The organism is Sphingobium cupriresistens (assembly GCF_004152865.1).
Classification (GTDB): domain Bacteria; phylum Pseudomonadota; class Alphaproteobacteria; order Sphingomonadales; family Sphingomonadaceae; genus Sphingobium; species Sphingobium cupriresistens.
The window spans coordinates 54,866-157,536 of the sequence record NZ_SEOO01000006.1 but is presented as its reverse complement, the minus strand read 5'-3'; the positions used below and the strand labels follow the sequence as shown (position 1 = coordinate 157,536).

Below are 102,671 nucleotides of genomic sequence, written 5' to 3'. Positions count from 1 at the left end.
GGACATGCTTAGCCAAGCACGTCTCACGACCAAGGCCTGGCACCAATTCCTCGATGACTTTATCAACGATCCCGAGCTCGCCGCGCGCTTCAAGGCCCATAAGCCGCGGTAACAATCGGACGGTTACAGCAGTTCCACGCCATCCTTGAGGAAGGCGCGATGCCGCTGTCGATGCTGGAGAAACGGGTCGCTGCGCGGGCGAAGGGCTAGGCGCCCATGCCCCCGTTCGTTTCAGACGACACGAACGGGGGCTGATCGGCCAGGTTATTCGTAGTTCAAATCCTGATAGCTATCGTCCGCAATGTCGGAGAATCGCGTGATCTTCGCGTCGAACTTCATGCGGATGCGGCCGGTGGAGCCGTGACGCTGCTTGGCGATGATCACCTCGGCCAGGCCGTAGATCCGCTCCATATTTTCCTTCCACGTGGCGTAAGCCGCCTCATCGTCGGGCTTGGGTTCCTTGGCCGCTTCGTAATAATCCTCACGGAACACGAACCAGACCATGTCCGCATCCTGCTCGATCGAGCCGGATTCGCGCAGGTCGGAGAGTTGCGGCCGCTTGTCTTCGCGCTGCTCGACCGCACGGCTGAGCTGCGACAGCGCCAGCACCGGAACATGCAATTCCTTCGCCAGCGTCTTTAACCCGCGAGAAATTTCAGAAATCTCGTTAACGCGATTTTCGTTGCCGCGGCCAGTGCCCTGCAATAGCTGAAGATAATCCACGACGATGAAGCCGATATCGTGGCGGCGCTTCAACCGGCGCGCGCGGGTGCGCAGCGCGGCGATGGTCAGGCCCGGCGTATCGTCGATGAACAGCGGCAATTCCTGCAACTCTCGCGCCGCGCGCGACAGATTCTGGAAGTCCGCCCGGCTGATCTTGCCCATGCGCAGCGCTTCGCCGCTGATGCCCGACTGTTCGGCCAGAACGCGGGTCGCCAACTGGTCGGCCGACATTTCGAGACTGAAGAAGGCGGTCTTGGCGCCCATATTCTTTTCCGCCGGGATGCCATCGGCATTGTCGCGCAGCCAGCGCGACGCCGCATTATAGGCGATGTTCGTCGCCAGCGACGTCTTTCCCATGCCCGGCCGACCGGCCAGGATCATCAAGTCCGAATTGTGCAGGCCGCCGATCTTGGCGTTCAGGCTGTTGATCCCGGTCGTGATCCCCGACACATGACCGCCGCTGTTGAGCGCACGCTCCGCCACCTGCACCGCCGCGGTGGAGGCCATGAGGAAGCTCTTGACCGAACCGCCCTCGCCCTCGCCCTCCGACACTTTGTAGAGCGCGACTTCGGCCGCCTCTATCTGCTCGCGCGGATTGACGGCCTCGCTGGTGTCCAACGCATTTTCAACCAGTTCGCGGCCGACATTGACCAGTTCGCGCAGCAGCGCCAGGTCATAGATCTGGGTGGCGAAGTCGCGCGCGCCGATCAGCGCCGCGCCATTGCCGGTCAGTTGCGCCAGATAGGCCGCCCCGCCCAGCTCCTTCAAGGCTGGATCCATATCCAGCATGGGCTTGAGCGTGACCGGATTGGCGATCATGTCCTTGTCCAGCAAGCGCATGATCGCGTCGTAGATACGGCCGTGCAGCGGCTCGAAAAAATGTTCGGCCTTAATCTTGAGCTGGACATCCTCGGCAATGCGGTTGTCGATCATGATCGCGCCCAGCAGCGCGGCTTCGGCCTCCACATTGCGCGGCAATTCGGTGCCGGGATTTTCGGCGGGGTTGATTTTCAGCAGTTCGACCATGGCCTCTCTTTCCTCTGCGCGCGCGCACGGCGCAAGGGCCAAGGCGGAAACCATCTGTGGATAAGTCGCGCTTGCTTTTCGCCGCGCGCCGCCGCACTGACTATCCGCTTCACCATGGCCGATCCGCGCATCATAGACATCCAGCTGGACCAGCGCACGATCCTGTGGCGCAACGCCGACGTGGAGCAGGAACGGCGCATCGCGATCTTCGACCTGCTGGAGGATAATCACTTCGCGCCGCAGCGGGTCCATGCCGACGGCTATGCCGGTCCTTACAAGGTCGTGCTGCGGGTCGAGGATGGTCGGCTGGTGATCGAGATCAACCGGGAGGATGATGCCCCGCTGGAGGCGATCATTCTGGGCCTGGGCCGCTTCCGTCGCCCGATCCGCGAATATTTCGCCATTTGCGACAGCTATTATCAGGCGATCAGCAACGCTTCCCCGCAACAGATCGAGACGGTGGACATGGCCCGCCGCGGCATCCACAATGATGCGGCGGAGGTGCTGAAAGAACGGCTGGAGGGCAAGATCGAGGTCGATTTCGATACCGCGCGCCGGCTGTTCACGCTCATCTGCGTGCTGCATATCAAGGGGTAGGACGATCAGGGTTGTAACTTTGGGGGGCCTGCTGGTCCGCATTGGCGCGGGACTGGCGGTGGTCGCGGCGCTGGCGCTGGGGCTGTTTTTCTATGCGCGCGGCTGGGCGCCCAGCCGCGACCAATATCCCGTCCAAGGCGTCAGCATCAGCGCCGACAATGGTCCGGTCGACTGGGGCACGCTGGCGGCGCAGGGCGCGGACTTCGCCTATATCCGCGCCGCCGACGCCGCCGACCGGCGCGACCCGGCCTTCGCCGCCAACTGGCGCGCGGCGCGGGCTGCGGGCCTGCGCTATGGCGCGCTGCTGGAGTTCACCCCCTGCCGCCTCGCGATGGATCAGGCGACCCGCTATATGACCACCGTGCCACGCGACAATGCCGCGCTGCCGCCTGTCATCCGCCTCGCCTTCTCCCCCGCCTGCACGGCGCGGCCGAACCGCGACCTGCTGCTGTCCGAACTTAATACGCTGGTCAACCTGGTCGAGGGTCATGCCGGCAAGACGGTGCTGCTCAATGTGACCGAAGATTTCGACAAGGCCTATGACGTCGGGTCAGGCATCAACCGGACCTTGTGGCTGGACGGCAATTTCTTCCCGCCCGATTATGCGACCAAACCCTGGGTGATGTGGACAGCCAGCGACATGCGGCATATCGACGGCGTTGACGGTCCGGTTCGATGGAATGTGGTGGCGCCCTGATGCACGATGAACAGCGAGTTGGACAGTTGATCGAGGCCGCGCGGAATGCGATGGCCAACGCCCATGCGCCCTATAGCCGCTTTGCCGTGGGCGCGGCGGTGCGGCTGACCGACGGCAGCATCGTCACCGGCTGCAATTTCGAAAATGCCAGCTACGGCCTGTCGCTGTGCGCCGAAACGGTCGCGCTGGCCACCGTCAATGCCCAAGGTCGTTTCGCTGACGTAACGGAAATCGCCGTGGTCGGCGGCGCGATGGATGGTGCGCAAGAGGTGCTCGTCACCCCCTGTGGCCGGTGCCGCCAGATCATGAACGAGGCCGAACAGTTGGCTGGCCGCACGCTCGCTATCTATTGCGCCACGCCCAGCGGCGACCGCGTCATCGACCTCACGGTCGCCCAACTCCTTCCCCATGCCTTTGGTCCGGCGGACCTGGGCATCGGCCCTCAGAAAAAGAGCTGACACGACATGGCCATTCTTTCCGACAAATGGATTCGCGAACAGGCGCTGAAAACCAACATGATCGAGCCGTTCGTGGAGAGCCAGCGGCGCGAAGGCTGCATCAGCTACGGCCTGTCCTCCTACGGCTATGACGCGCGGGTGGCGGACGAATTCAAGATCTTCACCAATGTCGACAGCACGATCGTCGATCCCAAGGATTTCGATCCGAAGAATTTCGTCGATCGCCAGACCGACTGCTGCATCATCCCGCCCAACAGCTTTGCGCTGGCCCGCACGGTCGAATATTTCCGCGTGCCGCGCGACGTGCTGGTCATTTGCCTCGGCAAATCCACTTATGCGCGGTGCGGCATCATCGTGAACGTGACCCCGCTGGAGCCGGGCTGGGAAGGGCATGTGACGCTGGAATTTTCCAACACCACGCCGCTGCCCGCGAAAATCTACGCCAATGAGGGCGCCTGTCAGTTCCTCTTCCTCCAAGGCAACGAACCGTGCGAGGTCAGTTATGCCGACCGCGCGGGCAAATATATGGGGCAGCAGGGCGTGACATTGCCCCGCCTGTAATGCGACACTCTTCGCCATGAACTTCTGGCGCAGGGTAAAGCGCGGCGCGCCGCCGCCCGACATTGGCGACCGGCGCGTCTATGCGATCGGCGACGTGCATGGCTGCGCCGACCTGCTCGACGCGCTGCTGGCGATGATCGCGCAGGACGACAAGGACCGTGCGCGCAAGCCGATCAGCCTGATCCTGCTGGGCGACCTGGTCGATCGCGGACCGCAATCCTGCGCGGTGGTGGAAACGGTGATGGCGCTGGCGGCGTCGGGCGGCGACGTGCGCTGCCTCAAGGGCAATCATGAGGAAGCCTTCGTGCTCGCCGCACGTGGCGACCTGCGCGCCCTGCCCCTGTTCCGCCGCATGGAGGGCGAGGCGACGCTGGCCAGCTATGGCCTGGACCCCGCCCTGTTCCGCGTCATGACCGATGCCGAACTTGTGGACTGGATGGAAAGCCATGTCCCGCGCGCCCATGTCGATTTTTTGGACGCCCTGCCCGACAGCATCGCGATGGGCGATTATCTGTTCGTCCATGCCGGCATCCGTCCCGGCGTGCCGATCGGGAACCAAAGTCCAGCCGATCTGCGTTGGATCAGGCAGGAATTTCTGGCGCATCGCGGCCGCCATCCCAGCATGATCGTTCATGGCCACAGCATCAGCGAGGATGTGGACGAACAGGCCAGCCGGATCGGGATCGACACTGGCGCATTCCTGTCCGGCCGCTTGACCGCGTTGGGGCTGGAGGGAACGAGCCGATGGACGCTCCAGACCAAGCCGTGATTTGCGCCCTGTCAGCGGCAATTCTGGACAAGCGTCACATTTCTTGAAAATTCGATAGCGGGACAGCCGACATTCTTCGTTGGAAGGGGGTGGAACGGCAGGGGATGCCGCTACATTCAGGGGAACAGACAATGCATATTCGCCATGCCGTGGCGGGGGTCGCCCTCGCCATCTGCCTCGTCTCGCCTACGCAACTTCTGGCCGCAGCCACGCCGAACGCCACGCTGACCCAGCGCCATAAATTCGACATCCATGTCCAGCCGCTCAGCAGCGCGCTGCGCGAATTGTCGGTGCAGTCGGGGGTGCGCATCCTCTTCCCCTATGACGAGGTCGCCGCGATCCGCAGCCGCCGCATCCAGGGCTGGCTGTCCACCCAGGATGCGCTCGCCCGCTTGCTCGCTGGCACGGATCTCACCTCCAGCCCCGCCGGCGAAGGCGTGATCGCGCTCGCCGCCCCCGCAAATCGCAGCGCCGCGCGCCGCAGCCCGCTGGCGCTGCAATATGCCCAGGCCAGCCTGCCGGGCGCGGGCACACAGGCGATGGCCATGGCCCCCGCCCCCGAACCGGCCGAGGACGCGACGCCGATCATCGTCACCGGCACCCGCACGACCAACCGCACCGTCGCCGAAAGCCTGGCCCCGATCGACGTGCTGGGCGAAAAGGATCTGGAATCGAGCGGCAAGCAGTCTGTGCGCGACTTGCTCGGCACGCTCGTCCCATCCATCAACGTGTCGAACAATGGCGCGGGCGCCAGTTGGGCGGTGCGCACCCTGTCGCTGCGCGGCTTGGGCGGCGACCAGTTGCTGGTGCTGGTCAACGGCAAGCGACGGCATAATTCCGCCACGCTGTTCATCAACGGATCGGTCCAGAACGGCCAGTCTCCGCCCGATCTCGACCTTATTCCCGGCAACGCGATCCAGCGGATCGAGGTGCTGCGCGACGGCGCATCTGCGCAATATGGGTCCGACGCGATCGCCGGCGTCGTCAACGTCATCCTGAAGAACGACACGGCCGGCGGCGCGGCGCTGACCCTGGGCAGCACAGCCGACAATGGCGGCGAACAGGGCCGGTGGCAGATCGACAACGGCTTTTCGATCGGACCGGACGGCGGCTATATCCATCTTGCGGCGGACGGCGTCTTGCAGGCGGGAACGCTGGTCAAAGGCTCGGCGATCGGCGGCACCTATTATCCCATCGGCGATCCGCGCAACGCCAATCCCGATCTTGATCGTTATCGCGGCAAGGCCGGCCAGCCGGAGGTGATCGGCGGCAATGTCAGCTATGACGCCATGCTGCCGGTGGGGGACAGCCTGGAGGGCTATAGCTTCGGCACATATTCCAAGCGCCACGCCGCGGGCTGGCTGACCTACCGCACGCCCGCCGCGCTCAACAACATCATCGAAATCTATCCCGAAGGCTATATTCCGCGCATCCATGTCTATGACGAGGATTTCCAATATGCCCTCGGCCTGCGCGGGGAAATAGGCGGCGGCGTGCATTTCGACATCAGTTCCACCTATTCGCAGGACGAGGTCAAATATAAGCAGACCACATCGCTCAACCCTTCGATGGGTACGGCCAGCCCGACGACCTTCTATCTTGGCAAGATTCGGTTCGACGAATGGACCAATAATCTGGACCTCTCTAAAGAATTTGATGTCGGCCTGGCCGGCCCGCTATCGCTGGCGGTGGGCGCAGAATATAAGAAAAACAAATTCATGATCGGGGCCGGCGACCCTGAATCCTATATCAACGGCAATTATGTGTCGCCGCCCGGCTCCTGGCTCGCGGGACAGCAGCGCACCGGCGTCGGCGCGCAAGGCGTGACCGGTTTCGTTCCCGAAGGCGCGGGAAGTTGGAGCCGCAGCAATTGGAGCGCCTATGCCAATGTGGAAGGCAAGATCGTCGAGGGCCTTGAGTTCGGCCTCGCCGGCCGCCACGAAGATTATACGGATTTCGGCACCACCAATACAGGCAAGGCTTCGCTCCGCATCGAACCGATGCGCGGCTTCGCCATTCGCGGCACCGCCAGCACAGGTTTCCGCGCACCGACGCTGCAACAGCAACATTATGCATCGTCATCGACCATCGGCGTGATTCAGAATGGCGTCAGCGTCCTGTTGCCGGTTCAGGCGCTGCCGGTCGAGGGCGCGGCGGCCAGGGCGCTGGGCGCCGTGCCGCTCAAGGCCGAAAAGTCCGTCAACTTCTCGGCCGGCATCGTGCTCACGCCTGCGCCGAACCTCAACCTCACCGTCGATGCCTATCAGATCAAGATCAAGGACCGCATCCTGCTGAGCGAGACGCTCAGCGGCCCGACCGTCATCAGCGCGCTGGAGGCAGCAGGCATTTACGGGATCGCTGGCGGACTGATCTTCTCCAACGCCGCCGACACCCGGACCCGCGGTCTCGACATCGTCGGCACCTATCGCGCGGGTCTGGGCGACATGGGTCTGGCCACGATCAGCCTTTCGGCCAATTTCAACAAAACCATCTTCACCCATATCGACCCGGTGCCGGGGCCGATCGCAGCATCGGGCCTGGCGCTGATCGGCCGCACGAAGCAGGGTGACCTTACCGAAGGCACGCCGCGCGACAAGTTCATCGCCAACGTCCTTTGGGAAAAGGATGATTTCAACATGAACCTGCGCGCCACGCGCTTCGGCAAGATCGTCCAGCGCGCAAACGCCACAGCCTTTCACACCGCCGACTTCACGGCCTGCGCGGTCAATGTCGTGAGCGACGTGTGCTTCCGCGATTATGTCGATGAAGAGCTGAAGCCCAAAGTCATCGTCGATCTCGAAATCGGCTATAAATTGACCAAGGGGGTCAAGCTCTCGGTCGGCGCGAACAACCTGCTCAACACCTACCCGAACAAGTTGAAGCCGGTAAACCAGTTCGTCGGCTTCCTTTACAATGCCTACGCACCCTACGGCATCAGCGGCGGCTTCTATTATGGCCGGTTGAACCTGGAGTTCTGACATGACGAAGACAGCAGGATTGAACCGGCGCGAGGCGATGGCGGCGGGCGGGATCGGTTTGCTCGCGGCGGGCGGCGCGGGGTCGTTAGCGCAATCGGGGGCGGCGCAAAGCCCCGGCGCCCCCGCCGCCGGCAAGGAGACCTTGGTGACGGTGCAGGACTGCACCAACGTCGCACTGGCGCTGTCGCCCGACGGCAAGCGCATCGCCTTCGACCTGCTGGGGATATTGTGGTCCCTGCCGGTCGGCGGGGGACCGTTGAAGCGGCTCTCCGGCGATTTCGACGATCTGGCCCAGCCGGACTGGTCGCCCGACGGCAGCCGCATCGCCTTCCAATCCTATCGCACCGGCCATTTCCACATCTGGTCGGTCGCGGCGGACGGCGGCGACATGCGCCAGCATACGGACGGGCTGCTGGATGATCGCGAGCCGCGCTGGTCGCCCGACGGCAAGACCATCGCCTTTTCCAGCGACCGGGCGGACGGTCGCTACGCCATCTACCTGCTCGACGTGGCGAGCGGCCAGGTCACGCCATTGTCGAAGGGCACGACCAACGACAGCGAACCCGCCTGGTCGCCCGACGGTAAGCGCGTCGCCTATGTCGCGGGCGGCACGAAGCTGGTCGCGGTCGATATCGCCAGCGGGGCGGTGACGGACGTGGCGTCGGTGACGCCATCTGCGGACCGATTCAACCCGTCGGCTATCATGGCCCCGGCTTTCGCGCCTGACGGTCGCATCGCCTATACCCGCGTCCAGCCCGGATCAATGACGCTGGTCATGGACGGCAAGGATATCGTCGCGGGCGAGGATCTTTATCCGTTCCGCCCCGCCTTCACCAGGGACGGCGCGATCCTTTACGGGTCCGATGGCAAGCTGCGCAGCCTGAAGCGCGGCAAGGCGAGCGTCATCCCCTTTGAGACGCAAGTCCCGGTCACCACCCCTAACTATCGCAAGAAAACGCGCGACTTCACCTCCACCGCGCCAAAGCCCGTGGTCGGCATCGCCGCGCCCATGCTCTCGGCCGACGGCCGGACCATCGTCTTCGCCGCGCTCAACGACCTCTATCTGATGCCCGTTGGCGGCGCACCCAAGAGGATCGTCGGCGACGGCTTCCATAAATGCGATCCCGCCTGGTCGCCCGATGGCAAGACCATCGCCTATTCCTCCGACCGCGGCGGCACGCTCGACCTGTGGTTGCATGACGTCGCCACTGGCAAGGAACGCCAACTCACCAACATTCCCGACAAGGCGGTCGCCTGGGGCAGTTGGTCGCAGGATGGCAAGATGATCGCCTTTCTCGACCAGGATGGCGCGCTCCATACCGTCGATGTGGCGAGCGGCGCGGTGACCAAGCGGTTCGACGCGCTCTGGGAACCGGGCCGCCCCAGCTTTGGGCCTGATGGCAAGACCATCGCCTATGCCGCCTTCAAGCCCGTCACCGGCCGCTATCGCGAGGGCGCCAGCCAGATACTGACCGTCGATCTCGCCACCGGCAAGGGCACCTATCGCCCTGTATTCGAAGGCAAGTCGCTCGGCACGCGCGGGCATGACGGCCCGATCTGGTCGCCCGATGGCAAGAGCATGGCCTTCGTGTTCGCCAGCACCTTGTGGGTCGTGCCGGTCGCGCCGGACGGCAGCTTCACCGCCGCGCCCAGGCAGATCAGCACCGAAGTCACCGACGCGCCAAGCTGGAGCGGCGACGGCAGCAAGCTCCTTTATCTGAGCAACGGCAAGCTGCGCATAGTGGCCGCCACCGGCGGCGCGGCGCAGACCGTGCCTTGCCGCCTTAGCTGGGCCAATGCCAAGCCTTCGGGTCGCACCGTCATACGGGCTGGCAAGGTGTGGGATACCCTCTCGACCGAGTACAAGACGCAGGTCGACGTCGTACTGGACGGCAATGTCATCAGCGCCGTCACGCCGCGCGGGGCCAGCGCGTCCGACGCCAACGCGAAGATTATCGACGCGCCCGACCTTACTCTGATGCCGGGCCTGATCGACATGCACACCCATCGGCAGATGGCGGGCTATGGCTATGGCGACCGTATGGGGCGGCTGTGGCTGGCGATGGGCGTGACGGCGACCCGGTCGCCCGGCTGCCCCGCCTATCATATGGTCGAGGATCGCGAGTCGATTCAGAGCGGCAAGCGAATCGCCGCGCGTCACTATGCCACTGGCGAAGCCATCGACGGCGGCCGCATCTTCTACAATTTCATGCGGCCGGTCACCGAAAAGGGGCAGATGGCGCTCGAGCTGGAGCGCGCCCAGGCGCTCGATTATGACATGGTGAAAACCTATGTTCGCCTGCGCCACGACACGCAGAAGGAAGTGGTCGACGCCTCACACAAGATGGGGATGCACCTGTCGTCCCACTATCATTACCCCGCCCTGCACAGCGGCATGGATTGCATGGAGCATACCGGCGCGACCAACCGCTACGGCTATTCGCGCACCATCACCTCGCTGGGCGGCGGCTATCATGACGTCAACGACCTGTTCGCGGCGGCCAAGGCGGGGCGCACGCCGACCCTGTTCGCGGCTACGTCCCTGCTGGGGCTGGACGACGGCTTTACCCGTGATCCGCGGATCACGACGCTTTATCCGCAATGGGAATATGACAAGCTGCTGGCGCGGGTGAAGGCGATGTCGGGCGACGGCGGCAAGCCGATGCTCGCGTCGCTGGAACGGCAGGTTGCGCAGATCAAGATGACGCTGGCGGCGGGATGGCATCCCTTCTCCGGCACGGACGCGCCGATCGACCTGACCGCGATCAGCCTGCACCTCAACCTGCGCGGCATGGTGAAGTTCGGCATCTCCCCCTATGAGGCGCTGTTGATGACGACCCGCTGGAGCGGCGAATTTCTGGGCGAGCCGGTCGGCCGGATCGAGCGCGGGATGCTGGCCGACCTGATCCTGGTGGACGGCGATCCGCTGAAAGACGTCGCGGCCGTCGCCAATGTGAAACAGGTGATCGCCAACGGCGTCGTCCATACGCCCGAAGCGCTGATGGCGCCCTTCGTCGACGCCAAGCCACAGGCGGCGGCGAGCAAGATGCTGCCGATGCTGGCGGACGCCCATCAACATTATTGGTGGCATGACGCCGAATATGTCGAAAGCAGCCGTGCGGCGTGTTGCGCGGGCCATGCGGTGGCGCACGCCTAGATTGGAGAGCTAAGGGCTCTCGCGCAGGTGGCGCGGGAGCCCTGATAATTCTACCGCCACCCCTTCGCCTGCGCCGCCTTCTCTCCAGCGGCATCCGCCGGTGCGCCGTCGATCAGCGCGTCCACCGTCGCCATGACCCGCGCGTCGGCGGAGGAGGCTTGTCGATAGGCAGTCTGAGAACCCGCGCCGGGCAAAGCCTGCTGCACCTGCCAGCCTTCCTCCTCGCGGCAGGCTACGCCCGCAATGGGGCCATCGAAGCTGCGGCACCAGCCGCCGCCCTGACGCTGGAAGGTCAGGCCGATGCGGATCGCGCCATCCACCCCCTGCGCGGATGCGAGTTGCGTATCGAGCGCGGTCGCCAGCGCGCCCCGCGCCACCATCACGCCATCCCGCATTCCGATCGATCCCGGTCCCGTGCCCGACATACGGCCGAGACCCAATCCCAGCACCAGACTGGCGGCGATCGCCCCACCCATCGCCCAGTCCCGCCAGCGGGGCGCTGGTCGCACCAGCGGCGCCACCGTCGCGCTTTCCTCCAGCACCGCGCGCAAACGGTCGGGCACCGGCTCCTGCGCCACTGGCGCATAATGACCCGCCAGCCGCGCGCGCAGCGAGCGATGCTGCGCCAGCCGCGCCGCCAGGGCCGGATCGGCGGCCACCGCCCGCTCCACGCGACGCCGGTTCACTTCGTCCAGTTCGCCATCGACCAGCGCGATCAGCATGGCTTCACCTATGTCCGTCATGCCGCCTCTCCCATCAGTTCCAACAATGCGCCGCGCCCGCGCACCAGCCGCGACGTCAATGTGCCCATCGGCACGCCCAGCACCGCCGCGGCCTCCTTGTAGGACAGGCCCTCGACCAGCACGAGCGCGATCGCCTCGCGCTGTTCCTGCGGCAAGGCCTGCATCGCGCGGTCGACGTCGGACAGCATCATATGCGCCTCCACATCGCGGTCGCCGGCATGGCCGACATACGCGCCCGCCTCTTCGGGGGCGAAGGTCTTGGCGGCGCGCTGGCGCGCGCGCGCCTCGTCGATCCAAAGGTTGCGCATGATCCGATACATCCAGCTGTCCAGACGGGTGCCGGGCTGCCACTGGTCGCGCGCCTTCAAGCCACGCTCCAGCGCAGCCTGGCACAGGTCGTCGCCGTCGGCGCGGTCCCGCGACAGGCTGGCGGCAAAACGCCGCAGCCGGGGCAGGATCGCAAGCAGGTCGCGTTCGAACGACATCAGCACTCCGTCACTTGTTCTAAGGATGAAACGCGCCAGCCCATCCGTTTCATCCCGCAGACAGAAGACGGATGGACATTTTTTCGCAATGGTTGATTTTGCAGACGAGAGGATCGGTGAGACGGACATGAAACTGACGCACCCCTGGATGATCGCGGGGATGATGCTGATCGCGCCATCCGCCACCCAGGCGCAGTTGCTGCCCGGCGGCGGCGGCGGGCTGGGCGCGGTGGGTCAAGCGGTGCCTGACATCATGGACCAGCTTGGCGGCGCGGTCGATGCGGCCGACCTCGACCGCTTGTCGCCCGCCCGCCTCGCCGACCGGCTGGCGGCGGCGCGCGCCACGCGCGTCACCGATTTGCTGCGTCGCCATGGCGACCGGATCGAGCTGGACGACCGGCGCGAACCGGCGCGGCGAGGGGTCATCCTCCTCACTGGCGCGGACGAAGGCGCCCTCGATGCCTTACGCGCGGCGGGCTACGGCGTGGACGGCGAGAGCGTGGAGGGCATCGACCTGGCCGTCGCCCGCCTGACCCCGCCCAGAGGCCGCAGCCTGGCCAGGGCGCTGCGCGACGCGCGCCGGATCGCCCCGCGGGCGCAGGCCAGTGCGGATAATCTCTATTTTCCGAGCGGCAACGCATGGTTCCTCGCCAGCGCCGCGCTGGCGGGCGGCGGCCGGGTCGATGGGCGGCTCGCTGGGCTGATCGACGGCGGCGTAGCGCAGCATCCCGCGCTTAGCGGGCCGATCGAACAACGCGGCTTCGCGCAGGGCGCGCCGCGCGCCAGCGCCCATGGCACCGCTGTCGCCTCGCTTATCAGTGGCGAGGGGGTGGTGCGGGGCGGAGCGCCCGGCGCATCGCTGCTGGTCGCGGACGTCTATGGCGACGATCCGGCCGGGGGCGGCGCCTTCGCCATCGTCCGCGCACTGGGATGGATGGCGGCGCGTGGGGTGCGCGTCGTCACCGTCAGCCTGGTCGGCCCGGCCAATCCGCTGCTCGATGGCGCGATCCGCCTGGCGCGGGACAAGGGCGTGATCCTGGTCGCGGCGGTCGGCAATGACGGCCCGGCCGCCCCGCCCGCCTATCCCGCATCCTATCCCGGCGTCGTCGCTGTGACCGGGATCGACGGGCGTGGGCGGCCCTTGCCCGAAGCCGGCCGCGCGCTCCATGTCGATTTCGCCGCGCCCGGCGCGGACATGCAGGCGGCGACGACACAGGGCGGCAAGGGGGCGGTGCGCGGCACCAGCTTCGCCGCGCCGCTGGTCGCGGGTCGGTTGCTGATGCGTGGCGACATCGCCGCGCTGCGCGCCGAAGCGACCCCGCCCACTAAAGGCAAGACGCCGGTCATCTGCGGTACTTGTAGAAATAATTAATAATTTTCAGTGACTTGAAATTTTTCCTGGGCCGTCGGGATTAAAGCGGGCGTCCCTTCCGTTCTCCTTTCATCGCATCGATATGCACATGAAGGAGACGAGTGATGAAAGCCAAGTTCCTGATCGCGACCGCCTGCCTCGCCGCCCTGACCGCGACGCCCGCCTCGGCCCAGCTTCTGGGCGGCGGCGGTGGCCTGGGCGGATCGCTGGGCGGCGCTTTGGGCGGCGCAGGCGGCGGCCTTGGCGGATCGCTGGGCAGCACGCTTGACGGCGCAGGCAGCCTCGACCGTAGCGTCGATCTCGATAATGGCCGCGTCGAGGCCAGCGGATCAAGCCGCAGCCGCGCCGATGGTTCGGCCACCGGATCGGCGACTCGCAAGGGCAAGACCCGCAGCGGCAGCGCATCGGGTTCTGCCGGTGGATCGGCCAGCGGCGGCCTGGCGATCGACACGCTCGGCGCCAGCGACGCACGCAACGCCGTCGGCGCCGTGCGGAACCGGGCCGGGGAGACGGCCGGCAGCGTGCGGGATAGGGCGACCGATACCGCCACCGCCGCACGGGACCGCGCCGCTACGACCGTCGCCAACGGCCGCGATCGAGCCGGCGCGGCGCTCAACGCCACCCGCGACCGCGCATCGGGCGTGGCGAGCGGCGCAGGATCGGCGGCCGGCAACGCCGCGGGCCAGGGGACGGGCGCGCTCGACAATGCCGCGTCGATTGATGCCAGTGGCCAGCTTTCGGGTGAGGTCAGCGGCCAGGGCTCGACAAGTCGCAACACCCCTACCCCCAATCAGGCGGACGATTGACCCCGCACAGGGCGTGATACGGACGGCGGTCAAGTTCCACGCCGCCGCCCGACGCCCCACCGCCTGACGAACGGGCCGGCAGCCTTTGAGGCCGCTGGCCCGTTCAACTTCGCCGATCAGCGCACGTTCAAGCCCAATTCGCCCAGCAATTGCCCCGCCTGCTCGCGAGAAATCGTCGCGCCGCGGAACAGCCCGGCATTGACCAGCCGCAATCCGCCGATATCCGCCTCGCGCAAGTCCGCGCCATCGAACCGGCACCCGTCCAGCGCCGCGTCGCGCAGGCTGCATCCGTCGAACAAGGTGCCGCGAAAATCGCATTTGGCGAGGTCCGCCTGGCTGAAATCGACTGCGGTCAGCACCTGCTTGCGAAAGGAAAAGCCCGGCAGCCGCGCGTTGACCAATAGCGTTTCGGCAAATTGCACGTCCAGCGCGCTCGCGTCGGACAAGTCCGCGCCGGTCAGTTTGCACCGTTCGAATTTGGCGCCAAACAGCTTGGCGCGGCGCAGCACGCCGTTATTGAGGTCGCAAGCAAAAAACTCCGCCTCGCGCAGGTCCGCGCCAGCGAGCTGCACGAATCCGCCGCGGCACGACTGCCACCGCGTTCCATCCAGCTTCGCGTCGGTGAAATCGGTGCGGCGGACCTGACAGCGTTCGAATATCCAGCGCGACAGGTCCAGCCCCGACAGGTCGGCCTCGTCCAGGTCGCAATCGATCAGATGCGCCGGCAAGCCTTTTTTGGCCAGCGGCGCGATGTCGCCCCTGCCCAGCGTCTGTTCACTCAGGGATCGATCGGCAAACAGGTCATCCATGCTCCCGCCTTAACGCCAACCTTGCCGATGATCCACGGTCGAAAGGGAAAAGGCGATCAAAAAGAGAACATCGTCCGTCAAGCCGACCCGAAACGGAAAAGGCCGGCACCCTGTCGGACCCCGGCCTTTCCACCCCCGTTAACCAGTCTGGGATCAGGCGACCTTGGCCTGCTCCTCCACGATCTCGTCAGGATCGCGCAACACATAGCCGCGACCCCAGACCGTTTCGATATAATTGTCGCCGCTACAGGCCAGAGCAAGCTTCTTGCGCAACTTGCAAATGAAGACGTCTATGATCTTGAGTTCAGGTTCGTCCATGCCGCCATAAAGGTGGTTCAGGAACATTTCCTTTGTCAGCGTCGTGCCCTTGCGGAGCGAGAGCAGCTCCAGCATGGCATATTCCTTACCGGTCAGGTGGACGCGGTTGCCGTCCACTTCCACCGTCTTGGCGTCCAGATTCACCGCCAGCTTGCCGGTGCGGATGACCGACTGGCTATGCCCCTTGGACCGGCGCACGACGGCGTGGATGCGGGCGATCAGCTCTTCGCGATGGAAGGGCTTGGTCACATAATCGTCGGCGCCAAAGCCGAAGGAGCGGACCTTGCTGTCCATCTCCGATATGCCCGACAGGATCAGCACCGGGGTCTGCACCTTGGCCGCCCGCAGCTTTTTCAGCACGTCATAGCCGTGCATGTCAGGCAGGTTCAGGTCCAGGCAGATGATGTCGTAATCATAGAGCTTGCCCAGATCGAGGCCTTCTTCGCCCAGATCGGTCGTGTAGACGTTGAAGCCTTCGGTCGTGAGCATAAGCTCGATCGCCTTGGCGGTGGTCGGTTCGTCCTCAATCAGCAGCACGCGCATGTGAAGCCCCTTGTTGTCACCTCGGCCAATCCCGCCGATGGATCGCAGTCCCGTTCACCCCACCAGAACGGCTTCTGCTCCAAATCATTAACCAAAAAACTTCTGAAGGACAAAGGTTAATTTTTCGCTAACCGGCAGGAATCCGCGAGTCGCATCAAAACGAATCTATTTACAAAGAGTTGAGGGCGAAACGGTCCGCCCGGAGTCAATATGGATTCACCTGCGAAACGACGCTCTCATGCGCCCAAACGTCCATCATCCTGAACCGAGGACGGAAATTTTTCGCTAACCTTAATATTGCGGGTTAACAGCCGTGATGCGTCGTCAGATAGTCCAGCAACGCTTCGACCCGCGCGGGGCGCAGGCGCGACGGCGGCGTGACGAGATGCAGGCCGAAGGGTGCGGGCCGCCAATCGACCAATATTTCCTCTACCTCTCCCTTCGCCAGCGCGTCGCCGATGATGAAGTCGGGTAGCCGGGCGATGCCCACCCCCATGCGCAGCGCGGGCAGCATCGCCTCCCCACTGTTCACGGTGATGCGGCTGCGCACTTGCACCACCACATTTTGCTGCCCCGGCCCGGCAAAGCGCCACACATCAGGCGCCGCGACGTTGGAGTAGCAGAGGCAGTCATGGGTCCCCAGGTCGGCTGGATGTTGCGGCCGCCCCCGTTCGTCCAGATAGGCGGGCGACGCGATGGTATAGAGCGTCACGTCCGCCAGCCGCCGCGCGCGCAGCGAACTGTCGGGCATGTCGGCGATGCGGATGGTCGCGTCCAGCCCCATGTCGACGATGTCGATCTGCGCATCGGACAGATGCAGGTCGACATCGACCATGGGATGCTCCTTGGTGAATTGCGCCACCAGCGGCGCGACGCGCAGCAGGCCGAAGGTCATCGGCGCGCCCAGTCGCACCACGCCGGACAGTTCCGCGGTTTCATCGCGCGCCGCTTCCTCCGCCGCCTGCCCCTCCGCCAGGATGCGATGGGCGTGGTCGGCCAGCCGCTTGCCGCTTTCGGTCAGCGCCAGACGGCGGCTGGTGCGGTTGAACAGGCTGGTGTCCAGATGCTCTTCCAGCCGCGTCACCGCCTTGGACACGGTCGCCTTCGACACGCTCAGCGCCTTGGCCGCATCGGTGAAGCTGCGATGTTCAACCACCGCGGCGAACATGGCCCAGGCCTCGAAGTCAGGTAGTCGCATCAGGAAACAATCCGTTTCAAAGCTGCCGATTTAAGAAACGATCCTGATAGCTAGATTGTCGGAAAGCAAGCGGAAGCCTCCGCCTCCGCAACGAAAGGCACTTTATATGACCACGACAACAACGAGCCGCATCGAGCGTCGCCCGTTCGCGTCGCTCGGCCATGCCGACCATGGCTGGCTGAACGCGCGCCATCATTTTTCCTTCGCCGACTATCATGCCGACGACCGTATGCACTGGGGCGCCATCCGGGTGTGGAACGATGACGAAATCGGCCCCCGTTCCGGCTTTCCGCCGCATCCGCACGCCGACATGGAAATCATCACCTATGTCCGCACTGGCGCGATCACGCACAAGGACAGCCTGGGCAACCAGGGTCGCACGGAGGCTGGCGACGTGCAGGTCATGTCGGCGGGCACCGGCATTCGCCATGCCGAATATAATCTGGAGGATGAAACCACCACCCTGTTCCAGATCTGGGTCATTCCCCGCGCCCGTGGCGGGCAGCCCAGTTGGGGCGCCAAGCCTTTTCCGAAGGGCGATCGCTCCGGCAAGCTGGCGGTCCTGGCCAGCGGCTATGACGACGACAAGGAAGCGTTGCGCATCCGCGCCGACGCCCGCCTGTTGGGCGGCACGGTCCGGGCGGGCGAGAGCGTGACTTATGACAGTGCGGACGGCCGCCACCTCTATCTGGTCCCGGCGACGGGCCGGATCGAGATTGACGGCCAGCCCTTCGAGGCCCGCGACGGCGCGGCGATCCTGGGCGGCGCGCCGATCACCATCACGGCGATCGAAGACGCTGAAATCGTTTTGGTGGACAGCATCTGACCCCTTCGGCCCGTCCATTATCCTCCCCCCTCGGATGGGCCGGGCCGCCTGCATCCCCTCATGCAGGCGGCCACCCTTTTCCTCACCCTTTCAAGGAGATACATCATGGCTAAGATATTAGTTCTCTACTATTCCTCCTACGGTCATATCGAGACGATGGCGAAAGCCATAGCGGAAGGCGCAACCGCCGCCGGCGCGCAGGTCGACATCAAGCGCGTACCCGAAACCGCCCCGCTCGAAGTCGCCCAGAACGCGCATTTCAAGCTGGATCAGGCCGCACCGATCGCGACCGTCGCGGAATTGGCCGATTATGACGCGATCATCGTGGGCACCGGCACCCGCTTTGGCCGCATGTCCAGCCAGATGGCGGCCTTCCTTGACCAGGCCGGCGGCCTGTGGGCGCGCGGCGCATTGAATGGCAAGGTCGGCGGCGCCTTTACCTCGACCGCCAGCCAGCATGGCGGGCAGGAAACCACCCTCTTTTCGATTATCACCAACCTGCTGCATTTCGGCATGACCATCGTCGGCCTGGACTATGGCTTCCAGGGCCAGATGGGCGTGGACAAGGTGCGCGGCGGATCGCCCTATGGCGCGACCACGCTGGCCGACAGCGACGGCAGCCGCCAGCCGTCGGAAGAGGAACTGGACGGCGCACGCTATCAGGGCCGTCGGATCGCCGAAACTGCGATCAAGCTGCACGGCTGATCGTCTTTCGCGCCGTCTAACGAAAGTCGAGTGGAAAGAATCTTGGGTGATATCAGGGCTTGAAACGGCCGTAAGGGGCTGGCGCATCGGCACTATGCGCCAGCCCTTGTTCGTTGATGCTGGCGAGGGGCGACGCCATTTCGAGAATAGGCGAGTTTCGCGCCAATCCTCTTCATCCAGCCTCGCCAGTCGTCCGACAAGCGCGTAACGACACCGGCCTGGACGCTTAACGCGGCGCCAACCCTTTTCATTGACGGCATGGCAGGCCCGATGACGGATAAGAACGGGGGGACCGGAGAATTATTAAATGGCCAGCACAATCAATGCGACGGGCGCGAGCACAGCGTGGGGACAAATCAAGAAGACGCTGGATACGGTCGTCAGTCCCGTGACACCGACGCCAGCGACAATAACTGCCCCCAGCGATCCAGTTACATCGACGCCGCAACCCGTTGTTGCGACCCCTACGGCATCCGAACCGCTGACCTATAGCGCGCCGTCCTCCGGCCCACGCCAGGTGACCGCCGCGACAGCCGCTCCCACCCCAGACGCGACCCTGACCGATCGACTGAGCGACGCGGGCTATTACGCATCCCCCCAAGCCGCCGCTGTCGCCGATCCGGTCGCCACCGCGCAGGCATCAAAGGAGGACAAGGCGTCGCTGACTCAGGCGCAACTCATCGCCCAAGCCGCCTATGCCATTGTTGCCCGCGCAGGGGCTGACGATCGCATGTCTTTGATTCAGGACGGCTAATTCAACCAGCGGCTGGCCGCTGGCGACAGGCGGATCAGCCGGGCGATCGCGAACGGGATCAGCAGCGCCGCCAGCAATAGCCACGGCTTGCCCATATAGGGGGAGAGATAATGGATGATGGCGACATGGGCGTACATGATGACCAGCGACGCCCGCCCCACCGCCGCGACTGGTCCGGCAAAGAGCGCTACCAGCGCAGACAGGCGGAACAGCAATAGGGATGTGGCGATGGCCGATGCGATCGACAGCAAGGGCCAGCCATAATCTGCGGCCTTCATGTTGAGCGTCGGCATGACCCCCGCCAGCCCGACCAAGGCCAGCGCACCCAGCGGGGCGACCATCCAGCCCCGCCACCGCACCCGCGGCCAGAGCGCCCCCACCCACAGCAGCACGAAGGCCATCGGCACGCTCAGCAGACCCAGCGGCGATGCCTGCGTCCACCAGCCCAGCGCATAGGCCAGGACCAGCATCGGCGGCAGAAGCATCGCCCAGCGCCGGTCCAGCACATCGGGCCAGCGGCGGAGCGCGACATTGAACAGGATGCGCGCCATCATTAGGCAGGGCACGAACCAAAAGATGGTGTAAGGCCCGCGCAACCAGAAGCCGCCCAGCAGGATCGGTGCGAGATCATCCGGCCATTGATGGAAGATGGGCCGACCGCCCTTCAGCGGTTCGATGATCTGATCCATCAGGATCAACAGCGCCAGGAAGAGAAGATAGGGCCGCATCTGACCGACCAGTTGCCGCCGCGTGAACGCGCCGACATCCTGGGGCCGCGACAGCATCCCGGACAGCAGGAAGAAGAGCGGCATATGGAAACTATATAGGGCGTCGCGAAGCGGCCCGCGGGTCCAGACATGGCCGACCACCACAGCCCATATGCCCAATCCGCGCGCGACATCGACCCAGTCCAGCCGAAATTGCGCCTGACGCCGATCATGCCCCCTGTATTCCATCGCCTCCACCGCCTATAGGAAGCCGCGCGCGCGTCAATTCCCCACCCCTTATTGTCCCGATCGGAAACTCCTCCTTGGCCCTGCTTACCGACCATGTGCTGTTCATCGATGGCGAAGCCCTCATCCTCGACAAGCCCGCGGGCCTGCCGGTCGATGCGCCGCGCGACGGCTCCATGGCGCTCGAAAATCACCTCGCCTCGCTGACCTTCGGTTTCCAGCGCTGGCCGCTGCCGGTACACCGGCTGGATCGCGACACCAGCGGTTGCCTGCTGCTGGCCCGCAACCCCAAGGCGCATAAGCGCTTCGCCGCCGCGTTCGAGGCCGGGACGGTGGTCAAACGCTATGTCGCGGTGATCGAAGGCGTGCCGACAGAGGATGAAGGCACGATCGAACTGGCGCTCAGCAAGATCAGTTCCGCGGCGGAAGGATGGCGCATGATCCCGGCCAAGGCGGGGAAGAACGCCATCACCCACTGGCGCAAGGTCGCGGAAAAGGACGGCCGGTCGCTGATCGCCTTCTCCCCCCAGACCGGGCGCACCCACCAGATCCGCGTCCATGCGCTGCATGGCCTGGGCTTCGGCATCGTGGGCGATCCGGTCTATGGTGACGGGGAAGGAGCCATGCTGTTGCACAGTCGTTTCCTGAGTATGCCGCGCGGCGACAAGCCCGCGGCGGAGGCGAGCGCCGCCCTGCCTGCGACCTTCGCGGCGGCAGGCTTTGGCCAGGATTTGCTGGACGATGCCGGACTTTGACATTCCCGATGATGCGCTGGAGGAGCGCTTCATCACCGGCGGCGGGCCGGGCGGGCAGAATGTCAACAAGGTGGCTACGACCGTCCAGTTGCGCGTGGACCTGTTCAAGCTGGCCCTGCCGCCCTACGCCTATCGCAAGCTCAAGGAACTGGCCGGATCGCGCCTGACATCCGGCAATGAGATCGTGATCCAGGCGTCCCGCTTTCGCACGCAGGAGGCGAACCGGCAGGACGCGCGCGATCGCCTGAGTGCCATGATCGCCAAGGCCCATGTCCGCGACGCCCGCCGCATCGCCACCAAACCGGGCAAGGCGGCCAAGGCCCGGCGCACCGACGCCAAAAAAGCGCGCGGCACGATCAAGCAGGGGCGTGGAAAGGTTCAACTGGACTGAGAAATAACGTCCGATCGTAGGACGGGATCGAGCCAGTTCCCGATACCGCTTTGGTGCTCAGGCTGGTTCGGGTTGCAGGATGGCCGGCACGACAACGGATTGCTCTTCAACCGCACCTCTAGTCAATCGCTTGGCAAGCGCCAGGGAGGCCCATGCAATCAGGACGCCGACCGGCAGATCGATCAGATAATGCCAGCGCGTCGCGACCGCAGTCACCATGATGAAGAATGTCAGGAAAGCATAAAGCGGTAGCAATATGCGGCCATGCTGCCACGCGAAGCCAAGGAAGAGGCAGGCTGCGGCCGTATGCAAGGACGGCATTGCCGCAAGTCCGACGGTGAAGGCGACCCCGCCATTTCGTTGCAGCCAGGCCGGCCCCTCTGCCACTGAACGCTGGTAGAAATCGAACATGCTGGTTTGCCCGGACGTGACCATCGGGTTCAATCCCTGTTCGTAGATAAAGGGACCAACCGCCGGCGCGACCAAATAGGCCAAGGTGCCAATCACTTGCAACAAAAGGGCGGCAATAACCAATTGGGAAAAGACCGTCGGCGTCCGCACTGCATGATAGCAAAAACTGCAATAGAACATTGCAATATAGCCGATCATGTAGAAATTAGCTTCATAAGGTATGATCGACACCATCATTCGGCGGATCATCATGCACAAATCGACGACCGGACGTAAATACTGATCGATAGACCAATATAATTCATCATAAACATATGGATTTATGTGTGGGATCCATAATTTTATATTGAAATGTGCGAACAGCACAACGACATAGCAGGGTAACGCGATCAGGAATGTCCGGGAAAGCGCCTTTTTCTGGCCAAAATAGGCAAATGCTCCCCAAATTCCCACGCCGATCAGTGGATAAAGGTAATGGACCCCGACATAGGCCGCGCGTTCGCCGGCTGGAAATATGATGGGTAGTTGATGCCATACCGAAAATAGCAGCATCGTTGCCAACATGGCCAAGGAAATGCCGATCTCCGGCAGTATTTTCTTTCTGTTGGTCATGGATGTCGTCTCCGCGAATGCGGGAACTGCTAACTAAACAAGGTTACCAACGGATAAAGACGCGCATCCTTTTGGGTTGGTTTTGATATTTGAGGGCGATCCACCTTCAAGCGGCGCCGAATGTCAGAATCGGGCCACTAGGCGACCGCCCAAACTGATATTAAGGGGGCAGTATGTACGACTTCGCCCCCTCCACCGCCGACAAGCCCACCCTCTACGCCGACCTGCTTTCGGCTGCCGATGCGCTGACAGCATCGGAGCCGGACCCGGTCGCCAACATGGCGAACCTGTCCGCCCTGCTCTGGCAGTTCCTGCCCGATCTCAACTGGGCGGGCTTTTATCGCATGGTGGAGGAAGAACTGGTCCTTGGCCCGTTCCAAGGCAAGCCCGCCTGTATCCGCATCCCGGTCGGCCGCGGCGTATGCGGGGCGGCGGCGGCGGCCCGCGAAACGCAATTGGTGGAGGATGTCCACGCCTTTCCCGGTCATATCGCCTGCGACGCCGCCAGCGCATCCGAAATCGTGGTTCCGGTGCTGCACGACGGACGACTGATCGGCGTGATCGATCTCGACAGTCCGCTGCTCGCCCGGTTCGACTCGGATGATGCCAGGGGGCTGGAGGCGCTGGCGGCGCGGATCGCGGCGCGTATTTCCTGATCGGTTAACCCTGTTTCTTTACGGCGTGTCTTGGCATCGCCCCTTTCCGCCCCGTTTCGGGACAGGATTTGACGGCCTGGATCATGGATAGCCGCGGATCGCCATGCTAAACGAAGTGTTAGCATTTTTGGGCTGCGCATCCGGTTGGCGCGCCATGAAAACAGGGAGTGTTAACCATGCGGACTCCAACCCTATTGCTTCTGGGGGCGAGCATTGCGCTGGCTGGCGTCGCCACACCGGCGATCGCGGGCGGCGCGAACGGACCACGCCCCGGCGGGTCGATGCCGCACCCCGGCCCCCGGCCCGGCGGTATGCACATGCCGCGTCCCGGCGGCTGGAACGGAAACTGGAACAAGGGCGCGCATCGCTGGGGGCAGCGCCATAACGGCCGCTGGTTCGCCGGCTGGCGCGCGCCGGGCGGGTGGGGCGGTTATCGGCGCCCGGTCTATGGCTATGTCCTGCCGCAATATTGGACCAGCCCCAATTATTATATCGCCAATTATGGCGCCTATGGCCTGCCCGCGCCAGCCTATGGCTATGGTTGGTCGCGCTATTATGACGATGCAGTGATGACCGACCGTTATGGTCGGGTCTACGACCATCGCAGCGACATCGACTGGGATCGGTACGAAGGCGGCTATGGTCCCGATGGCGATGACGCCTATTATGACGAACCGCGCCGCGACAATGGCGTGGGCGGCGCCGCGATCGGCGCGGTCGTGGGAGGCGTAGCGGGCAACCGCATCGCCGGACGCGGCAATCGCACCGCAGGCACGCTGATCGGCGCCGGCGTCGGGGCCGCAGCGGGCCTGGCGATCGACAAGGCGGAAGACGGACCGCGCCGCAACGCGCCGCCCCCGCCGCGTCGTCCGGGCGTGGGCTATGACGATGGCTATGGCTACGCCGACGACAGCGTCACCACCCAGAACGATTATGAAGGCCGCTGGACCGGCACCTGGACCACGGATGACGGGCGGCAGGTGAGCGGCACCTATGACGGCCGGTTCGAGGGCGAAGTGCGCGGCGCTGGCGTCGACTATGACGCGCCGCCTTATGCCGGGGCGTCGCATTGGTCGGCGGGTCCGGGCCCGGTGGTGCAGCAGGGCGGCGGCTATATCGCGGGTGGCTATTATTATCCTGCACCGGTGGTGACGACCGTCACGATACAGCCCGCCCAGACGACAACGACTACGACGACCACCTACGTCACCGAAACGGTTCGCCAGCCGGTACGCCGCAGGGCCGTTCGAAGCTGCCGCTGCAAATAAGCGCTGGTCAGGCGAGTCACGACGCCGGACCAGCGCTGGATCGGGGTCGGGCCGCACAGGCCCGACCCCTTTTTTGCCGATCGAATTTCGGAGAACTGAAGGTGTCGCCCGGTAGTGGTCGGCCCAGATGAAAGTCCTGCCCGACGCATCGCGCCAGACACGCCAGGGTCCGCTGCATGTCATCAGGATCTAAACCTCGACCAGCCCGCGCGTTGGCGTTTGGCGCGGCACCGTTCTGTTTTACCTAGCGCAGCAATGGCGGCAAAATCGGTTCGAAGACCGACAAGACAAAAGCGCATCAGGTTGCAGCAACCGAAACGGATGGCACAACCACCATTGAACGATCGACCTTCGCCGATCTGGCTGTCTATTTGCGGTACATGCCCACCAGTTCGACGGGAAGCGGCGGTTCGTCACGCTGTTGCGCGCCGCGAATGGCCTGCGCCTGCTCGTGCGGGTCGAACCGGACCCAGCCGCTGCGGCTGAGCTTTTCCAGCGGGCGATAGCGGATCTTATATTGCATCCGCTGCGACCCATCGACCCAATAGCCCAGATAGACATAGGGCAGCCCGGCGCTCGCCGCGCGGGTGATGTGATCCAGGATGATATAATTGCCCAGGCCCGGCCGATGCTCCAGCGTTGTGTCGAAGAAGCTGTAAATCATCGACAGGCCATCGCCCTGCCGATCGGTCAGGCAGGCGCCGATCAGCTTGCCGGGGCGGCCATCGACGCCCGGTTCGCGATATTCGATGATATAGCTGTCGACCGGGGTCTGTTCGACCATGTCGGAGAAGTCCATCTCGTCCATCTCGGTCATACCGCCGCCGGGATGACGATCGACCAGATAGCGCTGGAGCAGGGCGAACTGTTCCTCGGTGGACCAGGGCTTACAGGCCGTGACGATCAGGTCGCTGTTGCGACGGATCAGCTTGCGCTGGGTCGCATTGGGCTGAAATTCGTTGGCGCAGACGCGCACCGACACGCAGGCGGAACAATCCGCGCAGCTTGGCCGATAGGCGACATTCTGGCTGCGACGAAAGCCGATTCGGCCCAGCGCGTCGTTCAGCTCCGTCGCATTCTCGCCATTCAGTTCGGTAAACACCTTCCGCTCGCTCTTGCCCGGCAGATACGGGCAAGGGCTGGGATTGGTGACAAAGAAACGAGGGAAACGGAAGGCGGCGGTCACGCTCCAGGTTTCCTTTCATGGCGGCGGACATCAGTCATGTTTTCGACTATGCCGCCCCGATGTTCCTCTGAAAAGGGCGTTTACCACGAAAAATCGTGGTCCGCTCCCGCCGTTACGCAACCTCGATCGGCGCGACCTCATAACCGGCCTCGCCCAGCGCCGCGATCAACCGTTGCAGATGGCCGCGGTCGCGCGTTTCGCACTCGACGTCCAGGGTCAATCCTTTGGCCGGAAGGTTGGTGAAGATACGCTGATGCGCCAGTTCCAGGATATTCACCGCTTCCTGATCGAAGATGCGGGCGACATGGAACAGCGCGCCGGGGCGATCCTGCAGGATGATCCGCAGGCGCGCCAGACGGCCCGACCGGGCGAGGTCGCGCAGCAGCACATTGGCGAGAAGGCGGGTGTCGATATTGCCGCCGGTCAGCACCAGCCCGACATTGCGCCCGGCGAATTTCTCCCGATAGGTCAACAGCGCGGCGAGTCCCGCAGCCCCCGCGCCCTCCACCACGGTCTTTTCGATCTGCAGCAACAGGCTCAACGCCTCTTCCAGCCGTCGTTCGCTGACCAGCAGCACGTCGTCGGCCAGCCGCTCCACGAAGCGGCGAGTCAGCTCGCCGGGCTGCTTGACGGCGATGCCCTCAGCCAGCGTATCGCCATCGCAGGCCAGGTCCGCGCCCTTGATGAAGTCGTACATCGACGGATACAGTTCCGCCTGCACGCCATAAAGCTGGATATCCGGCTTCATCGCCCGCGCCGCGGTGCCCATGCCCGAAAACAGGCCGCCGCCGCCGATCGGGATGATCAGCGTGTCGATCTCCGGCGCATCTTCCAGCATTTCCAGCGCGACCGTGCCCTGCCCGGCCATGATGTCGGGTTCGTCGAAGGGATGAACGAAGGTCAGGCCCTGTTCCTCCTCCATCAGCCGCGCATGGGCGTAAGCGTCGTCGAATTTCTCGCCATATTGCACCACGGTCGCGCCATGGCCCTGCGTCTGCGTGATCTTCACCGTGGGCGTGGTGGTGGGCATGACGATGGTGACGGGCACGCCCAGCCGCTTGCCATGATAGGCCAGACCCTGTGCATGATTGCCCGCGGATGCCGCGATCACGCCCTTGGCTTTGGCTGCGTCATCCAGCTGGATCAGGCGATTGAGCGCGCCGCGTTCCTTATAGGCGGCGGTGAACTGGAGATTTTCGAACTTCAGATAGACGTTGCAGCCCAGCATGTTCGACAGCGTCTGGCTGATCAAAGTCGGCGTCTTGACAATCGAACCCGCAATCCGGGTGCGGGCGGCAAGGATGTCATCGACGGTGATGGGCAGCGGCAGGGCGCTTTCGATCTTGGCGAGCGTGTTCATGTGCGGGCACCTAAACGAAAATTGCGGGCGAAGAAACTGGCACTGTCGGAAAACTGGCCCTATGGCGGGAACCACGCACTAAATGTACGAGGCATATGGCTAATATCGCGTTTATCGGCCTGGGCGTCATGGGCAGCCCGGTTGCAGGGCACCTGGCCAAGGCGGGGCACAGCCTGACCGTTTACAATCGCTCCATCGGCAAGGCGAAGAGCTGGGCGGAAGCCTATGGCGGCGCCGTCGCGATCAGCCCGGCCAAGGCGGCGGAGGATGCGGACATCGTCATCAGTTGCGTCGGCAATGACGATGACCTGTCGCAGATCACGCTGGGACGCGAAGGCGCTTTCCGATCGATGAAGGAAGGCAGCCTGTTCATCGACCATACCACCGTGTCGGCACGGATCGCGCGGCAGTTGTTCGTTGAGGGCGAGAGCCGCGGCATCCATAGCGTCGACGCGCCGGTGTCGGGCGGTCAGGCGGGAGCCGAGAATGGCAAGCTGTCAATCATGTGCGGCGGCAGCGAACCGGCGGTGGCGGCGGCGAAGCTGGTGATGCAGGCCTATGCCGCGCGGATCGTGCATGTCGGCGGCGCAGGCGCGGGCCAGACGACCAAGATGGTGAACCAGATTTGCATCGGCGGCGTGTTGCAGGGCCTGTCCGAGGCGCTGCGCTTCGCCCAGGCGGCCGAACTTGACCTGGACAGGGTGTTCGAGGCGATTTCCGGCGGCGCGGCGCAAAGCTGGCAGATGGACAATCGGTGGAAGACGATGGCGCAGGACAGTTTCGACTTCGGCTTCGCGGTGGATTGGATGCGCAAGGATCTGGGCCTGGCGCTGGAGGAAGCGCGAGCCAACGGCGCCACATTGCCAGTGACCGCGATGGTCGATCAATTCTACGCCGACGTGCAGGCTATGGGCGGCAACCGTCAGGACACCAGCGCGCTGGTGCGCCGGATCACCCGCGCATGAAACCCCTCTATATCGCGACCATTGCTGCGCTCGCCCTGCCCCTCCCCGCTTACGCCTCTGGCGTGATCGACAATGTCAACGGCATCGCGCTGGACCCCAGCGGCAAGGTCGTGCGCTTTGGCGCGCTGCTGATCGACGATGACGGCAAGGTCGAAAAGCTGCTGCCGGGCCGTTATCAGGAGCCCAAATACGAGCGGCCCAAAAAGCCGAAAAAGGGGCAGCCCTGGCCTGAACCGCCCAAAGGGCTGGCGTTCAAGCTGGATGCGGGCGGCAAGACGCTGATCCCCGGCCTGATCGACGCGCATGGCCATGTCATGGGCTATGGCCTGTCGCTTATCACGCTCGACCTGTCGGACACGCGATCGTTGGCAGAAGCGCAGGCGAAGATTCGCGCCTATGCGCAGGCCAATGCCGGGCGCAAGTGGATCATCGGCACCGGCTGGAATCAGGAACAATGGGGTCTGGGGCGCTTCCCCACCGCCGCAGAACTGGACGCGGCGGTCGGCGACATTCCGGTGTGGCTGGAGCGGATCGACGGCCATGCCGGCTGGGCCAACAGCGCGGCGATTCGCGCGGCGGGCATCACCCCCGCGACCAAGGCGCCGATGGGCGGGCGGATCGAAATGGCCAACGGCAAGCCTTCCGGCGTCTTCGTCGACAAGGCGATGGACCTGATCCAGAAGGTAACACCGCCGCCCGCGCCCAAGGACCGCGACATCGCGTTGGAAAAGGCGCAGCGCGCGCTGCTGGCGGTTGGCATCACCGGCATTGCCGACATGGGCACCAGCATAGAGGATTGGCAGGCTTTTCGCCGTTCGGCCGATCGCGGCGCGCTGCGCGTGCGGATCATGTCCTATGCCTATGGCATCGACAATATGGTGCTGATCGCCGGGCCGGAGCCGACGCCCTGGCTCTATGACGACCATCTGCGCATGGGCGGCGTGAAGTTGCTGCTCGACGGCGCCTTGGGGTCGCGCGGCGCCTGGCTGCGCGCCGATTATGCCGATGCGCCGGGCCAGCGCGGTTTGCCGATGATCCCAGACACGCAGTTGCGCAATTTCATGAGCCGCGCGGCGATGGACAATTTCCAGGTCGCCGTCCACGCCATCGGCGATGCGGCCAATCATGAATTGCTGAACGCGATCGAGGAACTGAACGACACCTATAAGGGCGACCGGCGCTGGCGGATCGAACATGCGCAGATCGTCACGCCCAGCGACCTGCCGCGCTTCGGGCCGCTGGGCGCGATTGCATCGATGCAGCCCGTCCATGAAGCGTCCGACTGGCGCATGGCGACGGCGCGGCTGGGCGAAGCCCGGCTGAATGGCGCCTATGCATGGAAAGCGATGCTGGACAACAAGGTGCCGCTGGCCTTCGGTTCCGACGTGCCGGTGGAAAGCCCCAATCCCTTTGCCGGCATCGCCGTGGCCATGAGCCGCGAGGACGGCAAGGGCGAACCGGCCGGTGGCTGGATGCCCGAACAGCGGGTCGGCTTCGACGCCGCGCTGGACGGTTTCACGCGCCAGGCCGCCTATGCCGGTTTCGCCGACAAAAAGTTCGGCAGCCTGGTCCCCGGCCAGCGCGCCGATTTCCTGCTGATCGACCGCGACATTTCGGCGGCACGTCCGGCCGACATCCGCCAGACCCAGGTGCTGGAAACCTGGATCGGCGGCAAGCGGGTCTATGTGAAGGGGCAGTAGCGCAGCGCGGCCGATTTAGCGCGACTGGGCGGGGTTCCAGACGGTGACGGTGCGCCCCGTCATCGCCTTGGCGACGCCCTGAAGGGTCGCGGCATAGGCGATCAGCACATCGACCAGCGCGGCGACAGGACCGCTCTTCGCCCGCACGCCGATCCACAGCAGCAGCGCCACGCCCAGCGCACCCGCCAGATAGAGCGCCGGCGACACCCGCATCGCCAGCGCGCCCGCAGCGAGTCCGCCGACCAGAATGAACAGCCCGCCGAACCAGCGGACGATCTTGCGCGACGCATATTTGAACCGATCCAGGGCGCCCAAACGCCGCAACTGCGGCCGCAAATGAACATGGGTATGCCAGGCGCGCGCCGCGATCCGGACCTTACGCCGATATTCGTCTTTGCGAGCTGTCACCAGCCGTTCGCGCGCGATCACATCCTTCGCCTTGATGAGGCGCTTGCCCGCGAACAGGACCGCCATGGACACGGTCAAATCGTCCAGCACGCTGTCGGGGAAATCGGGATAGAGGCTGCGCCGGATCGAGAAGATGGAGCCATCGGCGCCCAACACATTGCCGGTGCGCGATTCTTCATCCTTCAACCGTTCCTCGATCCGCCAGTAGAGCGACCCGACCGAGGCGGTCGCGCTATCCTCCGCGCCAATATAGTGGAGCGACCCCAGCACGCCGCCGACCTGACTGTCGGCATAGCGGGCGAGCAGGCGCTCCACCGCTTCCCCGTCCAACAGCACATTGGCGTCGGTGAAGATCAGTATCTCCCCTCGCGCGCGGACGGCCAGTTGCTTCATGCCATGCGCCTTGCCGCTGCGCCCCGGCCCACGGATGAGCGTCACCAGATCGCCTTGCGCGGCGATCAGGTCGCCGGTGCCGTCGGACGAACCATCATCGAAGGCGAGGATTTCAAGGGTGGGATGAAGCTGCTTGAGCATCGCCAGATTGGCAAGCTTCTCCGGCATCGCCGCCGCCTCATTATAAGCGCAGAACAGCAGGGAGGCGCTGGGGGATGGGCTATCGACCGGCGTTTCCGCTACGGTCGGTAGCGCGCGCAGGATCAGCGGGTAGACAAGAAACGGCCACGCCACCGCGAGCAGGCAGAGCAGAAGGACAACGCCAAGGATCAGGTCGGTCGCCATCGCTCAATAGGCCTTGTGATGGACCAGCACGCCCAGCGTCGCGAAGATGATCCGCAGATCGCGCCAGACCGACCAGTCGCTGACATATTCGAGGTCCGACTGAAGCCGGTCGATCAGATCCTGATGATGATCGGTGGAACCGCGATGGCCGCGCACCTGCGCCAGCCCGGTCATGCCCGGCTTGATGCAATGCCGTTCCCAATAGCGGGCATCGACCTCCCAATAGAGGCTGTCGCCGGCCTTGGCGGCGGCGGCGTGGGGACGCGGGCCGACGATGCTCATGTCGCCCTTCAACACGTTGAACAATTGCGGCAGTTCATCGATGCTGGTCTTGCGCAGGAAGGCGCCGACCTTCGTCACCCGATCGTCGTCGCGCCGGGTCAGGGTCGCCGCCTTGTGGTCGCTCGCCTCCGCCCGCATCGAGCGGAACTTGTAGATGGCGAAGGGCCGGGCGTCCTTGCCGATGCGCGGCTGGCGGAACAGCGCGGGGCCGGGGCTGGTCAGGCGCACCGCCAGCGTCGCCGCGATCAGGATCGGCGACAGCAGGATGGTCGCGACCGCGGCGACGATCAGGTCGAACAGCCGTTTGATCAGCCGATCGCGGAAATGGAGCGGACCGCCGGCGACGATAATGGTGGGCTGACCATCCAGTTCATCGATCCGCGCCGGGGCGAAGCGCAGCAGTTCTGGGACGACGATCTCTCCCCGCGCCGACAGCGACTTGAGCGCCGCCGACCAGTCCGCCATCCGATCGAGCGGACAGGCGACGATCACCCGCTCCGCCATGCCGACCGCCGCCGCCAGCCGCGCCGCCATGTCGGCGTCATGCCGTTCGGGATGGAGGTTGGCGGCATCGGCGTCGATCAGGTCCATATGCGGCCCGGTTTCGATCGCCACGCCGTCCAGAATGACCGCGGTCAGATGCGGCACATCGCCCAATACCCGCACCGCGAGTCGCACGACCGCCAGCCGCACCAGCGTCACCGCGATGGCGCTGAGCGTAAGGCCGGTAATGAAGGTCAGGCGCGACAATTGCTCGGCGATCTTGCCCAGATAGACGATCAGCAGCATCAGCAGCGCCGCCTGCGCCAGCGCCCACAGCGCCCGCACGATCCCCCGCCGCACCCGGTCCAGCGTATTGATGCCATAGGCGCCACCCTGCACCGCCAGCAGCGCATAGAGCGGCGCGACCATGGCGAACATGACGAGGCCATGGGGTTTCCCCGGCTCGCCCCAGAGCGCGCCCAGCACGAACCAGTTGGCGGCCAGGAAGGCGCAGAACAGCCCCGCCATGTCGCCAGCCAGACACAGCGCATAAAGCCGCAGCCGCACGATTTCCTTCGAGACTGTCACCGATGCGCCCTGATTATCGCCATGCGTTCCGTTGGCACCGGGAGAGGCGGGTTGCAAGGGGTTCGCGTCCCCCCACCCGTTCGCTTCGAGCGCGGTCGAGAAGCGCCCAACGCTGTGCCCGCGTTTCTCGACCGTGCTCGCAACGAACGGATCTGGGTGGTTAGACCGCGAACAACCGCGTCAGCGCCTTGTCCAGCATCAGCAACTGCCACAACAGCCGGCCATGATCCGACACGCCCGATCGATGGTCCGCCGCGACCTTCGCCAGCATCCTGGTGTCGAACCAGCCGGTCCTGGCCAGCGCGGAGCCGCCCGCGATCGCGGTTGCCTCGCCCGCCAGAGCGCCCCGGAACCAGGCGCTGATCGGCGTCACGAAGCCCATTTTCTGGCGATAGAGAATGTCCTGCGGCAGGAACGGCTCCATCGCCTTCTTCATCAGATATTTGCCGCTATTGCCGCGGATGCGCTGCGCCACCGGCAGGCGGGCGGCGAATTCGACCAGACGATGATCCAGCAGAGGCTCGCGCGCCTCCAGGCTGACGGCCATGCTCATCCGGTCGGTCTTGGTCAGGATGTCACCGGGCAGCCAGATGCGGATGTCGGCATATTGCGCCCGGTCGAGAGGATCGCGCGCGGGCGCATCCTCCATCGCCTTGATATAACGGTCCTCGGCGCGATAGGCGCCCAGCCGACCCTTCATCTCCTGGCTGAACAATCGCTGGCGCAGCGCGTGCGGCGTGACGCCTACCGACGCGGCATAGGCTTCCCCGCCCTCCCCCGCCAGTTCCAGGAAGGTCGATTTCGCGCGCAGCGCGCGCGGCGCCCAATCAGCCTTGGGATAATATTTACCGAGCGTCCCAAACAGCGGCTGGCGCACCGACGCCGGGATCAGGCTGCGGAAACGCTCGCCCTGCATCTGGAAGCGATGGCGGCGATAGCCCGCAAAGGCCTCGTCCGCGCCGTCGCCCGACAGCGCCACCGTCACCTGCTCGCGCGCCAGTTCGCACACGCGGAAGGTCGGCAGCGCGGAAGCGTCGGCGAACGGCTCGTCGAAATGGAAGGCCAGCCGGTCGATCAGCCCACAATCGTCAGGCGATACGATTCGGCTGCGATGGTCGGTAGCGAAGCGGCGCGCAATGCGATCCGCATAGGCTGTCTCGTCCAGCGCGGCGACGTCGAAACCGATGGTGCAGGTCTTGACCGCCTGGGACGAGGCTTCGGCCATCAGCGCGACGACGCTGCTGCTGTCCACCCCGCCCGACAGGAACGCGCCCAGCGGCACGTCGGCGACCATGCGCGATCGCACCGCCTGTCGCATCAACGCGACCAATTCCTCCTCCAGCGCTTCAGGCTTTGCCTTGGTCCGGTCGGCGAAGCTGACATCCCAATAGCGTTGCGGCTGCGGCAGGGGCCGTCCGCGCACCAGCCGCAGCGTCTCGCCCGCGCCCAGCTTGCGCACGCCCGCGACCAGGCAGGCGTCGTCGGGCACATAGCCATAGGCCAAATAATCCTCGACCGCCGACAAATCCGGCGCGCGGCGCAGCAGGGGGTGCGCCAGCAGGCTCTTCAATTCCGACCCGAAGATCAGGCTGCCATCGGACAGCAGCGCATAATGAAGCGGCTTGACCCCCAGCCTGTCGCGCACCAGCCACAGCGCCTGCGCCCGCGCATCGAACAGGGCGAAGGCGAACATGCCGTTGAAGCGCTGCACGCACTCCTCGCCCCATTGGCGATAACCATGCAGGATGACTTCGGTGTCGCTATGCGTGCGGAACACATGGCCCTTCGCCTGCAATTCTGCGCGTACCTCGGCGAAATTATAGATTTCGCCGTTGAAGACGACCGCCAGGCTCTCATCCTCGGTCAGCATCGGCTGAGCGCCGGCTTCCAGGTCGATGATCGACAGGCGTAGATGGCCGAGCCCCACGCCCGGCGCAGTCCAGATGCCGCTGCCGTCCGGCCCGCGATGCGGCATGACGTCCAGCATCGCGCGCACCCGCGCAGGGTCCACGGGCTTGGCCGTTTCGAGATGGAAAATGCCTGCTATGCCGCACATGCGAACTTCCCTAGCGGATGCCGACGCTGCGGTCAGCCAAAACCCGCACATCGCCCAAATCGGTCAGGAACGCCGCGATCGCCGAGTCGGACGGACGCCCTTCGGCGTCTTCCGCCGACACCAACAGGGCGACGGCACGCTGATCCTGCCCCAGCAGCCGGGCCTTCATCGTCGCCAGCTTGACCGCAGGCTTGCTGCCCGACAATGCGCCGCCGCCTATGCCGTAAAAGCTCACGACGTGGCGCACCACCGGGCCAGGCGCGGTGATCTGCTCGCCCCGGCCATAAGCGGGCGCGCGGGCCGGCGACGACCAGACCCATTCGCTGTCGGGATCGGCCGCCCCCTGGCCGAAGCCCACCAGTTCGCGCCCCTCTTCCTGTCGCGCAAAGGCGGCGATGGCGAGGTCCACGACTTGCCCTCGTCCGTTGCGGTAGCGGCCGATGACGAAATGATCCGCGCCATCGAAACGCGGCGTCCACGGATAGGCATGGCGCGCGTCGGTCCGGGTCCAGCCCTCCACCATGGGCAGGGTCAGTGCAAGCGGCAGCGGATCGGCGGTCGCGGCGGTCGTGGCGAGCCACAGGGGCGCCGCGACGATCACCGCCAGCGCACCTCCGGCAATTGTGCCGGTGCGCGGCGACGCACGCACCGCGCCTTGCAGGGCGCGCGGATCGAACCAGGGATCGCCCGGCTTGCGATCGAAGAAGGGCCAGGCGGTGGCCATGACGATCGCCATCACGATCGCAAAAAAGACCCAGCCATAGACGACATGGTCGAACCCGACGGCGGCATCGACGGTGGTGAGATGCGCGACCAATATGGTGGCGAAGGCGCGCACGCCATTGGCCAGCACCGACAGGCTGAGCGCTCCGACGATGAACACCGCGCGCCGCGACCAGCTTTTGAAACAGACATTGCAGACCAATACGCCATAGGCGGTCATGGCGATCAGGAATTTCGCGCCCGAACAGGCCTCGGCCACTTCGAAATAGCCGGTCGGCGTCGTAATGAAGATGCCCTCCATATGCGCCGGCACGCCAGACAGGTCGAGCAGCAGCATGGCGAGACGCGCCGTTACCAGTTGCAGCGGCGGCACGATCTCCTCACCAAAGGGCACCATGAAAAAGGCGTAGAAAAGCGGGAAGAGCAGCGCCCGCGCCACCGCCGGGCCGAGCAGCGCGATGGTCGCACCCTGCAACATCATAATCAGTGCGCCGTGGCGCACCATCGCCACGCCCGCCGCTGCGCCCAGCAGCCAGGCCAGCGCGCCCGCCCCCAGCCAGACCAGCCCCGGCGTCCAGGCGACCGGCTCCAGTTGCCGCAATCCGGGCAGGCGCTGCTGCACCAGCCAGGCGATGAGGAAGGGGATGAAGAGGCAGTGGCCGAAGGTGGAGGCGTTCCACCAGATCGACACCATGCCCCGGACATCGGCGAAGAACAGCGCGATGATCGCAAAAGCGACGACGCCCAGCGCGATCAGATGACCGCGCCAGCCGGTCAGGTCTGTGAGCGGCATCCGGTCCATGGAGATCGCCCGTTCGTTCACGCCGCGCACGCGCTCTGGGCGGGCGATCCCAGCAGCAGGTCGGGCAGCGCCGCCAACGTAGCGGACCAGCGATAGCGTTCCTCCGTCCGCTTGCGCCCGGCGAGGCCCAGTCGCTGCGCACGCGCAGAGTCCGCCAGCAGCGCGACGATCTTCGCCGCTTCTTCCGCCGGATTGGCGGCGACCAGAAAATGGACGTCGTCGCTGGCGTCGATTCCTTCGGCCGCCTGCGGCGAGGCGACGACTGGCCTCGCCATCGCCATCGCCTCCAGCACCTTGTTCTGGATGCCGCGCGCGATCCGCAGCGGCGCGACGACGACATCCGCCGCCGCCAGCCAGCCACGCACATCGGGCACTCCGCCGGTCACGATCACGCCGGGCAAGTCGGCCAACGCCTCCACCGCCTTGGCCGGATTGCGCCCGACAATGGCGAAGCGGGCATCGGGATGAACGATGCGAATGGCGGGCAAACTCTGGCGCGCGAAACTCTCGACCGCCTCGACATTGGGGCGATAATCCATCTGCCCGGTGAAGACGAGCAGCGGCCCCTCCCCGCGATCGACGGCAGGAAAATCCGCCGCCGGATCGAAATAGTCCAGCGCCACGCCATTCTCGATTGCGACCACGCGGTTGGCGTCCAGGCCGCAAGCGTCGCGGAACAGGGCGGCCTCCGCTTCACTGACGAAGCTGCTGATGTCGGCGCGCGCCGCCGTCCGCCGTTCGAAGTCGAGCAACACTCGGCCCTCGCGCCGGTTGATCCAGCCCATCGGTCCCGCCCCTTCTGCGCCATAGGTCGCATATTTGGCGGAATCGAAATCGACGAAATCCATCAGGAAACGCACGTCAGCGGGCAGCACGGGCACGAAATGCGCCATCTGCGCCGAATAGGCGACGACGGCGCGGATCGGTCGCTGCGCCAGCGTCTGCGCCACCCAGCGATGCAGGCCGGGATGATCGAACAGCGACACGAGGAGCGACTGGCGTTTGGCCAGACCCGTCAGCCCGGCGACCAGTTTCGACCGGTCGCGCATCAGCACGCACTGGCTGACCGCGACCTGCGCCATGTCGCTTGCAAAACCCATGTCGCGATCATCGTCGGCAAAGCAGCCGACATGGACGGGCGCGATTTGCGCCAACCGCTGGAGCAGGTGATAGGAGCGGATCTTGTCGCCCCGGTCCGGTGGAAAGGGGATGCGGTGGCAGAGGAAAAGTATCTCGCCGGTCATCCCAGCCCTCGCGCAATATGCGGCCCGATCAGGTTGGCGATCGATTCGGGCAGTTTCTTCCAATATTCGACCTTACGCCGATATTGCGGAGACAGCGGATTGACGTCGCGCGTCTCCTTACCCGGCGCGGTGCGCAGATGATAGCCGAGCGGTTCGCCCTCGAACCCCCAGGTCTTCTTCCAGGCGGCGGGGCCGGTGCCGACCTTCGACCGGCCGAAATCGAAGACGGCGCAGCCCCGCTCGCGTGCGGCCCGCATCAAACTGAAATAGAGAAATTCGTTGGATCGCATCGCGCGTGCGCCTTCGCCCGCGCCATGCCAATAGGGCATACAGGCGCCGCGATGATAGAAGCTGATGACCGCCGACAGCGGCACGTCATCCTTTGAAACCAGAGCGATGTCGGCGTCGTCGCCGAACCGGTCCATGATCTGGTCGAACAAGGCGCGCGGGAAGACCGGCGTGCCCAGATTATGAACGCTATGGGCGTAGAGCCGGTAATGGATGTCGCGCATCCGCTTGTCGCGCCCCGTCTCGAATTGCAGGTCGTTCGCCATCCCCTTGCGGATTTCCGCCCGGTGGCGCTTGGGGACGGCCTTCAGTTCCGCCTCGTCATCGGCCGCGAGCGCACGCGAGAAGCCCAGATAGGCGTCCGCCTTCTCCTGCCAAATCGGACCGCCGGGCGCTTCCCCGCCGCGCAATTCCAGCGTGTCGCAGCCCAGTTGTTCCGCCAGGGTCCAGGCGGCGTCGGCCAGCGCCGGCCCGGCCTTGCGATGGCTGGCCAATATGCCGCCATCGACGGCAAAGCCACTCCCCACCAGCGCACGTCCAAACAAGATCGAACGGATATAGGTCAGCGGCAACAGGCCGACGATCGCCCCGTCGATCTGGCGCGCGACCAGCATCTTGGCCTTTTGCCCGGTGCCTGCTTCGACCCCCATGATCCAGCCAGGCCGATGGAAGGGGGTCGAAGCCGGCTGGGCGCAGACCCAGGCGTCGATCTCGGCGACGGTCACGGCATCGGACAGGCGCGCTTCATCGACGATGACCCCCAGACCGGTGATTGCATTCATGGACGTCATTCCCTCGTCACCCCCGCCCGAACCTAGCGGTCAGGATTGAATATTTTGTATGCGTATCAACCAAGGCCGCGCGATATCATCGGCCCCAGCAGATTGGCGACGGGCAGCGGCAGACGCTTCCACAGGTTGATCCTCCGTTGATATTTGGCGCTGGTCGGATTGACGTCGCGCCTGGCGCCATCCGCCGACCAGCCATGATAGACGCGCGGGACAGGATCGAAGCCGAAGCTCTTCTTCCACGCCGCCTGCCCGCTGCCAACCTTGGAGCGGCCGAAATCGAACTGGCTCATGCCACGCGCCCGGCCATGCCCCATCAGCCGATAATACATGAGTTCGTTGGAGCGCAGCCGCCGCGCATCGGCGACGCCGCCGCCCCAATAGGGCATCACCCGCCCCTGATGATAAAGCGTCAGCACCGCGGACACAGGCCGATCACCTTCGCGCACCACCAAAATGTCGGCATCCTCGCCAAACTGTTGCAACACCGAGTGAAACAGCTGTTTGGGGAAGACAGGCGTGCCCAGATTGCGAACGCTGGCCGCATAAACGCGATAATGGTCGCGCCGCAGACGATCGCTGCGCCCGGTTTCGACATTGAGCGACGAATTGGCGAGCGCCTTGCGCAGTTCGGCGCGATGCTTGCGCGGGATGGCGCGCAGGTCCGCTTCGTCATCTGCGGCCAGCGGCCGGACAAAGCCGACATATTCGCCTTCGCGCCGCTGCCAGTCGCCGCCCGGCGCAGGCCCGCCGCGCAATTCCAGCGGCGGACCGCCTCTGTCGCCCGCCAGCCCCTGGGCCGCAACGGCGAGCGCTGCTGTCGCCCGGTCATCCGCAACCAGCAATCCGCCATCGACCGCAAAAGCCGACGACACCAGCGCATCACCGAACAACCGGCTCTTTACATGGTGCAGAGGCAACAAGCCCCGAATTTGGCCAGAGGGCGCGAAGGCGGCGAGCAGCAGCGCGCGGTGCCCCATCGCCTGCGTGATCGCGCGCAGCCAGGCGGTGCGATGAAAGGGCGTGCCGTCGGAATGGGCCATGACGAAAGCGTCGGCAGCCTGCGCCTGAGTGGGATCGTCAACGTCCAGCATCGTGACGCCCAAGCCGGCGAGATTGCCGACCATCATGACGCGCGCGCCGCTTCCGCGTCCGCCAGCGCATCGACGCGAGTCCAGGCGAAATCGCGGGTCAGGCGACGCAGTTTGGCCGCCATCACCGACAGGTTGCTGTAATGACGCAGGCGCGACCGCAGCGGCGCGCCCGAAACGCGCGGTTGGTCCGGGTCGATTTCCCAGGGATGGAAATAGATGATCGCGGGGCGGCCAGCCTGGTCATTGACCTGCCGGATCGCCCAGCGCGAAAAGGCGTATGGCAGCAGGCGGAAAAAGCCCCCACCCCCCGCCGCCAATGTGCGCTTGCCCCATTTGGCGGTGGTGACGGGCAATTCGACCAGATCCGATCCCGCCACCGGCTTCCAGGCGAAGCGCGGCGAATCGGGCCAGCCATAATGGTCGTGCCGGATCGGCGCGACGCTGGAGGAATAGCGATAGCCTTCCTCCGCCAGGATCATATGCGCCCAGGGCGTGCGCGGATCGATGGAGAAGCTGGGCGCGCGATAGCCGGTGACCGCCTGCCCGCTCGCATCCTCCAATATGGCGCGCGACTTGCGCAGGTCGGCGCGAAATTCTTCCGGGGTGAAGGTGAAAACGCGGGCATGGTCGTACCCATGGCTGGCGACTTCATGGCCGGCATCCGCAATGCGCCGCATGAGCGCAGGATAGCGCTCCGCCACCCAGCCCAGGGTGAAGAAGGTCGCTTTGACGTCGGCCTGCGCGAACAGGTCCAGCACGGCGTCGCTATTGGCTTCGACCCGATGGGTCAGGCCGTCCCAGTCGGCACGCTTGAGCGTGCGCTCGAACGCGCCGACCTGGAACCAATCCTCGACATCGACAGACAGGGCGTTCTGCATGATTGTCTAACCTTATCCGTCATATAGGCGTCAGGCGGCGACGCCTGCCTGTACATCCGCCATCCGCTCCTCACGCTCCACCCAGTCCACCAGCAGGGTCAGCACGCGGCGCAGGGCCGTATCCTGCTCCTCGGCGCGGAACTCCAGCGCCGACAGCCGTTCCTCGATCAGGGTGAAACAGCCCTTGAGCGCTTCCGGATCGATTTCCGCCTGTACCGGCTGGCCAAAGGGAATGTGCGACTGCACCGCCCGCAGCGATGCGATCTCGGCGCGCAGCGCCTCGATCTCACCCAGCATGTCGGCGCGCAGAACCTCGATATCGACGGCATCCACCGTGTCCAACGCTTCTGCCGCCGGTTCGACAAAGGATTCGGGTACGGCTTCAACCGACTCGGCTTCGACCAACGGTTCGACGTCATCGAAAGCCTCGACCGCGACCGACGGTTCGGCCTCCACGACGCTGTCGGCTTCGTCCTGCTCCAGCGCGAACGGCGCCGCAACATCGGCAACCTCCGGCTCGGCTTCATCTTCGACGGGGTCAAGCTCGGCTTCCGGTTCGACCACAGACTCCACCGCTTGCGGCGGCGCAAAGGCGGCGAAGGCCGGGCGGGCGAACGGCGCTGCGACGCTGGGCGTCACAGGCTCTTCGACCGCATAATCGTCTTCCGGTTCGACCGGATCGAAGGCGGCCGCGGCGACCGGTTCGATCTCGGCCGTCGTCCTGTCCGGCCGCGCCCAGGCGGCATCCAGTTCGATAGTGTCTTCTTCGGCCAGCTCATCGGCAACCTGATCCTCGGCCGGATGGTAGCTAAAGGGTGGCGGGGCGGGCTGATCCTCGATCTGTTCCTCCTCGACGCTCTCCTCCGCGACCGCCAGTTCGACGGACTCCTGTTCGACCGCTTCCGGTTCCTCGGCGACATCGAGCAGCGACGGCGCAATTTGCGCCGGCGCGATATCGACGTCCAGGCCCATATCCGCCACGACGGCGTCCACGACCTCCTCGTCGATGACGTGCAATTGTTCGATCGCGCCCAGCAGCAGCACCCGGCTGGCCAGCGCGTTCAGGCGACGGGGCACGCCATTCGTCGCCGCATAGAGACCGGAAAAGGCACCCGGCGTGAAGGCCGGATCGCCGCTCCAGCCCGCGATCGCCAGGCGATGAAGGATATAGGGTTCGACTTCATTGGCCATCATCGGTTCCAGATGATGGGTCGCGATCACCCGCTGGCGCAACTGCTCCAGTTCGGGCGACTGGAGAAGGTCGCGAAACTCCGGTTGACCCAGCAGGAATATCTGGAGCAAGGACTGCCCCCCCAACTGGAAGTTGGACAGCATCCGCAATTCCTCGATCGCGGAAACGGGCAGGTTCTGCGCCTCGTCCACGATCAGCAGGCTGCGTCGCCCGGCGCGCGCCTGGGCATGAAGCATGGCTTCGACCTGTTGCAGGATCGCCGCCTTGGACAGGCCGTCGGTGGACAGGCCGAAACTCTGCGCGGCGAGGCGCAGCATGTCGTCGCCCTCCACCTGGGTCGACACGATCTTGACCGCGGTCAGCCGCGCCGGATCGATCGTCTGCATCAGATGGCCGACCAGCGTCGTCTTGCCCGCGCCGATATCGCCGGTGATGACGATGAAACCTTCACCCTGCGCCAGGCCATAACCCAGATAGGACAGCGCCTTGCGATGAGTCGCGCTTTCGAAATAATAATGCGGGTCCGGCGTCAGCTGGAACGGACGGCCCTGCAATCCGTAGAATTGATCGTACATCTCTTCGTCTCCAAGGCGACCGGTTAGAAGCTGTAGCGCAGGCCGACCTGCCCCATCGCGCTGATGATGGTGTCCAGATCATCCGCCTGCACCCCGTCCAGGCCAAGCGAGGCGGAGGCGGACAGGCGGCGAGACAACCCCTTGTAATAGCTGGCGAATGACCCATAGTTCAACACATCTGGCCGTCCACCGCTGGCGTCGAAATAATTAACGTAGCCAACCAGATCGATGCTGTCGCGATCGTTGAACATATAGCTGACCGACCCGTTGCCATACCAGTTTTCGTCCCGCGATCCGCGGATCAACACGGTCTGGCCGTTGGGCGTGATGAACTTGCGCTGCGAATAGCCCGCGCCAATGCCCCAGCCCCACGGCCCGCGCCGCAGCGAATATTGCGTCGATACGCCGCGATAGCGGAAATTGGCGTCGGTGATGCCCGACAAGGCATCGTTGAAGCACTGGCCACCGCCCGTGGTGGAGAAGGCGCAGCCGGTGATGTCTCCGGTGAACGGATTGCGCGCGACGTCGAAATTGCTGCCCGACAGGGCCGCCACGTCGGCGGTGATCATGCGCCCGAAACTGTCTATCCCGTCGAAGACGATGATAGCCACATGGCTGTCGCGGCCCTGCCACAGGAAGCTGCCCTGATAGGTCATGCCGCCATAGCGTTCGCCGACCCGCGCCTGGAGCGTCGTGCGACGGCTGGGCCGCCACAAGACGCCCGCGTCCCAGATGATGTCGTCGAAATTATAGACCAGTGCGCGCGGCGAGCTTTTGTCGGTGACATAGCGGCCGTTGCGGATCAGCGGCACGCCGGCCGCATCCAGTTCGGGCGAGCGCTGGCTGATCTCGATCTTTTCATAGCCGATGCCGCCGACGGCCGCGAGCGTGGGCGTGAGTGGCACGGTCGCATCGACCCGGCCCCACAGGTCCTCAAACCGCTGGTCAAGCTGGCTGGCGTCCTCGCGGTCATAGCCGCCGCTGGCGGTCAGGCCGACGCCCGGCAGCACCGTGTCCGGCGAAAAACCTATCGATCCGTTGAGGCTGTGGGTCCAGCTATCCGCGAAGGAGCCGCCGGCCTGTCCCTGAACGCTGTTCTGGCCGACGCTGTCATCGACCCGCGCATAGCCCAGGCGATAGCCGGCGTTAATATTGAAGTCGCCAAGCTGCGTCGTATAGGACGGCCCGACATAGCCGGACCAGACCTGGCTGGTATAAGTGTCCCGTTGCGTCGACGCGCCCGACAGGCCGTCGGTGCGGACCCGCGTGGCGAGGCCGCCTGCCTGGATGCCCAAACCGCGCGCGACATTGATGGTCGCATGACCAAAACCGCTCAGCACATCCTGATCGACTGCCTGGCTGCTCCAGCCGAAGCTGTGATTATATTGCAGATCGACCGCCGCCTCGACGCGCCTGTTCTGCACCTCGGCGGTCAGGCCCGCGGTGACATTGGTGTAGGTCAGCACGTCGCCGCCGCCCTTGAGCGGTCCCATCACGACCTGATCGACCCCGATATAGGGAACGACATCGACGCGCTTGTCATCGGGCGACGATTGGGCATGGGCGGGCATTGCAGCGGCCAGCGCGACGCAGGAAGCGCCTGCGATCCAGAGCCGAACGATCATGACTGGGATTCCCCCTTGGCGTAATAGCTGCCGAAACGGCGGCCGCCACTGTTGAAGCGGACGGCATTGAGCAAGAGCTGCACCTGCGCGCCGCCCTTCAACAGGCCCGCAGCGTCGCGCACCGCGCTTTCGGGCGTCTTGTCGGCGCGCACGACCAGCAGCGCGATGGCGGCATGGCTGGCGAGCACGGCGGCGGGCGATGCCGCCAGCAGCGGCGGCGAATCGAAGATCACGATGCGGTCGGGCCGGCCATCGGTCAGCCGCTTGAGCAGTTGTTCGGTCCGGGCCGAGGCGAGATATTCGGTGTCGTTGTTGCTGCGCTGCCCGGCGGGCAGCACGGCAAGCGAGGGAATGTCGGTGCGGATCACGCAATCTTCGATCGCAACCATCGGGTCAGCGAGCGCGTCCATCAGGCCGGGGCCGGCCTCCAGCCCCAGTTGCGCCGGGATGCCGGGCTTGCCGAAATCGGCGTCGACCAGCAGGATTTCACGATCCTTCTCCGCCGCCAGGCTGAGCGCCAGGTTGATCGCGCAGAAGGTCTTGCCCTCCCCGCTATGAGCGGAGCAGACGAGGATGCGGTTGCCGCGCGGGTTATTGCGCGGTTGCGACAGCAGGTCGCGCTTGAGCAGGCGGAACTCCTCGCTCATCGTCGTGACCGCACTGTCGGGGCGCAGGAAACCGTCCTCCGCCAGCTTGATCCGGTCAATCGCCTGCACCGGCCCAGTCCAGGCCGGGGCACGGAAGGTCGGCGCGCCGGGAGCATCGGTCACGAAGGCCGCAGGCGTCGGACCGGCGACAGGCGCCAGCGGCAGGTCAGCGGGCACATCGACCGCAGGCGCGGCGCGGCCACGCAGCGCAGCATTAAAGTCGTAAATCTCGGTGGCCCGCTCGATCAGAGATCCCCGGCCCTTGATGGAGCTGTGCTGATTCATGTTCCCTGGCTCCTTCACGCCATACCGCGCTGGACGAATTCGACGACGACCAGCAGCAAGCAGACGGCCACCAGCCCCCCGCTCGCACCGGCGAACCATTTCATGCGTTGCCGATCGACCGCGACCTGCGCCGCGCCGACCGTCTGGCTGATCGATCCGGCGACCGGCAGGCCAAGCGCCTTTTCCAGCCGCGCGGCGGTCGGGAATGCGCCCTTGAGCTGGCCGAGCGCGAAGGCGACCCCGATGCCCGCGCCGATGCCCAGGATCAGCACGCCCAGCAACAGCAGCGGCCGGTTGGGCGCCGACGGCGCGGTCGGGGTGCTGGGCGGCTGGATGACGCGGAACTGGACGGCGCCGGTTTCGGTCTTCACTTCGCCGCGCAGCCTTATTTCCTCACGGTCGCTCATCAACTTGTCATATTGGGTCTTGAGCGCGGTATAGTCACTGTCGAGCTTTTCCTGCTCGGACGCGACTCCGGGTTCATCGACCTGTTTCGACATCATGGTGTTGAGGTCGTTCTGCAACTGCGCCTTGCGCGTGCTGAGCGCCTGCACCGTGGCGGCGCGTTCGGCCTGCATCGACTTGATCGACACATAGGCCGGATTGGGGGTGCCGCCCCCGCCGCTCGCACTACCGCCGCCCGACTTGCGCAGGGCGTCAACCTCCCGTTGGGCCGCGACCACGTCAGGATGGCTGGCGGTCCAGCCGCGCGCGCGCATCGCCGCCAGGTTGGACTGCGCCTGCGCCAGCGGCGTCGCGCCGCCCGACGCGCCAACGCCCGGCAGGGTGGCCGGCGTGCCTGCCAACTGGCCGTTCATCGCACTGAGCGCGCTCTGCGCCTGCACCAGCTGCGAATCGATATTGTTGATCTCCATCCGCGCCGCGTCCATCCGCTGGCTGATCGATCCCGCGCCGGGCAGCAGCCCGACATAGCGCTGGGCGAATGCGACGCGACGCTGGTCGGCCGCTTCCAACTGCTTGCCGCGCGTCGCGATCTGCTGGTCCAGGAAGGCCAGGCTCTGCTTGGTCTGGTTGCGGTCGCCCGACAAGTTCTGTTCCTGGAAAATGTCGATCAACTTCTGCACGATCTGCTGCGCGATGCGCGCATTTGCGCCATCGGACAGGCTCGAATCAGCCGAAATGGCACTGATGTCGATCATGCTGGGGTCAGCCTGCGCCATCACCGTGATATTTTCGCGCAGGGTGGTGATCTTGGCGGCGATGTCGCGCGGGCCGGACACCGATTGGGACAGGTCGGTGTCGCGCACCACCTTTTCCAGATTTTCGGCGCTGGCCAGCGTGCTGCGCACCCGGTCCAGATCCTGCTGCGACTGGACCTGCGTGATACCCACCGTGTCCTGGAGCAACGATTGGGTGTTCACATAGACCCGCGCCTTGGACTGGTAGCTGTTGGGAATGAGCGCGACGCCCAGCCATCCCAGCATACACAGGCCCCAGGCGACGCCAAGCGCCACCCAGCGGCGGCTCCATATGCCATGGAGCAGGACGAGCAATTCATCGTAGAGGCCGGCCATGGTCAGAACATGCTTTCAGGAATGATGATGACATCGCCGGGCGCCAGCATGACATTGGCCTTGGTGTCGCCCTTCTTCAAAAGATCGCCCAGGCGGACCTGATATTCCTTCTGCTTGCCCGTATTCTTGTCGAACCGAACCAGTCGCGCGCGGTTGCCCGCCGCATATTCGGACAGGCCTCCGACAGAAATCATCGCGTCGAGCAGGGTCATGTTCGCGCGATAGGGGATGGACGCGGGTTTTTCCGTCGCGCCCACGATCCGCACCTGCTGGCTGAATGTGCCACTGAAATTGTTGACGATCACCGACACCAGCGGATTTTCGATATATTGGGTCAGCGCCAGCTTGATATCATCGGACAGCATCTTGGGCGTCTTGCCCACCGCGGGCATGTCCGTGATCAGCGGCGTGGTGATGCGACCGTCTGGACGCACCTGCACCTTTGCGCCCAGTTCGGGATTGCGCCACACGAAGATGGTGAGGTCATCAAGCGGGCCGATGATATATTCTTCACCCGGCCCTTCCTGCGTCGACACGAAAGATGCGGGCGGCAATTGCGGCCCGGACGGCGCGGAGGCGCAGCCCGACAAGGCGATAACGGGTAGTGATACGCCGATCAAAAGCCTGGAAACCGACACAAAACGCATAATCTCACCTCTTTGTGCGGCCATGCGCCGGCGGCCGCCAAAGAGGGCAAGGCAACCGGTCAGCACATGGCTTCGGGCCTCTTCTTGCCGGGAAAGGGTAAAGATACCGTTAGGAGTTAAGTCCCAAGCTAATCAGCCAAGTAAAAGTTCGCGAGGACTTGGGTGGCCAAGAAATGCGGCAGGACTTGCCGACGCGCCATAAGCCCCGGCCAGGAAGATGGCTATCAGGTCGCCTTCCCTGACCGGCGGCAGCGCCACCTTGTCGCCCAGCCGGTCGATCGGGGTGCACAGGCAGCCCACCACCGTCACCGGCTCCGTCGCCGGGGCCGCGCCAAAGCGATTGGCGACCGCGATCGGATAGTTGCGCCGCACGACCGTCCCGAAATTGCCGCTGGCGGCGAGTTGGTGATGCAGGCCGCCATCGACCACGACGAAGGTTTCGCCCTGGCTGACCTTCACGTCTATCACACGGGTGAGGTATATCCCCGCCTCCCCCACCAGCCAGCGACCCAGTTCTATCGCGAAGGCGCTGCCCTGCAAAATGTCCGGCAAATTCTCCAACGCGCTGTCCAAAGCTACGCCAATCGGGCGAATATCGAGCCGCTCATCACCGGGGAAATAGGCAAGGCCAAAGCCCCCGCCCAGATTGACCAGCGGCGGCGATGCGCCGACATCGTCCGACAGCCGCGCCGCCAGCGCGATGGTCGCCGCCTGGGTTTCGATGATCGCCAGCGGATCGAGATTCTGGCTGCCGGCGAAAATATGCCAGCCCCGCCAATCCGCGCCCGCGTCGATCATCGCCCGCGCCAGCGCCGCGGCCCGGTCGGCATCGACGCCGAACGGCTTGGCCCCGCCGCCCATCCGCATCCCCGATCCTTTGAGGTCGAAGTCCGGGTTCACCCGCACCGCCAGGCGCGGCGCCTTGCCCAGTTTGTTCGCCACGGCCAGCGCGCGGCGGCCCTCCCCCTCCGACTCCAAATTGATGGTCACGCCCGCGAAGATCGCGGCTTCCAGTTCGTCGTTGCGCTTGCCCGGTCCTGCAAAACTGATCCGATCTGGCGCCATTCCGGCGGCCAGCGCCATCTCCAGTTCGCCGCCCGACGCGATGTCGAATCCGTCCACCTGGGTTCCCATCCGCGCCAGTAGCGGCGCATAGGGGTTGGCCTTGATCGCATAATGCAAGTGCAGCACTTCGGGCATGGCGGCGCGAAAGCGACGGACCTGCGCTTCGACGATATCCATGTCATAGACGAAGAGCGGTGTGTCGCCCGCCTCGTCCACCAGGCTCGCCGCGCCGCAACCGCCGACGATCAACATGCCTTCTTCCTGCGCGAACCAGGCGGGTATCGGTCCCATCGGCTTCATGCGCCATGCGCCTTGGCCAGCGCGACCCGATCGATCTTGCCGTTGGGGTTACGGGGGAAATCTGGGCGCACGACGATATCCTTGGGCTGCATGAAATTGGGCAGTTCGCTCTTGAGATGCGCGGCGACGGCGTGCGCAACCGCAGCGTCACCCGCGCGGATCAGCAGCCGCACCGCCTGCCCCAGCCGCTCATCCTTTATCCCCAGCGCCACCGCTTCGGCGACGCCGGACACGCCGACGGCGGCCTCCTCTATCTCGGTCGGGCTGATCCGGTTGCCCGCCGATTTGATCATCGCATCGTCGCGGCCGACAAAATAGAGCAGGCCATCGGCATCCCGACGCACCGTGTCGCCCGACCAGACCGCCATCCCGCCATAGACCGATGTCGCGGGCGCGGGTTTGAACCGCTCGGCGGTCCGCGCCGGATCGCCCCAATAGCCCTGCGCCACCAGCGGGCCGCAATGGACCAGTTCGCCCGGTTCTTCATCGTTGGTGATGCCGCCGTCCGTGCGGACCACCAATATCTCGGCGAAGGGGATGGCCCGGCCCATCGAATCGGGATGACTGTCCACCAAGGCGGGCGGCAGATAGGTGGAGCGAAACGCTTCGGTCAGACCGTACATCGGGTAGAGGTCGGCCTGGGGGAACAGCGCGCGCAGCTTCGCCACCAGCGGGCGGGTCAGGGCGCCGCCGCTGTTGGTCAGACGACGAAGCTTGGCCGCCACCGCCTCCGGCCAGTCCAGTTCGGTCAGTTGCACCCAAAGCGGCGGCACGCCGGCCAGCGTCGTGATGTCGCGTCGGTCGACCAGCTTCATCACGTCGCGCGGCGTCAGATAGTCGAGTGGATAGACGCAGCCGCCGGCATACCAGGTGGAAAGCAACTGATTTTGGCCATAGTCGAAGCTGAACGGCAGGACGCAGGCAGTACGATCCGCCTGCGTCAGTTGGAGATAATCGGCCACCGCCAACGCGCCCAGCCACAGATTGGCGTGGCTGAGCATCACCCCCTTGGGCCGTCCGGTCGAACCGCTGGTGTAGAGGATCGTCGCCAGACCATCGGGCGCTGCCGCAGACGGGCCGATCGCCTGGCCACCGCTCATCGCGCAGGCGGCGTCATCCTCGCGGTGCAGTTGGCAACCGGCCGGGACTTCATCGGGCGACAGACTGTCGAGTCGCGCCGCGGTCCCGATCAGCAGCAGCGCGCCGCTGTCGGCCAATATGTGTGCGACCTGGGCATGTTTGAGCAGCGGGTTGACCGGCACATGGACCAGGCCCGCGCGCGGCGCTGCCAGCGGCATCAGAGCGGCGACCGGCCCCTTGGCGATCCAACTGGCGACTCGCGCGCCCTTTTCCAGCCCAAATCCCGCCAGCCAACCCGCCAGTCGTCCCAGCGTCTCTTCCAGTTCGGCATAGTTGTAGCTGCCTGAACGGCCGTCCAGCGCGGCTCGCGCCGGATCGCCGCGCAGCAGCAGATGGTCGATCGGCCGCACCTGAGCGCCATCGATCATCGGGCTATCCGTGGGCAAAGGCGGGCTTAACTCCATTTCCAGACTTTTCTCCTATGCCGCACGTTGGTTTTGGATCGCGGTTGGGGCGGAGATAGTCGGTTGCTGGCGCCAAGGGAATATCAGATGCTCGATGAAGCGCGGCAGGCTTTGGCCGGCCGGCTCGACCGCGCGCCTGGATTGGCCCTGTTCGACCGGATCGACTGGTTCGCGGCTCTGCACGATCGCTGCTTCCCTGACCAGCCCGTCCGTATCGTGCAAGCGCAGGAGGGCGATGCGCAGGCCTGGCTGTTCCTGCTCGCCCCCGCCCCCCGCCGCGCCAGCGCGCTCGCAAACTGGTACAGCTTTGCCTGGGCGCCCGTCTTCATCGGCGAACCCGATGCTGCGACCCGGCAGCGGCTGCTCGAAAGCCTGGCCCGGCATTTGCTGGCGACCAGCGCGCAGATCGATCTTTATCCGCTGGAGGATGCCGCGCCGCTGCTGGCCGCGTTGCGGCGCGCCGGCTGGTTCGCGGTGCGGCGGACGATGGGGGGCCGCCACCTGTTGCAAGTCGAAGGGCGCAGCTTCGCCGATTATTGGGCGTCGCGGCCGGGACGGCTGCGCAATCTGGTCAAGCGCAAGGGGCGCGGCGATCCTTTCGCATTGTCGATCGCCACGCGGCTGACCGACGGTCTGTGGCGGGACTATGTCGATGTGCATGACCGCAGCTGGAAGGTGGCGGAACCCGGCCTCGACTTCCTGCGCGACCTGGCCGAGCGGGAAAGCGCGGCAGGGACGTTGCGGCTGGGTTTCGCGCGCCTGGACGGGCGCGCGGTGGCGGCGCAGCTTTGGACGGTCGAGGATGGTATCGCCCTGATCCACAAGTTGAGCCATGACAGCGCCCATGACCATGGTTCCCCCGGCACATTGTTGAGCCATATGATGTTCAGACAGGCGATCGACCATGATCGCGTGCGCATGATCGACTATGGCACCGGCGACAATGGCTACAAGACCGACTGGATGGACAGGCGCGTTCCGCTCCACCGGATCGACGCCTTCAACGCGCGTTTCGCCTCTGCCTGGCTGCCTGCGGCAAGGACCGCCATTTCCGCGCTTGTCGGTTAGGCTTTAAGCCCCTATTTAGCGCGCATCATGCGGGCGCAAAATTCTCAGCCGGTCGACCGGACTCTCGATGTGGACAGCCTGATGCGGGCGCTGCTGCGCGACGTGCTCAGCCTGCCGCAAACCCAGGTCGATAGCTTCGACGCGGACACCCCCCTGTTCGGCGCGCTGCCGGAACTGGATTCGATGGCGGTCGCGGGCCTGCTGACCGAGATCGAGGACCGCTTCGACATCCTGATCGAGGATGACGATATCGACGGCGACACGTTCGAGACATTCGGGTCGCTCGTCGCCTTTGCGCAGGGCAAGCTGGCCTAGCCCACACCGTCCCGCCCGCGGCGGAGGCTTACGCCTCCACCAGTTCCTCGAAATCCTGTTCCGCCAGGAATCTCTCGACGTCGAGCGCGGCCATGCAGCCCATGCCCGCCGCGGTCACGGCCTGGCGATAGATTTTGTCGGTGACGTCGCCCGCCGCGAACACGCCCGGAATCGCCGTGCGAGTCGTGCCCTTTTCCACCAGCAAATAGCCCTCGTCGGTCGGCAGCTTGCCGGTGAACAATTCGGTAGCGGGATGATGGCCGATCGCGACGAAACCGCCATCGGTCGGCTCATGCGACTTTTCGCCGGTCACCGTGTCAATCAGATCGACGCCGACCAGACCTTCTGGCGTCCCGCCGCCGACGAAGCGATCGACAGCCTTGTTCCACAGCACCTTGATGTTCGGATGGGCGTGCAGCCGCTGTTGCAGGATCTTTTCCGCGCGCAGCGAATCGCGACGGTGGATCAAGGTGACGTCATGGCTGTGATTGGTGAGGTAGAGCGCTTCTTCGACCGCGGTGTTGCCGCCGCCGATCACAACCACCTTCTTGCCGCGATAGAAGAAGCCGTCACAGGTGGCGCAGGCCGACACGCCCTTGCCCTGCAAATGCTCCTCGCCCTCCACGCCGAGCCATTTGGCCTGCGCGCCGGTGCAGATGACCAGCGTGTCGGCGACATAGAGGGTGCCGCCATCGCCGCGCAGGCGGAAGGGGCGTTCGGACAGATCGACGTCGACAATCTGGTCGTACATCATCTGCGCGCCGACATGCTCGGCCTGCGCCTGCATCTGCTCCATCAGCCACGGTCCCTGGATCACATCCTTGAAGCCGGGGTAATTTTCGACGTCGGTGGTGATGGTCAATTGCCCGCCGGGCTGCATCCCCTGCACCACGATCGGCGCCAGGCCCGCGCGCGCGCCGTAAATGGCGGCGGACAGGCCCGCGGGGCCGGAACCGAGGATCAACATGCGGGTGCTATGGGTGGCGGTCATATCAGGCTTTCAACTGCGATTCGGGTGGGCGACAGAGATAGGCGGCGAGCGGCGGGGTGCAAGCGAAGGATTTGCTTGGGGGCGTGGAAGCGGCGCTGTGGCGGGGCGTTCGGCAAGCGACGGGCCGAAGTTCACACCATTGTCGGGCTTTGCGGGCCGATAATGTATGCGAAGCCACCGGGACGCTCCTGCGAAGTAACGTCGCGGTCACGCCAGGGTCGCAGCGGTGTGACACTGAGGTCATGGCGAACCGGCACCCAGGCGACGATGACGCGACACCCACGCGGCGGGAACGCACCACCAGCGCAGCGGCGACGCGACGGTTCGTTCGACGGGGTGGGGTGGCAAGGAGAGGGAATGGCTGAACGAGTGGCTCCATCCGACAGGATAGATCAGAAGAAATCCTACATTGGAAGGGGCCGGTGCGGAAAGCCGCCTGTATTGAAACCACCAGAAGCGAACTGCTCTCCCTCCCGCAAGCGGCAGGAGAATGGCAAGCCCCCCTTGTCGGTCATAACTGACAGCATTATTTCAATCGACGGCGAGATACGCTGCGGCGCTGCCCGTGCAGCGCCCAGTAAAAATGCGAAAGCTGAGACTTTCCCAACCATTCCATTCCTCATCCATCTTGCCATCTCACCGCGCAGCTGCGAAGCAATAGCAGCGCAGGCGCGCTCATAGCCTCCGCCCCGATTGGAGCATCATGCGGCGCCATCTTTACCTCATCGCAGGGTTTCTCTCGATCGGCCTCGGCACGATCGGCGCCTTCCTGCCGCTGTTGCCGACCGTTCCTTTCATGATCCTCTCGGCCTTCTGCTTCGCCCGGTCCAGCCCGCGACTGGAGGCGAAATTGCTCGACCACAGGCATTTCGGCCCGCATATTCGCCGCTGGCGGGAACGCGGCGCGATCAGCCGCCGGGGCAAGAAGGCGGCGCTGGCCGCCTTCGCCTTCAGCGTTGCGCTGGCGCTGATCTTTTCCCCCTTCCCCTGGTTCCTCATCCCCGTCGTCGCCGCGCTGATCGGCGGCAGTTGGATCTGGACCCGGCCGGAGGGTTAAAGGGGGGCGGCCATGGGCCAGGCGGCGGACCATCGCGCGGAACGCAGCATCATCGCCGTCACCCCCCTTGTCCGCTTGAACGATCCCGGCGACGACCCGTCGTCAGTTCATCGCCAAAATCATGTTCCGCACCTGCGGATAGACCTGCTTTTCCCATTTGCTGCCTGAAAATACGCCATAATGGCCCACGCCGGGCTGGAGATGGTGGCGCTTCAAATGCGGGCGCAGGCCGGTGCACAGGCCATGGGCGGCGGATGTCTGGCCCACGGCGCACACATCGTCCTTCTCGCCCTCTACCGTCAGCAACGCGGTATGGCGGATCGCGCCGGGATTGACCGGGCGCCCATGCACGGTCAACGCGCCCTTCGACAGCAAGGTCCGCTGGAACACCTGGTCGACTGTTTCCAGGTAGAATTCCTTGGTCATGTCCAGGACCGCGAAATATTCCTCGTAGAAAGTCTTGATCCTGTCCGCCTCGACCGTCTTGCCGTCGGCCAGCAGCTGGTACAGTTCGCGATGCTGCGATCCATGCCGCTCCATGTTCATGGACATGAAGGCCGACAGTTGCAGGAAGCCCGGATAGACCTCCCGCCCGCGCCCGGCATAGCGGAACGGCACGACGGAGATCAGATTCTCCTCAAACCATTCGATCGGCTTTTCATTGGCCAGGTCGTTGACGACGGTCGGCGCCGCATTGGGATCGATCGGCCCGCCCATCAGCGTCATCGATCGCGGCGTCGCCTGGTCCTTGTCCTCCGACATCAGCGCCACGGCGGCCAGCGCCGGCACGCAGGGCTGGCACACCGACACCATATGCGCGCCGGGGCCGATCTGCTGGAAGAAGCGGATCACATAGTCGACATAGTCATCGAAGCCAAAACGCCCGGCTTCCAGCGGCACGTCGCGCGCATTCTTCCAGTCGGTGATGTACACGTCATGGTCGCGCAGCAATGTTGCGACCGTGCTGCGCAGCAAGGTCGAAAAATGGCCCGACATCGGCGCCACGACCAGCACCTTGGGTTGCGCCGCCTCCACATCATCCTTGACGAAGTGCAACAGGTCGCCAAACGGCAGGTCGAGCGTGATTTCCTCGCGCACCGACACTTCCGCATTGCCGCTGGTGACGGTGTGAATGTCATAGGCGGGACGCTTGTGCGTCAGCTTCGCGCCCTGGAACACGTCCATCAGCGCAAACATACGGCGCGGCATCGCCCAATCCGCCATCGGCCCCAATTTGTCGCGAACACCAAGTGCGATCTGCGCCCCGAAACGCGCTGGCGCCAGCATGTCGTTCCAGGCCTGATAACCACTGTAAAGCATACGCATGATGAAGGTTGAGCCTTGTCCTGTGTGCGCGAACCGAATCGGTATTTCGATGAAACGCTATACATGCTTTTTATGTTGCGCCGCATCATCATAAATGTGAGGCTGACCGTAAGCAGGAGGGTATGCCATGGCGATCGCGGAACTCACTCTTTCCAGCAAGAATTATTCCTCCTGGTCGTTACGCGGCTGGCTCTTGTGCCGACTCGCGGGGTTGCGGGTGGTGGAAAAGACGATCGCGCTCGATGATCCCGAAAATCGCGCCGAACTGCTGCTCCTGTCTCCTTCGGTGCTGGTGCCCCGCCTGACGCATGAGGACGCCAGCGTGTGGGACACGCTGGCGATCGCGGAATATCTGCACGAACTCTATCCCAATGTCGGCATGTATCCGGCCGATCGCATCGCCCGCGCTCATTGCCGGTCGGTGTCGGGGGAAATCCATTCGGGCTTCGCCAATCTGCGTTCCGCCCTGCCGATGAATTTGAAGGTGCGCCACGCGCGCTTCCCAATCTTTTCCGGGGCCAAGCCCGATATCGACCGGATTGAAACGATCTGGGCCGAATGTCTGGGCAGCTACGGCGGTCCCTGGCTGTTCGGCGAGGAGCCGACCGTCGCCGACGCCATGTTCGCGCCGGTGGCCCAGCGCTTCCTGACCTATGCCGTCCCGCTGTCCGCCACATCCGCCGCCTATTGCCAGACGATCAACAGTTGGCCGCTGATGCGCGAATGGATCGAGGATGCGCGCAACGAACCGGAAGAGATGGCCGAACTCGAAATCGAGTTCTGAACGCCCTTTCGCCCATCGTCGCAGCGGTTTAGACCGGCGGGATGATGACACGCATCCTCGCTTTGGCCCTCGGCCTGACCGCCGCCCTGCCCCTCCACGCCCAGACCGACCCCAAGCAGTTGGAACGATCGGTTCGCACGCTGGCGTCCGACCTGTTCCAGGGCCGTGCGCCCGGCACCGTGGGGGAGGAACGGACGATCGGCTATATCGTCGCCCGCTTTGAACAATTGGGTCTGGAGCCCGGCGGCCCGGACGGCCAGTGGGTGCAGACTGTACCGTTGCTCCACACCCGCCTCGGCCAGGCGGAAACGCTGTCGATCGCGCAAAATGGCGCGTCCACGCCCTGGAGCTTCGGCAAGCAGATCTATCTCTCCACCCTGCAACCCAAGGACAATGTCGCGATCGCCAAGGCGCCCTTGGTGTTCGTGGGCTATGGCGTCTCCGCCCCTGAACGCGGCTGGGACGATTTCAAGGGCGTGGACCTGAAGGGCAAGATTGCCGTCTTCCTCATCAACGACCCGGATTTCGAGGCGGCCAAGAGCGAAGACCCGTTCGGCAAGTTCGGCGGCAAGACGATGACCTATTATGGCCGCTGGACCTACAAATTCGAAGAAGCCGCCCGCCACGGCGCGGTCGGCGCGCTGATCGTCCATGACACGCCGGGTGCGGGCTATGGCTGGAACGTCGTCACCAGCCCGGCTGGCGAGAATTACGATCTGGTCCGCGCGCCCGACAAGCTGACCAGCCTCCAGGTGCAAGGCTGGGTCGAGGGCGAGGCCGCGAGCAAGCTGTTCGCCGGCGCAGGCCTCGATCTCGCCGCGCTGCGCAAACAGGCGCGATCGGCCAAATTCAAGCCGGTCGCGTTGAAGGGCGCGACCTTCTCCGCCGCCTTCCCGGTGACCCAGGAAGTGGTGCAGAGCGCGAACGTCCTCGCCCGCATCCCCGGCGCCAAACGCCCTGACGAAACCGTCATGTACGGCGCCCATTGGGACGCCTATGGCGAGGGCGCGCCGGACGCGCAGGGCCGCATCTATCGTGCTGGAGCCAATGACGACGCGCTCGGCATGGCCGGCCTGTTCGAAATCGCCCGCGCGTTCAAGGCGGCGCCTGCACCCGACCGCTCGGTCGTCTTCGCCGCCTGGACCGCCGAGGAACGCGGGCTGCTGGGATCCGAACATTATGCCCAGAACCCCGTCTATCCGATCGACAAGACCGTCGCCAACCTCACCATCGACGTGCTCCAGACCGCCGGCAAGGCGAAGGACGTGATCCTGATCGGCAAAGGCCAGAACAGCCTGGAAGACGATCTGGCGACGTTCGCGGCAAAGCAGGGCCGCGTCATCACACAGGAAAGCCTGCCCGAACGCGGCCTTTTCTACCGCGCCGACCATTTCTCCATGGCCAAGCGTGGCGTGCCTGTCCTGCTGATGATGGGCCTGGCGGGCGCATCCGACCTGGTCGAGGGCGGCCGCCCCGCGGGCCAGGCCTGGATCGACGCCTATACCGGCACATGCTATCACCAGGCCTGTGACGCCTGGGGGCCGGACTGGCGAATGGAGGGGGCGGCGCAGGATATCGACCTGATGCGCGACATCGGTCGTGACTTGGCGAACTCGACCCGCTGGCCGGAATGGAAGGCCGGTTCTGAGTTCAAGACCATCCGCGACAAAAGCGCCTCGGCGCGCAAGTAAAACAACGAAGGTAGGTCATTAACTCAACCGATAGAGCCCCGCCCCGTGCGGCGGCAGCATCGCGCTTACCCGCTCCCTCTGCTGCGCCAGCGCCTTGCCCGCCCACAAATCGCGCACCGCGACCGGCCCGCTAATTCCCAGATCGCGCAGCCCGATCCCGACCTCGCGCGCCTTGTCGCCGGTATTGAACAGTGCGACATAGCGGCCCTTGCCACCCTGCGCGATCGCCGACCAGACGCGCACGCCATCCGCCACGAAATGCGGGCAATTGCCTTCGCTTGCCTGATTGACCGCCAGCACCTCTTCATTAGTCAGCAGCGCCAGCGTCGGCGCATCCAGATGCCGCAAATCGCCCCCCATGATGAGCGGCGACCGCGCGATCGCCCATAGCGTCATCAACGTCTGCTGCTCATCGGGGGTGAAGCGCGTATCCCGCTCCCCCAGCGCCAGCCGCCCCAGCGGTAGCATGTCGGCGTCGGGCCATGACCCCGGCCCGCGCCAGGGCGTCCAATTCTCCAGCCGTGTGAACTGCGCCTCCAGCATCGCCCAATCATCCCAGAAATCGTCGGAGATGCGCCACATCTGCGCATATTTGCGGACATGATCGCCGCGGATCACCGGCGTTTCACCTGGCGACAGGCTCAACATGATCGGCCACCCCGTCGCCATGATCGCCTTGTGCGCCGCTTCGATCTCCGGCGCATGGGCGTCATACGGCCGGCTCATATCGTCCATCTTGACGAAATCCACGCCCCAGTCGGCATAGAGGCGAAAGATACTGTCATAATAGGCCTGCGCGCCCGGCCGCGTCATGTCGACGCCATACATATCGGGGTTCCAGGAACAGATGCTTGCTATGTCGGCCACATCCCTCGCGCGATAGCGCGTCCCCAGAATCGGCAGGTTCGCGTCCACCGCCGCCCGCGGGATGCCCCGCATCACATGGATGCCGAACTTTAGGCCAAGCGCATGGACCGCCTTGGCCAGCGGCGCAAAGCCCTTGCCGCCCGCGCTCGACGGAAACCGATTTGGCGCCGGGATCATCCGGCCATAAGCGTCCATCGCCGGCTTGGGCGCGGCATTATAAGTATAGCTCGACGCTTCCGGCTCATACCATTGGATATCGACGGTGAAGATATCATAGCCGAACGGCAGCAGCTTTTCCGCCATGATGGCGGCCGTCTCGCGCGCTTGGCGCTCGGTGATGGTCGTGGCGAAGCTGTTCCAGCTATTCCATCCCATCGGCGGCCGGGGCGCCAGCACCGCCTTGCCCGGCTCGGCAGCATCCGCCGCCCGCGCGACGCTAACCGCCGCCATCCCCGCCATGCCGGCCGCGAACAGATCGCGGCGGCTCGTTTCCACTGTCATCTTCTTCATTTGTAGGAGTTAATAGAGAGGCCGCGGCAAGATCAAGCCGCAACTAAAGTCTCGTTCCCGCCAGCCATTCGCCGATCATTGCCCTGCCCGCGGCTACCGCGATCGGGCCATGCAGGTCGTGATCCTCCCGCAACGCGATGCCGCATTGCTGCGCCACGTCCAAGTCGGCCCAAAAATGGGTCAGCCAATCCTCGAACCGCGGGTCTTCGCCCATCTCCGCATGAAATTGCAGCGCCAGCAGATTGGACCCGCGCCGGAACGCCTGATGCGCATATTTGGGCGTTGATGCCAGCAAATCGACATTGTCGGGCAGATCGAACGTGTCGCTGTGCCAATGCAACACCGGCACATCGATCAAATGGCGCAGCGGCGACGCCATGCCCGCCCCGTTCACGCTGACCGGCGCAAAGCCCAATTCCATATGCCCGCCGGGATAAACAGGCGCGCCCAGCGCCGCCGCAATCATCTGACTGCCCAGACACACGCCCAGCGTCGGCCGATCGGCCGCCAGCCGCGACGCCAGCTTCTCGATCTGCGTCGATATCCAGGGGTGGATGTCCGTTTCATACACGCCCATCGGCCCGCCCATCATGATCAGCAAGTCGGGATCGCACAGGTCCACGCCCGCGAAATCGGGGCTGGCGACATCGATCCGGTCGATATGATAGCCGGCCGCCTCGATCGGCTGCAAATAGCCTGCGGCGCCTTCGCGCGGCACATGTCGGACGATCAATGCTCTTTTCATTATCTCTTGTGCTAACCAGCCTCGGCGCGCGACGCCAGCCCAGCCTTTCTTGGGCGTCGAAAATTGCGGCTATCGGCTTGGCCCCGCGCAGCAGCCGTGATTTAACCAATCAGTTTGCCGAATCCGTGCTCCGACGGGGAGCCGTCCGCCGTCGATGCGCCCATAGACGCAGTAAATGCTTTCATCGGCGCATCGGACGAGCTTTGGTCGATCGGGCGGCAATCCGCGTCAGTGGCGACTTGGCTTCACTTAATTAGCCCGGCGGCCTTTTGCGAAAATCAAGCAATGCTTCCGCCAGATAGCCGCGCAACACGGCGCGATCTATTTTTAAGCGGGTATTTTCTCCCCCCGCTAGGCAGGAAGAAAGCGCCGGCATAGCCTGACCATAAGCAAGGCGTTCCTCCCCGCTTCCCGCCTTGCTGCGCATCAGCGTATCGATCGCCGGCGCGTTGCGCGCGACGGCGCAATCCGCATAGGCTTGATAGGCGCTGGTCCCTTCCGCCACGACAGGCGCAGGCGCGTCCGGGCGGGCGGGTTCCACTGGCGGCGTTGCAAAGCGGTTAAGATAAAGCTGTTCGGCCAACGCGCCGCGCATCCAATTGCCCTTCATGCGCAGCTTTCCGTGCCTCAGACATCCCTTACGACTTTTGGCGATAGCGTTGAAACGGGCTGTTTCTTCCCGCGTTCCTGGGCGCGTCGCCAGTGCATCCGCCGCCGTCCGCGGCGACCCGCGCACCACGCACCGCGCAAAATCGATCATGCTATCTTCGGCGGCGTCACGGCCATATGCGCCGAAATCCCTCGCCGCCGGCGCATCGGCCTCCTGCGCCTGCACGTTCGTCCCCGCCAGCAACATGACAATTGCGATGCTCATCTTCACGCGCCATCTCCTTCGGGTCAGCCTGATGGCTTTCAGACGGTCATGACAAAATTATGATTGGTCGGGTGCCGGCGGCGCTTTTACCCTGAACGCATGAACAAAGGGCTTTCCCTCCAGAGAATACCCTTTGTTCAGGTCATCGGCGCAACCGATCAAGCCGCCAGCTTGCGCAGCACATATTGCAGGATGCCGCCGTTCAGGAAATATTCCAGCTCGTTGATCGTGTCGATCCGGCACAGCGCCGTGAAGGTGAAGGTCGATCCGTCGGCCCGCTTCACGATCACGTCCACATCCTGCCGGGGCTTCAAACCCGCGACATTCTGGATCGTGAATGTCTCGTCGCCGGTAAAACCATGCGTGTCCTTGCTCTCGCCATCCTTGAACTGGAGCGGCAGCACGCCCATGCCGACCAGGTTGGAGCGGTGAATACGCTCGAAACTCTCGACGATGACCGATCGGACGCCCAGCAGGTTGGTGCCCTTGGCCGCCCAGTCGCGCGACGATCCCGTGCCATATTCCTTGCCGCCGATCACCACCAGCGGCGTGCCGTCGGCCTTGTGCTTCATGGCCGCGTCATAGATCGGCATGGTTTCGCCGTCATAGCGGGTCATACCGCCTTCCACCCCGTCCAGCATCAGATTCTTGATGCGGATATTGGCGAAGGTGCCGCGCATCATCACTTCATGATGGCCACGACGCGAACCATAGCTGTTATAGTCGGCCTGCGCGACCTGATGCTCGCTCAGCCATTGGCCCGCGGGCGAGGACGCCTTGATCGACCCGGCCGGCGAAATATGGTCGGTCGTGATCGAATCGCCGAAGATCGCCAGCGGCCTGGCCTCGATGATGTCGGTGACCGGCGCCGGGGTCATGCTCAGCCCCTCGAAATAGGGCGGGTTGGCGACATAGGTGGAACCCGCACGCCAGCTGTAGGTGTCCGACCCCGTCACGTCGATCGCCTGCCAATGCGCGTCGCCCTTATAGACATTGGCGTAGCGCGCCTGAAACATGGCGCGATCCATGCACCCGGCCATGGTCGTGGCGACTTCGTCATTGGTCGGCCAGATATCTTTGAGATAGACGTCGTTACCCGTCGTGCTGACGCCGATCGGCGTGGTGATGAAGTCTTCGATCACCGTGCCTTTGAGCGCATAGGCGACGACCAGCGGCGGGCTGGCCAGGAAGTTCGCGCGCACGTCAGGCGACACACGGCCTTCGAAGTTGCGGTTTCCGGAAATGACGGCGGCGGCGACCAGGCCATTGTCGTTAATCGCCGCGCTGATCGCGGGCGCCAGCGGGCCGGAGTTGCCGATGCAGGTGGTGCAGCCATAGCCGACCAGGTTGAAGCCGATCGCGTCCAGATGTTCCTGAAGCCCCGCCTTGTTGAAATAGTCGGTGACGACCTGGCTGCCGGGCGCCAGCGACGTCTTGACCCAGGGCTTGGGCTTGAGGCCCAGTTCGTTCGCCTTCTTGGCGACCAGGCCGGCCGCGACCATGACGCTGGGGTTCGACGTGTTGGTGCAACTGGTGATCGCGGCGATGGTGACGTCGCCGTCGCCAATGTCGAAATCCTCGCCCGCTACGGTCACGCGCTGCTGCGCCTTCTTGTAGGTATTGACCAGATCCGCGTTGAACACGTCATCGACGTCCGGCAGGGCGACGCGGTCCTGCGGGCGCTTGGGACCGGCCAGGCTGGGGACGACGGTGGACAGGTCCAGTTCCAGCGTGTCGGTGAAGACCGGCTCGATCGCGGGGTCGATCCAGAAGCCCTGTTCCTTGGCATAGGCTTCGACCAGCGCGATATTGTCGTCGGTGCGGCCCGTCAGGCGCATATAGTCCAGCGTCTTGTCATCGATGCCGAAGAAGCCGCAGGTTGCGCCATATTCGGGCGCCATATTGGCCAGCGTCGCACGGTCGGCCAGCGACAGGGTGGCGAGACCGGGACCGAAATATTCGACGAAGCGCCCCACCACGCCGCGCGCGCGCAGCATCTGGGTGCAGGTCAGCACGAGGTCGGTCGCGGTGACGCCTTCCGTCAGATTGCCGGTGAACTTGAAGCCGACGACTTCGGGGATCAACATGGAAACCGGCTGGCCCAGCATCGCCGCTTCCGCCTCGATCCCGCCCACGCCCCAACCCAGCACGCCCAGGCCGTTGACCATCGTAGTATGGCTGTCGGTGCCCACGCAGGTGTCGGGATAGGCGACGGTGGTCCCGTCCGTATCCACCGATGACCACACCGCCTGCGCGATATTCTCCAGATTGACCTGATGGCAGATGCCGGTGCCCGGCGGCACGGCATAGAAATTGGCCAGGGACTTGCTGCCCCATTTCAGGAAGTCGTAGCGTTCCATATTACGCTGATATTCGATTTCCACATTCTGTTCGAACGCCTTGGGCGTGCCGAACTCGTCGACCATGACGCTGTGGTCGATGACAAGGTGGACGGGCACCTGCGGGTTGATCTTGGTCGCGTCGGCGCCCAGCGCGTTCATCGCGTCGCGCATCGCGGCCAGATCGACCACGCAGGGCACGCCGGTGAAATCCTGCAGCAGCACGCGCGCGGGACGATACTGGATTTCGCGCTGCGCCTTGCCCCGGTCCTGCTGCCAATCGACGATCGCCTGGATGTCTTCCACCGTCACCGTCACGCCATCTTCAAAACGGAGCAGATTTTCCAGAAGCACCTTCATCGAGAAAGGCAAATGCGACACGTCGCCCAGCTTCGCCGCGGCCTTCTTCAACGAATAATAGGCAATGTCCGTGCCGCCCACGTTCAACATGTCGCGCGTGCCCAGAGTGTCCTGTCCGATGGCGGTCATAAGATGTGCGTCTCCTCGCATGGCCTCGGCCAGAGGACGGCGCGTTTCCACCAGAAGCTCGCAGAACGGCGATCAGAAACCGCACGGCAAGGTGGCAGGGATGCGCCCCAACCCATGGTCGAAGCCGGTATGTCCCGATGCTGCGGTGCCATAACATTTGAGGGGTTCAAGTCAAATGGCGCCGCAGCCTGAACCCCTTATGTAGGGATATGTTTCGCACATTGAAGCGTTGGTGGCGCAGAAAGGGGAAACAGTCATGGAAGCACATCTTTCGCCCGTCGAAACCAGGATATCTGCTATCAATCCGCAATATCGTGAGGGACGGGCAATCCCCTGTCCCGACTGCGGCGGCAACCAGTGGATCGTGGGCCGGGTGGTGGCGGAATGCGCGCGATGCGAAACGCCGCTGCCGCTCGCCGCATCGCAACATCGCGGGTGGATGGGCGGCTGGTCCTGAGGCTGGGTCAGACCGACCATACCCATTCAACCCCTCTCCGTTCGTTTCGAACGAATCCGGTCTTACGTTCTAAGAACTGTCATAAACGGCAATGCCGCCGCCGCGTTTCCCAATGGGACGAACGCGGCGGCGGCATTATTTACAAAAGGACAATAGTCCCCTGGATCAGTGCGCCACAGACGGCGCGAACTTGGTCAGGTCGATGCCGACGACCGCGCTCTTATATTCGTCCATATTGGGCGTGCGGCCCAGTATGGTCGACAGCACCACGACCGGGGTCGACGCCAGCAGCGATTCCCCCTTCTTCTCGTCCGTATCCTCCACGACACGGCCCTGGAACAAGCGGGTCGAGGTGGCGAGGACGGTGTCCCCCTTGGCGGCCTTTTCCTGATTGCCCATGCACAGGTTGCAGCCGGGACGCTCCAGATACAGCATATTCTCGTAACTGGTGCGGGCCACATTCTTGGGCGCCACGTCATCAAACTCGAACCCGGCATATTTCTTCAGCACGTCCCAATCGCCCTCGGCCTTCAGCTCGTCGACGATATTATAGGTCGGCGGGGCGACGACCAGCGGCGCCTTGAACTCGACCTTGCCTTCGCTCGCCTCGATATTCTTGAGCATCTGGGCCAGTATCTTCATGTCGCCCTTGTGCACCATGCACGACCCGATGAAGCCCAGATCGACTTTCTTTGTGCCGCCATAGTAGGAAACAGGCCGGATGGTGTCGTGGGTGTAGCGCTTGGACACGTCGGCATTGTTGACGTCCGGGTCGGCGATCATCGGCTCGTCGATCAGGTCGAGATCGACCACGATTTCGGCGAAATATTTGGCGTTGGCGTCCGGCGTCAGCGCGGGCTTTTCGCCCGAACGGATTTCCGCGATGCGCTTGTCCGCCAGGGCGATCAGGCCGCGCAACGTGCCGGCGGCATTTTCCATGCCCTTGTCGATCATGATCTGGATGCGCGACTTGGCGATTTCCAGCGACTCGATCAGCGTTGCGTCTTCCGAAATGCAGATCGACGCCTTGGCCTTCATCTCGGCCGTCCAGTCGGTGAAGGTGAAGGCCTGATCCGCCAGCAGCGTGCCGATATGCACTTCGATGATGCGGCCCTGGAACACATTTTCGCCGCCGGACTGCGCCAGCATCTGCGCCTGGGTCGCGTGGACGACGTCACGGAAATCCATATAGGGCTGCATCTTGCCCTTGAACGTGACTTTCACCGATTGCGGGATCGGCATGGTCGCCTCGCCCGTGGCCAGCGCCAATGCAACCGTGCCGGAGTCCGCGCCGAACGCCACGCCCTTCGACATGCGGGTGTGGCTGTCGCCGCCGATGATGATCGCCCAATCGTCCACGGTGATGTCGTTCAGTACCTTGTGGATCACGTCCGTCATCGCATGATAGACGCCCTTGGGGTCGCGCGCGGTGATGAGGCCGAAATTGTTCATGAAGCTCATTAGCTTGGGGATGTTGGCCTGCGCCTTCTTGTCCCACACCGATGCCGTATGACAGCCCGACTGATAGGCGCCATCGACCAGCGGCGAAATGACGGTCGCCGCCATCGCTTCCAGTTCCTGCGCGGTCATCAGGCCGGTCGTGTCCTGCGACCCCACGATGTTCACCTTCACGCGCACGTCCGACCCCGCGTGCAGCACCTTGCCGGGCGTCACGCCGACGGCGTTGCGGTTGAAAATCTTCTCTACGGCGGTCAGGCCCTGACCCTCGACCGTGATTTCCTTGTTCGGCGCGAACACCAGCGGCGCTTCCACGCCCAGCGTTTCGGCGGCAAACGTCTGGAGCTTCTTGCCGAACACGATGGCGTAGCTGCTGCCCGCCTTCATGAATTCCATCTTCTGCGGCGTGAAGGCGGCGGCGACATCGACCAGTTCGTTGCCGGCCTCGTCCGTCAGCTTCTTGTTCTTCACGTCGATCTTGAGCACGGTGCCGGTCGCGACCGAGAATTTCTCCTCCAGCACCGGATTGCCGTCATTGTTCAGGATCGGCTTGCCATCCGGGCCGGTCATCTTGACCCAGTTTTTCAGGTTGATGCCGATGCCGCCGGTCACGTCCACGGTGGTCGCGAAGATCGGCGAGATACCGTTGGTGCCGCCGACGACCGGGGCGTAGTTGACGAAGGGCACATAGGGGCTGGACTGTTTGCCGGTCCACAGCGCCACATTGTTGACGCCCGACATGCGCGACGAACCTACGCCCATCGTGCCCTTTTCTGCGATCAGCATCACGCGCTTGTCCGGGTGCTGCGCCTTCAACGCCACGATTTCCTGCTGCGCCTGCGGCGTCATCATGCACAGGCCGTGCAGTTCGCGGTCGGAGCGCGAATGCGCCTGGTTGCCCGGCGAGAGGAGGTCGGTGGAAATATCGCCTTCGCCCGCAATATAGGTGACGACCTCGATCTCGTCCTCGACCTCCGGCAGCTTGGTGAAGAACTCCGCCCTGGCGTAGCTTTCCAGCACGCCCGTCGCCACGGCGTTACCCGCCGCATGGGCGTCACGCAGGCGGAACATGTCGGCATCGTAGAGGAAGAACTGGGTCTTGAGGACGTCGCCGGCCTGACCTGCAAGCTTGGCGTCATCGCCCAGCGCGATGTCCAGCAGCACGGCGATCGAAGGGCCGCCCTTCATGTGGCTGAGCAGTTCGAACGCGAAGGCCACCGTGATTTCCGGGACGATCGCCTGACCCTGGATGATCTGCTTCAGGAACGCCGCCTTGACCGCCGCAGCGCTCGTGGTGCCGGGCAGCGTGTTGTAGATGAAGAATTTCAGCGCGTCGGCGCGATGTTCGCTGCCCGCATCCCGGATCAGGGTGATGATCTCAGCGACCAGTGCACCATCGTCGATCGGCTTGGGCGCGAGTCCCTGAGTCTTTCGGCTGTCGATTTCGGCCAGATAATCCAGGTAAATGCTCATCTCGTTCCCAACGTCATAAAGTGTACGGACTCGACGCGCAGCGCCACTTGCCGATCTTTATGCCCGGTCTGGGAGCTGACGCGGTTCCGGTACGGCAAGAGACGCGCATTGGCAAGTCGCGGCGGCGCAGCAAAATGATGCCGCCATCTATACCAATCGGCCGGAAACTGCGACTTTTGCTATTACTCTGAGTAAAGAATGGACTTAAGGATGATGGCTATCCCTTGGCCTTCTCCGCCGCGATCCAACTGTCCATCTGGCTGTCCAGCACGGTCAGCGGTACGGCTCCCTGCGCCAGCACCGCGTCATGGAATCGGCGCAGGTCGAATTTCGGCCCCAGCGTCGCCTCCGCCTTTGCGCGCAACGCCCGGATCTTGATCTCCCCCAGCTTGTAGCCCAGCGCCTGACCCGGCCAGCTGATATAGCGGTTCACCTCCGCATCGATGTTCGCGTCGGACAGCGCGCTGTTGGTCTTCATGAAGGCGACCGCCCTGCCCTTGTCCCATCCCTTGGCATGGATGCCGGTGTCCACCACCAGTCGGCAGGCGCGCCACATTTCGTAGGACAGCCGCCCCATCATCTTTTCGGGCGTGTCGTACAGCCCCATCTCTTCCCCCAGATATTCGGTATAGAGCGCCCAGCCCTCAACATAGGCGGTGAACCCCGCCAGATATTTGCGGAACGGCGGCAGCGGCAATTCCTGTTGCAGCGCGATCTGGTTATGGTGGCCCGGCACCGCTTCATGCGCGGTCAGCGCGGGCAACTCCCAATAAGGCCGCTGGTCGAGCTTGGAGCTATTGACGAAATAGGTGCCGGATATCCCGCTTTCCGGCGCGCCGGGCATATAATAGGCCGTCGTCGTTCCCTCCGCCTCGGCCGCCGGGGTAGCTTTCAGGCCATAGGGAAGTCGCGGCAGCGTGCCGAAATAGCGCGGCAGCAGGCCGTCGATCGCCTTGGCCTGCCGCGCCGCGACGCGCAGCAATTCCTCCGGCGTTTTCGCATAATAGCTGGGGTCGGTGCGCAGATGCGCGATATAGGCCGCGCGGCTGGGATAGCCGGCCTTGGCCGCTATGGCGTCCATCCGCTTGCCGATACGGGCGACCTCTTCCAAGCCGATCGTGTGAATCTGGTCGGGCGTCAGGTCCGTGGTGGTATGCGCCTTGACCCGGCTGGCATACCAGGCCGCCCCGCCCGGCAGCGACGACGCGCTGTCGCTCTTGCGGCAATGGGGCAGATAGTCCGCCACGAACAGGTCGTGCCATTTGCGATATTCGGGCGTCAGCACGTCGCGGATCAGCGTAACGGCGCGTGCCTGCATCGCGCTCCAGTCGGCATCGCTGATATCGCGCGGTCTGGCGCGCGCAAACGGTTCGTAGAAGCGCGTCTCTTCCGGCTTGCCCGCCACAATGCCGCTGATCGTCCCCGCATAATTTTGCAGCACCGAACAGGGCTGGACATAACCGCTCTTGATCGCCTGCCGCGTGATCGCCAGCGCGTCGCCATTCTGCCGGGGGTAAAGCGCCAGCCGCGTCAGATAGCTGTCATAATCGGCGCGATTATAGAAAGGCAGGCCGTCCGCCATGCCGGAAAAGCCCTGATGCCAGCCATAATAGGTGGTGAAGAGCATCAACCGCTCGGCGGGATGCGCGTCGCCATCAATATCGTCGCGCAACATCCACAACAGCACGTCGCGATTCACCCGGTCCGCCGGGTCGAGCACATCGGCCGACAGCGTCTGCAATCGGGCGGCAAACCCCCGCTCCGCCTTGATCTGCGCATCCCGCGCGCCCAGCGATATGTCATAGATGCGGTCGTCATAATCGCGCACGCCCCGCGCTGTGGCCTCGACCGGATGGGTCGAAAGATACCAGGACCAATGGTCATCTATGACCTTGGCCAATTGTTCATGGGGCGTTTGCGCCTGCGCCAGCACTGGGGCGGCGACGGCGAGCATCAGGGATAGAATCTTGCGCATGGAGGCAATGGTTCGCGCGTCCGCGCGCTTTTGGCAAGGGGGAGAGCCAGCGTTCAGGCGGCCGCTACGCCCTCCGCCTCGACAATGCCGTCTCCGGCATAATAGCCCTGCACCCGCACCCGTTTTTCGACATGATCGACGGGCACGCGCAGCAGGACCAGGCGATAACTGCCGCCCAGATCGCGCTGGAGCAGAAAGCCGGCCTCATCGCGCAGCAATCTGCCGGTTTCATCCACTCCAGCACCAATCTCCGTCATCGCATCAATCTATCGCGTCCTTAATGCCCTTGCCAGCCAATAGTCCCAGCACGAGGAACAGCACAAATACGGCGATCGCGATGAAGAACAATATCTTGGCGATGCCGACGAACGTGCCGGCCGCGCCGCCAAAGCCGAGCAGGGCCAGCACGGCGGCGATGACAAGGGAGATGATGGCCAGCTTGAGCATGGGACGTCCTTTCGTTTCGTATCCGGTCTATGCCAGCATCAACCGACGGAGACGATGCTTGTTCCGCTCCACCGCAACTATGGATAACGCAGGATTAAGGTTTATTGTCAGATGGTTGAATGAACAATCGCGCCCGATCGGCCGTTCTTCCCCCGCCGCATCAAAGGAGAAGGCGATGTCGAACAATCATGCCATCAGCAAGCTGGACGATCTGATCACGACGCTGATCGATAGCGTGAAAGGCTATGAACATAGCGCCGACAAGGTGAAGTCGGAGGCGTTTCAGACCCTCTTTCGCGATCTGGCGGCCGAACGCGCCAAGGCGATCGACCTGCTACAGGCGCGCAGCCGTTCTCTGGGCGGGAAGCCCAACGAGTTCGGCTCCGTGGCGGGCACAGTGCACCGCCGGATGGAGGACATCTTCGTAGCGCTGGGCGGCGGCGACAAGGCCGTCATTCAGGCGATTGATCGTGGCGAGGATTATCTGCGCGAAGAATTTGAGCGCGTGCTCAAGGACGAGGCGATCGACGCGGACACGCAGGATGTGGTGCGCCGGGCCCATGAATCGGTGGCGCATGGCCAAGTCGTGGTGAACGGTTTGAAGGACCAGCTCGCCACCGCTTAAACGATCAGACCCAGCCTTCCAGCACCTGGTTCGGCGGTCGATGGCCATCGACCCAGGTGCGGATGTTGGCGATCACTCGCGCGCCGGTTGCGTCGCGCCCCTCGAACGTCGCGGACCCCATATGCGGCAGCAGCACGACGTTGGCCAGCGCCAGCAGCCGCGGATCGACCGCCGGTTCATGGGTATAGACGTCAAAGCCCGCACCGGCGATCCGCCCGTCGTCCAGCGCCGCGATCAGCGCCTGTTCGTCGGTGATCTCCGCCCGCGATGTGTTGATGAGATAGGCGTGCGGCGGCATCAGCCCGATCCGCCGCGCGTCGATCACCCCGCGGCTGTCGGCGTTGAGCGGGCAATGGATCGATATTATGTCGCTCGCCCTCAGCAGCGCATCCAGATCGCCATGCCATTCCGCCTCCAGTTCCTGCTCCACTTCGAAGGGCAGGCGATGGCGGTTATGATAGGCGATCGACAGGCCGAAGGCGCGGGCGCGGCGGGCGACGGCGCGGCCGATCCGCCCCATGCCGATAATGCCCAGTTTCTTGCCGCCGATGCGGTGGCCCAGCATACCCGACGGGCTCCAGCCGCGCCATTCACCCGACCGGACCAGCTTCTCGCCCTCGGCCAGGCGGCGCGGCACCGACAGGATCAGCGCCATCGTCATGTCGGCCGTGTCCTCGGTCAGCACGCCGGGCGTGTTGGTCACGATGATCCCCTTCGCCCGCGCGGCCGACAGGTCGATATGATCCACCCCGCTGCCGAAACTGGCGATCAGTTGCAGCCGCTCCGGCGCGGCCGCCAGCAGCGCGGCGTCGATCTGGTCGCTGATGCAGGGCACCAGCACGTCGCACTGGGCCATGGCGCGGGCGAGATCGGTGCGGTTCATCGCGACATCGCCGACATTGAAGCTGGCGTCGAACAATTCGGCCATGCGCGCCTCCACATTGGGCGGCAGGCGGCGCGTGACGATGACGCGCGGCTTTGCGGGACGCTGCTTCTTGGCCATGGCAAAGCCGCTATGCCCGCCCGCGCCGCCGGTCAAGCGGATATGGCGACAGGTGACATCAACGCTTGTCGGGGCGGGCCAGCCGGGAGTATGGGAAGGCCATGGGTGACTATGGGTTCGGGTCTGGAATGAAGCGTCTTTTGCTGGGCGCGGGCGTGGTCGCGTCCTTGATGGCGGCGAGCGCCGCATGGGCCGGGCCGGGCAAGCCGGTCCCCTATTGGGCGTCGCTGTCGCAGGACGAAGCGCGGATGCGCGTCGGGCCGAGCCTGGATTACCCGTCCAACTGGATCTACCGCCGCCGCGACCTGCCGGTGAAGGTGGTGCAGGTGCTGGGCCTGTGGCGCAAAGTGGAAGACCCCGACGGCGCGCAGGGCTGGATGCATGTCCGCCTGCTGAGCGATACGCCGACCGCGATCGTCCGGTCCGAAGTCGCGCCGCTGCGCGAATCGCCGCGCGATGGCGCGCGGGCGCTGTTCCGGGCGGAACGCGGCGTGGTCGGGCGGCTGGGCGATTGTTCGGGCGGCTGGTGCAATTTCGACGCCAAGGGCCAGCGCGGCTATGTGAAGGCCAGCGACGTGTGGGGCGCTACCGGTAGCTAGGGTCCAGCCCTGGACATGCGCTTTGCGGTGTGATTTTCCGGGCTTTCGGATGGGACCTGCTCGCTTCGATCTTTTCGATTTCAACGGATTGGTCGCGGAACTTCTCTAACCTCCCGCATATCGCGCATGAGAGTCGCGCTTGGCGCCGGATCGACGCAGCCGCGCGACTGCGTGGACAGCGGATTGACGGCAAAGGGTGGTTTGCGGAAGGTCGGCTTTGTAAAAGCTATCGTCTCAAACAGACATGATGACCTGAAATATCTATCACTATGTGATCCAAGTTGGCGCTGCGTATGTGGTTTCCCAATGGCTGTCGTGAGCAAATATTCGCTCTCGTCATGCTGGAGCTTAATCAGGCATCCCGCGCCCTTCGATACGCGAAAAAAAGCGCCCCCCCCCCCGATCAAGCCTGTCCTGGGCCTGTCGAAGGGGCCGCGGTGAAGCTATAGAGCGGCTCGCGCCGACAACCGCAACATCAGGCCCAAAGGCGAAGGAGGCCGAAGCCCCCCCTCACCATTCATACGCCTTGGGCAGCGCCCCTTCGCCCGGCGTCGCGTAGCGGTCGCGCAGCTTGGTCTGGCGGTTTTCCAGCGGCTGCTGCACGCCGTCGATCCAGACCGCGACCGGGGCCGACGTCATTTCCAGCGGGTCGCCGTCCCAGATCACCACGTCGCCCGCCTTGCCGGGGGTGAGCGATCCGATCCGGTCGCCCAGCCCCATCGCTTCGGCAGGAGCCGAGGTGATGGTGCGCAGCGCCTGGCCCCAGCTCAGACCCGTGGCGCCCGGCACTTTCAGCAGCGCCACCATATTGCCTGCCTGTTGCGTCGCCGCGCGCAATTGCAGCGCATCGTCGCCGGTCAGCATTCCCATCGACACGGACACGCCCGCCTTCACGAGACGGCCGACATTGCTCTGGGTCGCGGCCAGCTTCTCGAAGCTCGACGGCAGGTCTTCCAGACCCGCGGTGATGACCGGCACCTTGGCCGCCGCAATCTGCGGCGCGACCATCCAGCCTTCGGTCGCCCCGGCCAGGATCAGCTTCAGTGCCGGGAAATCCTGCCGCAGGGCCAGCACCGCCAAGATATCGCGTGCGCTTTCGGCGTGGACCATTAGCGGCATCGCCCCGCTGACGACCGGCACCAACGCCTGCGCATCGACGCGGTTGAGCAGCGCGTCCTTCGATCGGCCGTCATAGCTGGCGGGCGCCTTCGCATAATCCTGCGCTTGCGTAAGCATCATCTTGAAGGTCAGGATCATCGCCGCGCGGCTGCCGCCCGCCTCCTCGACGCCCGCTTCGCCCATTTCGACATATTGGAAGGCGCGTGGCCGGGTGATCGGGCTCATGTCCGCGCCCAGATCGATCACCGCGCCCTGCCCGGCGAAGATGTTCGTGCCGGTCGCGGGTGCGACGACGGCGCGGGTGACGCCCGCGGTGCGGCTGATCGCGATCGGGTTGGCGAGTGGGTTGATGACCGGCGCGACGTCGATCGCGGCGGAGAAGAGCGAGCGGGCGCTGGTGTCGTTGGTTTCCTTGACCGCCGGCACTTCGGCCAGGCCGACGCGGGAAAAGCCCGACATGATGCCGGGCGTCACCCATTTGCCGCCGGCGTCGATCGTCTTGACGCCCGCCGGCGCTACCACGCCTGCGCCAGCCGCGACGACCTTGCCCGCGCTGATGACCACAGTGCCGTTCTTGATCGGCTCCGATCCATCGCCAATGGCCAGCGTCGCGCCGGTGATGGCGATGGATTGGGCCAGGGCAGGAGTGGTCGTGGCGGCGAGCAACATGGCCCCCAGGACCGTTCGGGCTGAGCCAGTCGACGCCCCCTTCTGGCTTTTCAACAAGCAAGATGGAGAGCCCTTCGACATTCGAACGAGACCAGTGGCTCGTTCGAACAGGGCGAACGGCGTTCTATTGGTGGGATAGTTCATTTCACGTCTCCCGCGCCGATCTGGCCCAGTTCGAAATCGACCACCGGCCGCAGCTTGGGATTGGCGCTGTCGTACAGCAGCGCGCCGTCGATCCATACTTTTTCCGGCCGCGTATAGGTGCTGAACGGGTTCCCATTCCACAGCACGACATCGGCCATCTTGCCCACTTTCAGGCTGCCGGTCTGCTGATCGATGCCCATGGCGCGCGCCGGGTTGATGGCGAGCCAGGTCCAGGCGACCTCGTCCGAAATGTCGATCCCCATGCGGCGGCCCGCGCCCAGCGCCTTGGCCGCTTCCTGATTCAGCCGCTGAATGCCATCCTGATCGTCGCTATGGACGATGGCGCAGGCGCCCGCGCGGTGAACGAGCGGAATATTCTCCTTGATGCCATCATAGGCTTCCATTTTGAAGCCATACCAGTCGCCCCACAAAGCCGCGCAAATGCCATTGTCGCGCAGCAGGTCGGCGATTTTATACGCTTCGACCGCATGGTGGAAGGCGGCGACCTTATAACCGAACTCCTTGCTCATATCGATGACATTGGCCATCTCGTCCGCGCGGTAGCAATGGTTGTGGACCATGATCTTGCCTTCGAGCACGTCCGCCAGCGTTTCCATGCCCAGGTCGCGGGTCTGGTCCTTTCCGGCGGCGCGCTTCTTCTGATACTCCCGCGCCTTGATCCAGGTCTGGCGATTGACCGCCATATTGCCCATGCGGGTGGAAGGTTCGCGGCCCTTGCTGCCATAGACGCGCTTGGGATTTTCGCCGCACGCCATTTTCAGGCCATAGGGCGCGCCGGGGAATTTCATCCCCTGCATGGTGCGGGCCGGGACATTCTTGAGCGTCACGCTGCGCCCGCCAAACAGGTTGGCGGAGCCGGGCAGTATCTGGAGGCTGGTGACGCCGCCATTGGCGAGCGCGCGGGAAAAGCCCGCATCCTGCGGCCAGATGCTATGTTCGGCCCAGACATGCGGCGTCACCGCGGATGTCGCCTCATTGCCGTCGCTATTGGCATCCACGCCGGGCGAAGGATAGTCGCCCAGATGGCTGTGGATATCGATCACGCCCGGCGTCACATATTTGCCGGTGCCGTCGAACACGGCGATATCGGCGGGGATCGGCGTGTCCGGTCCGCCGATCGCGGTCACCTTGCCTTCGGACAGGAATACAACGCCATTGTCGATGCGGCCGCCCTCCCCGTCGAAGATGGTGGCGCCCCGGATCGCCGTGGGACGGCCGGGATAGGCTTTGTAGGTCGATGGATAGGGATTGTCCGGCTCGGCGGACGATCCCTGATTCTGGCCCTGCGATATAGGCGCTTCGCCCTTGTCCTTGCGCGCGACGGCGGGTCCGGCGACCCCCGCCAGCAGCGCCGCGATCAGCAGCGCGCGTCCATATGCCTTCATGCCTTTTCCTCCGCGCCAATCAGGTCGAGATGCATCAACCGCTTGATATAAGGCGACACGAGTAGCACCAGTCCGCCCACCACGATCGCGAACCAGCCGATGCGGCTATACACGTCCAGCACCTGGGTCACATCGCCCGCCTCCCCGCTGCCGGTGGCGCGGGCGATCAGGCCGGCGATGAAATTGCCCGCCGCCATGGCCAGGAACCATGTGCCCATGACCAGCCCCACCATGTTCGACACCGACAATCGCGTCATCGCGGACAGTCCGACCGGCGAGAAGCAGAGTTCTGCCATGGTGTGGAGCAGGTAAATCAGGAAGACGAAGATCACCGGGGTCAGATTTTCCCCCGCCATCGCTGCGCCTGCGACCAGCACCAGGAACCCCGCGCCGCACAGCACCAGACCGATACCGAACTTGGCGGGCGAGGATGGCTCCAGCCGCCGTTTGTCGAGGAAGGTCCACAGGACGGCGAACAACGGCGCCAGCAGGATGATGAATACCGAATTGACCGACTGGAACAGCGAGGCAGGCACCTCCCAGCCCAACATAGCGCGGTCGACATTGCGGTCGGTGAAGATATTGAGCGACGAACCCGTCTGTTCGAACAGCCCCCAGAAGAGCGGGTTCAGGGCGATCAGGAACAGCGCGGCGAACATCCGGTCGCGATCGATCCTCCCCAATGTCCCGACCGTGCGCCACACTATATAGACCACCGTCAGCGCCGCAAAGCCGAGCAGCGCATAGCCCAGCAGTTCGGCATAGCGGATCACCAGCCAGATCGCGGCGACGCCCAGCGCGGCGGCCAGGTAGATGGTCCATTCCTGGCTAAGCCCGGTCGCGGTCCGAGCGCGCAACTGTTGCGGAGCGGGCGGCTCGCCCTTGCCCAACAGCCAGGGTTTGAGCCAAACGAACATGACCAGACCGGCCAGCATCCCGACGCCCGCCGCGCCGAAGCCCCAGCTCCAGCCCCATAATTCGCCAAGCAGGCCGCAGACGATCGGGCCGAGCATCCCGCCCATGTTGATGCCCATGTAGAAGATGGAGAAGGCCGGATCGCGGCGATGATCGTCGCGCGCATAGAGTTCGCCCACCAGCACCGAAATATTGGCCTTCAGGAACCCCGTCCCCACGATGATGCTGGCCAGCGCGAAGTAGAATCCGTTGAGGAACAGCGGGTCTTGGCCCCCCGGCCCTTCGGTGATGGCGATCAGGAAATGGCCGATGGCGATGAACACGCCGCCGACCAGCACCGCCTTGCGCGGCCCCAGGAACCGGTCGGCCAGATAGCCGCCGATGACCGGCGTGATATAGACCAGCGAGGTATAGGCGCCGTAGAGGAGGTAGGCCTTGTCCTCGCCGAAGAGAAAATGTTTGGTGAGGTAGAAGATGAGGATGGCGCGCATCCCGTAATAGGAGAAACGCTCCCACATTTCCGCGAAGAAGAGCAGGTACAGCCCGCGCGGATGGCCGAGCCAGGTCTTGCCTGCCTCGACCGCGTTCATGTCCGAAATCGCCATTCGGCACCCTTTGCATATTTGTGTCCGGCCCGCCGATCGGCGGCCGCTTATGGCGCGCAGCCTAGAACCTATGGGTTCCTCCTGTCAAAAGGGCCTGCCGCCCTTGCGTCCAGCCGAGTGACGCGCCATCTGTCGGCGCGATGTTCAACGACCTTTCCTCCCCGCTCGCCCTCCTCCAGACCCGTCGTTCCGGCAAGCCGCGCGACCTGATCGCGCCCGGCCCCGACGACGCGCAACTACGCCGGATATTGGAGGTCGCGCTGCGCACCCCCGACCATGGCAAGCTGGCGCCCTGGCGCTTCGTGATCGTGCGGCAGGATCAGCGCCCAGCGCTCGCCGATCTGCTGGAGACCGCCTATCGCGCCGAAAAGTCCGATGCCGGCCGGCTGGAGATAGAGGCGATGCACCAGTTCGCGCATCAGGCCCCGACCCTGGTGGTCGCCCTGTCCGTGCCGGTGGCGGGCAGCAAGATCCCAGTCTGGGAACAACAATTGTCCGTCGGCGCGGCGATCATGAACCTGCTGCACGCCACCCATGCGCTGGGCTTTGCCGGCGGCTGGCTGACCGGATGGCCGAGCTATAATGCGGATGTGCGCGCCGCCTTTGGCGGACCGGGCGAATCGATCGCCGGATTCGTTTTCATCGGTACTCCGGCCAAGGCCCAGGAAGAACGCCCACGGCCAGAATATGACGCGATTGTTTCTACCTGGGACAGATAATTGCGAGCGCAAAGCTTTGCGGGGCGAGCATGTCAATTGACCCGCATGGCTGTATTATGGCACTGATGCACTATGGCCGACGAATCCAAACCCGTCTATCTCCGCCTGCGTGAGATCATCGCCGCCTCCATTCTGGATGGGGAATTTTCCGACGGCGACCTGCTGCCATCGGTGCGCGCTTTCGCCGCGACGCAGGGGGCCAACCCGCTGACCGTGGCCAAGGCCTATCAAAGCTTTCAGGATGACGGGCTGGTGGTGGTGAAGCGCGGCGTCGGCATGTTCGTCGCCGACGGCGCGACCCGCCGCCTGCGCGAAGCCGAACGCGAACGCTTCCTCGACAGCGTCTGGCCCCCGGTCGCGGCGCAGATCAAGCGGCTGGGCATCCGGCTGGACGATCTGGATCTGGCGAAGGCGTAAATAAGCCTACATCCGTTCGCCCTGAGCCTGTCGAAGTCTGTCCTGAGCGCCTGCCGCAGGCGGGCAGTCGAAGGGGCTATTCCTGTCTTTCGACGGTGAAGAAAAACGGGGCTTCGACAGGCTCAACCCGAACGGATATTCTTCTACAGCGCGGCCAGCGCGTCCAACGCATCCTGCCTCCCCGCAAAGCCCCGCTTCGCCGCCGCCCGGCCCAGCGCCAGCTTCGCCTCCCCCTTGCGCCCCGCAGCGGCATAAGCCTGCCCCAAATGCATCTGGAGCGCAGGCGCCTGCGGCGCCAGCGCCACCGCCTTTTCCAGCAGGTCGATCACCACCGGCCCCTTCTCGCCGGTCTTCATCAGCACCCAGCCGAACATGTCGGCGGTCAGCGGATTGCCCGGCATCAACCGATAGCCATGCGCCGCATAGGCGCGCGCACTCGCGCGATCGCCGCTTTCCAGCGCCGCGCGGGCCAGGTCCGCCATCAACACCGCGTCATTCTCGCCGACCTGCGCCTGCACCGCGCGCAACATCCGCAGCGCGCCACGCCAATCCTGCGCCTGTATCGCGATGCCCGCGGCCAGGCGCTGCGCCTCCACATCATTGGGATTTTGCGTCAGGAATAGCTGCACGATCCGCCCGGCGCGCGCCGGGTTGCCGACCCGCCCCCACGCCGCCGCCAGCCGCAGCGCGACGGCGCGGTCGAAGCGGATATTGGCCGCCGCCTCATAAGCGCGCACCGCCTCCTGCGGAGCACCGTCCGCGCCCAGCGTATCACCCAGGATCAGCCAGGCGTCGGGCGCGCCGGGATTGGCCCGGCTCAGCAGGCGCGCCCGCGCCACCGCGTCACCCGTCCGCCCGGTGCTGAGCAGCGCGCGGATATAGGGCACGTTATCGCGCGCTGTGGCGGCGCTGCCGGGCGCAGGCCCGTTCGCCAGTTCGCCATCCGCTGCGCTGGCGAAGACGTCCGCCGACGCCCGCACCGGCCAGTTGGCCCGCGCCAGCATGTCGTCCGCCATCGCTCGGTTGCCCAACGCTTCCTGCGCGCGCGCGGCGAGCGTCAGCACATAGGGATCGGCGTCGCGCTGCGCCACCATCGGGGCCAGGGTGGAGGCGGCGGACGCAAAGTCGCCATTACTATAATAAGCCCGCGCCAGCAGCGTGCGCGCGCTGCGATTGTCCGGCTGCGCCGCGACCAGCGGGCCAAGCGCATCGGCAGCCAGGACCGGATTGCCATCCTGCAATTGCAGCACGCCACGCAGCAGCCGGGTCGCCGGTTCGCCGTCCAGCCGCCCCTGCGTTCGCCCCAGTAGCGTGCGCGCGAGATCGCCCTCCCCTGCCCGTGCCGCCATCACCGCTTGCATCATCCAGGCGCGCGGATTGGACGGATCGATCGCAATCAGGCGACGGGTCAGGCTCAGCATCGCACTCGCCTGCCCGGCATCCGCCAGCGTCGCGGCATATTGCTCCAGCGTCGATACCGAATCGGGATTGGCGGCCAGCGCCCGTTCGAACCAGGGCAGCGATGCAGTCAGGCCATATTGCGCGCGGACCAATTCGCCGCGCAGCGTCAGCGCCTTCGCATCGGACGGAGCCAGCGCCACCGCCCGGTCGGCCGCGGCGATCGCGCCGGCCTGATCCCCGGACAGGATGCGCAAACGGCCCAGTTCGACCCAATTGTCGGGATCGCGGGGCGCAGCCGCCAGCGCTTGCTCCAGCGCCACGCGCGCGCCGCCCAAATCCCCCTGCGCCAATGCGGCGCGCGCCACGACCCGCGCGGCCGGCACGGCGGATGCGACCGGCAGATCCGCCGCCCGCGCTTCCCGCCGCGCGCCGTCCAGATCGCCTTGCAGCAACAGGGCCTGCGCCATCACCGCGCGCGTCTGCCCCGGCGGCGCCCCCAGTGCGCGGGCGCGTTGCACCGCCGCCTGCGCGCCCACGCCGTCGCCCAGTTCGGCGAGCGTCCGTGCCTGCGCCTCGTGGGCCGCAGCGGAACGCGGATTGCCCTTGATCGCGTTCATCAACTCGATCCGCGCGGTGCGCGCGTCGCCCTTGTCGAGTGCGGCCAGACCGCGCGTCAGGGCGGCGCTGCCGTCGCGCTCACGCGCGCGCCATTGCCAAAGGCCTGCGCCTGCAAGCAGCAGCAGGACCAACAAGGCCAGGATGATCAGGCGGGACCGGCGCATCGCGATTAGCCCTGGATCTGATATTGTTTGAGCAGATCGTACAGCGTCGGGCGGCTGATCCCCAGCATCTTGGCTGCGCCGGAGATATTGCCGTCGGTCCGCGCAATGGCGCGGCGGATGGCGCGACGATCGGCCATTTCGCGCGCCGCCTTCAGGTTGACGAGGTCGCCGCCCTCGGCGCGCTCGTCGTCCAGATCGAGGTCGGCGGCGGTTATCAGCTTCCCGTCGGCCATGATGACCGCGCGCTTGATGCGATTTTCCAGCTCGCGCACATTGCCCGGCCACCCCCAGGCGTCGAGCGCCGCCAGTGCATCGGGGGCCAGCCCCTTCACCTGCGGGTTCATGTCGCGCGCGAAGCGGGTGAGAAAATGGCGGGCCAGCAAGGCGGGGTCGCCCGCCCGGTCCTTGAGCGCGGGGATGCGCACGACGATCTCGGCCAGGCGATAGAATAAATCCTCGCGGAACGTACCCGCCGCAATCATCTGCTCCAGATTCTGGTGGGTCGCGCACACGATCCGGGTATCGACCGCGATCGGCTGGCGTCCGCCGATCCGTTCGATCACCCGCTCCTGCAGGAAGCGCAGCAGCTTGACCTGCAACGCCAACGGAATGTCGCCCACTTCGTCCAGAAACAATGTCCCGCCCTGCGCCTGCTCGATCTTGCCGGGCGTCGTCTTGATCGCGCCGGTGAACGCGCCCTTCTCATGGCCGAACAGTTCGGATTCGAGCAACGTCTCCGGGATCGCCGCGCAATTGATCGCCACGAACGCCCCGCCGCGGCGCGGACTGGCGTCATGCAACCCCTGCGCCAGCAATTCCTTGCCGGTCCCGCTCGCGCCCAGCAACAGCACCGACACCTCCGCCGCCGCCACCCGCTCGATCGTGCGGGCCACCTTCATCATCTCCGGCGCGCCCGAAATGAGGCGGCCCAGCACCCGACCATCTTCCGGCGCGGTTTCGGCCAGCCGGGCATTCTCCCGCTCCAGCGCATGGACGTGGAAGGCGCGGCGGACGATCAGGCCCAGTTCGTCGATATCGACCGGCTTCTGGTAGAAGTCGTAAGCGCCGCCGGAAATCGCATCCAGTGCGCTTTCGCGCGCGCCATGGCCGGACGCGACGATGATCTTCGTGTCCGGCTTGATCTTGAGCATCTCCGCCAGCGTCGCAAAGCCTTCGCTGGTGCCGTCCGGGTCTGGCGGCAGGCCCAGGTCCAGCGTGACGACATCGGGCGTTTCCGCCCGGAGCATCTCGATCGCTTCCTGCCGATCACCGGCGATGAACAGCTGATAATCCTCATAGGCCCAGCGGAGTTGGCGCTGAAGGCCCGGATCATCCTCCACAATCAGCAATTTGGGACGGGTGTCGCTCATCAGGCGGCCTTTTCTTGTCTGTCTGTTCGGGGCGCCAGCGGCAGGCGAAGCGTGAAACGGCTGCCCGCGCCGGGCTTGCTCTCCACCTCGATCCGCCCGCCCATGGCCAGCGCCAGGGATCGCGCCTCGAACGCGCCCAGGCCAAAGCCCGCCGCCTTGCTGGAGGAAAAGGGCTTGAACAGGTCGCGGCGGACATATTCGGCGCTCATGCCCTTGCCCCGATCGACGATCTCGACCACCGCCTCGCCGCCATCGGCGGACAGGCGCAACTCGACGGGGCTGTCGGGCGCGCTGGCGTCGATCGCATTTTGCAGCAGGTGGGTGATGATCTGCTCGACCCGCGCCGGATCGGCCAGCGCCAGCGGCGCATCGCCCGCGACATGCACGGGATGCAGGCGCGCGCGGGCGCGGGCGACCTGCTGCAACAGGTCGATCAGCGCCATCGGCCGCGGCTCTTCGGCCCGGCCCTTATTATGCTGCGACAGGCGGGCGAGCATGTCGTTCATCTTGCCCACCGATTCCTTGAGCGTCAGCACCATGTCGGCGCGAAATTCCGGGTTGTCGGCATGGCGTTCGGCATTGCGCGACAATAGCGACAACTGGCTGACCAGATTCTTGACGTCATGGATGATGAAGGCGAAGCGACGGTTGAATTCCTCGAACCGCTGCGCGTCGTCCAGCGCCTGCTGGCCCTGCGCCTCGCTGATATGGGTCGCGGCCTGCCGCCCGGCGGCGCGCAGCATGTCGAAATCCTCCCAGTCCAGCCGCCGGTCGATCGGCGGGCGCGCCAGCAGCAGCGCGCCGATCAGCCGGCCATAATGGATCAACGGCACCAGCGCCCAGGCGCGGCGATCCTGCGTCATCCAGCCAGGCAATATCAGCGCGCCGTCGCCGCTCTTCAGCCGCGCCAGATCGACGATCCAGCCGCTCTTCTCGATTTGCACCACCGTGGCCGGCGCGACCGCATCGACTTGCGCCAGGTCGCCGGTCCAGTTCCAATGCGTCTCGAACGATAGGGCGTCCCGCTCGTCGCGCAGCATCAGGATAGCGGCAGGCGAATCGGTGATGTCCGCCATCGCCTTGGCCACCCGGCCGCCCAGCGGCGCGGCATCCTCGCCGGGGCGGCCGATCGTGTCGCCAAAGCGCATCCATTCGGTGCGATAATCATAGCGATGCTGGAAGAAATGCTTGGCGACCTGCACCTTCCACAGCGCGCGGACCTGTGGCGATGGCAGCAGCACCAGCGCGGTGACCGCGGCGAAGAATACCGCGGCGATCTCCACCACCCGCGCATAGGGGCCGGCGATCAACTCGATCAGCACGGCGGCGGCGGTCAGCACAACGACATAGAGGCCGACCGCGACGATAGAGAGCGACTGGAAAGTGATGGCCCGCGACAATTGCAGCCGCCCCGCCATACCCTTGCGCATACCCACCGCGATCACCGGCGCCAGCAGCGCCATCAGAAGGCCGCGCAATGCGTAGAGTTCGCTCACCCGATGCGGCGCGAAATAGCAGATCACATAGAGGTTCAGATCATAGGTCCACATCGCCGCCAGCGCGCCGAGCAGCAGCGCCACCCCGCCCCGCTCACGCGATGGCCAGGCGGTGTAAAGCTGATGCACCAGCAGCAGGCTGCCGATCGCGGTCATCATCCGCAGGATCAGCGAGCAGGTGACGAGCGCGTGATGCAGGTCGCTGGCCGGCGACAATTGCCGCCAGGCGAGGTCGGTGAAGGTCTGGAGCAGGATCAACCCCGCGACCGCGGCATAGACGGCGCTGATGGCGACGGCCGGCGCGGCGCGGCCCACTGGCCCGCGCCGCAGCATGACGAACATCGCCAGCAGCCATGCGGCATTGCGGATGCTTTCGCCGATCCCCGACAGCGGCTTGGACACGCCGCCGAACGACACATAGAGCGCCCAGCAGGATGTCAGCAGCAACGCGGCCGACAGCAGGCGCGGTTCGGGCGCCTCGTCGCGGCGGCGCAGCAGGAAAATCCCCAGCGCGGCGAACAACACGGCCGCCAGCGCATGGCCCCAATCGCCGACAAATTGCAGGAGCGCGCCCATCGCCGCTATCGCCTCAGCGCGCGCCGTCGGGCCACAGCACGACCCGCAACGTCTGGATCAGGATCAGCAGGTCCAGGAAGGGCGTGTAATTTTTGGCGTAATAGAGATCATATTCCAGCTTGTGCCGGCTGTCCTCGATCGACGCGCCATAGGGATAGTTGATCTGCGCCCAGCCGGTGATGCCGGGCTTCACCATATGCCGTTCGGCATAATAGCGCAGATGCTGTTCCAGATCCTCGACGAACTGGCGCCGTTCGGGACGGGGGCCGACAAAGCTCATCTCGCCTTTGAGCACCGTCCAGGTCTGCGGCAGTTCATCAATGCGCAGCTTGCGCAGCCAATAGCCCAGCCGCGTGATGCGCGGATCGTCCTTTTCCGCCCACACCGCCTGGCCGTTGACTTCCGCGTCCAGCCGCATCGTGCGCAGTTTTACGATCCAGAATTCCTGGCCGAACAGGCCGACGCGCTGCTGGCGGTAGAAAGCCGGCCCCTTGCTATCCAACTTCACCAGGATTGCGGCGAGCAGGATGATCGGGCCGGTCAGCGTCAGCAGGATCAGGCTGGCGATGATATCGAACAACCGCTTGGCGATGCTCGACAGGCGGCGGCCGGCGGAAAAGCCGTCGGAAAAGATCAGCCAACTGGGATTGACGCTGGCCAGGTCGACCCGCCCCGTCTCCCGCTCAAGAAAGCTCGACAGGTCGTTGACATGTACCCCGGTCGTCTTGATCCGCAACAGGTCGGACATGGGAATGGCGTTACGCCGTTCCTCCAGCGCCAGCACGACTTCGCTGGCGTTCAGCCGCACGACGAAATCGGACAGGTTGAAAATAGCGTCGCGGTTGATCGCTTCGGGGATCACCTGCGGCCCGTCATTCATGGCGATGAAACCCACCACCAGGAAACCCGCTCCGCGCTTCTGCTCCAATTCCTTGATCCGGTTGGCGCGGTTGCCCGCGCCCAGCACGACCAGCCGCCGCTTGAACGCCTCGCCGCCCAGCATCGACCCCAGCAACAGCCGAACCGCGACCAACAAGGCCATGGCCAGGCCCATGGCGTAGAGCGAGTTGGACCGCCACAGCGTCATGCCGGGCATCAAGAAATAGATCACCGACAGGAAAATGACGCCCAGCGACACCGCGACCAGCAGCCGCGCGAAGGCGAACCGGATCGATTGCAGCGCTTCGACACCATAGACGCCGACCGCGATCATCCCGGTCTGAATCGCGAAGGCGAAGCTCAGCAACGGCCCGATCCGCGTCATCACATGATCGACGTCCATACCGATCTGACGCGCGCGCAATATCCATCCGCCCTCTGCCGCGCACAGCAACAGCACAAAATCGAGCAGCCCCAGCAACAGCACCGCATGCGGCACATAATGTTTGAACAGCCTGATCATCGTCGCGCATATCCTGCTGGCCGCCGCGATGGCGCGCCTTTTCGGGAGCGAATTTCCTTACGATGCCTGTAAGATAATCCGACAGTGGGCGCACCCTGCCTCAAAATGGCAAAGAAATACTGAATCGCGCACGCAGTCGTAGCCGATCAACGCGGGTGAAGCCGCGGAACGCTGTCGCTAGATAAAGTGGTTATACAAGACCCGTCGAAGATCATGGACGGACCGGATCGCAGGCCAAAGCTAATTTCCGTCGCGCAGCGTGTCCGCCGCATTCTTGGCGGCATCACCCACGACGCGCGCGGCATCGTCCACTGATCCAGCGGCCTGGGTCACCTTGTCGGCCTGGCGGTCGCCGCGCCGTTCGTTCGTCATGTAGAAAAAGCCGATGGCCAGGATCAGCGCCAACGCCACCAGAGCAAACACCACGCTGCTCCCGCCTGATCTTTCGACAGTCGTTATCGGCGGTGGCCGGTCTTCCTCCCGGCCGGAGGGCATGTCACCCATGATCCGTCTCCTATGTTCAGGAAGAACGGACGGGACGACAGGATCGTTCCGGTCATTTATGCCCGTCATGGTTCGGGCGACCGCGGCTCAGGCGATCGACATCCTCCATGATCTCGTCGAGCACGGCGGTTTCGGTCGTTTCCTGTGTCCGGCGAGAAGGCAGGTCGCCGCTTTCCAATATTTGTTCCAGCGCAGCACGGCCGCGCGCGACGCGGCTCTTGATCGTACCGACCGCCACACCGCAGATTTCTGCGGCTTCTTCATAGGCGAATCCGCCCGCCCCGACCAGGATCAGCGCTTCGCGCTGCGGCTGGGGCAGTTGCAGCAGGGCGCGCTGCATGTCGGATAATTCGACATGCTTGTCCTGACCGGCCGGCGCCGCCAGAATGCGATCGGCGGTCAGATCGTCCCAATCGCCGCGGAAGCGCGAACGGCGCATCTGCGAGAGATAATGGTTGCGCAATATGATGAAGGTCCAGGCGCGCATATTCGTGCCGGCCTGGAAGCGATTGCGCGCCGCCCAAGCCTTCAACAGCGTTTCCTGCACTAGGTCGTCGGCCAGATCGCGATTGCCCGACAGCGACCGGCCAAACGCGCGAAGATGCGGAATGACGGCCGCCAATTCTCGCTTGAAATCCGAATCGGACAGCGCGGCGCGCTCCTCGATCCCGCTGATTTCGCCAACGTCATCATCCATGGGAACAACCCCCGTGCCCGAAACCGCACTCGCCGCATGAACCGACGTCGTCAAAGCCATATATATATCCGTACCCTAAACCGATCACCGCCAAAGACCAACCTTCCGCATACCGCCCTATCGCCAGATCACCAGCAGCATGGCGACAACTGCCAACGCCAGCGAAATGGCGAGCACATAACGCACCACATGGGGCGTGGCGCCAGCGCGCGCATCATCGGTGGCGATATGCTGTTCCTGCTCGACCATGACGGATCTCCCGATCGTTACGCATCATTAACGCAGCGCACCGATCGGGGTTCCGTGACTTTCTGGTCACCGCCTTCAGGCGGGGGCAGTCGCCTCGTCAAAGAATAGAGCCTGCGAAATCGCAGCCTTGACCGTCGATCGCTGGAACGGCTTGGTGATGAGGAAGGTTGGTTCGGGCCGCTCGCCGGTCAGCAGCCGTTCGGGAAAGGCGGTGATGAAGATCACCGGCACCGAAAATTCGGCCAATATGTCTTTGACCGCATCGATGCCGCTGCTGTCGTCGGCCAGTTGGATGTCGGCCAGCACCAGGCCGGGACGATCGGCCAGCGCTTCGCGCACCGCATCCTCGCGCGTCACCGCTATCGCGGTCACATCATGGCCCAGATCGCGGACGATGGTTTCGATATCCATCGCGATGATCGGCTCATCCTCGATGATCAGCACCTTGGCGCGGGTCTGCGCCTCGATCTCGCTCAACGCTTCCTCGACCAGCGCCTCCACATCGCTGCTGTCCATATCGATCAGATAGGATACGTCATCGACGGTGAAGCCTTCGAGCGCGGTCAGCAACAGCGCCTGGCGCGGCAGGGGCGTCAGTCGGGCCAGGCGCGCCTGGGCGATCGCCTCGCGACCGCTCCCGCTCACCGGCACATCTTCCAGATGTGCGGACGACCAGATGGCGTGAAAAGTCTTGTAGAGGCCAAGACGCGGATCGACGTCGCTGGGGAATTCTTCCGGCGCGGCGACGATCGCTTCCAGCGCGGCGCGGACATAGGCGTCGCCGTGATTCTGGCTGCCGGTCAACGCCCGCGCATAGCGCCGCAGGAACGGAAGGTGGGGGTGTAGTTGCTGTCCAAGCGACATCGTCAAGTCTTCTCCCTGCCCGTCAGGGCCACATTGTCCCGAAGCATGGGAACATGGTGGAAGGATGGAATGTCCATGTCAGGATGACAACCCCCCGCCGCCCCATCGCCGTGCAAAGTTGCGCAGCGTAAAAAATGCTTCGATGGGCGGAACCATCGACAACCGGATTTGTTTCGCACCCACATGGTTTTTTAGACGATATCGTGAATTTCCCATGAATTGCATGATTGTGCGAATTGACGTCATGACGCAAACCCGCGAAACGGGCGTGCCGACATGGCGGAAATGGCTGTAGAGGGGCTGATTTTGGTTTCTTCAACGACAGAGCGGGGCGTGGCCGATGACGACAAAAGTGCCGACGCCGCAACCCGGAAAGCAAAGATGACGGGTTCCGCCGCTAAGCAGAAAAATCCGCCGCCCGCGGACAAGGAGGACGCGCATGTCTCCCAGGCTCTGCGCACCGTGTACCAGCGCGCCGTGGATGAGGATATTCCGTCCGAAATGCTGGACCTGCTGAGCAAATTGGACTGACGCACAGATGATCGGGGGCAGCCTTCCTCCGGCAGCCCGCTCCATGGTTGAGCCTCTGCTGCAATTTCTCCGCTCGACCGGCGTCAAGATGTTCCTCATCCTGACGTTGGCCCTGTTGCCGCTGGGTCTGATCGCGCTTGTCGCATCGCTTCAGGCCATCCGCACCGCCGACCTGGAAAAGGAAGCGTTGCTGCGCGTCGCGGTGACGCAAAGCGCGCGCAAGCTGACGGCCGATCTGCAATCGGACCGCACCGCGCTCGAACTCGTCGTCAACGCCCTGGCCAATAATGCCGCGGACAAAGGCATGTGCCGGCGTCTCGCCTTCTTCCTGACGTCCCATGATGCCGAAGGCGGCCATTTCTATATCTACGATCGCGCGGGCAACCGCTTGTGCAATTCGCCCGAACCCGAACCGGCCGGCATAGCGCCCGCCGATCGCTTCGCCCGGCCGATGGCGCAATTGCTGCCGACCCATCTGGTCAGCCGCGTGCGCAGCGGCAACGGCCGACTGGTCGCGCTGTCTTATTATTCGCGCGGGCATCTCGAAAGCATCGCCGATCCCGCCACTGCGCTGCAAAACCGCATGCTCAGCCTGCGCCAGGGCGCCAGGCAATTGATCGTCAGCCGTCCGGGCGCCGACATAGACGGCCATAGCAACAGCCTGTCCGCCCGGCTCGACCCGCCCGACATATTGCTGACCATGACGGTGCGCGAACCGCCCGCCACGCTGGCGCGGATGCTCTCTCTGTTCCTGCCAATGGTGATGTGGTTCGCCGCTGCGGCGATCGGCTGGTTCGTGGTCAACCGCCTGCTCATTCGCCCGCTGGTGCTCTTGCGCCGGGTGGTGGCGGACTATCAGCCGGGCGAAGTGCTGCAACCCTTGCAGCGCATCCGCACGCCTGCGCAGGAGATCGTGGCGCTCGGCGAAACCTTCCATGAAATCAGCATGGACGTCGCCACCCATGAGGCGGAGATTTCCGAAAGCCTGGAAACCCAGCGCAAGTTGACCCGCGAAGTCCATCACCGCGTCAAGAACAACCTCCAGATCATCGCCAGCCTCATCAACTTGCACGCGCGATCCGCCCATGACGCCGAAGCGGTCGAGGCCTATGCTTCGATCCAGCGCCGGGTCGACGCGCTGTCGGTCGTTCACCGCAATCATTTTGCGGAGTTGGAGGAAAATCGCGGCGTCGGCGTCCGCCCGCTCATCAGCGAATTGTCGGCCAGCCTGCGCGGCACCGCGCCTGCCGCCGCGCGCCGCTTCGCGATCCAGATCGACAGTGACAATCTACACATCAGCCAGGATGTGGCCGTGCCGATCGCCTTCCTGTTGACCGAACTGGTCGAACTGGCAATGATGCTTGCGCCTCAATCGAAGATGCAGATCGCTGTGCAAGTGGAGCAGGACCGCGACGATCGCGCCCGACTGATGGTGCGATCGCCGGGTCTGAAGGCGTCCGAAGCGATGGCCAGCCGGCTGGACGAACGCTATGGCCGCGTCCTGACCGGCCTGTCGCGCCAGCTGCGCGCGCCGCTGGATTATGACGGCGAAGCGGGAAGCTACGCCATCACCATCACCGTCATGCCCTGATTCCGCTCAGACCCGCTGGTAATCGCGGCGAAAATCGGCGGTGAAGCGGGACAGCGTGCCGGCCGCGATGTTGTCGCGCAGCCCTTGCATCAATTCCTGGTAGAAATGAATATTATGCTGGGTCATCAACATCGCCCCCAGCATCTCGCCCGCTTTCACCAAATGATGCAGGTAGGCGCGGCTCCAGGTCGCGCACACCGGACAGCCGCACCGCGGATCGATCGGCCCTATATCCTCGTTGAATTTGGCGTTGCGGATGTTGAGCGGCCCGGCCCAGGTGAAAGCCTGACCGTTGCGGCCCGATCGCGTCGGCAGCACGCAATCGAACATGTCGATGCCGCGCTCCACCGCGCCGACGATGTCGTCGGGCTTGCCCACCCCCATCAGGTAGCGCGGCTTGTCCTGCGGCAGCATGGCGGGCGCGAAATCGAGCGTGGCGAACATCGCCTCCTGCCCCTCGCCCACCGCCAGCCCGCCCACGGCATAGCCGTCGAAACCGATCTCGATCAGCTTTTCGGCCGAAATACGGCGCAGTCCCTCGTCTAGCGATCCCTGCTGGATGCCAAACAACGCGGCCCGCTCGGCATGGTCGCCGCCCGCGTCGAAGCCTTCGCGCGACCGCTTGGCCCAGCGCATCGACCGCTCCATCGACCGGCCCGCCTCGTCATGGGTGCACCCATTCTTCGTACATTCGTCGAACGCCATGACGATGTCGCTGTCCAGCAACCGCTGGATTTCCATCGATCGCTCCGGCGTCAGCATATGCTTCGACCCATCGATATGGCTGGAAAAGGCGACCCCCTCTTCGCTCATCTTGGTCAATGCGGACAGGCTCATCACCTGATAGCCGCCGCTGTCGGTCAAGATTGGCCGGTCCCAGCCCATGAAGCCATGCAGCCCGCCCAGCCGCGCCATGCGCTCGGCGCCGGGACGCAGCATCAGATGGTAGGTGTTGCCCAGGATGATGTCCGCGCCGGTCGCGCGTACCTCGGCCGGGCGCATCGCCTTGACGGTCGCGGCGGTGCCCACGGGCATGAAGGCGGGGGTGCGGATTTCGCCGCGGCGCATCTGGATCGCGCCGGTCCGGGCCTTGCCGTCGGTGGCGCTGATGGCGAAAGAAAAACGAGGCTTGGTCATCGCCGCGCCTTAAGAGCGAACGGCCGCGCGCACAAGGATCGGTGCAGGGATCGGTGCCGGGATCGGCGATCCAGCCGGATCAGCCCGCCTTGCGGACCCCGTCGAACAGCGCCATCGCGTCAATGTTGAAGCCTTCGACTCGCCGATAGGGACCGATGAAGCGCAGGCAGTCTGCCGACAGGCGCAATGGCCATGGCGTACCGTCCGCATCATGCAGGGCCAGTGTGACGCAAGGGGTGGCTGGACGCGCGCTGTTCATACCCATCAGGCTAATTAACAAAGGTTAACAAAGCCCTGATCGTCCAATCTTGCTGCTGGTCGGCAAGGGCTTTTGTGGCATTCGCGCCACATCGACGTCAGTTCCCGGCGGTTTGGGGCGACCTCCTTGCAACAGTTAGGGGCAAAAATGGTTAACGCACTGTCAATGAATGACCGCCCGATTGCATGGTGCCGTCCAGCCTGATCTTTTCATGCAATATAGAAAAACGGGGTCGCAGATGATTGATTCAGGACGGTTTAATCCCACCAGAGACGAAGCTGAACATGCGTCGGACGACTATGTTTCAGACAGTGGCGACCATCCGCCGCTCGCCGCTACGGAAAGTGCGCTCGACGCCGCATTCCGCCAGTCCACCCTGTTCGATCTGGGGCAGATCGACGTGCGCTGGGACGCGGACCTTGCGACACTTTGGGCGTTCATGACGCCGCTTGAACGGCCCAACAGCAATATGGGCCTGATTCGCGACACCATGGCCTGGCAACGCGAAAGCCGCCGCGTATTCGGCGGCGCGGACGGCCGCGGCCAGGACGGCCCGCTTAAATTCATGGTGCTGGGTTCGCGCTTTCCCGGCGTTTTCAACCTGGGCGGCGATCTGGAGATGTTCGCCGAATGCATCCAGCGCCGCGATCGGGAGACGCTGCTGAAATATGGCGTCGCCTGCTGCGAGATCGTCGATCGCATCTGGCATTGCAACGACATGAACATCATCAATATCGGCCTGGCCCAGGGCGATGCGCTGGGTGGCGGGCTGGAAGCGCTGATGTGTTTCGACGTCATCATCGCCGAACGACAGGCGCGCTTCGGCCTGCCCGAAGTGCTGTTCGGCCTGTTCCCCGGCATGGGCGCCTATTCGATTCTCTCACGCCGGGTCGGCCCGGTGCTGGCGCGGCAGATGCTGACCGAGGGTCATATCTATACCGCCGACGAAATGTGCGAGATGGGCATCGTGACGCAGGTGGTCGATACCGGCGAAGGCGAAGCGGCGACCGCCCAGTGGATCAAGGACCATAGCGCCCATCATGCCGGTTATGTCGGCATCAACCGGGCGGGCCGCCGGGTCAATCCGATGACGCTGGAGGAATTGATCGACATCGTCGAAACCTGGACCGACACCGCGCTGGCGTTGTCGGACCGCGACTTGCGGATGATGCGCCGGCTTGCCGCAGCGCAAACGCGGTTGCGCTGATGGGATGACGCACGCCGCGCGTTCAGGCGCGGCGTCGGCGCGGCACCGGATCGGGTCGTTCGCTGCCGTCCAGCGGACCGGCCGCGATCAGTTCGACTATCCGCTCGCGCGGCACCGGGCGACTGAACAAATAGCCCTGGACATTGGTGAAGCCCGCTTCGCGCGCGTGCGCCAACTGGTCGGGCGTCTCGATCCCTTCGGCGACCGTGTCCATGCTGAGGTCGCGGGCCAGATTGCCGATCGCGCGTACGATGGCGCGATCCTCGGCATTGGCGCTCACCCCTGCCATGAAACTCTGGTCGATCTTCAGCGTGTCGAACCGGTAGGAGCGCAAATAGGACAGCGCGCTGTAGCCGGTGCCGAAATCGTCCAGCGCCAGCCGCAACCCGATCCGCTGCAATTCGCGCAGGATCGCATTGGTCTGCCCGCTATTGTCGAGGAAGATCGATTCGGTGACCTCCAACTCCAGCCTGCGCGCCGGCAGCCCCGTCTCCAGCAGCGCCGCGATGACATTGCCGGGTAGTTCGGAACATTTGAGCGAGGCCGGCGAGATATTGATCGCGATGCGGACGTCGCCCGGCCAGGACACCGCCGCGGCGCAGGCGTTGCGCAACACCCATCCGGTCATCGCCTCGATCATGCCCATGCCCTCGGCGATCGGGATGAATTCGGATGGCGGGATCGGCCCCAGCACCGGATGGTCCCAGCGCAGCAACGCTTCGCAGGCGTCGATATGCCCGCCGTCCAGATTGACGATCGGCTGGAACAGCAGCTTCAATTCGCCGCCGTCCAGCGCCCGCCGCAGACCCGTCTCGATCTCGTGAACGCGGTTGAACCGCTCCTTCAGCGACCAGTTGAAGCTGGCGGCGCGATTGCGCCCCTCCCGCTTGGCTTCATACAGCGCCAGGTCGGCATGTTGCATCAATTCGTCCATGTCGCGCCCGTCCTGCGGCGCGACGGCGTAACCGATGGAGGCGGTGACGGAGAGGTGATTGTCGCTCAGGTCGAAACCATGGGCGAAATAGGATATGATCTCCTGCGCCAGCGCCGCTGCGGTCACCCGGTCCATGTCCGGGCAGATGACCACGAATTCGTCGCCGCCGAACCGGGCGATCCGCCCGCGGTCCTGCACCACGTCATTCAGGCGTTCCGCAACGCAACGCAATAGCTGGTCGCCCACCATATGGCCCAGCGAATCGTTGATTTCCTTGAATCGGTCGACATCCATCCACAGAATGGTCACGGCGTCGTTCCGCTTTTGGTTGGTGTCGAATATATCGCGCAGGCGCATCTGCATCGCCATGCGGTTTTCCAGGCCGGTCAGGCTGTCGAACCGCGCCAATCGCTCGAACTTGTCAGCCAGCAAAGACTTGTCGCGCTTGCCGACCAGCGCCTGAACGACGATACGGTGGATAGTGGAGCTGATTTCGGCCAGGCCCAGCACCATCATCACCATAGCCACCGACAATACGCGATAGCCGGTCGATCCTTCCAGCCACAGCCCCGTCGCGGTCGGCAACAGAGTCAGGCACACCTGTCCAATGGCGATCTGGACGCGCCCCGCATTGCGACCGGAAATGCCGCCTGCATAGCCGGTCGCCATCGACACGCTCAACATATGGGTCACTGGATCAGGCGATCCGATCAGCGTGACGAAGGCCATTAAACCCAGCAACCCGGCATAGCCCCAGGCGCCCAGTTCATAGGCCAGTTCCCAGTTGCGCGATGCAACCGCAGCGCCGCGCACCAACTGGCGATGGAAGAATACGGCGGATACGACCCGCAGCGTCGCCACCAGGCACAGGACGGAAACGACCATCTGGATCGGCCCCGGCGCCGACAATGTGCTGATGACGATGCCGACAGCGACGCCGGTGACCGCGCCGATGGTCAGCGATGTGGGCGACGCATAAAGCGATTCGACCAGGCTCCGCCGCACCTCGGCGTCCTGCCCCGGTTCCTGCGCCCTGCGCCGTTCCAGCAATGTTTTCAGCAGGCGCAAATGGCGGGTCTCCGGTTCCCGCCCCCGTGATCGCATTTCTTCCTTTATTTTTCGGTTAATGCAGCGCCAATATCCAGCGTTCACCCGTCATTTCGGCGCCGAAAAGACTATGCGCCTCGCGCTCCACCAATTGAAAGCCTGCCGATTCATACAGGCGGCGGGCTTGGGTGAGAATATTCTGCGTCCACAACATCATCTGCCGATAGCCCGCATCGCGGGCGAAGCCGACGCACTGATCGATCAGCGCCCGGCCGATGCCCAGGCCGCGGGCGACGCGCTCAACATGCAACAAGCGCAATTGCCCGACATCCTCGCCGACGTCGGCCAGCAACACCGCGCCCAGCATCGCGCCGTCGCGCTCGGCGATCCAGGCCTGCTCCCGCCCCGGCTTGAAATCGCGCAGGAAGGCGGTGGTGATTTCCCCCTGCATCACCTCCATCGCCCGCCCCCAGCCATATTCCGCTTCATATAGTCGTGCCTGGCGCGACGCGACCAGCGCCAGGTCGCCAATGCGGAAGGGACGGATCGACCAGCCGCCGGACGCCTCCTCACTCGCCATCGGATCGCCCAGCAGCGCGCGAACCTGACCCAAGGCCGCCATCAGGTCGTCCTGCTGCCCCCGGTCCAGTTCGACGATCCGCGCGGCGGTGTCGGCGCGTGTCCGCGCATCGATCGCCGCAAAGGCCGCTCGCCCTTGCGCGGTCAGCGCGATCGGCCGCTGCCGCGCGTCGCTCCCTCGCCCCCGCGCGATCCATCCGCGCTTTTCGAAGCCGGCGATGATCCGACTGGCGTGGCCGGCGTCCAGTCCCATACGCTCGCGCAGGCTGCTGGCCAGTACGCCCGCTTGCCCCTGCGCGATCTCGTAAAGCAGCCTTGCCGCCGTCACGCCCATGCCGCTGTCCATATAGCTGGGCTGCAACACGCCCGCGAACCGGGTGTGAAAACGGTTGAAGGCGCGCAGCGCCGCCACGGTTTCAGGCGCGGGGCGTGTGGGGGAGATATCGGCGGGGGTGCGATCATCGGTCATTGCGACACAGGCTAAGCCATGATAGTTGACAACGTCAACTAATAATCGAAAGTCTCCACTGGTGTCCAACTCCCTGTCTCACCCGCTCGATCATCCCGTCTGGCACAGCCTGTCGACCGGCTGGTCCGCGCTGGCGCAGGGCGACGCCCGCGCCCGCCGGATCGACCCGCTCTATGGCCCTTTCGGTGCGGCAGCGGACGACAGCGCGGCCAGCCGGGCGGCGCTTGCGACGCTCGCGCCGGAGGGCGGCGAACTCTGGCTGGTCGGCCCCGATGCGGTGACCCCGCCGCCGGGCGTCACCGTGCAACGCACTGCAAAGCTGGCGCAAATGGTCGCCACCTCGATCACGTCCTCCTCGTCCGCCCCGCCCGCCTGGGTGACATTGGACGAAAGCAATGCCGCGGATATGCGCGCCCTCGCCCTGCTCACCAGGCCGGGACCGTTCGCGCCCCTGACGCACAGGCTGGGCCGCTTCATCGGCGTGCACGACAAGGGCCAACTGATCGCGATGGCCGGCGAGCGGATGGCGCTGCCGGGCTTCACCGAAGTCAGCGGGGTCTGCACCCATCCCGACTGGCGCGGCCGCGGGCTGGCCGGCGCGCTGATGCGGATCGTCGCCCAGGCGATGCTGGACCGGGGCGAAACCCCCTTCCTCCACGCCTATGCCGCGCACGACCGCACGATCGCGCTCTACCGCACGCTGGGGTTCGAAGTGCGGGCGGAACTGCCGATGATGGTGGTGACGCGATAACGGCGGGCAGCGGATCGGATCGCAGGCGATCCCGTCAAGGTCGCCATCCAAAAGACAAGGGCCGGTGGATCGCTCCACCAGCCCCTTCTTTTGCGTCAGGAAAGCCGGAAACTTCGTTCCCGCGATCGAACCGCAGGCGAGGCAAGCCCCGCCTGCGACGATCGCTTTAGAAGTCCATGCCGCCCATGCCGCCCATGCCACCGCCGGGCATACCCATCGGCGCCTTGTCGTCGGCGGGCAGTTCGGACACGGCGGCTTCCGTCGTGATGAGCAGGCCGGCGACCGAGGCAGCGTTCTGCAGCGCGGTGCGGACGACCTTGGTGGGGTCGATCACGCCGGCCGCGACCAGGTTTTCATACACGTCGGTCGATGCATTGAAGCCGAACGAGGTGTCGTCCTGGTCAAGCAGCTTGCCCGACACGACGGCGCCGTCATGGCCCGCATTGCTGGCGATCTGGCGCACCAGAGCGGTGAGCGACTTGCGGACGATGTCGATGCCGCGGGTCTGGTCGTCATTGACGCCCGTCAGGCCATTGAGCGCCTTGGTCGCGTACAGCAAAGCCGTACCGCCACCGGGGACGATGCCTTCTTCGACAGCGGCGCGGGTTGCATGGAGAGCGTCGTCGACGCGATCCTTGCGCTCCTTGACTTCGACTTCCGTCGCGCCGCCGACCTTGATGACGGCCACGCCGCCAGCCAGCTTGGCCAGACGCTCCTGCAGCTTTTCACGGTCATAGTCCGAGCTGGTGTGCTCGATCTGCTGACGGATCTGCTCGGTGCGGCCCTTGATCGAGTCATGGTCGCCAGCGCCATCGACGATGACGGTGTTGTCCTTGTCGATGGTGACGCGCTTGGCGGTGCCCAGCATACCCAGCGTGACGGACTCAAGCTTGATGCCCAGATCTTCGGAGATCACTTCGCCCTTGGTCAGGACCGCGATGTCTTCCAGCATAGCCTTGCGGCGGTCGCCGAAGCCAGGCGCCTTGACCGCAGCGACCTTCAGGCCACCGCGCAGCTTGTTGACGACCAGGGTCGCCAGCGCTTCGCCTTCGATGTCTTCTGCGATGATCAGAAGCGGACGGCCCGACTGAACGACGGCTTCCAGGATGGGAAGGATCGACTGCAGGTTCGACAACTTCTTTTCGTGGATCAGGATGTACGGGTCAGCCAGTTCGACCGACATCTTTTCCGGGTTGGTGATGAAGTAGGGCGACAGGTAGCCGCGGTCGAACTGCATACCTTCGACGACATCCAGCTCGAAGTCGAGACCCTTGGCCTCTTCCACGGTGATGACGCCTTCCTTGCCGACCTTTTCCATCGCTTCGGCGATCTTCTCGCCGACTTCACGATCGCCATTGGCGGAGATGATGCCGACCTGGGCGACTTCGGCCGAACCCGAAACCGGCTTCGAACGCGCCTTGATGTCCTCGACGACCTTGATGACGGCGAGGTCGATGCCGCGCTTCAGGTCCATCGGGTTCATGCCGGCGGCAACCGACTTCATGCCCTCGCGCACGATGGCCTGGGCCAGCACGGTCGCGGTGGTGGTGCCGTCACCGGCGATGTCGTTGGTCTTCGAAGCGACTTCGCGGACCATCTGGGCGCCCATATTCTCGAACTTGTCCTTCAGTTCGATTTCCTTGGCGACGCTGACGCCGTCCTTGGTGATGCGGGGCGCGCCGAAGCTCTTGTCGATGACGACGTTGCGGCCCTTCGGCCCCAGGGTCACCTTGACCGCGTCGGCCAGGATGTCGACGCCGCGCAGGATGCGCTCACGAGCGTCACGCGAAAACTTTACGTCCTTCGCTGCCATGATCTTTCACCTTCTTTAAGAATTGCAAAATTTGCGAAGTTCACACCGTTACAGGGCATGAATTTCCGCCGAAAAATGGAATGACTGTCCGGTTCGCCGCTTTACGCGACGACGCCCAGAATGTCCGATTCCTTCATGATCAGCAGGTCTTCACCGTCGACCTTGACTTCGGTGCCCGACCATTTGCCGAACAGCACGCGATCGCCGGCCTTGACGTCCAGCGGGGTCACCTTGCCGTCTTCGGCCTTGCTGCCGGTGCCGACGGATACGATCTCGCCTTCCTGCGGCTTTTCCTTGGCGGTGTCGGGGATGATGATGCCGCCGGCGGTCTTCGCTTCCGCTTCGATGCGGCGGACGAGAACACGGTCGTGCAACGGACGAAATGCCATGTTGATTGCCTTTCCCTAGCTTTGGGAGGGGGCGGCGCACAGGATCGGAGGACGATCTCCCCCACAAAAGCCCTGTCCGCTTGTCCGTCTCCCGATGAACTTGTCGTTGTTAGCACTCGTTGATCAAGAGTGCCAGCGGCATCCATATGGAAAAGTCGTTCCGCTGGTCAAGAGTTGCCGCGCGAAATTTTTCCGGCTTCTCAAATCATGGCCAACGGCGCTTTATGGCAGATAGGGTGCGCCCCACCGACCGTCATCCCCAACGCGACGGATTGCGCGGATATTGCGGCTGTTCCTCCTTCATGTCGTTTCGGGAATCTTTGATGACAGGCGCATCGTCCGCGCGGGTCGCCGGTTGAAAGCGGCATAAGCAAAAGGAGACGAGGATGCCCTACGCCACGATCATCGCCGCAATCGATGTCCACGATCCCGATCTGGCCCGCGCCGCCATCGCCGGCGCGGCCGAGGTCGCGGGAACGGATGGCGCTGTCCATATCCTTTACGTCCGCTATTATCTGCCGACCCGCTATTCCGAATTGTTGGCCAGCGATTTCGACGAGCGGGAGGAGGAAGACGCCCTGTCCGACATGCAGGCATGGGCGGCAGCGGCCGGACTGGACCCCGTCCGCACGCAGATATTCACCCGCCGCGGCCGGGTGCGGGACGAAGTGATTATCGAAGCGGAACGACGCAAGGCGGACCTGATCGTCCTTGCCTCGCACCAGCCGTCCCTCTCATCGCGCCTGCTCGGCTCCAACGCATCGGCCATCGTGCATCAGTCGCCGGTCAGCGTGCTGGTCGTGAGGACCGATGCGAAATAATCGTGGATAGTTAAGAGGCGGTTGGTTGCGGGCGGCGGGGCCGCTTCCTACCTGCGGAAGATATCCCCTTATCGGAGCCAGCCCGCATGACCGAGACATATACCCCGCCCCGTGTCTGGACCTGGGACAAGGACAGTGGCGGCCCCTTCGCTTCCATCAACCGCCCTATCGCGGGCGCGACCCATGACAAGGCGCTGCCGGTCGGCCAGCATCCCCTCCAACTCTATTCACTCGCCACCCCCAATGGGCAGAAGGTGACGATCCTGCTGGAGGAGTTGCTGGCAGCGGGCGTCAACGACGCGGAATATGACGCCTGGCTGATCCGCATCGGCGATGGCGACCAGTTCGGCAGCGACTTCGTCGCCATCAACCCCAACAGCAAAATCCCCGCGCTGCTGGACCATAGCGTATCGCCGCCGCAGCGGATTTTCGAATCCGGGTCGATCCTGCTCTATCTGGCCGAGAAATTCGGCAAGTTCCTGCCCACCGATCCGGCGGCAAGGACCGAGGCGCTTAACTGGCTTTTCTGGCAGATGGGCGCCGGCCCGCTGCTGGGCGGCGGCTTTGGCCATTTCTTCGCCTATGCGCCGGAAAAGTACGAATATCCGATCAATCGTTATACGATGGAGGTGAAGCGGCAGTTGGACGTGCTCGACAGGCGACTGGCTGAGCATGAATATATAGCGGGCGCCAACTATAGCATCGCCGACATCGCGATCTGGCCCTGGTATGGCGGACTGGTGCTGGGCCGCGCCTATGATGCGGCGGAATTTCTCGACGTGGCCAGCTATAAGAATGTCCTGCGCTGGGCGCAGCAGATCGACGCTCGCCCCGCGGTGCAACGCGGCCGCATGGTCAACAAGGTGAACGGGCCGCTGGAGGAGCAATTGCACGAACGCCATGACGCGGGCGATTTCGCCACGAAGACCCAGGATAATGTTGAAGGCGCAGCCTGACGCTGGTTCGACCTACGACCGGATGACGTTGCATTCCCCTCCCCTTCATTGGGGGAACGTCATCCCGCTCTGACGTCCCTCGCGAAGGGGACGGCGTGATGGCTAACCCGCCGCGCGCACGATCGCCGCCCATTCGGCCTCGCTAATAACCTTGATCTCCAGCGCGGCCGCCTGTTTCAGCTTCGACCCCGCCCCCGGTCCCGCGACCACCAGGTCGGTCTTAGCGCTGACCGATCCCGCCGCCTTCGCGCCGAGCCGCTCGGCCTGCGCCTTGGCCTCGTCGCGGCTCATGGTTTCCAGTTTGCCGGTGAAGACGACGATCTTGCCGGTCACTGCGCTGGCGGTGGTTTCCACGATATAGTCGGGCGGCGATACTTCGCGCAACAGATCATCCCACGCCTCGACATTATGCGATTCGTGGAAGAAATCGGCGATCGCATGGCCCACCGCCGCGCCGACATTCTCCACGCCGATATGTTCGGCGATCGCCTTGTCGCGCTTGGCCTGCGTCTCTGTCGGGTCAGCCGCCTCGCGCAGCGCGATGATTTCCTCCGCCAGCGTGCGCACGCCCGGCAATGTGGTGTAGCGCTTGAGCAAATCGCGCGCCGTCACCGCGCCGACATGGCGGATGCCCAGGCCAAAGAGCAGGCGCGCCGCGTCCGGCTGGCGCTTCGCCTCGATCGCGGCGAGCAGATTGTCGACCGACTTTTCCTTCCATCCTTCCCGGCCGAGCAGGTCGAGTCGATGCTTCTTCAGGCGGAAGATGTGGGCCGGTTCGGCGATCCAGCCCAGGTCGAGAAACTCCTGGATGGACTTCTCTCCCAGCCCCTCAATGTCCAGCGCCCCGCGGCTGACGAAATGACGCAGCCGCTCGAACCGCTGCGCCGGACAGATCAGCCCGCCGGTGCAGCGATAATCGACTTCTTCCTCCTCCCGCACGGCTTCGGAGCCGCAGACAGGACAATGGGTCGGAAAGGGAAACGGATCGCGCGCCTCTTCACGCGACAGATTCTCGACCACCTGCGGGATGACGTCGCCCGCGCGCTGCACCACGATGCGGTCACCGGGGCGGACGCCGAGGCGGGCGATCTCATCGGCATTGTGGAGCGTCACGTTGGACACGACCACGCCGCCCACGGTGACGGGGGTCAGACGACCGACCGGGGTCAGCTTGCCGGTGCGCCCGACCTGGATGTCGATCGCCTCCAGCGTCGTCTGCGCCCGTTCGGCAGGAAATTTATGCGCGATGGCCCAGCGCGGCGCCTTGGCCACGAAGCCCAGCCGCTGTTGCCAGTCGAGCCGGTCGACCTTGTAGACCACGCCGTCGATATCAAAGGGCAGTTCGGCGCGCGCCGCCTCGATCCCGCGATAATGGGCGATCAGCGCGTCCAGCCTGTCGACGCAGGCCAGCATGTCCGACACCGGCAGGCCCCATGCCGCGATCGCCTGCATCACGCCCGATTGCGTGTCTGCGGGCACGGCGCTGTGCGCGCCCCAGCCATGGGCCAGGAAGCGCAGCGGGCGAGCGGCGGTGACGGCCGCGTCCTTCTGACGCAGCGATCCAGCGGCGGCATTGCGCGGATTGGCGAACTGGCGCGCCTTTTCCGGGTCGTCCGCTTCGGCCAGCAGGCGCTGGTTGAGCGCGACGAAATCGCCCTTGGCCATATAGACTTCCCCGCGCACCTCGAACAGGTCGGGGATGTTCGGGCCGGTCAAGCGCTGCGGAATGTCGGCGATGGTGCGGACATTGGCGGTGACATCCTCACCGGTCGTGCCGTCGCCGCGCGTCGCAGCCAGCACCAGTTCGCCCTGCTCATAGCGCAGCGAGCAGGAAAGCCCGTCAATCTTCGGCTCGGCGGTGAGCGCCAGCGGCGCGTCGTCCGGCAGCGCCAGAAAACGCCGCACGCGGATCAGGAACTCGCTGATATCCTCATCGGAAAAGCCATTATCGAGGCTCATCATGCGGACGGCGTGGGGCACTTTTTTGAGAGCCGATGTCGCCGCGACCCCCACTTGGGCATTGGGCGAATCGGCGCGGATCAGTTGCGGGAAAGCCGCCTCCAGCGCTTCATTCTCGCGGATCAGCGCGTCGTAGGCCGCATCGCTGATCTCCGGCGCGTCCTGGTCATGATAGAGGCGGTTATGCTTCGCCACTTCGCGCGCCAGGCGCATCAGGCGGTTGGCGGCTTCGGCTTCGGTGAGGGTTGTGGGGTCGGTCATGGGGATGCCTTACCGCCTCTCTTGCGCCCGTGAAAGCGTGCTGCGCTCATGGGCTCGCGCGGAGCCACGGAGACGCGAAGGGTCTGAAGGAAAGGATGCTGCTTTTCCCTTCGCGCGTACAGAAGCAGAGGATGCCGAGTTGGTCGAGGACTGCTTTGCGGTCTGAAAGATAGGCCGAAGGCCGCTCAAAAATCTGCGCGTCTCCGCGTGAACATATCGTTCAAATCCCCGCCACCGGCACCGTCTCGAACCGCTGGCCGAAGCCCGCGATGATCGGCCGCGCCTTCGCGATGGCGGTCTGGACCGCGGGCAGCTTGAGCGAGGCGGCGTGGCTTTCGCGGCTGTCCCAGACTTCGGTGATCCAGATCGCGTCCGGGTTCTCGCTGTCCAGCGCGATGATATAGGACAGGCAACCGGGCATCGCGCCGGTCGCGTCCCGCAGATAGCCGACCAGTTCGTCGCGCTTGCCCGGCAGGCTCAGCATCTGGCCGATCAGGCCGTATCGGGGCTTGGCCTCCTGCGCGGCGGCGGGGATGGCGCTGGCGGCAATGGCGGCAGCGGCGAGGCCCAACATGTCTCTGCGGTTATGGGTCATGCTATTTACCGTCTCCGTTCGCTTCGAGGGTGGTGTCAAGCCTCCACAAACCGTAGCCCCTAGGCGGGAACACAAGCGTCAAACCCGCTCCAGCAACCGTTCCGCCTGCGCGCGCGCCTCCGCCGTGATTTCCGCGCCTGACAGCATCCGCGCGATTTCCTCGCGGCGTTCCGCATCGTCCAGCGCATGAACGCCGGTGCGCGTGACGGTGCCGTCACTGGACTTGGCGATCAGCAGATGGCCCGCGCCCCGCGCCGCGACCTGCGGGCTGTGGGTGACGACGAGGATCTGGTTGCTCTGCGCCAGCCGCGACAGCCGCTCACCGATCGCGTCGGCCACCGCGCCGCCCACGCCCCGGTCGATCTCGTCGAAGATCAGCGTATCCGCCCCGCCGCGCTCGGCCAGCGCGACCTTCAGCGCCAGGATGAAGCGCGACAATTCACCGCCCGATGCGATCTTGGCCAGCGGCGCGAAGGGCGCGCCGGGGTTCGTCGAGATTTCGAACTCGACCCGGTCCATCCCCTGCGGACTCCACTGACCCTCGTCCAGTTGCGCCACCACGGTGCGGAACCGGGCGGCGTCCAGTTTCAGCGGCGCAAGTTCGGCAGCGACCGCCGCATCCAGACGCCCGGCAGCCATCTGCCGTTCACCCGACAGCGCCTGCGCTGCGGCGCGATAGGCGGCGGCCTTCCCCGCGACATCCTTTTCCAGCGCCGCGATATGCGCCTCGCCGCCCTCGATCGCGGCCAGCTTCGCATCCATCTCGTCGCGCAGCGCCGCCAGATCGTCCGGCTGCACCTGATGCTTGCGCGCCAGACCGCGCAGGTCGAACAGACGGGTTTCGATCATGTCGAGGCGCGCGGGATCGAAGCTCAGCGCCTCGACCGCTTCGGCCAGCCGGTCTTCGGCCTCGCCCGCCTCCACCACAGCGCGGTCTAACGCCTCCAACACCGCGGCCAGCAGCGGCTCTTCCGACGCGATCCGGTCCAGCCGCCGCGCCGCCTGTCGCAATTGGGCCAGCCCGCCATCCGATCCGGCCAGGCAATCGCCGACGGCGCTCAGGTCGTCGGTCAGGCGCGCGCCCTTCTGCATGGTCGCGCGTTCTTCCGCCAGCGTCGCCTCCTCACCCGGTTCGGGCGCGAACTTGCGCAATTCTTCGACCGCATGGGTCAGGTAATCACGGTCGCGCGCGGCATTGTCCACAGCGGCATGCGCCTCCGCCAGCGCCTTGGCCGCGGTGCGCCAGCCGGCATGGGCAGACGCCACCGCTCCGGCCTCGCAGCGGCCATAGCTGTCGAGCAGCGCGCGATGGCCGCGCGGGTTGAGCAGGCCGCGATCGTCATGCTGGCCGTGGATTTCGACCAGCGATCCGCCC

At 64.6% G+C, this 102,671-nt stretch carries 89 protein-coding genes and 1 pseudogene (1 of these 90 cut by a window edge); 34 read left to right on the top strand and 56 right to left on the bottom strand.

Going from position 1 to position 102,671, the window contains the following annotated elements; all coding sequences use genetic code 11:
* Window positions 1-264: 264 nt before the first annotated feature.
* The gene (locus EWH12_RS05785) at window positions 265-1,749 is read right to left on the bottom strand and encodes a replicative DNA helicase (RefSeq protein ID WP_066603322.1); all 1,485 of its coding nucleotides are present in this window, start codon (window positions 1,747-1,749) and stop codon (window positions 265-267) included.
* Window positions 1,750-1,863: 114 nt separating this feature from the next.
* On the opposite strand from EWH12_RS05785, the gene EWH12_RS05780 reads away from it, so the two are divergent.
* From EWH12_RS05780 to EWH12_RS05750, 7 genes are all read left to right on the top strand, one after another.
* Complete coding sequence (locus EWH12_RS05780; RefSeq protein WP_066603330.1) at window positions 1,864-2,346, top strand: UPF0262 family protein; 483 nt, start codon at window positions 1,864-1,866, stop codon at window positions 2,344-2,346.
* A gap of 28 nt (window positions 2,347-2,374) precedes the next feature.
* Window positions 2,375-3,043 carry a GH25 family lysozyme gene (locus tag EWH12_RS05775; protein WP_066605468.1) on the top strand — a complete coding sequence of 223 codons (669 nt, stop codon included), beginning with the start codon at window positions 2,375-2,377 and terminating at the stop codon, window positions 3,041-3,043.
* Entirely contained in the window at window positions 3,043-3,501 is a 459-nt protein-coding gene (locus EWH12_RS05770) for a cytidine deaminase (RefSeq protein ID WP_066605471.1), read from the top strand. Before EWH12_RS05775 ends, EWH12_RS05770 begins: the two co-directional genes overlap by 1 nt.
* A 6-nt stretch (window positions 3,502-3,507) precedes the next feature.
* A complete protein-coding gene (gene dcd, locus EWH12_RS05765; RefSeq protein ID WP_066603336.1) occupies window positions 3,508-4,062 on the top strand; it encodes a dCTP deaminase in 555 nt (184 codons plus the stop codon).
* A 16-nt stretch (window positions 4,063-4,078) separates the two neighbouring features.
* Window positions 4,079-4,831 (top strand): metallophosphoesterase family protein, encoded by a 753-nt coding sequence (locus tag EWH12_RS05760; protein ID WP_066603338.1) that lies wholly within the window; start codon window positions 4,079-4,081, stop codon window positions 4,829-4,831.
* Window positions 4,832-4,962: 131 nt separating this feature from the next.
* Entirely contained in the window at window positions 4,963-7,809 is a 2,847-nt protein-coding gene (locus EWH12_RS05755) for a TonB-dependent receptor plug domain-containing protein (protein WP_129925983.1), read from the top strand.
* 1 nt (window position 7,810) lies between these two features.
* Window positions 7,811-10,966 carry an amidohydrolase family protein gene (locus EWH12_RS05750; RefSeq protein ID WP_129925982.1) on the top strand — a complete coding sequence of 1,052 codons (3,156 nt, stop codon included), beginning with the start codon at window positions 7,811-7,813 and terminating at the stop codon, window positions 10,964-10,966.
* 50 nt (window positions 10,967-11,016) lie between these two features.
* Here the strand turns inward: EWH12_RS05750 and EWH12_RS05745 are convergent, their stop codons facing one another.
* On the bottom strand, window positions 11,017-11,709 hold the full coding sequence (locus EWH12_RS05745; RefSeq protein WP_129925981.1) for an anti-sigma factor family protein: 693 nt from the start codon (window positions 11,707-11,709) through the stop codon (window positions 11,017-11,019).
* Window positions 11,706-12,194 carry an RNA polymerase sigma factor gene (locus EWH12_RS05740; protein ID WP_129925980.1) on the bottom strand — a complete coding sequence of 163 codons (489 nt, stop codon included), beginning with the start codon at window positions 12,192-12,194 and terminating at the stop codon, window positions 11,706-11,708. The genes EWH12_RS05745 and EWH12_RS05740 overlap by 4 nt, the downstream gene beginning before the upstream one ends.
* An 88-nt stretch (window positions 12,195-12,282) precedes the next feature.
* On the opposite strand from EWH12_RS05740, the gene EWH12_RS05735 reads away from it, so the two are divergent.
* Window positions 12,283-13,566: a S8 family serine peptidase gene (locus tag EWH12_RS05735; RefSeq protein ID WP_129925979.1), complete on the top strand. Its 1,284-nt coding sequence runs from the start codon at window positions 12,283-12,285 to the stop codon at window positions 13,564-13,566.
* A 104-nt stretch (window positions 13,567-13,670) separates the two neighbouring features.
* Window positions 13,671-14,372, top strand: coding sequence for a hypothetical protein (locus EWH12_RS05730; RefSeq protein ID WP_129925978.1), 702 nt, complete (start codon window positions 13,671-13,673; stop codon window positions 14,370-14,372).
* A gap of 116 nt (window positions 14,373-14,488) precedes the next feature.
* Here the strand turns inward: EWH12_RS05730 and EWH12_RS05725 are convergent, their stop codons facing one another.
* From EWH12_RS05725 to EWH12_RS05715, 3 genes are all read right to left on the bottom strand, one after another.
* Window positions 14,489-15,181 (bottom strand): pentapeptide repeat-containing protein, encoded by a 693-nt coding sequence (locus EWH12_RS05725; protein ID WP_129925977.1) that lies wholly within the window; start codon window positions 15,179-15,181, stop codon window positions 14,489-14,491.
* A 153-nt stretch (window positions 15,182-15,334) separates the two neighbouring features.
* The gene (gene ctrA, locus EWH12_RS05720) at window positions 15,335-16,042 is read right to left on the bottom strand and encodes a response regulator transcription factor CtrA (protein WP_066603360.1); all 708 of its coding nucleotides are present in this window, start codon (window positions 16,040-16,042) and stop codon (window positions 15,335-15,337) included.
* Window positions 16,043-16,346: 304 nt separating this feature from the next.
* Window positions 16,347-17,240, bottom strand: a complete 894-nt coding sequence (locus EWH12_RS05715; RefSeq protein ID WP_066603363.1) for a LysR family transcriptional regulator — start codon at window positions 17,238-17,240, stop codon at window positions 16,347-16,349.
* A 106-nt stretch (window positions 17,241-17,346) separates the two neighbouring features.
* Between EWH12_RS05715 and EWH12_RS05710 the strand changes: the two genes are divergently transcribed.
* The 3 genes from EWH12_RS05710 (at window position 17,347) to EWH12_RS05700 (ending at window position 19,525) form a co-directional block, all read left to right on the top strand.
* Window positions 17,347-18,066: a pirin family protein gene (locus tag EWH12_RS05710; protein WP_066603367.1), complete on the top strand. Its 720-nt coding sequence runs from the start codon at window positions 17,347-17,349 to the stop codon at window positions 18,064-18,066.
* 105 nt (window positions 18,067-18,171) lie between these two features.
* Window positions 18,172-18,771 carry an NAD(P)H:quinone oxidoreductase gene (gene wrbA, locus EWH12_RS05705; protein ID WP_066603370.1) on the top strand — a complete coding sequence of 200 codons (600 nt, stop codon included), beginning with the start codon at window positions 18,172-18,174 and terminating at the stop codon, window positions 18,769-18,771.
* A 307-nt stretch (window positions 18,772-19,078) separates the two neighbouring features.
* Window positions 19,079-19,525: a hypothetical protein gene (locus EWH12_RS05700; RefSeq protein ID WP_129925976.1), complete on the top strand. Its 447-nt coding sequence runs from the start codon at window positions 19,079-19,081 to the stop codon at window positions 19,523-19,525.
* Here the strand turns inward: EWH12_RS05700 and EWH12_RS05695 are convergent.
* Entirely contained in the window at window positions 19,522-20,481 is a 960-nt protein-coding gene (locus tag EWH12_RS05695; protein ID WP_129925975.1) for an acyltransferase family protein, read from the bottom strand. The genes EWH12_RS05700 and EWH12_RS05695 overlap by 4 nt on opposite strands.
* A 74-nt stretch (window positions 20,482-20,555) precedes the next feature.
* Between EWH12_RS05695 and EWH12_RS05690 the strand changes: the two genes are divergently transcribed.
* On the top strand, window positions 20,556-21,233 hold the full coding sequence (locus tag EWH12_RS05690; RefSeq protein WP_066603378.1) for an RluA family pseudouridine synthase: 678 nt from the start codon (window positions 20,556-20,558) through the stop codon (window positions 21,231-21,233).
* Window positions 21,220-21,624, top strand: a complete 405-nt coding sequence (gene arfB / locus EWH12_RS05685) for an alternative ribosome rescue aminoacyl-tRNA hydrolase ArfB (RefSeq protein ID WP_066603380.1) — start codon at window positions 21,220-21,222, stop codon at window positions 21,622-21,624. The genes EWH12_RS05690 and arfB overlap by 14 nt, the downstream gene beginning before the upstream one ends.
* A 57-nt stretch (window positions 21,625-21,681) precedes the next feature.
* On the opposite strand, the gene EWH12_RS22620 is transcribed toward arfB, so the two are convergent.
* Window positions 21,682-22,647, bottom strand: coding sequence for a phosphatase PAP2 family protein (locus tag EWH12_RS22620; protein WP_165363571.1), 966 nt, complete (start codon window positions 22,645-22,647; stop codon window positions 21,682-21,684).
* A 173-nt stretch (window positions 22,648-22,820) separates the two neighbouring features.
* On the opposite strand from EWH12_RS22620, the gene EWH12_RS05675 reads away from it, so the two are divergent.
* Window positions 22,821-23,303, top strand: coding sequence for a GAF domain-containing protein (locus tag EWH12_RS05675; RefSeq protein ID WP_066603389.1), 483 nt, complete (start codon window positions 22,821-22,823; stop codon window positions 23,301-23,303).
* A 176-nt stretch (window positions 23,304-23,479) separates the two neighbouring features.
* Entirely contained in the window at window positions 23,480-24,571 is a 1,092-nt protein-coding gene (locus tag EWH12_RS05670; protein WP_129925974.1) for an RcnB family protein, read from the top strand.
* 367 nt (window positions 24,572-24,938) lie between these two features.
* Here EWH12_RS05670 and EWH12_RS05665 read toward each other — a convergent pair whose 3' ends face one another.
* On the bottom strand, window positions 24,939-25,757 hold the full coding sequence (locus tag EWH12_RS05665) for an arginyltransferase (RefSeq protein WP_066603396.1): 819 nt from the start codon (window positions 25,755-25,757) through the stop codon (window positions 24,939-24,941).
* 112 nt (window positions 25,758-25,869) lie between these two features.
* Entirely contained in the window at window positions 25,870-27,117 is a 1,248-nt protein-coding gene (locus EWH12_RS05660; RefSeq protein WP_066603399.1) for a threonine ammonia-lyase, read from the bottom strand.
* Between the two features lie 95 nt (window positions 27,118-27,212).
* Here EWH12_RS05660 and EWH12_RS05655 point away from each other — a divergent pair, with 95 nt between their 5' ends.
* Together EWH12_RS05655 and EWH12_RS05650 are read left to right on the top strand one after the other, a co-directional pair.
* Window positions 27,213-28,082, top strand: coding sequence for an NAD(P)-dependent oxidoreductase (locus EWH12_RS05655; protein WP_129925973.1), 870 nt, complete (start codon window positions 27,213-27,215; stop codon window positions 28,080-28,082).
* Entirely contained in the window at window positions 28,079-29,782 is a 1,704-nt protein-coding gene (locus EWH12_RS05650; protein WP_129925972.1) for an amidohydrolase, read from the top strand. The genes EWH12_RS05655 and EWH12_RS05650 overlap by 4 nt, the downstream gene beginning before the upstream one ends.
* Before the next feature lie 15 nt (window positions 29,783-29,797).
* On the opposite strand, the gene EWH12_RS05645 is transcribed toward EWH12_RS05650, so the two are convergent.
* The 15 genes and pseudogenes from EWH12_RS05645 to EWH12_RS05570 form a co-directional block, all read right to left on the bottom strand.
* Complete coding sequence (locus EWH12_RS05645) at window positions 29,798-30,928, bottom strand: glycosyltransferase (protein WP_066603407.1); 1,131 nt, start codon at window positions 30,926-30,928, stop codon at window positions 29,798-29,800.
* A gap of 3 nt (window positions 30,929-30,931) precedes the next feature.
* Window positions 30,932-32,281: a sugar transferase gene (locus EWH12_RS05640; RefSeq protein WP_066603409.1), complete on the bottom strand. Its 1,350-nt coding sequence runs from the start codon at window positions 32,279-32,281 to the stop codon at window positions 30,932-30,934.
* A gap of 160 nt (window positions 32,282-32,441) precedes the next feature.
* On the bottom strand, window positions 32,442-34,337 hold the full coding sequence (locus tag EWH12_RS05635; protein WP_129925971.1) for an XrtA/PEP-CTERM system amidotransferase: 1,896 nt from the start codon (window positions 34,335-34,337) through the stop codon (window positions 32,442-32,444).
* 10 nt (window positions 34,338-34,347) lie between these two features.
* Window positions 34,348-35,883 (bottom strand): exosortase A, encoded by a 1,536-nt coding sequence (gene xrtA, locus EWH12_RS05630; RefSeq protein ID WP_129925970.1) that lies wholly within the window; start codon window positions 35,881-35,883, stop codon window positions 34,348-34,350.
* Entirely contained in the window at window positions 35,880-37,106 is a 1,227-nt protein-coding gene (locus EWH12_RS05625; protein WP_066603420.1) for a TIGR03087 family PEP-CTERM/XrtA system glycosyltransferase, read from the bottom strand. Before EWH12_RS05625 ends, xrtA begins: the two co-directional genes overlap by 4 nt.
* The gene (locus EWH12_RS05620; protein ID WP_129925969.1) at window positions 37,103-38,176 is read right to left on the bottom strand and encodes a FemAB family XrtA/PEP-CTERM system-associated protein; all 1,074 of its coding nucleotides are present in this window, start codon (window positions 38,174-38,176) and stop codon (window positions 37,103-37,105) included. The genes EWH12_RS05625 and EWH12_RS05620 overlap by 4 nt, the downstream gene beginning before the upstream one ends.
* Before the next feature lie 65 nt (window positions 38,177-38,241).
* On the bottom strand, window positions 38,242-39,312 hold the full coding sequence (locus tag EWH12_RS05615) for a FemAB family XrtA/PEP-CTERM system-associated protein (protein WP_129925968.1): 1,071 nt from the start codon (window positions 39,310-39,312) through the stop codon (window positions 38,242-38,244).
* On the bottom strand, window positions 39,309-40,154 hold the full coding sequence (locus EWH12_RS05610) for an XrtA system polysaccharide deacetylase (RefSeq protein ID WP_066603433.1): 846 nt from the start codon (window positions 40,152-40,154) through the stop codon (window positions 39,309-39,311). Before EWH12_RS05610 ends, EWH12_RS05615 begins: the two co-directional genes overlap by 4 nt.
* Window positions 40,155-41,053: 899 nt before the next feature.
* Window positions 41,054-41,921: pseudogene (locus EWH12_RS05600) on the bottom strand (XrtA/PEP-CTERM system-associated ATPase); the annotation flags it as partial.
* Between the two features lie 23 nt (window positions 41,922-41,944).
* Entirely contained in the window at window positions 41,945-43,546 is a 1,602-nt protein-coding gene (locus tag EWH12_RS05595; RefSeq protein WP_129925967.1) for a hypothetical protein, read from the bottom strand.
* Window positions 43,543-44,478 (bottom strand): AAA family ATPase, encoded by a 936-nt coding sequence (locus tag EWH12_RS05590; protein ID WP_129925966.1) that lies wholly within the window; start codon window positions 44,476-44,478, stop codon window positions 43,543-43,545. Before EWH12_RS05590 ends, EWH12_RS05595 begins: the two co-directional genes overlap by 4 nt.
* Before the next feature lie 14 nt (window positions 44,479-44,492).
* Window positions 44,493-46,013: an XrtA system polysaccharide chain length determinant gene (locus EWH12_RS05585; protein WP_066603455.1), complete on the bottom strand. Its 1,521-nt coding sequence runs from the start codon at window positions 46,011-46,013 to the stop codon at window positions 44,493-44,495.
* Window positions 46,014-46,015: 2 nt separating this feature from the next.
* Window positions 46,016-46,660, bottom strand: a complete 645-nt coding sequence (locus EWH12_RS05580) for an XrtA/PEP-CTERM system exopolysaccharide export protein (protein WP_066603463.1) — start codon at window positions 46,658-46,660, stop codon at window positions 46,016-46,018.
* A 132-nt stretch (window positions 46,661-46,792) separates the two neighbouring features.
* Window positions 46,793-48,025, bottom strand: a complete 1,233-nt coding sequence (locus EWH12_RS05575) for a pyridoxal-dependent decarboxylase, exosortase A system-associated (protein ID WP_129925965.1) — start codon at window positions 48,023-48,025, stop codon at window positions 46,793-46,795.
* Window positions 48,022-49,533 carry an acyl-CoA ligase (AMP-forming), exosortase A system-associated gene (locus EWH12_RS05570; RefSeq protein ID WP_129925964.1) on the bottom strand — a complete coding sequence of 504 codons (1,512 nt, stop codon included), beginning with the start codon at window positions 49,531-49,533 and terminating at the stop codon, window positions 48,022-48,024. Before EWH12_RS05570 ends, EWH12_RS05575 begins: the two co-directional genes overlap by 4 nt.
* A gap of 99 nt (window positions 49,534-49,632) precedes the next feature.
* Between EWH12_RS05570 and EWH12_RS05565 the strand changes: the two genes are divergently transcribed.
* Window positions 49,633-50,637 (top strand): GNAT family N-acetyltransferase, encoded by a 1,005-nt coding sequence (locus tag EWH12_RS05565; protein WP_129925963.1) that lies wholly within the window; start codon window positions 49,633-49,635, stop codon window positions 50,635-50,637.
* Between the two features lie 27 nt (window positions 50,638-50,664).
* Window positions 50,665-50,952: a phosphopantetheine-binding protein gene (locus tag EWH12_RS05560; RefSeq protein WP_066603469.1), complete on the top strand. Its 288-nt coding sequence runs from the start codon at window positions 50,665-50,667 to the stop codon at window positions 50,950-50,952.
* 28 nt (window positions 50,953-50,980) lie between these two features.
* Here EWH12_RS05560 and trxB read toward each other — a convergent pair whose 3' ends face one another.
* Window positions 50,981-51,943: a thioredoxin-disulfide reductase gene (gene trxB / locus EWH12_RS05555; protein ID WP_129925962.1), complete on the bottom strand. Its 963-nt coding sequence runs from the start codon at window positions 51,941-51,943 to the stop codon at window positions 50,981-50,983.
* Between the two features lie 703 nt (window positions 51,944-52,646).
* On the opposite strand from trxB, the gene EWH12_RS05550 reads away from it, so the two are divergent.
* Window positions 52,647-53,000, top strand: a complete 354-nt coding sequence (locus EWH12_RS05550) for a YbaN family protein (RefSeq protein WP_066603475.1) — start codon at window positions 52,647-52,649, stop codon at window positions 52,998-53,000.
* Window positions 53,001-53,102: 102 nt separating this feature from the next.
* Here the strand turns inward: EWH12_RS05550 and EWH12_RS05545 are convergent, their stop codons facing one another.
* Window positions 53,103-54,326, bottom strand: coding sequence for a polyhydroxyalkanoate depolymerase (locus EWH12_RS05545; protein ID WP_066603480.1), 1,224 nt, complete (start codon window positions 54,324-54,326; stop codon window positions 53,103-53,105).
* A gap of 127 nt (window positions 54,327-54,453) precedes the next feature.
* Here EWH12_RS05545 and EWH12_RS05540 point away from each other — a divergent pair, with 127 nt between their 5' ends.
* The gene (locus tag EWH12_RS05540; RefSeq protein WP_066603481.1) at window positions 54,454-55,110 is read left to right on the top strand and encodes a glutathione S-transferase; all 657 of its coding nucleotides are present in this window, start codon (window positions 54,454-54,456) and stop codon (window positions 55,108-55,110) included.
* A gap of 44 nt (window positions 55,111-55,154) precedes the next feature.
* Window positions 55,155-56,801, top strand: coding sequence for a M28 family metallopeptidase (locus EWH12_RS05535; RefSeq protein ID WP_129925988.1), 1,647 nt, complete (start codon window positions 55,155-55,157; stop codon window positions 56,799-56,801).
* 18 nt (window positions 56,802-56,819) lie between these two features.
* Here EWH12_RS05535 and EWH12_RS05530 read toward each other — a convergent pair whose 3' ends face one another.
* From EWH12_RS05530 to acnA, 4 genes are all read right to left on the bottom strand, one after another.
* The gene (locus tag EWH12_RS05530; protein ID WP_129925987.1) at window positions 56,820-58,169 is read right to left on the bottom strand and encodes a glycoside hydrolase family 27 protein; all 1,350 of its coding nucleotides are present in this window, start codon (window positions 58,167-58,169) and stop codon (window positions 56,820-56,822) included.
* 52 nt (window positions 58,170-58,221) lie between these two features.
* Window positions 58,222-58,923 (bottom strand): glutamine amidotransferase, encoded by a 702-nt coding sequence (locus EWH12_RS05525; RefSeq protein ID WP_066603482.1) that lies wholly within the window; start codon window positions 58,921-58,923, stop codon window positions 58,222-58,224.
* Window positions 58,924-59,176: 253 nt separating this feature from the next.
* Window positions 59,177-59,797: a hypothetical protein gene (locus tag EWH12_RS05520; RefSeq protein ID WP_066603483.1), complete on the bottom strand. Its 621-nt coding sequence runs from the start codon at window positions 59,795-59,797 to the stop codon at window positions 59,177-59,179.
* Between the two features lie 158 nt (window positions 59,798-59,955).
* Complete coding sequence (gene acnA, locus EWH12_RS05515; RefSeq protein WP_129925961.1) at window positions 59,956-62,625, bottom strand: aconitate hydratase AcnA; 2,670 nt, start codon at window positions 62,623-62,625, stop codon at window positions 59,956-59,958.
* A gap of 256 nt (window positions 62,626-62,881) precedes the next feature.
* On the opposite strand from acnA, the gene EWH12_RS05510 reads away from it, so the two are divergent.
* Window positions 62,882-63,082 (top strand): hypothetical protein, encoded by a 201-nt coding sequence (locus EWH12_RS05510; protein ID WP_066603488.1) that lies wholly within the window; start codon window positions 62,882-62,884, stop codon window positions 63,080-63,082.
* Window positions 63,083-63,247: 165 nt separating this feature from the next.
* Here the strand turns inward: EWH12_RS05510 and EWH12_RS05505 are convergent, their stop codons facing one another.
* From EWH12_RS05505 to EWH12_RS05490, 4 genes are all read right to left on the bottom strand, one after another.
* A complete protein-coding gene (locus EWH12_RS05505; RefSeq protein WP_129925960.1) occupies window positions 63,248-66,013 on the bottom strand; it encodes a bifunctional aconitate hydratase 2/2-methylisocitrate dehydratase in 2,766 nt (921 codons plus the stop codon).
* Window positions 66,014-66,230: 217 nt separating this feature from the next.
* Window positions 66,231-67,988, bottom strand: coding sequence for a DUF885 domain-containing protein (locus tag EWH12_RS05500; RefSeq protein WP_129925959.1), 1,758 nt, complete (start codon window positions 67,986-67,988; stop codon window positions 66,231-66,233).
* A gap of 53 nt (window positions 67,989-68,041) precedes the next feature.
* A complete protein-coding gene (locus tag EWH12_RS05495) occupies window positions 68,042-68,245 on the bottom strand; it encodes a DUF5818 domain-containing protein (RefSeq protein ID WP_066603497.1) in 204 nt (67 codons plus the stop codon).
* A 4-nt stretch (window positions 68,246-68,249) separates the two neighbouring features.
* The gene (locus EWH12_RS05490; protein WP_066603588.1) at window positions 68,250-68,435 is read right to left on the bottom strand and encodes a DUF1328 domain-containing protein; all 186 of its coding nucleotides are present in this window, start codon (window positions 68,433-68,435) and stop codon (window positions 68,250-68,252) included.
* 175 nt (window positions 68,436-68,610) lie between these two features.
* Here EWH12_RS05490 and EWH12_RS22165 point away from each other — a divergent pair, with 175 nt between their 5' ends.
* Entirely contained in the window at window positions 68,611-69,060 is a 450-nt protein-coding gene (locus EWH12_RS22165; RefSeq protein WP_165363570.1) for a ferritin-like domain-containing protein, read from the top strand.
* 4 nt (window positions 69,061-69,064) lie between these two features.
* Here EWH12_RS22165 and EWH12_RS05480 read toward each other — a convergent pair whose 3' ends face one another.
* Window positions 69,065-70,063 carry a 2-hydroxyacid dehydrogenase gene (locus tag EWH12_RS05480; protein ID WP_129925958.1) on the bottom strand — a complete coding sequence of 333 codons (999 nt, stop codon included), beginning with the start codon at window positions 70,061-70,063 and terminating at the stop codon, window positions 69,065-69,067.
* 101 nt (window positions 70,064-70,164) lie between these two features.
* On the opposite strand from EWH12_RS05480, the gene EWH12_RS05475 reads away from it, so the two are divergent.
* Entirely contained in the window at window positions 70,165-70,662 is a 498-nt protein-coding gene (locus EWH12_RS05475) for an SH3 domain-containing protein (protein WP_066603591.1), read from the top strand.
* A gap of 510 nt (window positions 70,663-71,172) precedes the next feature.
* Here the strand turns inward: EWH12_RS05475 and EWH12_RS05470 are convergent.
* The 3 genes from EWH12_RS05470 to EWH12_RS05460 all read right to left on the bottom strand — a co-directional run bounded on the left by EWH12_RS05470 (window position 71,173) and on the right by EWH12_RS05460 (window position 75,520).
* Window positions 71,173-72,450: an amidohydrolase family protein gene (locus EWH12_RS05470; RefSeq protein WP_129925957.1), complete on the bottom strand. Its 1,278-nt coding sequence runs from the start codon at window positions 72,448-72,450 to the stop codon at window positions 71,173-71,175.
* Between the two features lie 140 nt (window positions 72,451-72,590).
* Window positions 72,591-74,000, bottom strand: coding sequence for an amidohydrolase (locus EWH12_RS05465; RefSeq protein WP_129925956.1), 1,410 nt, complete (start codon window positions 73,998-74,000; stop codon window positions 72,591-72,593).
* Window positions 73,997-75,520 carry a peptide MFS transporter gene (locus EWH12_RS05460; protein ID WP_129925955.1) on the bottom strand — a complete coding sequence of 508 codons (1,524 nt, stop codon included), beginning with the start codon at window positions 75,518-75,520 and terminating at the stop codon, window positions 73,997-73,999. The genes EWH12_RS05465 and EWH12_RS05460 overlap by 4 nt, the downstream gene beginning before the upstream one ends.
* Before the next feature lie 140 nt (window positions 75,521-75,660).
* On the opposite strand from EWH12_RS05460, the gene EWH12_RS05455 reads away from it, so the two are divergent.
* Both EWH12_RS05455 and EWH12_RS05450 read left to right on the top strand, forming a co-directional pair.
* Window positions 75,661-76,239, top strand: a complete 579-nt coding sequence (locus tag EWH12_RS05455) for a nitroreductase family protein (protein ID WP_066603598.1) — start codon at window positions 75,661-75,663, stop codon at window positions 76,237-76,239.
* A gap of 72 nt (window positions 76,240-76,311) precedes the next feature.
* Window positions 76,312-76,656, top strand: coding sequence for a GntR family transcriptional regulator (locus tag EWH12_RS05450; protein WP_129925954.1), 345 nt, complete (start codon window positions 76,312-76,314; stop codon window positions 76,654-76,656).
* Window positions 76,657-76,799: 143 nt separating this feature from the next.
* Here the strand turns inward: EWH12_RS05450 and EWH12_RS05445 are convergent, their stop codons facing one another.
* From EWH12_RS05445 to EWH12_RS05415, 8 genes are all read right to left on the bottom strand, one after another.
* Entirely contained in the window at window positions 76,800-78,839 is a 2,040-nt protein-coding gene (locus EWH12_RS05445) for a tetratricopeptide repeat protein (RefSeq protein WP_129925953.1), read from the bottom strand.
* Between the two features lie 5 nt (window positions 78,840-78,844).
* Entirely contained in the window at window positions 78,845-80,209 is a 1,365-nt protein-coding gene (gene prsR, locus EWH12_RS05440; protein WP_129925952.1) for a PEP-CTERM-box response regulator transcription factor, read from the bottom strand.
* A complete protein-coding gene (gene prsK, locus EWH12_RS05435) occupies window positions 80,209-82,281 on the bottom strand; it encodes an XrtA/PEP-CTERM system histidine kinase PrsK (RefSeq protein ID WP_129925951.1) in 2,073 nt (690 codons plus the stop codon). The genes prsR and prsK overlap by 1 nt, the downstream gene beginning before the upstream one ends.
* 13 nt (window positions 82,282-82,294) lie before the next feature.
* Window positions 82,295-83,683 carry a TIGR03013 family XrtA/PEP-CTERM system glycosyltransferase gene (locus tag EWH12_RS05430; protein ID WP_066603619.1) on the bottom strand — a complete coding sequence of 463 codons (1,389 nt, stop codon included), beginning with the start codon at window positions 83,681-83,683 and terminating at the stop codon, window positions 82,295-82,297.
* A gap of 240 nt (window positions 83,684-83,923) precedes the next feature.
* Window positions 83,924-84,187: a hypothetical protein gene (locus tag EWH12_RS05425; RefSeq protein WP_066603623.1), complete on the bottom strand. Its 264-nt coding sequence runs from the start codon at window positions 84,185-84,187 to the stop codon at window positions 83,924-83,926.
* Between the two features lie 52 nt (window positions 84,188-84,239).
* A complete protein-coding gene (locus tag EWH12_RS05420) occupies window positions 84,240-84,884 on the bottom strand; it encodes a sigma-70 family RNA polymerase sigma factor (RefSeq protein ID WP_066603625.1) in 645 nt (214 codons plus the stop codon).
* Between the two features lie 117 nt (window positions 84,885-85,001).
* Window positions 85,002-85,133 carry a regulator gene (locus EWH12_RS22880; protein WP_066603629.1) on the bottom strand — a complete coding sequence of 44 codons (132 nt, stop codon included), beginning with the start codon at window positions 85,131-85,133 and terminating at the stop codon, window positions 85,002-85,004.
* 75 nt (window positions 85,134-85,208) lie between these two features.
* Window positions 85,209-85,997 carry a response regulator gene (locus tag EWH12_RS05415; RefSeq protein WP_066603631.1) on the bottom strand — a complete coding sequence of 263 codons (789 nt, stop codon included), beginning with the start codon at window positions 85,995-85,997 and terminating at the stop codon, window positions 85,209-85,211.
* 276 nt (window positions 85,998-86,273) lie between these two features.
* Between EWH12_RS05415 and EWH12_RS22615 the strand changes: the two genes are divergently transcribed.
* Both EWH12_RS22615 and EWH12_RS05405 read left to right on the top strand, forming a co-directional pair.
* Window positions 86,274-86,528, top strand: a complete 255-nt coding sequence (locus tag EWH12_RS22615) for a NepR family anti-sigma factor (protein WP_066603633.1) — start codon at window positions 86,274-86,276, stop codon at window positions 86,526-86,528.
* A 43-nt stretch (window positions 86,529-86,571) separates the two neighbouring features.
* On the top strand, window positions 86,572-88,119 hold the full coding sequence (locus tag EWH12_RS05405) for a sensor histidine kinase (RefSeq protein WP_242495960.1): 1,548 nt from the start codon (window positions 86,572-86,574) through the stop codon (window positions 88,117-88,119).
* A 6-nt stretch (window positions 88,120-88,125) separates the two neighbouring features.
* On the opposite strand, the gene tgt is transcribed toward EWH12_RS05405, so the two are convergent.
* Window positions 88,126-89,256: a tRNA guanosine(34) transglycosylase Tgt gene (tgt, locus tag EWH12_RS05400; RefSeq protein WP_066603640.1), complete on the bottom strand. Its 1,131-nt coding sequence runs from the start codon at window positions 89,254-89,256 to the stop codon at window positions 88,126-88,128.
* A 79-nt stretch (window positions 89,257-89,335) separates the two neighbouring features.
* Window positions 89,336-89,515 (bottom strand): hypothetical protein, encoded by a 180-nt coding sequence (locus EWH12_RS05395; RefSeq protein ID WP_066603643.1) that lies wholly within the window; start codon window positions 89,513-89,515, stop codon window positions 89,336-89,338.
* 238 nt (window positions 89,516-89,753) lie between these two features.
* Here EWH12_RS05395 and EWH12_RS05390 point away from each other — a divergent pair, with 238 nt between their 5' ends.
* On the top strand, window positions 89,754-90,722 hold the full coding sequence (locus EWH12_RS05390; RefSeq protein ID WP_129925950.1) for a crotonase/enoyl-CoA hydratase family protein: 969 nt from the start codon (window positions 89,754-89,756) through the stop codon (window positions 90,720-90,722).
* Window positions 90,723-90,744: 22 nt separating this feature from the next.
* Here EWH12_RS05390 and EWH12_RS05385 read toward each other — a convergent pair whose 3' ends face one another.
* Complete coding sequence (locus EWH12_RS05385; RefSeq protein WP_082679070.1) at window positions 90,745-92,760, bottom strand: putative bifunctional diguanylate cyclase/phosphodiesterase; 2,016 nt, start codon at window positions 92,758-92,760, stop codon at window positions 90,745-90,747.
* Window positions 92,761-92,779: 19 nt separating this feature from the next.
* Window positions 92,780-93,751 carry a bifunctional helix-turn-helix transcriptional regulator/GNAT family N-acetyltransferase gene (locus tag EWH12_RS05380; RefSeq protein WP_066603656.1) on the bottom strand — a complete coding sequence of 324 codons (972 nt, stop codon included), beginning with the start codon at window positions 93,749-93,751 and terminating at the stop codon, window positions 92,780-92,782.
* Window positions 93,752-93,812: 61 nt separating this feature from the next.
* On the opposite strand from EWH12_RS05380, the gene EWH12_RS05375 reads away from it, so the two are divergent.
* On the top strand, window positions 93,813-94,502 hold the full coding sequence (locus EWH12_RS05375) for a GNAT family N-acetyltransferase (RefSeq protein ID WP_242495958.1): 690 nt from the start codon (window positions 93,813-93,815) through the stop codon (window positions 94,500-94,502).
* A 166-nt stretch (window positions 94,503-94,668) separates the two neighbouring features.
* Here the strand turns inward: EWH12_RS05375 and groL are convergent, their stop codons facing one another.
* Window positions 94,669-96,315, bottom strand: a complete 1,647-nt coding sequence (groL, locus tag EWH12_RS05370; RefSeq protein WP_066603658.1) for a chaperonin GroEL — start codon at window positions 96,313-96,315, stop codon at window positions 94,669-94,671.
* Window positions 96,316-96,416: 101 nt separating this feature from the next.
* A complete protein-coding gene (groES, locus tag EWH12_RS05365) occupies window positions 96,417-96,704 on the bottom strand; it encodes a co-chaperone GroES (RefSeq protein ID WP_007704439.1) in 288 nt (95 codons plus the stop codon).
* 386 nt (window positions 96,705-97,090) lie between these two features.
* Between groES and EWH12_RS05360 the strand changes: the two genes are divergently transcribed.
* Together EWH12_RS05360 and yghU are read left to right on the top strand one after the other, a co-directional pair.
* Complete coding sequence (locus EWH12_RS05360; RefSeq protein WP_066603660.1) at window positions 97,091-97,525, top strand: universal stress protein; 435 nt, start codon at window positions 97,091-97,093, stop codon at window positions 97,523-97,525.
* A gap of 86 nt (window positions 97,526-97,611) precedes the next feature.
* A complete protein-coding gene (yghU, locus tag EWH12_RS05355; RefSeq protein ID WP_129925949.1) occupies window positions 97,612-98,481 on the top strand; it encodes a glutathione-dependent disulfide-bond oxidoreductase in 870 nt (289 codons plus the stop codon).
* 102 nt (window positions 98,482-98,583) lie between these two features.
* Here yghU and ligA read toward each other — a convergent pair whose 3' ends face one another.
* From ligA to recN, 3 genes are all read right to left on the bottom strand, one after another.
* Window positions 98,584-100,701 (bottom strand): NAD-dependent DNA ligase LigA, encoded by a 2,118-nt coding sequence (gene ligA, locus EWH12_RS05350; RefSeq protein WP_129925948.1) that lies wholly within the window; start codon window positions 100,699-100,701, stop codon window positions 98,584-98,586.
* A gap of 220 nt (window positions 100,702-100,921) precedes the next feature.
* Entirely contained in the window at window positions 100,922-101,296 is a 375-nt protein-coding gene (locus EWH12_RS05345) for a putative quinol monooxygenase (protein ID WP_066603669.1), read from the bottom strand.
* 78 nt (window positions 101,297-101,374) lie between these two features.
* A protein-coding gene (gene recN, locus EWH12_RS05340) for a DNA repair protein RecN (RefSeq protein ID WP_129925947.1) crosses the window boundary here: on the bottom strand, window positions 101,375-102,671 show its 3' portion. It continues 368 nt past the right edge of the window; 1,297 of the gene's 1,665 nt are visible here — the last part of the coding sequence; its start codon lies off the right edge, out of view; it ends in the stop codon at window positions 101,375-101,377.

Bases quoted from the DNA above. Each gene is read 5' to 3' on its own strand.
- EWH12_RS05425 (WP_066603623.1), bottom strand. From the start codon at position 84,187: ATGGGTGACATGCCCTCCGGCCGGGAGGAAGACCGGCCACCGCCGATA.
- EWH12_RS05590 (WP_129925966.1), bottom strand. From the start codon at position 44,478: ATGAATCAGCACAGCTCCATCAAGGGCCGGGGATCTCTGATCGAGCGG.
- EWH12_RS05475 (WP_066603591.1), top strand. From the start codon at position 70,165: ATGGGTGACTATGGGTTCGGGTCTGGAATGAAGCGTCTTTTGCTGGGC.
- EWH12_RS05620 (WP_129925969.1), bottom strand. From the start codon at position 38,176: ATGAATGCAATCACCGGTCTGGGGGTCATCGTCGATGAAGCGCGCCTG.
- EWH12_RS05460 (WP_129925955.1), bottom strand. From the start codon at position 75,520: ATGGCGATTTCGGACATGAACGCGGTCGAGGCAGGCAAGACCTGGCTC.
- EWH12_RS05490 (WP_066603588.1), bottom strand. From the start codon at position 68,435: ATGCTCAAGCTGGCCATCATCTCCCTTGTCATCGCCGCCGTGCTGGCC.
- groES (WP_007704439.1), bottom strand. From the start codon at position 96,704: ATGGCATTTCGTCCGTTGCACGACCGTGTTCTCGTCCGCCGCATCGAA.
- EWH12_RS05755 (WP_129925983.1), top strand. From the start codon at position 4,963: ATGCATATTCGCCATGCCGTGGCGGGGGTCGCCCTCGCCATCTGCCTC.
- EWH12_RS05735 (WP_129925979.1), top strand. From the start codon at position 12,283: ATGGTTGATTTTGCAGACGAGAGGATCGGTGAGACGGACATGAAACTG.
- dcd (WP_066603336.1), top strand. From the start codon at position 3,508: ATGGCCATTCTTTCCGACAAATGGATTCGCGAACAGGCGCTGAAAACC.
- EWH12_RS05610 (WP_066603433.1), bottom strand. From the start codon at position 40,154: ATGCAGAACGCCCTGTCTGTCGATGTCGAGGATTGGTTCCAGGTCGGC.
- wrbA (WP_066603370.1), top strand. From the start codon at position 18,172: ATGGCTAAGATATTAGTTCTCTACTATTCCTCCTACGGTCATATCGAG.
- EWH12_RS05455 (WP_066603598.1), top strand. From the start codon at position 75,661: ATGTTCAACGACCTTTCCTCCCCGCTCGCCCTCCTCCAGACCCGTCGT.
- prsK (WP_129925951.1), bottom strand. From the start codon at position 82,281: ATGGGCGCGCTCCTGCAATTTGTCGGCGATTGGGGCCATGCGCTGGCG.
- EWH12_RS22880 (WP_066603629.1), bottom strand. From the start codon at position 85,133: ATGGTCGAGCAGGAACAGCATATCGCCACCGATGATGCGCGCGCTGGC.
- groL (WP_066603658.1), bottom strand. From the start codon at position 96,315: ATGGCAGCGAAGGACGTAAAGTTTTCGCGTGACGCTCGTGAGCGCATC.
- EWH12_RS05525 (WP_066603482.1), bottom strand. From the start codon at position 58,923: ATGAAAAGAGCATTGATCGTCCGACATGTGCCGCGCGAAGGCGCCGCA.
- EWH12_RS05545 (WP_066603480.1), bottom strand. From the start codon at position 54,326: ATGCGTATGCTTTACAGTGGTTATCAGGCCTGGAACGACATGCTGGCG.
- EWH12_RS05615 (WP_129925968.1), bottom strand. From the start codon at position 39,312: ATGATGGTCGGCAATCTCGCCGGCTTGGGCGTCACGATGCTGGACGTT.
- tgt (WP_066603640.1), bottom strand. From the start codon at position 89,256: ATGACCAAGCCTCGTTTTTCTTTCGCCATCAGCGCCACCGACGGCAAG.
- EWH12_RS05380 (WP_066603656.1), bottom strand. From the start codon at position 93,751: ATGACCGATGATCGCACCCCCGCCGATATCTCCCCCACACGCCCCGCG.
- EWH12_RS05385 (WP_082679070.1), bottom strand. From the start codon at position 92,760: ATGCGATCACGGGGGCGGGAACCGGAGACCCGCCATTTGCGCCTGCTG.
- EWH12_RS05715 (WP_066603363.1), bottom strand. From the start codon at position 17,240: ATGCGACTACCTGACTTCGAGGCCTGGGCCATGTTCGCCGCGGTGGTT.
- EWH12_RS05465 (WP_129925956.1), bottom strand. From the start codon at position 74,000: ATGAAGGCATATGGACGCGCGCTGCTGATCGCGGCGCTGCTGGCGGGG.
- EWH12_RS05575 (WP_129925965.1), bottom strand. From the start codon at position 48,025: ATGAAGCCGATGGGACCGATACCCGCCTGGTTCGCGCAGGAAGAAGGC.
- EWH12_RS05745 (WP_129925981.1), bottom strand. From the start codon at position 11,709: ATGACGGACATAGGTGAAGCCATGCTGATCGCGCTGGTCGATGGCGAA.
- EWH12_RS05495 (WP_066603497.1), bottom strand. From the start codon at position 68,245: ATGACGGAGATTGGTGCTGGAGTGGATGAAACCGGCAGATTGCTGCGC.
- EWH12_RS05585 (WP_066603455.1), bottom strand. From the start codon at position 46,013: ATGGCCGGCCTCTACGATGAATTGCTCGTCCTGCTCCATGGCATATGG.
- arfB (WP_066603380.1), top strand. From the start codon at position 21,220: ATGCCGGACTTTGACATTCCCGATGATGCGCTGGAGGAGCGCTTCATC.
- EWH12_RS05635 (WP_129925971.1), bottom strand. From the start codon at position 34,337: ATGTGCGGCATAGCAGGCATTTTCCATCTCGAAACGGCCAAGCCCGTG.
- EWH12_RS05580 (WP_066603463.1), bottom strand. From the start codon at position 46,660: ATGCGTTTTGTGTCGGTTTCCAGGCTTTTGATCGGCGTATCACTACCC.
- EWH12_RS05420 (WP_066603625.1), bottom strand. From the start codon at position 84,884: ATGGATGATGACGTTGGCGAAATCAGCGGGATCGAGGAGCGCGCCGCG.
- EWH12_RS05345 (WP_066603669.1), bottom strand. From the start codon at position 101,296: ATGACCCATAACCGCAGAGACATGTTGGGCCTCGCCGCTGCCGCCATT.
- EWH12_RS22165 (WP_165363570.1), top strand. From the start codon at position 68,611: ATGTCGAACAATCATGCCATCAGCAAGCTGGACGATCTGATCACGACG.
- EWH12_RS05450 (WP_129925954.1), top strand. From the start codon at position 76,312: ATGGCCGACGAATCCAAACCCGTCTATCTCCGCCTGCGTGAGATCATC.
- EWH12_RS05530 (WP_129925987.1), bottom strand. From the start codon at position 58,169: ATGACAGTGGAAACGAGCCGCCGCGATCTGTTCGCGGCCGGCATGGCG.
- EWH12_RS05470 (WP_129925957.1), bottom strand. From the start codon at position 72,450: ATGTTGCTCGCCGCCACGACCACTCCTGCCCTGGCCCAATCCATCGCC.
- EWH12_RS05730 (WP_129925978.1), top strand. From the start codon at position 13,671: ATGAAAGCCAAGTTCCTGATCGCGACCGCCTGCCTCGCCGCCCTGACC.
- EWH12_RS05655 (WP_129925973.1), top strand. From the start codon at position 27,213: ATGGCTAATATCGCGTTTATCGGCCTGGGCGTCATGGGCAGCCCGGTT.
- EWH12_RS05395 (WP_066603643.1), bottom strand. From the start codon at position 89,515: ATGAACAGCGCGCGTCCAGCCACCCCTTGCGTCACACTGGCCCTGCAT.
- EWH12_RS05550 (WP_066603475.1), top strand. From the start codon at position 52,647: ATGCGGCGCCATCTTTACCTCATCGCAGGGTTTCTCTCGATCGGCCTC.
- EWH12_RS05760 (WP_066603338.1), top strand. From the start codon at position 4,079: ATGAACTTCTGGCGCAGGGTAAAGCGCGGCGCGCCGCCGCCCGACATT.
- EWH12_RS05505 (WP_129925960.1), bottom strand. From the start codon at position 66,013: ATGAGCATTTACCTGGATTATCTGGCCGAAATCGACAGCCGAAAGACT.
- EWH12_RS22615 (WP_066603633.1), top strand. From the start codon at position 86,274: ATGGCGGAAATGGCTGTAGAGGGGCTGATTTTGGTTTCTTCAACGACA.
- yghU (WP_129925949.1), top strand. From the start codon at position 97,612: ATGACCGAGACATATACCCCGCCCCGTGTCTGGACCTGGGACAAGGAC.
- prsR (WP_129925952.1), bottom strand. From the start codon at position 80,209: ATGAGCGACACCCGTCCCAAATTGCTGATTGTGGAGGATGATCCGGGC.
- EWH12_RS05390 (WP_129925950.1), top strand. From the start codon at position 89,754: ATGATTGATTCAGGACGGTTTAATCCCACCAGAGACGAAGCTGAACAT.
- EWH12_RS05360 (WP_066603660.1), top strand. From the start codon at position 97,091: ATGCCCTACGCCACGATCATCGCCGCAATCGATGTCCACGATCCCGAT.
- EWH12_RS05430 (WP_066603619.1), bottom strand. From the start codon at position 83,683: ATGATCAGGCTGTTCAAACATTATGTGCCGCATGCGGTGCTGTTGCTG.
- EWH12_RS05700 (WP_129925976.1), top strand. From the start codon at position 19,079: ATGGCCAGCACAATCAATGCGACGGGCGCGAGCACAGCGTGGGGACAA.
- EWH12_RS22620 (WP_165363571.1), bottom strand. From the start codon at position 22,647: ATGACCAACAGAAAGAAAATACTGCCGGAGATCGGCATTTCCTTGGCC.
- EWH12_RS05445 (WP_129925953.1), bottom strand. From the start codon at position 78,839: ATGCGCCGGTCCCGCCTGATCATCCTGGCCTTGTTGGTCCTGCTGCTG.
- EWH12_RS05500 (WP_129925959.1), bottom strand. From the start codon at position 67,988: ATGCGCAAGATTCTATCCCTGATGCTCGCCGTCGCCGCCCCAGTGCTG.
- EWH12_RS05625 (WP_066603420.1), bottom strand. From the start codon at position 37,106: ATGACCGGCGAGATACTTTTCCTCTGCCACCGCATCCCCTTTCCACCG.
- EWH12_RS05520 (WP_066603483.1), bottom strand. From the start codon at position 59,797: ATGAGCATCGCAATTGTCATGTTGCTGGCGGGGACGAACGTGCAGGCG.
- EWH12_RS05740 (WP_129925980.1), bottom strand. From the start codon at position 12,194: ATGTCGTTCGAACGCGACCTGCTTGCGATCCTGCCCCGGCTGCGGCGT.
- trxB (WP_129925962.1), bottom strand. From the start codon at position 51,943: ATGACCGCCACCCATAGCACCCGCATGTTGATCCTCGGTTCCGGCCCC.
- acnA (WP_129925961.1), bottom strand. From the start codon at position 62,625: ATGACCGCCATCGGACAGGACACTCTGGGCACGCGCGACATGTTGAAC.
- EWH12_RS05405 (WP_242495960.1), top strand. From the start codon at position 86,572: ATGGTTGAGCCTCTGCTGCAATTTCTCCGCTCGACCGGCGTCAAGATG.
- EWH12_RS05510 (WP_066603488.1), top strand. From the start codon at position 62,882: ATGGAAGCACATCTTTCGCCCGTCGAAACCAGGATATCTGCTATCAAT.
- EWH12_RS05595 (WP_129925967.1), bottom strand. From the start codon at position 43,546: ATGATCGTTCGGCTCTGGATCGCAGGCGCTTCCTGCGTCGCGCTGGCC.
- EWH12_RS05660 (WP_066603399.1), bottom strand. From the start codon at position 27,117: ATGAACACGCTCGCCAAGATCGAAAGCGCCCTGCCGCTGCCCATCACC.
- EWH12_RS05645 (WP_066603407.1), bottom strand. From the start codon at position 30,928: ATGGCGACCGACCTGATCCTTGGCGTTGTCCTTCTGCTCTGCCTGCTC.
- EWH12_RS05710 (WP_066603367.1), top strand. From the start codon at position 17,347: ATGACCACGACAACAACGAGCCGCATCGAGCGTCGCCCGTTCGCGTCG.
- EWH12_RS05540 (WP_066603481.1), top strand. From the start codon at position 54,454: ATGGCGATCGCGGAACTCACTCTTTCCAGCAAGAATTATTCCTCCTGG.
- EWH12_RS05780 (WP_066603330.1), top strand. From the start codon at position 1,864: ATGGCCGATCCGCGCATCATAGACATCCAGCTGGACCAGCGCACGATC.
- EWH12_RS05725 (WP_129925977.1), bottom strand. From the start codon at position 15,181: ATGGATGACCTGTTTGCCGATCGATCCCTGAGTGAACAGACGCTGGGC.
- EWH12_RS05670 (WP_129925974.1), top strand. From the start codon at position 23,480: ATGCGGACTCCAACCCTATTGCTTCTGGGGGCGAGCATTGCGCTGGCT.
- EWH12_RS05675 (WP_066603389.1), top strand. From the start codon at position 22,821: ATGTACGACTTCGCCCCCTCCACCGCCGACAAGCCCACCCTCTACGCC.
- EWH12_RS05480 (WP_129925958.1), bottom strand. From the start codon at position 70,063: ATGGCCAAGAAGCAGCGTCCCGCAAAGCCGCGCGTCATCGTCACGCGC.
- ligA (WP_129925948.1), bottom strand. From the start codon at position 100,701: ATGACCGACCCCACAACCCTCACCGAAGCCGAAGCCGCCAACCGCCTG.
- EWH12_RS05570 (WP_129925964.1), bottom strand. From the start codon at position 49,533: ATGATCGATGGCGCTCAGGTGCGGCCGATCGACCATCTGCTGCTGCGC.
- EWH12_RS05415 (WP_066603631.1), bottom strand. From the start codon at position 85,997: ATGTCGCTTGGACAGCAACTACACCCCCACCTTCCGTTCCTGCGGCGC.
- EWH12_RS05695 (WP_129925975.1), bottom strand. From the start codon at position 20,481: ATGGAATACAGGGGGCATGATCGGCGTCAGGCGCAATTTCGGCTGGAC.
- ctrA (WP_066603360.1), bottom strand. From the start codon at position 16,042: ATGCGCGTGCTGCTGATTGAGGACGAACCGACCACCGCCAAGGCGATC.
- EWH12_RS05650 (WP_129925972.1), top strand. From the start codon at position 28,079: ATGAAACCCCTCTATATCGCGACCATTGCTGCGCTCGCCCTGCCCCTC.
- EWH12_RS05560 (WP_066603469.1), top strand. From the start codon at position 50,665: ATGCGGGCGCAAAATTCTCAGCCGGTCGACCGGACTCTCGATGTGGAC.
- EWH12_RS05785 (WP_066603322.1), bottom strand. From the start codon at position 1,749: ATGGTCGAACTGCTGAAAATCAACCCCGCCGAAAATCCCGGCACCGAA.
- EWH12_RS05770 (WP_066605471.1), top strand. From the start codon at position 3,043: ATGCACGATGAACAGCGAGTTGGACAGTTGATCGAGGCCGCGCGGAAT.
- EWH12_RS05535 (WP_129925988.1), top strand. From the start codon at position 55,155: ATGACACGCATCCTCGCTTTGGCCCTCGGCCTGACCGCCGCCCTGCCC.
- EWH12_RS05750 (WP_129925982.1), top strand. From the start codon at position 7,811: ATGACGAAGACAGCAGGATTGAACCGGCGCGAGGCGATGGCGGCGGGC.